Annotated in this window: 113 protein-coding genes, 1 riboswitch and 1 other annotated feature (1 of these 115 running past the window's edge); of the genes, 109 read left to right on the top strand and 4 right to left on the bottom strand. The window is 42.3% G+C overall.

Annotated elements, in window-relative coordinates; genetic code table 11:
- Positions 1 to 86: 86 nt before the first annotated feature.
- On the bottom strand, positions 87 to 1,334 hold the full coding sequence (locus AWT60_RS08785; RefSeq protein WP_041109743.1) for a nucleotidyltransferase: 1,248 nt from the start codon (positions 1,332 to 1,334) through the stop codon (positions 87 to 89).
- 206 nt (positions 1,335 to 1,540) lie between these two features.
- Between AWT60_RS08785 and AWT60_RS08790 the strand changes: the two genes are divergently transcribed.
- The 3 genes from AWT60_RS08790 to gerR all read left to right on the top strand — a co-directional run bounded on the left by AWT60_RS08790 (position 1,541) and on the right by gerR (position 2,932).
- Positions 1,541 to 2,059, top strand: a complete 519-nt coding sequence (locus AWT60_RS08790) for a YceD family protein (protein WP_019743276.1) — start codon at positions 1,541 to 1,543, stop codon at positions 2,057 to 2,059.
- 21 nt (positions 2,060 to 2,080) lie between these two features.
- Positions 2,081 to 2,254, top strand: a complete 174-nt coding sequence (gene rpmF / locus AWT60_RS08795) for a 50S ribosomal protein L32 (RefSeq protein ID WP_008354700.1) — start codon at positions 2,081 to 2,083, stop codon at positions 2,252 to 2,254.
- A 138-nt stretch (positions 2,255 to 2,392) separates the two neighbouring features.
- On the top strand, positions 2,393 to 2,932 hold the full coding sequence (gene gerR, locus AWT60_RS08800; protein ID WP_024424269.1) for a sporulation-specific transcriptional regulator GerR: 540 nt from the start codon (positions 2,393 to 2,395) through the stop codon (positions 2,930 to 2,932).
- A gap of 45 nt (positions 2,933 to 2,977) precedes the next feature.
- Here the strand turns inward: gerR and AWT60_RS08805 are convergent, their stop codons facing one another.
- On the bottom strand, positions 2,978 to 3,457 hold the full coding sequence (locus tag AWT60_RS08805; protein ID WP_007499784.1) for an N-acetyltransferase: 480 nt from the start codon (positions 3,455 to 3,457) through the stop codon (positions 2,978 to 2,980).
- A 210-nt stretch (positions 3,458 to 3,667) separates the two neighbouring features.
- Here AWT60_RS08805 and AWT60_RS08810 point away from each other — a divergent pair, with 210 nt between their 5' ends.
- The 59 genes from AWT60_RS08810 (at position 3,668) to AWT60_RS09100 (ending at position 66,090) form a co-directional block, all read left to right on the top strand.
- Positions 3,668 to 4,567, top strand: coding sequence for a 2-dehydropantoate 2-reductase (locus AWT60_RS08810; protein WP_041108893.1), 900 nt, complete (start codon positions 3,668 to 3,670; stop codon positions 4,565 to 4,567).
- Positions 4,568 to 4,632: 65 nt separating this feature from the next.
- Positions 4,633 to 6,252, top strand: coding sequence for a bacillithiol biosynthesis cysteine-adding enzyme BshC (gene bshC / locus AWT60_RS08815; RefSeq protein ID WP_087975480.1), 1,620 nt, complete (start codon positions 4,633 to 4,635; stop codon positions 6,250 to 6,252).
- 128 nt (positions 6,253 to 6,380) lie between these two features.
- Positions 6,381 to 6,812 (top strand): division/cell wall cluster transcriptional repressor MraZ, encoded by a 432-nt coding sequence (gene mraZ, locus AWT60_RS08820; protein WP_003211163.1) that lies wholly within the window; start codon positions 6,381 to 6,383, stop codon positions 6,810 to 6,812.
- 66 nt (positions 6,813 to 6,878) lie between these two features.
- Entirely contained in the window at positions 6,879 to 7,811 is a 933-nt protein-coding gene (gene rsmH, locus AWT60_RS08825) for a 16S rRNA (cytosine(1402)-N(4))-methyltransferase RsmH (protein WP_024426925.1), read from the top strand.
- Between the two features lie 37 nt (positions 7,812 to 7,848).
- On the top strand, positions 7,849 to 8,196 hold the full coding sequence (ftsL, locus tag AWT60_RS08830; RefSeq protein WP_024424265.1) for a cell division protein FtsL: 348 nt from the start codon (positions 7,849 to 7,851) through the stop codon (positions 8,194 to 8,196).
- A 7-nt stretch (positions 8,197 to 8,203) separates the two neighbouring features.
- Positions 8,204 to 10,354: a penicillin-binding protein gene (locus tag AWT60_RS08835; RefSeq protein ID WP_218677188.1), complete on the top strand. Its 2,151-nt coding sequence runs from the start codon at positions 8,204 to 8,206 to the stop codon at positions 10,352 to 10,354.
- Between the two features lie 128 nt (positions 10,355 to 10,482).
- Positions 10,483 to 12,402: a stage V sporulation protein D gene (locus AWT60_RS08840; protein WP_076839520.1), complete on the top strand. Its 1,920-nt coding sequence runs from the start codon at positions 10,483 to 10,485 to the stop codon at positions 12,400 to 12,402.
- A gap of 211 nt (positions 12,403 to 12,613) precedes the next feature.
- Positions 12,614 to 14,089 carry a UDP-N-acetylmuramoyl-L-alanyl-D-glutamate--2,6-diaminopimelate ligase gene (locus AWT60_RS08845; RefSeq protein WP_024424262.1) on the top strand — a complete coding sequence of 492 codons (1,476 nt, stop codon included), beginning with the start codon at positions 12,614 to 12,616 and terminating at the stop codon, positions 14,087 to 14,089.
- A gap of 135 nt (positions 14,090 to 14,224) precedes the next feature.
- A complete protein-coding gene (gene mraY / locus AWT60_RS08850) occupies positions 14,225 to 15,199 on the top strand; it encodes a phospho-N-acetylmuramoyl-pentapeptide-transferase (RefSeq protein WP_003211854.1) in 975 nt (324 codons plus the stop codon).
- A 9-nt stretch (positions 15,200 to 15,208) separates the two neighbouring features.
- Positions 15,209 to 16,555, top strand: coding sequence for a UDP-N-acetylmuramoyl-L-alanine--D-glutamate ligase (gene murD / locus AWT60_RS08855; protein WP_076839835.1), 1,347 nt, complete (start codon positions 15,209 to 15,211; stop codon positions 16,553 to 16,555).
- Between the two features lie 59 nt (positions 16,556 to 16,614).
- Positions 16,615 to 17,715: a stage V sporulation protein E gene (gene spoVE / locus AWT60_RS08860; protein WP_003212197.1), complete on the top strand. Its 1,101-nt coding sequence runs from the start codon at positions 16,615 to 16,617 to the stop codon at positions 17,713 to 17,715.
- 198 nt (positions 17,716 to 17,913) lie between these two features.
- Positions 17,914 to 19,008, top strand: coding sequence for an undecaprenyldiphospho-muramoylpentapeptide beta-N-acetylglucosaminyltransferase (murG, locus tag AWT60_RS08865; RefSeq protein ID WP_075622993.1), 1,095 nt, complete (start codon positions 17,914 to 17,916; stop codon positions 19,006 to 19,008).
- A 31-nt stretch (positions 19,009 to 19,039) separates the two neighbouring features.
- On the top strand, positions 19,040 to 19,951 hold the full coding sequence (murB, locus tag AWT60_RS08870) for a UDP-N-acetylmuramate dehydrogenase (RefSeq protein ID WP_076839522.1): 912 nt from the start codon (positions 19,040 to 19,042) through the stop codon (positions 19,949 to 19,951).
- A gap of 125 nt (positions 19,952 to 20,076) precedes the next feature.
- Positions 20,077 to 20,856 (top strand): cell division protein FtsQ/DivIB, encoded by a 780-nt coding sequence (locus AWT60_RS08875; protein ID WP_076839523.1) that lies wholly within the window; start codon positions 20,077 to 20,079, stop codon positions 20,854 to 20,856.
- Positions 20,853 to 21,542 (top strand): DUF881 domain-containing protein, encoded by a 690-nt coding sequence (locus AWT60_RS08880; RefSeq protein ID WP_076839525.1) that lies wholly within the window; start codon positions 20,853 to 20,855, stop codon positions 21,540 to 21,542. The genes AWT60_RS08875 and AWT60_RS08880 overlap by 4 nt, the downstream gene beginning before the upstream one ends.
- 20 nt (positions 21,543 to 21,562) lie before the next feature.
- Positions 21,563 to 22,288, top strand: coding sequence for a DUF881 domain-containing protein (locus AWT60_RS08885; RefSeq protein ID WP_076839526.1), 726 nt, complete (start codon positions 21,563 to 21,565; stop codon positions 22,286 to 22,288).
- On the top strand, positions 22,288 to 22,656 hold the full coding sequence (locus AWT60_RS08890; protein ID WP_003210988.1) for a small basic family protein: 369 nt from the start codon (positions 22,288 to 22,290) through the stop codon (positions 22,654 to 22,656). Before AWT60_RS08885 ends, AWT60_RS08890 begins: the two co-directional genes overlap by 1 nt.
- A gap of 159 nt (positions 22,657 to 22,815) precedes the next feature.
- Positions 22,816 to 24,138, top strand: coding sequence for a cell division protein FtsA (ftsA, locus tag AWT60_RS08895; RefSeq protein WP_041108908.1), 1,323 nt, complete (start codon positions 22,816 to 22,818; stop codon positions 24,136 to 24,138).
- Between the two features lie 33 nt (positions 24,139 to 24,171).
- The gene (ftsZ, locus tag AWT60_RS08900) at positions 24,172 to 25,317 is read left to right on the top strand and encodes a cell division protein FtsZ (protein ID WP_024426931.1); all 1,146 of its coding nucleotides are present in this window, start codon (positions 24,172 to 24,174) and stop codon (positions 25,315 to 25,317) included.
- A gap of 301 nt (positions 25,318 to 25,618) precedes the next feature.
- Positions 25,619 to 29,935 (top strand): S8 family peptidase, encoded by a 4,317-nt coding sequence (locus AWT60_RS08905; protein WP_218677145.1) that lies wholly within the window; start codon positions 25,619 to 25,621, stop codon positions 29,933 to 29,935.
- 250 nt (positions 29,936 to 30,185) lie between these two features.
- Positions 30,186 to 31,115: a sigma-E processing peptidase SpoIIGA gene (gene spoIIGA, locus AWT60_RS08910; RefSeq protein WP_041108912.1), complete on the top strand. Its 930-nt coding sequence runs from the start codon at positions 30,186 to 30,188 to the stop codon at positions 31,113 to 31,115.
- A gap of 58 nt (positions 31,116 to 31,173) precedes the next feature.
- Complete coding sequence (gene sigE / locus AWT60_RS08915; protein WP_007499746.1) at positions 31,174 to 31,893, top strand: RNA polymerase sporulation sigma factor SigE; 720 nt, start codon at positions 31,174 to 31,176, stop codon at positions 31,891 to 31,893.
- 143 nt (positions 31,894 to 32,036) lie between these two features.
- On the top strand, positions 32,037 to 32,816 hold the full coding sequence (gene sigG, locus AWT60_RS08920; RefSeq protein WP_034317964.1) for an RNA polymerase sporulation sigma factor SigG: 780 nt from the start codon (positions 32,037 to 32,039) through the stop codon (positions 32,814 to 32,816).
- A 150-nt stretch (positions 32,817 to 32,966) separates the two neighbouring features.
- Positions 32,967 to 33,905 carry a sugar-binding transcriptional regulator gene (locus tag AWT60_RS08925; protein WP_218677146.1) on the top strand — a complete coding sequence of 313 codons (939 nt, stop codon included), beginning with the start codon at positions 32,967 to 32,969 and terminating at the stop codon, positions 33,903 to 33,905.
- A gap of 244 nt (positions 33,906 to 34,149) precedes the next feature.
- A complete protein-coding gene (locus AWT60_RS08930; RefSeq protein WP_087975473.1) occupies positions 34,150 to 35,394 on the top strand; it encodes an NAD(P)H-dependent oxidoreductase in 1,245 nt (414 codons plus the stop codon).
- Positions 35,395 to 35,406: 12 nt separating this feature from the next.
- The gene (locus tag AWT60_RS08935; RefSeq protein WP_087977397.1) at positions 35,407 to 35,838 is read left to right on the top strand and encodes a transcriptional regulator GutM; all 432 of its coding nucleotides are present in this window, start codon (positions 35,407 to 35,409) and stop codon (positions 35,836 to 35,838) included.
- Between the two features lie 18 nt (positions 35,839 to 35,856).
- Positions 35,857 to 36,387, top strand: coding sequence for a PTS glucitol/sorbitol transporter subunit IIC (gene srlA, locus AWT60_RS08940; protein ID WP_024424246.1), 531 nt, complete (start codon positions 35,857 to 35,859; stop codon positions 36,385 to 36,387).
- Between the two features lie 13 nt (positions 36,388 to 36,400).
- On the top strand, positions 36,401 to 37,411 hold the full coding sequence (srlE, locus tag AWT60_RS08945) for a PTS glucitol/sorbitol transporter subunit IIB (RefSeq protein WP_041108918.1): 1,011 nt from the start codon (positions 36,401 to 36,403) through the stop codon (positions 37,409 to 37,411).
- Between the two features lie 26 nt (positions 37,412 to 37,437).
- Positions 37,438 to 37,794: a PTS glucitol/sorbitol transporter subunit IIA gene (locus AWT60_RS08950; RefSeq protein WP_007499733.1), complete on the top strand. Its 357-nt coding sequence runs from the start codon at positions 37,438 to 37,440 to the stop codon at positions 37,792 to 37,794.
- 129 nt (positions 37,795 to 37,923) lie between these two features.
- Complete coding sequence (locus tag AWT60_RS08955; protein WP_041108919.1) at positions 37,924 to 38,700, top strand: ABC transporter ATP-binding protein; 777 nt, start codon at positions 37,924 to 37,926, stop codon at positions 38,698 to 38,700.
- 79 nt (positions 38,701 to 38,779) lie between these two features.
- Positions 38,780 to 39,016, top strand: a complete 237-nt coding sequence (locus AWT60_RS08960; protein ID WP_008344958.1) for a YlmC/YmxH family sporulation protein — start codon at positions 38,780 to 38,782, stop codon at positions 39,014 to 39,016.
- Positions 39,017 to 39,250: 234 nt separating this feature from the next.
- Positions 39,251 to 40,090, top strand: coding sequence for a peptidoglycan editing factor PgeF (gene pgeF, locus AWT60_RS08965; protein ID WP_170871268.1), 840 nt, complete (start codon positions 39,251 to 39,253; stop codon positions 40,088 to 40,090).
- A 6-nt stretch (positions 40,091 to 40,096) separates the two neighbouring features.
- Complete coding sequence (locus tag AWT60_RS08970; protein ID WP_256928433.1) at positions 40,097 to 40,786, top strand: YggS family pyridoxal phosphate-dependent enzyme; 690 nt, start codon at positions 40,097 to 40,099, stop codon at positions 40,784 to 40,786.
- A gap of 1 nt (position 40,787) precedes the next feature.
- The gene (sepF, locus tag AWT60_RS08975; RefSeq protein WP_024424241.1) at positions 40,788 to 41,246 is read left to right on the top strand and encodes a cell division protein SepF; all 459 of its coding nucleotides are present in this window, start codon (positions 40,788 to 40,790) and stop codon (positions 41,244 to 41,246) included.
- A 6-nt stretch (positions 41,247 to 41,252) separates the two neighbouring features.
- Positions 41,253 to 41,534, top strand: a complete 282-nt coding sequence (locus AWT60_RS08980; protein WP_218677148.1) for a YggT family protein — start codon at positions 41,253 to 41,255, stop codon at positions 41,532 to 41,534.
- 53 nt (positions 41,535 to 41,587) lie between these two features.
- Complete coding sequence (locus AWT60_RS08985) at positions 41,588 to 42,364, top strand: YlmH family RNA-binding protein (RefSeq protein WP_024424239.1); 777 nt, start codon at positions 41,588 to 41,590, stop codon at positions 42,362 to 42,364.
- Positions 42,365 to 42,390: 26 nt separating this feature from the next.
- Positions 42,391 to 42,885: a DivIVA domain-containing protein gene (locus AWT60_RS08990; protein ID WP_008344947.1), complete on the top strand. Its 495-nt coding sequence runs from the start codon at positions 42,391 to 42,393 to the stop codon at positions 42,883 to 42,885.
- A 59-nt stretch (positions 42,886 to 42,944) separates the two neighbouring features.
- Positions 42,945 to 43,181 (top strand) — a binding site (T-box leader).
- 59 nt (positions 43,182 to 43,240) lie between these two features.
- Entirely contained in the window at positions 43,241 to 46,006 is a 2,766-nt protein-coding gene (gene ileS, locus AWT60_RS08995; protein WP_087975469.1) for an isoleucine--tRNA ligase, read from the top strand.
- Between the two features lie 160 nt (positions 46,007 to 46,166).
- Positions 46,167 to 46,541: a TraR/DksA family transcriptional regulator gene (locus AWT60_RS09000; protein WP_024424237.1), complete on the top strand. Its 375-nt coding sequence runs from the start codon at positions 46,167 to 46,169 to the stop codon at positions 46,539 to 46,541.
- Between the two features lie 94 nt (positions 46,542 to 46,635).
- Positions 46,636 to 47,103, top strand: coding sequence for a signal peptidase II (lspA, locus tag AWT60_RS09005; RefSeq protein ID WP_024424236.1), 468 nt, complete (start codon positions 46,636 to 46,638; stop codon positions 47,101 to 47,103).
- Positions 47,100 to 48,014, top strand: a complete 915-nt coding sequence (locus AWT60_RS09010; protein ID WP_087975468.1) for an RluA family pseudouridine synthase — start codon at positions 47,100 to 47,102, stop codon at positions 48,012 to 48,014. Before lspA ends, AWT60_RS09010 begins: the two co-directional genes overlap by 4 nt.
- Positions 48,015 to 48,184: 170 nt before the next feature.
- Positions 48,185 to 48,727, top strand: a complete 543-nt coding sequence (pyrR, locus tag AWT60_RS09015; RefSeq protein WP_024424234.1) for a bifunctional pyr operon transcriptional regulator/uracil phosphoribosyltransferase PyrR — start codon at positions 48,185 to 48,187, stop codon at positions 48,725 to 48,727.
- A 155-nt stretch (positions 48,728 to 48,882) separates the two neighbouring features.
- Positions 48,883 to 50,211 carry a solute carrier family 23 protein gene (locus AWT60_RS09020; protein ID WP_025092549.1) on the top strand — a complete coding sequence of 443 codons (1,329 nt, stop codon included), beginning with the start codon at positions 48,883 to 48,885 and terminating at the stop codon, positions 50,209 to 50,211.
- Between the two features lie 130 nt (positions 50,212 to 50,341).
- A complete protein-coding gene (locus AWT60_RS09025) occupies positions 50,342 to 51,265 on the top strand; it encodes an aspartate carbamoyltransferase catalytic subunit (protein ID WP_218677149.1) in 924 nt (307 codons plus the stop codon).
- Positions 51,249 to 52,535 (top strand): dihydroorotase, encoded by a 1,287-nt coding sequence (locus AWT60_RS09030; protein ID WP_218677150.1) that lies wholly within the window; start codon positions 51,249 to 51,251, stop codon positions 52,533 to 52,535. Before AWT60_RS09025 ends, AWT60_RS09030 begins: the two co-directional genes overlap by 17 nt.
- Positions 52,532 to 53,626, top strand: a complete 1,095-nt coding sequence (locus AWT60_RS09035; protein ID WP_024424230.1) for a carbamoyl phosphate synthase small subunit — start codon at positions 52,532 to 52,534, stop codon at positions 53,624 to 53,626. Before AWT60_RS09030 ends, AWT60_RS09035 begins: the two co-directional genes overlap by 4 nt.
- Positions 53,611 to 56,826 carry a carbamoyl-phosphate synthase (glutamine-hydrolyzing) large subunit gene (carB, locus tag AWT60_RS09040; protein WP_059377078.1) on the top strand — a complete coding sequence of 1,072 codons (3,216 nt, stop codon included), beginning with the start codon at positions 53,611 to 53,613 and terminating at the stop codon, positions 56,824 to 56,826. Before AWT60_RS09035 ends, carB begins: the two co-directional genes overlap by 16 nt.
- Positions 56,823 to 57,599, top strand: a complete 777-nt coding sequence (locus AWT60_RS09045; RefSeq protein WP_218677151.1) for a dihydroorotate dehydrogenase electron transfer subunit — start codon at positions 56,823 to 56,825, stop codon at positions 57,597 to 57,599. Before carB ends, AWT60_RS09045 begins: the two co-directional genes overlap by 4 nt.
- The gene (locus tag AWT60_RS09050; RefSeq protein ID WP_047202127.1) at positions 57,593 to 58,525 is read left to right on the top strand and encodes a dihydroorotate dehydrogenase; all 933 of its coding nucleotides are present in this window, start codon (positions 57,593 to 57,595) and stop codon (positions 58,523 to 58,525) included. The genes AWT60_RS09045 and AWT60_RS09050 overlap by 7 nt, the downstream gene beginning before the upstream one ends.
- Positions 58,497 to 59,201, top strand: a complete 705-nt coding sequence (gene pyrF, locus AWT60_RS09055; protein WP_041084905.1) for an orotidine-5'-phosphate decarboxylase — start codon at positions 58,497 to 58,499, stop codon at positions 59,199 to 59,201. The genes AWT60_RS09050 and pyrF overlap by 29 nt, the downstream gene beginning before the upstream one ends.
- 7 nt (positions 59,202 to 59,208) lie before the next feature.
- The gene (gene pyrE / locus AWT60_RS09060; RefSeq protein WP_041084904.1) at positions 59,209 to 59,847 is read left to right on the top strand and encodes an orotate phosphoribosyltransferase; all 639 of its coding nucleotides are present in this window, start codon (positions 59,209 to 59,211) and stop codon (positions 59,845 to 59,847) included.
- A 163-nt stretch (positions 59,848 to 60,010) separates the two neighbouring features.
- Positions 60,011 to 60,113, top strand: a riboswitch (SAM riboswitch).
- 116 nt (positions 60,114 to 60,229) lie between these two features.
- Positions 60,230 to 60,334: a DUF2292 domain-containing protein gene (locus AWT60_RS09065; protein WP_373272905.1), complete on the top strand. Its 105-nt coding sequence runs from the start codon at positions 60,230 to 60,232 to the stop codon at positions 60,332 to 60,334.
- 45 nt (positions 60,335 to 60,379) lie between these two features.
- A complete protein-coding gene (locus tag AWT60_RS09070) occupies positions 60,380 to 61,081 on the top strand; it encodes a phosphoadenylyl-sulfate reductase (protein WP_041084902.1) in 702 nt (233 codons plus the stop codon).
- Between the two features lie 13 nt (positions 61,082 to 61,094).
- Complete coding sequence (locus AWT60_RS09075) at positions 61,095 to 62,159, top strand: sulfate permease (protein ID WP_041084900.1); 1,065 nt, start codon at positions 61,095 to 61,097, stop codon at positions 62,157 to 62,159.
- Positions 62,160 to 62,216: 57 nt separating this feature from the next.
- Positions 62,217 to 63,353: a sulfate adenylyltransferase gene (sat, locus tag AWT60_RS09080; RefSeq protein ID WP_039178416.1), complete on the top strand. Its 1,137-nt coding sequence runs from the start codon at positions 62,217 to 62,219 to the stop codon at positions 63,351 to 63,353.
- Positions 63,354 to 63,367: 14 nt separating this feature from the next.
- On the top strand, positions 63,368 to 63,961 hold the full coding sequence (gene cysC, locus AWT60_RS09085; protein ID WP_044330722.1) for an adenylyl-sulfate kinase: 594 nt from the start codon (positions 63,368 to 63,370) through the stop codon (positions 63,959 to 63,961).
- 29 nt (positions 63,962 to 63,990) lie between these two features.
- Positions 63,991 to 64,746 (top strand): uroporphyrinogen-III C-methyltransferase, encoded by a 756-nt coding sequence (gene cobA / locus AWT60_RS09090; RefSeq protein ID WP_073979475.1) that lies wholly within the window; start codon positions 63,991 to 63,993, stop codon positions 64,744 to 64,746.
- Between the two features lie 74 nt (positions 64,747 to 64,820).
- Entirely contained in the window at positions 64,821 to 65,606 is a 786-nt protein-coding gene (locus tag AWT60_RS09095) for a sirohydrochlorin chelatase (protein ID WP_073979476.1), read from the top strand.
- Entirely contained in the window at positions 65,587 to 66,090 is a 504-nt protein-coding gene (locus AWT60_RS09100; protein ID WP_041084894.1) for a precorrin-2 dehydrogenase/sirohydrochlorin ferrochelatase family protein, read from the top strand. The genes AWT60_RS09095 and AWT60_RS09100 overlap by 20 nt, the downstream gene beginning before the upstream one ends.
- Positions 66,091 to 66,124: 34 nt before the next feature.
- Here the strand turns inward: AWT60_RS09100 and AWT60_RS09105 are convergent, their stop codons facing one another.
- A complete protein-coding gene (locus tag AWT60_RS09105; RefSeq protein WP_218677152.1) occupies positions 66,125 to 67,834 on the bottom strand; it encodes an Rqc2 family fibronectin-binding protein in 1,710 nt (569 codons plus the stop codon).
- A 165-nt stretch (positions 67,835 to 67,999) separates the two neighbouring features.
- On the opposite strand from AWT60_RS09105, the gene AWT60_RS09110 reads away from it, so the two are divergent.
- The 17 genes from AWT60_RS09110 to spoVM all read left to right on the top strand — a co-directional run bounded on the left by AWT60_RS09110 (position 68,000) and on the right by spoVM (position 85,567).
- Entirely contained in the window at positions 68,000 to 70,675 is a 2,676-nt protein-coding gene (locus AWT60_RS09110) for a calcium-translocating P-type ATPase, SERCA-type (protein ID WP_218677153.1), read from the top strand.
- 83 nt (positions 70,676 to 70,758) lie between these two features.
- A complete protein-coding gene (locus AWT60_RS09115) occupies positions 70,759 to 71,634 on the top strand; it encodes a YicC/YloC family endoribonuclease (protein ID WP_218677154.1) in 876 nt (291 codons plus the stop codon).
- A 76-nt stretch (positions 71,635 to 71,710) separates the two neighbouring features.
- Positions 71,711 to 71,980: an extracellular matrix/biofilm regulator RemA gene (gene remA / locus AWT60_RS09120; RefSeq protein WP_008344898.1), complete on the top strand. Its 270-nt coding sequence runs from the start codon at positions 71,711 to 71,713 to the stop codon at positions 71,978 to 71,980.
- A 9-nt stretch (positions 71,981 to 71,989) separates the two neighbouring features.
- Positions 71,990 to 72,604: a guanylate kinase gene (gene gmk, locus AWT60_RS09125; RefSeq protein ID WP_024424214.1), complete on the top strand. Its 615-nt coding sequence runs from the start codon at positions 71,990 to 71,992 to the stop codon at positions 72,602 to 72,604.
- 3 nt (positions 72,605 to 72,607) lie between these two features.
- Positions 72,608 to 72,811 carry a DNA-directed RNA polymerase subunit omega gene (gene rpoZ / locus AWT60_RS09130; RefSeq protein ID WP_003211647.1) on the top strand — a complete coding sequence of 68 codons (204 nt, stop codon included), beginning with the start codon at positions 72,608 to 72,610 and terminating at the stop codon, positions 72,809 to 72,811.
- A 117-nt stretch (positions 72,812 to 72,928) separates the two neighbouring features.
- Complete coding sequence (gene coaBC, locus AWT60_RS09135; RefSeq protein ID WP_041084889.1) at positions 72,929 to 74,146, top strand: bifunctional phosphopantothenoylcysteine decarboxylase/phosphopantothenate--cysteine ligase CoaBC; 1,218 nt, start codon at positions 72,929 to 72,931, stop codon at positions 74,144 to 74,146.
- Positions 74,143 to 76,551 carry a primosomal protein N' gene (gene priA / locus AWT60_RS09140; protein ID WP_218677155.1) on the top strand — a complete coding sequence of 803 codons (2,409 nt, stop codon included), beginning with the start codon at positions 74,143 to 74,145 and terminating at the stop codon, positions 76,549 to 76,551. Before coaBC ends, priA begins: the two co-directional genes overlap by 4 nt.
- Positions 76,552 to 76,566: 15 nt before the next feature.
- Entirely contained in the window at positions 76,567 to 77,049 is a 483-nt protein-coding gene (def, locus tag AWT60_RS09145; protein WP_218677156.1) for a peptide deformylase, read from the top strand.
- Between the two features lie 5 nt (positions 77,050 to 77,054).
- A complete protein-coding gene (gene fmt, locus AWT60_RS09150; RefSeq protein WP_039178449.1) occupies positions 77,055 to 78,008 on the top strand; it encodes a methionyl-tRNA formyltransferase in 954 nt (317 codons plus the stop codon).
- The gene (rsmB, locus tag AWT60_RS09155) at positions 77,995 to 79,338 is read left to right on the top strand and encodes a 16S rRNA (cytosine(967)-C(5))-methyltransferase RsmB (protein WP_218677157.1); all 1,344 of its coding nucleotides are present in this window, start codon (positions 77,995 to 77,997) and stop codon (positions 79,336 to 79,338) included. The genes fmt and rsmB overlap by 14 nt, the downstream gene beginning before the upstream one ends.
- Before the next feature lie 3 nt (positions 79,339 to 79,341).
- Positions 79,342 to 80,424: a dual-specificity RNA methyltransferase RlmN gene (rlmN, locus tag AWT60_RS09160; RefSeq protein ID WP_024424208.1), complete on the top strand. Its 1,083-nt coding sequence runs from the start codon at positions 79,342 to 79,344 to the stop codon at positions 80,422 to 80,424.
- Between the two features lie 3 nt (positions 80,425 to 80,427).
- The gene (locus tag AWT60_RS09165) at positions 80,428 to 81,198 is read left to right on the top strand and encodes a Stp1/IreP family PP2C-type Ser/Thr phosphatase (RefSeq protein ID WP_034281746.1); all 771 of its coding nucleotides are present in this window, start codon (positions 80,428 to 80,430) and stop codon (positions 81,196 to 81,198) included.
- Positions 81,192 to 83,147, top strand: coding sequence for a Stk1 family PASTA domain-containing Ser/Thr kinase (gene pknB / locus AWT60_RS09170; protein ID WP_024426959.1), 1,956 nt, complete (start codon positions 81,192 to 81,194; stop codon positions 83,145 to 83,147). Before AWT60_RS09165 ends, pknB begins: the two co-directional genes overlap by 7 nt.
- Positions 83,148 to 83,159: 12 nt before the next feature.
- The gene (gene rsgA, locus AWT60_RS09175) at positions 83,160 to 84,056 is read left to right on the top strand and encodes a ribosome small subunit-dependent GTPase A (protein WP_218677158.1); all 897 of its coding nucleotides are present in this window, start codon (positions 83,160 to 83,162) and stop codon (positions 84,054 to 84,056) included.
- 3 nt (positions 84,057 to 84,059) lie between these two features.
- Positions 84,060 to 84,710 carry a ribulose-phosphate 3-epimerase gene (rpe, locus tag AWT60_RS09180; protein WP_218677159.1) on the top strand — a complete coding sequence of 217 codons (651 nt, stop codon included), beginning with the start codon at positions 84,060 to 84,062 and terminating at the stop codon, positions 84,708 to 84,710.
- Between the two features lie 60 nt (positions 84,711 to 84,770).
- Positions 84,771 to 85,415: a thiamine diphosphokinase gene (locus AWT60_RS09185; protein WP_218677160.1), complete on the top strand. Its 645-nt coding sequence runs from the start codon at positions 84,771 to 84,773 to the stop codon at positions 85,413 to 85,415.
- 71 nt (positions 85,416 to 85,486) lie between these two features.
- Entirely contained in the window at positions 85,487 to 85,567 is an 81-nt protein-coding gene (gene spoVM / locus AWT60_RS09190; protein WP_008354550.1) for a stage V sporulation protein SpoVM, read from the top strand.
- A 69-nt stretch (positions 85,568 to 85,636) separates the two neighbouring features.
- On the opposite strand, the gene rpmB is transcribed toward spoVM, so the two are convergent.
- A complete protein-coding gene (gene rpmB / locus AWT60_RS09195; RefSeq protein WP_003212514.1) occupies positions 85,637 to 85,825 on the bottom strand; it encodes a 50S ribosomal protein L28 in 189 nt (62 codons plus the stop codon).
- A 271-nt stretch (positions 85,826 to 86,096) separates the two neighbouring features.
- Here rpmB and AWT60_RS09200 point away from each other — a divergent pair, with 271 nt between their 5' ends.
- The 30 genes from AWT60_RS09200 to trmFO form a co-directional block, all read left to right on the top strand.
- A complete protein-coding gene (locus AWT60_RS09200; RefSeq protein WP_008344871.1) occupies positions 86,097 to 86,459 on the top strand; it encodes an Asp23/Gls24 family envelope stress response protein in 363 nt (120 codons plus the stop codon).
- 15 nt (positions 86,460 to 86,474) lie between these two features.
- A complete protein-coding gene (locus AWT60_RS09205; RefSeq protein WP_218677161.1) occupies positions 86,475 to 88,148 on the top strand; it encodes a DAK2 domain-containing protein in 1,674 nt (557 codons plus the stop codon).
- A gap of 148 nt (positions 88,149 to 88,296) precedes the next feature.
- The gene (gene sdaAB, locus AWT60_RS09210) at positions 88,297 to 88,959 is read left to right on the top strand and encodes an L-serine ammonia-lyase, iron-sulfur-dependent subunit beta (protein ID WP_024424201.1); all 663 of its coding nucleotides are present in this window, start codon (positions 88,297 to 88,299) and stop codon (positions 88,957 to 88,959) included.
- A gap of 20 nt (positions 88,960 to 88,979) precedes the next feature.
- A complete protein-coding gene (gene sdaAA / locus AWT60_RS09215; protein WP_024424200.1) occupies positions 88,980 to 89,882 on the top strand; it encodes an L-serine ammonia-lyase, iron-sulfur-dependent, subunit alpha in 903 nt (300 codons plus the stop codon).
- A complete protein-coding gene (gene recG, locus AWT60_RS09220; protein WP_218677162.1) occupies positions 89,860 to 91,908 on the top strand; it encodes an ATP-dependent DNA helicase RecG in 2,049 nt (682 codons plus the stop codon). The genes sdaAA and recG overlap by 23 nt, the downstream gene beginning before the upstream one ends.
- A 112-nt stretch (positions 91,909 to 92,020) precedes the next feature.
- Positions 92,021 to 92,587, top strand: coding sequence for a transcription factor FapR (gene fapR / locus AWT60_RS09225; protein ID WP_024424199.1), 567 nt, complete (start codon positions 92,021 to 92,023; stop codon positions 92,585 to 92,587).
- 15 nt (positions 92,588 to 92,602) lie between these two features.
- The gene (plsX, locus tag AWT60_RS09230; protein WP_034281756.1) at positions 92,603 to 93,601 is read left to right on the top strand and encodes a phosphate acyltransferase PlsX; all 999 of its coding nucleotides are present in this window, start codon (positions 92,603 to 92,605) and stop codon (positions 93,599 to 93,601) included.
- A gap of 15 nt (positions 93,602 to 93,616) precedes the next feature.
- Entirely contained in the window at positions 93,617 to 94,561 is a 945-nt protein-coding gene (gene fabD, locus AWT60_RS09235) for an ACP S-malonyltransferase (protein ID WP_056766416.1), read from the top strand.
- Positions 94,561 to 95,304 (top strand): 3-oxoacyl-[acyl-carrier-protein] reductase, encoded by a 744-nt coding sequence (fabG, locus tag AWT60_RS09240; protein WP_025092570.1) that lies wholly within the window; start codon positions 94,561 to 94,563, stop codon positions 95,302 to 95,304. The genes fabD and fabG overlap by 1 nt, the downstream gene beginning before the upstream one ends.
- A gap of 81 nt (positions 95,305 to 95,385) precedes the next feature.
- Positions 95,386 to 95,619, top strand: coding sequence for an acyl carrier protein (acpP, locus tag AWT60_RS09245; protein WP_003212028.1), 234 nt, complete (start codon positions 95,386 to 95,388; stop codon positions 95,617 to 95,619).
- 181 nt (positions 95,620 to 95,800) lie between these two features.
- Positions 95,801 to 96,544 carry a ribonuclease III gene (gene rnc / locus AWT60_RS09250; protein WP_008344850.1) on the top strand — a complete coding sequence of 248 codons (744 nt, stop codon included), beginning with the start codon at positions 95,801 to 95,803 and terminating at the stop codon, positions 96,542 to 96,544.
- Positions 96,545 to 96,649: 105 nt separating this feature from the next.
- The gene (gene smc, locus AWT60_RS09255) at positions 96,650 to 100,210 is read left to right on the top strand and encodes a chromosome segregation protein SMC (protein WP_218677163.1); all 3,561 of its coding nucleotides are present in this window, start codon (positions 96,650 to 96,652) and stop codon (positions 100,208 to 100,210) included.
- Positions 100,211 to 100,231: 21 nt separating this feature from the next.
- The gene (gene ftsY / locus AWT60_RS09260) at positions 100,232 to 101,218 is read left to right on the top strand and encodes a signal recognition particle-docking protein FtsY (protein ID WP_087975449.1); all 987 of its coding nucleotides are present in this window, start codon (positions 100,232 to 100,234) and stop codon (positions 101,216 to 101,218) included.
- Positions 101,219 to 101,361: 143 nt separating this feature from the next.
- On the top strand, positions 101,362 to 101,694 hold the full coding sequence (locus AWT60_RS09265; protein ID WP_012009935.1) for a putative DNA-binding protein: 333 nt from the start codon (positions 101,362 to 101,364) through the stop codon (positions 101,692 to 101,694).
- A gap of 13 nt (positions 101,695 to 101,707) precedes the next feature.
- Positions 101,708 to 103,048: a signal recognition particle protein gene (gene ffh / locus AWT60_RS09270; RefSeq protein WP_024426967.1), complete on the top strand. Its 1,341-nt coding sequence runs from the start codon at positions 101,708 to 101,710 to the stop codon at positions 103,046 to 103,048.
- Positions 103,049 to 103,153: 105 nt separating this feature from the next.
- Complete coding sequence (gene rpsP / locus AWT60_RS09275; RefSeq protein WP_008344841.1) at positions 103,154 to 103,426, top strand: 30S ribosomal protein S16; 273 nt, start codon at positions 103,154 to 103,156, stop codon at positions 103,424 to 103,426.
- Positions 103,426 to 103,671 carry a KH domain-containing protein gene (locus AWT60_RS09280; protein WP_024424192.1) on the top strand — a complete coding sequence of 82 codons (246 nt, stop codon included), beginning with the start codon at positions 103,426 to 103,428 and terminating at the stop codon, positions 103,669 to 103,671. Before rpsP ends, AWT60_RS09280 begins: the two co-directional genes overlap by 1 nt.
- Before the next feature lie 103 nt (positions 103,672 to 103,774).
- A complete protein-coding gene (locus AWT60_RS09285; RefSeq protein WP_024424191.1) occupies positions 103,775 to 104,161 on the top strand; it encodes a YlqD family protein in 387 nt (128 codons plus the stop codon).
- An 8-nt stretch (positions 104,162 to 104,169) separates the two neighbouring features.
- Positions 104,170 to 104,694, top strand: a complete 525-nt coding sequence (gene rimM / locus AWT60_RS09290) for a ribosome maturation factor RimM (RefSeq protein ID WP_041084869.1) — start codon at positions 104,170 to 104,172, stop codon at positions 104,692 to 104,694.
- Positions 104,691 to 105,425 carry a tRNA (guanosine(37)-N1)-methyltransferase TrmD gene (gene trmD, locus AWT60_RS09295; RefSeq protein WP_041084868.1) on the top strand — a complete coding sequence of 245 codons (735 nt, stop codon included), beginning with the start codon at positions 104,691 to 104,693 and terminating at the stop codon, positions 105,423 to 105,425. Before rimM ends, trmD begins: the two co-directional genes overlap by 4 nt.
- Positions 105,426 to 105,562: 137 nt before the next feature.
- Positions 105,563 to 105,910 carry a 50S ribosomal protein L19 gene (gene rplS / locus AWT60_RS09300; protein WP_008354510.1) on the top strand — a complete coding sequence of 116 codons (348 nt, stop codon included), beginning with the start codon at positions 105,563 to 105,565 and terminating at the stop codon, positions 105,908 to 105,910.
- A gap of 90 nt (positions 105,911 to 106,000) precedes the next feature.
- Entirely contained in the window at positions 106,001 to 106,849 is an 849-nt protein-coding gene (gene ylqF / locus AWT60_RS09305; protein ID WP_024424188.1) for a ribosome biogenesis GTPase YlqF, read from the top strand.
- A gap of 76 nt (positions 106,850 to 106,925) precedes the next feature.
- Positions 106,926 to 107,690, top strand: a complete 765-nt coding sequence (locus AWT60_RS09310; protein ID WP_073979487.1) for a ribonuclease HII — start codon at positions 106,926 to 106,928, stop codon at positions 107,688 to 107,690.
- Positions 107,691 to 107,716: 26 nt separating this feature from the next.
- Positions 107,717 to 109,456, top strand: coding sequence for a hypothetical protein (locus tag AWT60_RS09315; protein WP_041084866.1), 1,740 nt, complete (start codon positions 107,717 to 107,719; stop codon positions 109,454 to 109,456).
- Positions 109,453 to 109,728, top strand: coding sequence for a FlhB-like flagellar biosynthesis protein (locus AWT60_RS09320; RefSeq protein WP_003211418.1), 276 nt, complete (start codon positions 109,453 to 109,455; stop codon positions 109,726 to 109,728). The genes AWT60_RS09315 and AWT60_RS09320 overlap by 4 nt, the downstream gene beginning before the upstream one ends.
- A gap of 176 nt (positions 109,729 to 109,904) precedes the next feature.
- A complete protein-coding gene (sucC, locus tag AWT60_RS09325; RefSeq protein ID WP_024426972.1) occupies positions 109,905 to 111,065 on the top strand; it encodes an ADP-forming succinate--CoA ligase subunit beta in 1,161 nt (386 codons plus the stop codon).
- Between the two features lie 22 nt (positions 111,066 to 111,087).
- Positions 111,088 to 111,990 carry a succinate--CoA ligase subunit alpha gene (sucD, locus tag AWT60_RS09330; RefSeq protein ID WP_007499624.1) on the top strand — a complete coding sequence of 301 codons (903 nt, stop codon included), beginning with the start codon at positions 111,088 to 111,090 and terminating at the stop codon, positions 111,988 to 111,990.
- Positions 111,991 to 112,053: 63 nt separating this feature from the next.
- The gene (gene dprA, locus AWT60_RS09335; protein ID WP_218677164.1) at positions 112,054 to 112,956 is read left to right on the top strand and encodes a DNA-processing protein DprA; all 903 of its coding nucleotides are present in this window, start codon (positions 112,054 to 112,056) and stop codon (positions 112,954 to 112,956) included.
- Between the two features lie 192 nt (positions 112,957 to 113,148).
- Positions 113,149 to 115,224 (top strand): type I DNA topoisomerase, encoded by a 2,076-nt coding sequence (gene topA / locus AWT60_RS09340; protein ID WP_218677165.1) that lies wholly within the window; start codon positions 113,149 to 113,151, stop codon positions 115,222 to 115,224.
- A gap of 70 nt (positions 115,225 to 115,294) precedes the next feature.
- On the top strand, positions 115,295 to 115,343 hold the 5' portion of the coding sequence (trmFO, locus tag AWT60_RS09345) for an FADH(2)-oxidizing methylenetetrahydrofolate--tRNA-(uracil(54)-C(5))-methyltransferase TrmFO (protein ID WP_024424183.1). The gene runs 1,256 nt beyond the window's last position; 49 of the gene's 1,305 nt are visible here — the first part of the coding sequence; it begins with the start codon at positions 115,295 to 115,297; the stop codon falls past the right edge of the window.

Here is a 115,343-nt window from a genome sequence, read left to right on the forward strand (position 1 = left end):
TCACGCTGAAAAGAAGACAAAGGGATAAAATAAAGATCATTTTAGCCCTTTGTCAACAATCAGAGAGCAGCCTTAGGCTGCTTTTTTTATCGAGATTGGAAGAGACCAGTCTCTTCATCATAGCGGATCGGTGAGGTTTTAAATTCTGCTTCTGTTAACTTTGTTTGCATTGGTTCGCTGATGGGAAGGCTGAAGACGCGGGAAGCGCGAATGTCAAGATCAAGGGCAGGATGTGAAAAGGAAGACAGCTTGCTGACAAGCGGTACGTCCAATTCCTTTTTTACAAGAGATAAGTATTGCTGACCTTTCTTTGACATGCCAAGTAAACGAATGTATGGTGCTTGTTTCTCCTTTAGCAGCTCATGCATGACCGTTTTCTTCACCCTCATTAAAAGGTGCGTATTCATCCGCTGCAGCCTTGTCCACGTATATCGTTTTGTTTTCACAAGTGATAGATATTCCTCGTAGGTGGACGCATGTGTGATCGCCTTTTGCATGCGGTGTTCGATGCCTTCTTCAATTTCATAGATGCCCTCTAGTTCTGCTGTATCCATTGTGTGAAACACATGTTTTAAGAAGCTGAAATAGTCTTCTTGCGTATGTAAAAGATCATAAGAAGAATAATAGTCATGTAATTGCTTAAGCGAGGCTTCCGGGAGATAAGAGGCGACAGTTTCAAATGACCCATTCTCTTTTAAGGCTTTTCGGATGCTTGTAGCGCTTGCGATTTTCTGATGTTTAGGAAGCTCTTGATCATGATAACCGGATGCAATTCTTTGAGAGGTAAAGGGCTCTATGTGAGGAGATCTCTCTAAGATGGCTTTGACATAATGGAAGCCTAAAATGTTATTAGGCCTAGACAGATCCAGTAAGTGTTTAGGATCAATGACCTCTTGAAACGCAGCGGCAGCGGCTGCCGGATAACTAAGGCCTTCTTTGACCTTTGCTTTTGTGAAAAGGTCAATTTCTTCTTTTTTCTCATGCCAAGCGTGAGCTGTTCGCTCAAATGCTTTGATGTCTCCGTCCTCACTTCCGAAAAAAAGGGAGCGGCATTTTAAAGCATCTAGAATAGACACAGCGCCATTTGCAAAGGTTTCTGCCTTTTGCACTGCATAGATGTATGGAAGCTCACATACGATGTCTACACCGTTTTGCAATGCCATTTTTGTACGTGCCCATTTAGAGACGATGGCAGGCTCTCCGCGCTGGAGGAAGGAACCGCTCATGACGGCAATGGCTACATCTGAGGAGGTATGTGTTTTTGCCTGGCGAACATGATAGGCATGTCCATAATGAAATGGATTGTACTCGACAACGACTCCTGTTGCTTTCAATAGATGTTCCGCCTTTCTTGCTATGGTTAAATGGTCTATGCTACAGTAGCATAAGGGAAAAATGAAGCCCATTTTTTTCAGTGTAGGCATTCCGTGAACTGATGTCAAACAACGCTCTGACATCACAAAGGACTGTAAAGAAAAAATATTGACAAATAGCATGATGAAAGCTATAATCATGTTTGTTGCTCTTAGAGGTGATACAATTGAAATGGACAGTTTATCAGTTACATCAAAAAGCTAAAAACAGCTTCGATTTTCATGAGACGGTTGACTTAAATGAACTTACTAGCCTTCATTCAGATATACGTCGCATTTCACCAGTAGAGGTGAAAGGGACTGGAGTGATCGAATCAAAGCAAGTCGCATTTGATTTAACCATCACAGGTGAAATGACATTGCCTTGTTCAAGAACGCTTGTTGATGTAAATTATCCATTTGCGATTTCAACGAAAGAACTATTTGTACTTCATAAGACAGACGATATAGAAGATGAAGACGTATCTGTTGTAGAAGACGATATCATCGACTTAACGCCTATAGTCAAGGAAGAAATTCTTCTTGAAGTGCCGATGCAAATCTTTTGCGACCAAACAGACGTAAAAGGTGCTGCACCACAGGAAGGGAATGACTGGGCGGTCATTTCGGAAGATGCACATCAAAACCGAATTGATCCGCGTCTGGAAGGCTTGAAGAAGCTCTTAGAAGAAAATAATGAATCTTAACTCTTTAAGGAGGTGGGAATAATGGCTGTACCTTTTAGAAGAACTTCTAAAATGAAAAAAAGATTGCGTCGTACGCATTTCAAACTACAAGTACCTGGTATGGTAGCTTGCCCAGAATGCGGTGAAATGAAAATTTCTCATCGTGTCTGCAAATCTTGCGGAACATACAAAGGCAAAGACGTAAAAAGCAACTAATGCTTGATAAAAAAGCGTAAGGGAATCTTCCCTTGCGTTTTTTTATTTGTCTATTTTTTAGGTTTCTCTCCTGCAAATAGTCTATCTACTCTAGTAAGCGCATATGATGTGGTATTCAGATTCAGGGGGGATGATCAATTGACGATTACAAGGCAGGACGCATGGACGCAAGATGAAGATTTACTTTTAGCAGAAGTCGTCTTAAGACACATTCGAGATGGAGGAACGCAGCTTTCCGCATTTGAAGAAGTCGGAAAAGCGTTGTCAAGAACGGCTGCAGCATGTGGATTCAGGTGGAATTCATACGTCAGAAAACAATATCAGGCAGGCATTGAGCTGGCGAAAAAACAGCGGAAAGAACTGCGTAAAAAGATTGGGATTCATTCCTCGGGTTTACCACAGAATACGTTAACGATAGAAGAAAAGGCAACTTCAGATCAGGCTGAATTGACCTTGCGAGAAGTGATTCAGTTCTTAGAGCAGCTTGAAAAAGAACCTGCTGGCTCTGCTGATTTACGCGAAGAACTAGCGGACACGCAGCATCAACTGAAGTCGCTCACGGAAGAAAATGAACACTTGAAGCGGCAATTAAAAATGACAGAAGAAGATTACCGGGCACTCATTGGGATTGTTGAAAGAGTCAAACAGAATATCAACTTAAAAGAATATGCTAAATAAGAAAGCGCCCCTCACAGAGAAAGGAGGGGCGTTTTGCCATCAGTATTAAGCGGATTCACCTGTATTTTTTTGGATATGGGCAGGTTCCCAGATGAGTGGATTTTCACCTTTATCGCGTTCCATATCATATTTGACCGCTTCAAAGCCCATTTTATCCCAAAAACCGGCAGATTTGACGCGTGGATTGGTTCGGATAGGCAATCCGAAAGATTTGGCGAAATCAACAAGTGCCTCGCCGTACCCTTTACGCTGATACCCAGGAAGCACTTCCAGCTTCCACAGCTCTAAATAATCATGATTGTGGTCAAAATACGTTGTCGTCGAGCCGTCCACTTGATAAAGGCTCATACGTGCGACCAGCTTATCTCCAAAATAAATCCCGTAAAATGGAGAATTGCTGTCATTTTCAATCATATTACTTTCAAGGTCTTCAAGCATGGATAGTTCTTGTATACCATATTCCTTAAATTGTTTAAATTCCTCTAAAGTTTTGTAATTGATTAGAAGTCGTTTTACTTGTGTCATATGATCTTCCCCCTTACACACATAATGTCGACAGTGATGTCATTGAAGGCGTTTTCATCCCATCCGCCTTAAAAAGTTTTTACACTTATTATTATAGTTTTTAAATTAAAAAAATTCAATCGCGGTGCGCTATCTGCTTTTTGCATCGCGGCTTGAAACTGTTAAAATGGTTGATATGATGAAGTAAACAGAAAAAGGGAAGTGCGGCAGTTGAACATTGGAATCATTGGCGGCGGTGCGATTGGTCTGCTTTGTGCCAGTTATTTATCACAGCATCATGACATCACTGTTTTGACAAGAAGAAAAGAACAAGCAGAGGAGATTCGAACATCAGGAATTAAGCGAACGGTAAAGGGAGAGACATTCCGGGCGTCTGTCAAGGCACGGGTAGGGATTACAGGAGTATTTGATCTGCTGATTGTGACGGTGAAATATCACCATCTGCAAGAGGTGCTTGATGACCTATCAACATTACCTCGTCAACGAATCTTATTTTTACAAAATGGCATGGCCCACTTATTAGATTTAGAAAACTGGGACACGTCGCATTCGATATATATAGGTGTCGTAGAGCACGGTGCCATGAAGGTATCAGACCATGCAGTGAACCATACAGGGATCGGTGTCATCAAGTGGGGGGCTTTTCATCCTGAGGATACAGCTGATGTGAGAAATGCTTTGAATGAAACGCCGCCCCAATTTCAGATGATTTATACGGATGAATGGAAAAAAGTGCTGGAGGAAAAACTGCTGGTCAATGTCTGTATTAACCCGCTCACGGCTTTATTGCATGTGAAAAATGGGGAATTGATCGCAAATCCTGCATATGAATACATGATGAAATGTGCATTTGAAGAAGCATTGTCCATTTTAGGTCTGGCTGAAAAAGAGCGACTCTGGTCACACGTCGTTTCCATTTGTAAAAAAACGGCTGCCAATCAATCGTCAATGCTTCAAGATATCGTCAAAGGCCGTGAAACCGAAAGAAAAGCCATCGTTGGCTATCTTTTAAAAAAGGCTCAAGCTCAAGAGATTACGGCGCCACATCTTACTTTCTTTAATCGAAGCTTGGAAGTATTGGAAAAAAAGCAAACAAAATCTTTTGAGTGAGCTCATTTACATGCTATACTTTTTTCGGGAAACTAACTATTTATTGAAGAAAGGAAGTTCTAAACATGCAATTGACTGAACTTTCCATCCGAAGTCAGAATTTATTCATACGTGATTATATAGAAGAAAAAAAAGAGATGACTGCTTTTTTTGATTATGATATACATTCTGAGCACACATGGAAAAAAAGATACGACGATCTCATGGAAATGAGCTTCCCGCGCGAGGCTTTAGCGGATTATATGAGTGCATACCACGCAAAGTTTGAATCGGCAGCGATGCGTCAGAACATTGAAAAGATCCGTGATGAACGGAGTGTCATGGTGGTTGGAGGACAGCAGGCAGGCCTACTGGCAGGACCGCTTTATACCATACATAAAATCATATCCATTATTCAGTTCGCAAAAGAAAAAGAATCAGCGCTTGGCGTTCCTGTGATTCCAGTCTTTTGGGTAGCAGGTGAGGATCATGACGTAGATGAAATTAATTTTGTCTACACATCCGGCGAAAAAGGTCCAGTTAAGCAAAAGCTGCCATTACATAACGTCAAAAAAACTGCTGCCAAAAGAACACCTCTGCATCAAGAAAAAACAGAGAAATGGCTCCGCGATGTGTTTTCAACGTATGAGGAATCTGCATATACAAATGACTTGCTTGATCAGCTTCTTCGATGTTTACGCAAATCACAAACATTTACGGATTTCTTTGAATGGATTGTATGCGACCTTTTTGAAGAAGATGGACTGCTTCTATTTAATTCAGGAGACTTAGGTGTCAAACCACTTGAGCGTACGTTATTCAAGCATATTGTCGAGACAAATGATGCGGTCACAGCTCGTTTGAATGAAACGCAGGCTGCCATGAAACGAGCGGGATATCAGCCGATCATTGAAGCTGGCGACAATCAGGCGAACCTGTTTTACGAATATGATGAAGAGCGTTTCCTTATTGAAAAAGCAAACGGCCAGTTTTCTATATCAGAAGTGGGGCTTACGTGGACAAAAGAAGAGCTTTTGCAGGAAATTGAGGAGCACCCAGAACGGTTCAGCAACAATGTGGTGACGCGTCCCTTAATGCAGGAAACCCTTCTCCCAACACTTGCTTTTATGGCAGGACACGGTGAAGTCAATTATTGGGGAGAACTGAAAGGAATCTTTGAGCATTTTGAATTAAAGATGGCACCCGTTCTTCCAAGACTGCACGTGACCATTCTTGAAAGGCACATCGATAAGAAGCTGCCGGTCAGAGAGCTGTCGGTAGAAGAAGTGCTCACAAACGGAGTAAAAGAAAAGAAGGAGGCTCACTTTGAGCAAAGCCTTCCAGACAGTTTTGTTCAAGCCGTTGATCAGGCGAAACGTGAATTAGCGAATGTTCATGGTGTATTGAGGCAAGAAGCACTGAAGGTTGAACCAAACTTCGAGCAGCTGCTAGATAAAAATGCCAAATTTATCGAAGACCAGCTTCAATTTGTTTATCAAAAGGTGGCGCAGCGTGTGGAAGAGAAGGAAGAATATATCCTTCGAGATTTTGAACGGATTGAAAACAGCTTAAAACCATTAGATGCCCCGCAAGAAAGAATTTGGAATATCATGTACTTTTTAAACAAATATGGTCCAGAATTCTTCAAAACGTTCAAAAATCTGCCATTTTCATTTCAAAACAAGCAGCAAATTGTCAAACTTTGAAATAAAGTTTTAATGAACCCTGACTAGTTCAGGGTTTTTTTTTATGTAGAAACAGTGTAAAATAAGTTTTGTGGAGAGAAGTGGTGGATAGTGGAGAGTAAGGGTGAGAAAGTGGGGCTCTGATTATCATGTTCATGGGTGAATACCAACATACGATTGATACAAAAGGGCGCATGATCATCCCTGCTAAATTTAGAGACGGTCTCGGAGAACAGTTTGTGCTGACGAGAGGGCTTGATCAATGTTTATTTGGCTACCCTATGAGTGAGTGGAAACTAATCGAAGAGAAACTCAAAGCACTGCCCCTAACGAAAAAAGATGCACGTGCGTTTACCCGGTTCTTCTTCTCTGGCGCAGTCGAATGCGATCTGGACAAGCAGGGGCGCATTAACATCGCATCAAACCTACTCCAATATGCAAAACTCGAAAAAGAATGTGTGGTCATCGGCGTTTCAAATCGAATTGAGTTGTGGAGTAAGTCGATCTGGGAACAATATACAGAAGAGCAAGAAGATTCTTTTGCTGAAATTGCTGAAAACATGATTGGATTTGATATATAATAATCCCTTGTGCAGCAAGCTTTCTACACATTCATTTCTATTTGAAAAAGGTGGGACCATAACATCATGTTCCAACATGAGACAGTATTATTAAAAGAAACAGTTGACGGTTTAAACGTCAAAGAAGACGGTACATATGTAGACTGCACGCTGGGCGGAGCAGGTCATAGCTCATATTTACTATCTCAACTATCAGAAAAAGGTACATTGATTGGATTTGACCAAGACGATGCTGCACTGGATCATGCACGAGAGAAGCTCGCGGATTCTAAAGCGAACATTCTTTTCATAAAGAGCAACTTCCGATATTTAAAAGAACGTCTGAATGAACAAGGCATTACAAGCGTAGACGGTGTGATTTTTGACCTTGGGGTTTCATCTCCTCAGCTCGACACACCAGAGAGAGGCTTTAGTTATCACCATGATGCACCTCTTGACATGCGAATGGATCAAACAGCCGCATTGTCGGCAAAACAAGTGGTGAATGAATGGCCATTTGAAGATCTAGTTCGGATTTTCTACAAATATGGGGAAGAAAAATTCAGCAAGCAAATCGCACGCAAAATTGAAGAAGCTAGAAAAAAAGCACCAATTGAAACTACAGGTGAGCTTGTCGACATTATCAAAGAAGGAATTCCCGCACCTGCAAGACGAACTGGCGGACATCCAGCAAAAAGAGTGTTTCAAGCGATCCGAATTGCCGTAAATGATGAATTGAAAGTTTTTGAAGAAGCACTAGAACAAGCAATAGAGTTACTCAATCCGAAGGGGAGAATTTCTGTCATTACATTCCATTCACTTGAAGACCGGATTTGTAAAAGTACATTTAAAGAAATGTCTTCTCTTCCAGAACTTCCGCACGGACTACCAGTGATTCCAGAAGGACTTGAACCAAAGCTGAAGCTGATCACGAGAAAACCAATCGTTGCATCAGAACAAGAGCTGGAACATAACAACCGTGCCCGTTCAGCGAAGCTCCGAATTGCAGAAAAAAAGTAAAACGACACCATAGATGATGATAAAAAGGAGGTTTCTTATGAGTAATTTGGCTTACCAAAGAGAAGTAAAACAATATCAAACAGAGCAGCAAGGCCAATCGGTTGTTATTAAAAGAAGAGGTTCTATCACACTTGGTGAAAAAATCTTACTTGTCATGTTTGTCATGGCTCTTATGTGCAGCTCCATTCTCATCATTTCTAAAGCCTTTGCTGTCTATCACGCTAATATTGAAGTCCAGAAATTAGAACAGCAAGTATCTTTAGAATCGAAGAAGATCACTGAGCTTCAAAAAGAAAAAGACTTGCTGAGTGAACCCGAGAGAGTCATTGATACTGCGAAAAAAGCAGGCTTAAGCATTTCGAAAGATGTTAAGAAGGTCGATTAAGATGGCGATGCCTAAAAAGAATAAAATGATGAACAGAGGCGCGGCAATTGCGAGTATTTGCTTCGCCCTGTTTTTCTTTATCATCCTTGCACGTTTTATCTATATTCAGATTACAGGAACAGTCGATGGCCAAGTATTAGCCGTAAAGGCAAATGAACAATATCAATCGAAGAAAACACTTGAAGCCAAAAGAGGGTCTATTTTAGACCGAAATGGGAATGTGATTGCAGAGGATACGTCTGTCTATAAGCTCATTGCGATCATGAGCAAGAAAATGACGGTTGATCCCAAGCACCCAATGCATGTCGTCGACAAAGAAAAGACAGCAAAAGAGCTGTCGAAAGTCATTGATATGAGTGAAAGCGAAATTTTAAAGCGTCTGAATACTAAAGGTGCGTTCCAAGTTGAGTTTGGTAAAGCTGGAAAAGACATCAGTTTTTCAACAAAAGAAAAAATTGAAAAGCTAAAGCTTCCAGGGATCGCATTTGAAAAAGACACGAAGCGATATTATCCAAACGGCATGTTTGCGTCGAATCTGATCGGTTATGCAAGATTAGATGAGGCAACGAAGGACATGTCAGGCGCGATGGGACTTGAGAAGGCGCTGAACAAATTTTTAAAAGAAAAAGACGGCTATGTGACATATAACAGTGACAGAAGCGGATGGGCTCTTCCGAATAGTAAAGAAGACATTGTCGCTCCGAAGGATGGAAAAAATGTCACGCTGACCATCGATCAAAAAATCCAAGCGTTCCTTGAAGAAAGTATGACGCAGGTTGCCAAAAAATATAAACCGAAGAAAATCATTGCCACAGTCGTTGACCCAAAAACGGGAAAGGTGCTCGCGATGGGACAGCGGCCAAGCTTTAATTTAAATGAATTAGACATTACGAATTATAACAATGATGTCATTTCATATGCGTTTGAACCAGGTTCAACGATGAAAATCTTCACACTTGCTGCAGCAATCCAAGAAGGGGTCTACCAAGGCAATGACAAATATCAATCTGGTACTTATAAAGTAGGAGGCGGCCTTGTAAGAGACCACAACAATGGAAATGGCTGGGGAAAAATTGACTTTCATGAAGGGGTTCTCCGTTCGTCTAACGTAGCTTTTGCAAAGCTGGCAAAAGAAAAATTAGGCTTCACGCGCTACGAACAATATTTGCAGAAGTTCCATTTCTATGACAAAACAGGTATTGACTTACCGAACGAAGCGTCTAGTAAAATCAATTACAGATACGAATATGACAAAGCATCGACGGCTTACGGTCAAGCGTCTGCCATTACACCGATTCAACAAATCGAAGCAGCGACAGCGATAGCAAACGGCGGAACGATGATGAAGCCATATGTCATTGATCATATTACAGACCCAAACACAAACAAAACAATTTTACAGCACGAACCAACAGTAGCTGGAAAACCAATTTCCTCTGATACAGCAAAGCAAGTCCGTGACATTTTAGGTGAGGTGGTTTCCTCGAAGATTGGAACAGGCCAGCCTTACCAAATCAAAGGATTTGACGTTGCTGGGAAAACAGGAACAGGACAAATTGGCGGTGCCGGCGGTTATCTCAAAGGAAGAAACGATTACGTCTTTTCATTTATGGGAATGGCGCCAAAAGATGATCCGAAGCTACTCGTTTATGTAGCTGTACAGCAGCCGCAGCTGTCTGACACAGAAACTGGCTCTGCCCCAGTTGCACAAATCTTTAACCCAGTGATGAAAAATAGTCTGCTATATTTAAATATTGCACCAACCAAAACAGACGATAAAAAATCAGGCGAACAAAAAGTGAAGCAAGAAACAATGCCTTCATTCTTAGATTTAGAAGTGAAGCAGGCGGAAACAGAAGCCAAAAACAAAAACTTAACGCCTGTTGTCATCGGCGACGGCCTCTCCATTAAACGACAGTGGCCAAGTGCAGGATCTGAATTCTCTGAAAGCCAGAAAGTTTTCTTGAAAACAGCAGGAAAAACGATAAAAATGCCTGATATGACAGGCTGGTCGAGACGGGAAGTCCTTCAATATGCATCCATTTCCGGTGTGCATATCGAAACAAAAGGACAAGGATATGCTGTCAAACAAAGTGTGAAAAGTGGAGCGGAGATTTCAGATAAAGTCGTCACTGTGACATTTAAAAGCCCGAATTAACTGCAAAACCTAGCAAACCACTTGCTAGGTTTTTTCTTTTGCTGGGCGGGATAGACGAAACGTTCTACATAAGGACGGGCCTGCATATGATGGAAACAAGCCATATGTATGTAAGGAGTGAACCGGGCGTGCGAGTATCAAGTGTAACAGTGAGAAAACGATTGCTTTTCGTGCTGCTGTTTGGGGTGATCATTTTTTTCATCATAGATACTAGATTAGGATATGTACAGTTTATTATGGGCGAGAAGCTCACAAGCTTAGCAAAAGATTCATGGAGCCGGAACCTCCCGTTCGAACCAGAAAGGGGAGATATTTTGGACCGAAATGGGGTAGAGCTTGCGACGAACAAAAGTGCCCCATCTATATTGGTCGTCCCGCGGCAAATTAAAGATCCGGCAGAAACAAGCAAAAAACTGGCGGCAGTACTGAATATGTCTGAAGAGAAAGCGTACAAGCACGTCACAAAGAAAACATCCATCGAACGAATTTCTCCAGAAGGCAGAAAAGTATCTCATGAAAAAGCAAAAGAAGTCAGAGAGCTTGATTTAGATGGCGTTTATGTTGCGGAAGACAGCATCAGACACTATCCGTTTGGCAGTTTTCTTTCTCATGTGCTGGGCTTCGCTGGAATTGATAATCAAGGGTTACTTGGACTGGAAGCCTATTATGACGATGACCTAAAAGGTGAAAAAGGCTCTGTCAAGTTCTATTCCGATGCAAAAGGGCAGAAAATGCCAGATGAAGCAGATGATTATACACCGCCTAAAGATGGTCTTGATATGAAGTTAACTGTCGATGCGAAGGTGCAAACCATTATAGAACGGGAATTAGACAATGCGCAGGCAAAATATAACCCAGATGGGATGATTGCAATTGCGATGAACCCAAAGAACGGTGAAGTGCTTGGGATGTCGAGCAGACCGGATTTTGATCCAGCGGATTATCAATCAGTTGACTCGAAAGTGTTTAACCGAAATCTACCGGTGTGGAGCACATATGAGCCAGGTTCGACGTTTAAAATTATTACGCTTGCAGCAGCACTAGAAGAGAAAAAAGTCAATTTAAAACGCGATCATTTTTTTGACAGCGGTTCTGTGACAGTTGATGGTGCAAGACTTAGGTGCTGGAAAAAAGGCGGCCACGGATCACAGTCATTTTTAGAAGTGGTTCAAAACTCCTGTAACCCCGGTTTTGTTGAACTAGGCGATCGTCTAGGAAAGGATAAATTATTTTCCTATATTAAAAATTTCGGGTTTGGCCAAAAAACAGGAATCGATCTTCAGGGGGAAGGGCGAGGCATTTTGTTCCCGCTGGACCGGGTTGGCCCTGTAGAGCAGGCGACAACTGCCTTTGGTCAAGGTGTATCTGTTACGCCGATACAGCAAGTAGCTGCCGTAGCAGCTGCGGTAAATGGCGGAACACTTTACACGCCGTACATTGCAAAAGAATGGATAGATCCAATCACAAAAGAGGTAGTGAAAAAGCAATCACCGATTGCCAAAAAGAAAGTGATTTCAGCAGAAACATCCAAAGAAATCAGATATGCGCTTGAAAGTGTAGTCGCTCAAGGAACTGGCCGAAATGCATTTGTTGAAGGATATCGAGTTGGCGGAAAAACAGGGACAGCCCAGAAGGTAAAAGACGGCAAGTACATGGAAAATAACCACATTGTGTCGTTTATCGGGTTTGCGCCTGCTGATGATCCGAGTATCGTTGTATATGTGGCTGTAGATAACCCAAAAGGCACTATTCAATTTGGCGGGACAGTTGCTGCGCCAATTGTGGGTCATATTATGCGGGACAGCTTGCCTGAGATAGGTGTGAAAAAAAGAAAAGGACAAATTGAAAAGAAGTACCAGTGGCTGGACACAAAAACCATTGAAGTACCGAATCTTGTAGGGGGATCTGTTTCAGACCTTGAATCCCTCTTGATTAACCTTAAGATCGATGCTTCTGGAACTGGCAGTAAAGTGGTGAAGCAATCGCCTGCTGCTGGGACAAAAGTCAAAGAAGGCTCCACCATCAGATTATACTTAAACGATGAATAATAAAGAATGAACAGAGGGTAGCCGCACTCATTCGGCTGCCTCTTTTTGTTGAAAGAGAAGGCCTGTTTGAAAAAAAGAGCCTAAAGTGTGTTTTTTCCAAGAGAAACTTAAGGAATACGCTGGATGTATCCTTTTTTTTACGATAAAATATAGACTGTGTGTTTTTTTCACAAGACATGCACGTGAACGAATTTGAGAGGTTTGATATGAAATGAAATTACAAGAACTCCTTACATACTTTAAAAGTGAAAACAACGAATTAATAAACGAAAATCCTGATATCACTTCCATTGAAATGGATTCAAGAGAGGTGAAAAAAGGAAGCCTTTTTGTCTGTATAAAAGGCTATACAGTAGATGGACACGATTATGCTGAAAAAGCGGTGAAAAGCGGGGCTGCAGCGATTGTAGCAGAACACCCTCTTAACATATCAGATGTACCAGTCATTATTGTAAAACACTCTCAAAGAGCTCTTGCAAGAATAGCTGATGCGTTTTACGAGCAGCCAACTCATAAGCTGAATCTCATCGGGATCACAGGAACGAACGGAAAAACTTCGACAACACACATGATTGAACAAATGATGAGAAAAGCTGAAAAGAAAACAGGCTTAATCGGTACGATGTATATGAAGGTGAATGATGACATTCTCGATGTGAAAAACACCACACCTGAAAGTGTCACACTTCAGAAAACCTTTAAACAGATGCTTGACCAAGATGTAGACACAGCCATTATGGAAGTATCATCACATGCACTGCATCTTGGCAGGGTACATGGATGTGATTATGATATTGCCGTTTTCACAAACCTTTCGCAGGACCATCTTGATTACCACAACACAATGGAAGAATATAAACATGCGAAAAGCTTGCTATTCTCACAGCTTGGCAGTGCCTTTCATCACGATAAGCCGAAGCATGCGATTTTAAATGCAGATGATGACGCTTCGAGTTATTATGAAAAAGTGACAGCTGCTGAAGTCATGACATATGGCTTAGAGCAAAAAGCAGATGTGATGGCAAAGAATATTCAAATCAAACCGAAGGGAACTCAATTTGATTTGATCACTCCAATTGGCACAAAAAATGTGACAGTTGCCCTCATCGGTAAGTTTAATGTGTACAACATCCTAGCAGCTGTATCAGTAGGGATCGTATCTGGCTTAACATTTGAAACGATTGTAAGTGCTATTGAAGAGCTGGAGGGAGTCAAAGGCCGATTTGAACTTGTGAACTGTGATCAAGATTTCCCTGTTATCGTCGATTACGCCCATACACCTGACAGCTTAGAAAATGTCCTGACAACGTGTAGAGAATTAACAGAAGGCAAAATTTTCTGTGTGATAGGCTGCGGCGGCGACCGTGATAAAACAAAGCGTCCTCAAATGGCCCAAATCGCTGTGAAGTATGCAGATGAACCTGTATTTACATCAGACAACCCAAGAAGCGAAGATCCTTCAGCTATTTTAAAGGATATGGAAAATGGGGTGCCAGACGCATATTATCATAGTTTTGTGAATCGCAAACAAGCCATCTTTTTTGCAATTGCCAATGCGAAAAAAGGCGATACAGTCTTAATAGCGGGTAAAGGTCATGAGACTTATCAAATCGTTGGCGATCAAGTTTACGATTTTGATGATGCAAAGGTTGCTATGGACGCTATTTTAGATCTAAACAAATCTTAAAATGATGAAAAGAGTGTAATGAAATGAAGCATTTTGTACAAAAACAACATACGAAGAACGCGAATGAATACCTTAATAATGAATGTAATTTTCTGATGGAAAACGGTTTTGGAAATTCGGAAGGAGTAAAGAACGATGCTTGAACAGGTGATATTGTTTACAATCATAATGGGATTTTTAATCAGTGTTCTTTTATCCCCGATTTTTATTCCGTTTTTAAGAAGGCTTAAATTTGGTCAAAGTATTAGAGAAGAAGGACCACAGTCTCACCAAAAGAAATCAGGTACTCCGACAATGGGCGGAATTATGATTATCTTTTCTATTACCATTACAACGATTGTGATGATCAACAAATTTTCTGAGATTAGTCCAGAAATGTTTTTATTGTTATTTGTCACGCTTGGCTACGGTCTATTAGGATTTTTAGATGATTATATTAAAGTAGCGATGAAACGAAACCTAGGTTTAACATCGAAACAGAAATTAATTGGTCAAATTGTGATCGCAGTGATTTTTTATGCAGTCTTCCATTATTATCAGTTTGCAACGACGATTCGCATTCCAGGAACAGATGTGAGCTTCGATTTAGGATGGGCTTACTTTATCCTTGTCGTTTTCATGCTTGTCGGAGGTTCTAATGCCGTGAACTTAACGGATGGACTGGATGGTCTATTATCTGGAACCGCGGCTATTGCCTTTGGAGCCTTTGCTATACTGGCTTGGAATCAATCACAGTACGATGTAGCGATCTTTTCAGTAGCTGTTGCTGGAGCCGTTCTTGGGTTTCTTGTGTTTAACGCGCATCCTGCAAAAGTATTTATGGGTGATACAGGGTCGCTTGCTTTAGGCGGAGCGATTGTAGCAATTGCGATTTTAACAAAGCTTGAAATTTTACTTGTCATTATTGGAGGAGTATTTGTTGTCGAAACGTTATCCGTTATTCTTCAAGTGATCTCCTTTAAAACAACTGGAAAAAGAATCTTTAAGATGAGTCCGCTTCACCACCACTATGAGTTAGTTGGCTGGTCTGAGTGGAGAGTAGTTGTCACCTTCTGGACAGCTGGTTTATTACTTGCTGTTTTAGGAATTTACATCGAGGTGTGGTTATAATTGAATAAGATGCAAATGTTAAAAAACGAACATGTACTAGTATTAGGTCTTGCAAAAAGCGGATATGCGGCAGCTTCAATTCTTCATGAGCATGGCGTAAATGTTACAGTAAATGATCAAAAGCCGTTTGAAGAAAATGAACCTGCTCAGCTTCTATCCGAAAAGGGGATTGATGTCATTTGTGGCAGTCATCCTCTTCGAATATTCGATGATAAAGAAATTACAATTTTAATTAAAAATCCGGGAATTCCATATGAAAATGTGATGGTTCAAGAAGCGCTTCGCCGCCAAATTCCAGTTTGGACGGAAATAGAATTAGCTTATCATTTAACCTCAGCTCCTTTTATTGGGATTACTGGATCAAATGGAAAAACCACTACCACGACTTTGATTTATGACATGCTGAAACAAGACAGTCAAAAAACTTTAGTGGCAGGTAATATTGGCACAGTTGCCAGCGAAGTCGCTGCAAAGGCAGCTGGCGATGAGTGGATCGTAACTGAACTCTCTTCTTTTCAGTTAATGGGAACAGTTGATTTCAGACCTAAAATCAGCTTAATATTAAATATTTTTGATGCACATTTAGACTATCACCACACTCGTGATGAATATGAAAAAGCAAAGCAGAAAGTATACGCACATCAACTTGAAGATGACATAGCTGTTATTAACCTCGATGATCCATCAGTCGTAAAACTGGCTGAAGCTTCAAAAGCAAAAAAAGTGTTTTTCTCGGTGAAAGAGCAAGTAGAACATGGTGCATACATTAAAAATGGTGCGATCTACTACATGAATGAACATATTATCGATTTAAAGGATGTTGTTCTTCCTGGTGAGCATAATCAAGAAAATATTTTGGCAGCTATTTGTGTGGTGAAAAATGCAGGCTGTTCAAATGAAGCAATCGCACACGTTCTCACGACATTTAGTGGAGTGAAGCATCGTCTGCAGTTTGTAGATACAATTCAAAGCAGAAAATTCTATAACGATAGTAAAGCCACCAATATACTAGCAACAAGTAAAGCATTGTCAGCTTTTAATCAGCCGACCATTTTACTAGCTGGCGGGCTTGACCGCGGCAATGAATTTGATGAATTGAAACCTTTTATGAAAAATGTAAAAGGAATTATCACATTTGGTGAGACGGCACCTAAGTTTGTGAAGCTTGGTGAAGAACTGGGAATACATCACGTAAAACATGTCGATAATGTTGAACAAGCAGTACCTGCGGCGTTTAACATTTCTGAAGAAGAAGACGTGATTTTATTATCCCCGGCTTGTGCAAGCTGGGATCAACATAAAACATTTGAAGAACGTGGAGACATGTTTGTAAACGCCGTGCATATGCTTAAATAAGGGCTTGTCTCTCGTATGACTGACAGCCCAAATGAAATTATGCTTGGGGTGTCGGTCTCTTGACGAATAAGAAAACTTCTCCGGACTTTTTGCTTGTTGTCATTACGTTACTTTTATTGACGATTGGTTTAATTATGGTGTACAGCGCTAGTGCTGTGTGGGCATCGTATAAATTTGATGATTCGTTTTATTTTGCAAAAAGACAGCTTTTGTTTGCCGGAATCGGAGTTATCGCGATGTTTTTCATTATGCGAGTCGATTATTGGACGTGGCGGACTTGGTCAAAGATATTGATTGCTGTTTGTTTTCTCCTTTTGCTGCTTGTACTTATTCCTGGTATCGGTATGGAGAGAAATGGATCAAGAAGCTGGATCGGTGTCGGTGCGTTTAGTATTCAGCCCTCTGAATTTATGAAGCTTGCGATGATTGCGTTTCTTGCAAAATTCTTATCTGAAAAACAAAAAAATATCACATCCTTTCGTAAAGGTTTCGCACCAGCATTAGGCATTGTGTTTTCTGCATTTGCCATCATCATGCTGCAGCCAGATTTGGGAACAGGGACGGTAATGGTTGGAACCTGTATTATTATGATATTTGTTTCAGGTGCGAGAATTGCTCACTTTATATTTCTCGGTCTTATAGGGCTCAGCGGATTTGCTGCACTAGTCTTATCAGCGCCCTACCGCATAAAACGAATTACATCGTACTTAAATCCTTGGGAAGATCCACTAGGCAGTGGGTTTCAAATTATTCAATCCTTATACGCTGTTGGTCCAGGCGGTCTGTTCGGAATGGGTCTCGGTCAAAGTAGACAAAAATTCTTTTATTTACCTGAGCCTCAAACAGACTTCATCTTTGCAATATTGTCTGAAGAGCTTGGCTTTATTGGAGGATCACTCATTTTGCTGCTCTTTAGTGTTCTATTATGGAGAGGCATACGAATAGCACTTGGAGCCCCAGACTTATATGGAAGTTTCCTAGCAGTTGGTATTATTTCAATGGTTGCCATTCAAGTGATGATTAATATCGCAGTTGTTACTGGACTTATCCCTGTGACAGGTATCACGCTCCCATTCCTAAGTTATGGCGGCTCATCACTGACATTAATGCTGATGGCAATTGGGGTACTCTTGAATGTAAGCAGGTACGCTAGATATTAATGCTGCTCTAGTTCATGAAACCATGATGACATTTATTTTGCAAAAGTACAAAAAAATGATTTGAAGAGTAGAAATGACAGATTTTGTATTGGAAACATGTTTTTTGACTCTTCTTTACAGGTTTTAACGGAGCCCTGTTGTTTAAAACAGGGTTTATACTTTGTTCAGAGCAGAAAAAAATTGAGGGGAAATGGTATAATGCGTATAGTAATCAGTGGAGGCGGAACAGGCGGACATATTTATCCGGCCTTAGCTTTTATTAAAGAAGTGAAAAGACTGCATCCTGATGTAGAATTTTTATATATTGGTACTGAAAATGGACTTGAAAAGAAAATTGTAGAAAGAGAAAATATCCCTTTCAAGTCCATAGAAATTTCAGGTTTTAAAAGAAAGCTTTCCTTTGATAACGTAAAAACGGTGATGAGATTTCTAAAAGGCGTTCAAAAAAGCAAATCTTACTTAAAGGAATTTAAGCCAGATGCGGTCATTGGAACAGGTGGTTATGTGTGCGGCCCTGTCGTTTATGCAGCTTCTAAGCTGAAAATCCCGACCATTATTCACGAACAGAACAGCCTGCCTGGTATCACAAATAAGTTTCTAGCAAGATATGTTGATAAGGTAGCCATCTGCTTTGAAGAAGCAAAGGCACATTTTCCTTCTGAAAAGGTTGTATTTACGGGAAACCCTAGAGCCTCTGAAGTCGTCTCTATAAAAGAGGGGAAATCTCTGAAGGAGTTTGGGCTGGATGAAACGAAAAAAACGGTTCTTATTTTTGGCGGGAGCCGGGGGGCTGCGCCGATTAATAGAGCAGTCATTGACATGCAAGATGAATTAAAGGCTAAGAACTATCAGCTTTTATATATCACGGGTGAGGTTCATTATGAAAAAGTGCTGAACGAACTAAAAGAAAAAGGTGCAGCACCTAATATGATCACAAAGCCTTTCTTGCATCAAATGCCGGAGTACTTGAAATCGATTGATGTGATTGTTGCAAGAGCCGGTGCCACAACGATTGCTGAAGTGACAGCCCTTGGAATTCCAACTATTTTTATCCCAAGCCCATACGTGACGGCAAATCACCAGGAAATCAATGCAAGATCACTAGAAAAGCATGACGCTGCAATCGTTTTAAGAGAATCAGAGCTTTCTGGAGAAAGCCTCCTTCATGCCATTGATGAAATTGCTGGTCATGAAGAAAAATTAAACGAAATGAGCCGATTAACAAAAGAACTTGGAGTACCAGATGCGGCTGGACGTTTATATAATGTATTAAAAGAAATTACGACTACATGATGGAATGATATTAGGTAAGGCGGAGGGTAATATGGAGAACTTGAAGAATGAATTATTAGAAGCGCAAGTCGGTAAAGTGCTTGAAAATGAGCCGCTTGCAAATCATACGACAATGAAAATAGGCGGGCCGGCAGATCTATTGATCGTTCCTAAAGATATCGATTCAGTTAAAACGATCATGGATCAGATAAAAAAACACCACGCGGAGTGGACGGTTATTGGAAGAGGGTCAAATTTACTCGTACTTGATAAAGGAATACGTGGTGTTGTTCTGAAGTTAGGCGCTGGACTTGATCACTTAACTGTAAATGATGAAGAAATTACAGTTGGCGGCGGCTATTCTGTTGTAAGGCTTGCAACGTCTCTTAGTAAGCAGGGTCTTTCAGGGCTGGAATTTGCAGCTGGTATTCCAGGGTCTATTGGCGGCGCTGTTTATATGAACGCAGGTGCGCACGGATCTGATATCAGTAAGATTCTTGTGAAAGCAAGAATCTTATTTGAAGATGGAAGCATCGAGTGGCTAACAAATGAGCAGATGAACTTTAGCTACAGAACGTCTGTCCTTCAAAAGGAACGACCAGGCATTGTTCTCGAGGCCGTGTTTAAGCTCAAACAGGATGATCGAGAGAAAATCACAAAGAAAATGCAGCAAAATAAAGACTATCGTAAGGAAACACAGCCTTATAATCGACCATGTGCCGGAAGTATTTTTCGAAATCCGCTGCCTGAATATGCAGGACAGCTTGTAGAAAAAGCGAATTTAAAAGGGTACCAAATTGGCGGAGCAAGAATCTCTGATATGCATGGAAACTTTATTGTGAACGCTGGCGGGGCTACTGCTCAAGACGTGCTGGACTTAATTCAGTACATCCAAAAGAAAATTAAAGATGACTACAATGTAGATATGCATACAGAAGTAGAAATTATCGGTGAAGCAAAGTAAAAGCAAGTTTTATGAATGATGGCATCGCAGGAAAACAAACGGCATTCTTTCATGCCGTTTGTTTTCTCATCAAAAGATGACCCAAAGGTGTGGACAAGCAGCTTTGAATGGGGTGAAGAATATATATGCGGCCTGATCATGAAAATGAAAAGATCGTCAATATAGAAGAACGAATTCCTAAAATTAAAGAACAAAGGAAGCAGAAAGCGAATCGGAGACTAATCTCTTTTATTCTACTGTTTTTTATCATGGTTTTAATCATTATTTATTTGCAGACACCAATCAGTAAAATTTCTTCTTTAACTATTACGGGTAACGAGCATGTCCCTACAAAACAGCTTGTGAAACTTTCCCAGATTAAAGAAGGCGAAACAGAGTTTTGGAATTTAAATAAAGATTTAACAGCAGATCATATTAAACAAAACAAACTGATTAAAAGTGTCAGTATCAAAAAACATTTTCCAAATAAGGTTAGTATTGCTGTCAAAGAATATGCCAATATTGCTTATCTTCAAAAGGGAAATTTATACTATGAGCTTCTTGAAAATGGGACAGCATTACCAGAAGAAGTCACACCAAGTCATGCAGGACCTATTTTTGTTGATTGGGACAATAAAGAGAAGCTGAAGCAAACGGTTAGATCTTTAAATCAGCTGCCAGCCTCTATTCAGGAACTCATCTCAGAAATATATTATGTGCCAACAAGCTCAAACCAGTGGCTCGTTAAATTTTATATGAATGACGGGAACACCGTGATTGCATCAATTAAAACATTCGCTAATAAAATGAAAACCTATCCTGCCATTGTAAAAGAACTTTCGCCATCTGAAAAAGGCACAATCCATATGGAAGTCGCGACGTATTTTGAAGCGTTTAAATCTAAGAAAAAGGAAGATGAACGTTGAGAGGCAAAACAGTTATATTCTCAATTGTCATGCTTGTTCTTGGTTTTCTGATTTCTTTTTCATACCAATATACTAAGCAGCATCAGGCAGATGTCATTCGAACAGAGCAATGGAAAAAAGAATACTCCTTGAAAAGTCAGCTGACAAAGCAAGAAAAGGCGAATCAGAAACTTGAAAAAGAATTATACAGTCTTCAATCACAGGTTCAAGCCACTGAGTACAATTTGAAAAATGAAAAAGAGCAGTATTTTAATGTATTGGAAGATGTTGAGAAATACAGGATGTTTACAGGAGAGATCGGTGTAAAAGGAAAAGGGGTAAAAGTATCCCTTGAAGATGCATCTTATATCCCGAGTGGACAAAATGTCAATAATTACATTGTTCATGAGAGCCACATTTTTCATGTGATAAACGAACTGTTTATATCAGGGGCCTCTGCCGTATCTATTAATGGACAGAGAATTACACACCAATCATACATACATTGTAACGGCCCAGTTGTCACAGTTGACGGGGTTCAGCATCCAGCGCCATTTGTTATTTCTGCTATTGGTGATCCGGCTGTGTTAATACCTGCATTAAATATTGCAGGAGGAGTGGTCGATCAGCTGACAAGTGATCACATTTCGATGACGATTGAAAAAAAGGATATTCGTATGAATCCTCTTTTAAAACACAAAGATTAAAAGTGAAAAGGTGAGTGGTGTTGAGGAAAAAGAAGCCTTTACTTAGTTTGACAGCCTTAATGGTGATATTCGGCATCATGGTCTCCATCCAATTTAATTCATTGCAAAAGCCCAAAGTTCGTGATACTCGCGATGTGTGGGAGCTAAGAGAGGATTTATCTGCATCTAAAAGTAAAGAATTGGATTTACTGAAAGAAATTGATAAATATGATGAAATGCTGAAAAAGTATGGTCATCAAGGAGATCAATCAAAAGAAGCTCAACTAACAAAAACATTAAAAGATTTAAAAGAAAAGGCTGGTTTTACAGAAGTGACAGGGGAGGGAATTGAGGTTGACATCTCTCAGCTTTTCTCCAAGGATCTGACCGGGGAAGAAGTGAAAAATATCCCGCCTGATCTTCTGAAAAAGCTAATCAACGAAGCCAATATGTATGGGGCAAAACATATTTCCATTAATGACCACCGTGTGATTAATACAAGTGTGATTCGAGATATTAATGGCACGACGAAAATGGATGGCTACAGCTTAGATGGTGATGAAGTGACCATCAAGATGATCAGCGACCAGGCCGACAAATTATACAGCCGTTTAAATGTATCAGATATTGGTGATTTATTTGCTCAGGAAAATTTCGGCTTAAGTATTAGCCAGCCGAAGCCGCAAATTCAATTAAAAGCATATGACGGTGCGATTCAGTTAAACGAGTTGAAGCCTCTTGACGATGTAAAGGAGGGAAAATCTTAATGTGGCTTCCTGTACTTGGCTTAATCATAGGAGTTGCGATCGGTTTCTTAACAAATTTTACGATACCGAATGAGTATTCTAATTATCTTTCCCTCGCTGTACTTGCTGCACTTGATACATTGATTGGTGGAATCAGGGCACATCTGCAAGGGGCATACGATGAACTAGTGTTTGTATCAGGCTTTTTCTTTAATATTATACTTGCAATAAGTTTAGCTTTTCTGGGCGTCCATCTTGGTGTAGACTTGTATTTAGTCGGAATGTTTGCTTTCGGCGTTAGATTGTTTCAAAATATAGCAGTTATTCGAAGAATTCTACTAACAAAATGGACAATTTCTAGAGAAAAAAAGAAAAAAAGTGAGTCATAAAAAAGGATATACATATGATGTAACGAATATTTTCAGTAATCCTAATAAAAAATGTTGATTTTTTAAGTTTTGTTACACACTTGTAAAAACACATTCATTGTATTGTTGTTCAGCAAATAATAGAATAGAAAGTATTGATATGTGAGGAGGTGCCATAGAATGAACAACAATGAAATTTACGTCAGCCTTGACATCGGTACATCCAATATTAAAGTCATCGTCGGAGAAATGGCGGATGATTCGCTTAACATTATAGGTGTTGGAAATGTCCCTTCAGAAGGGTTAAAAAAAGGATCGATTGTTGATATAGATGAGACAGTTCATTCTATTAGACAAGCATTTGAACAGGCTGAAAGAATGGTAGGTTTTCCATTACAAAAGGCGATTGTCGGAATTAACGGAAACCACATTCATGTTCAGAATACGAGCGGCGTGGTCGCAGTATCTAGTGAAAACAAAGAAATACATGCTGAAGATGTGAGACGTGTCTTAGATGCTGCACAGGTAGTATCTATTCCTCAAGAACATCTCGTCGTAGACGTCATCCCGAGACAATTTATCGTCGACGGAAGAGATGAGATCACTGATCCGAAAAAAATGCTTGGTGTTCGGCTAGAGGTGGATGGATCGTTAATTACAGGTTCTAAAACGATTCTACATAACTGGCTCCGATGTGTAGAGAGAGCTGGAATTGAAATTATGGATATTTGCTTGCAGCCGCTCGCATCGGGCTCGGCAGCATTATCGAAAGATGAAAAAAATCTAGGGGTAGCTCTCGTCGATATTGGCGGCGGATCTACAACGATTTCCGTATTTGAAAACGGGCATCTCTATTCTACTCACAGTATCCCTTTGGGCGGAGAGAACATTACAAAAGATTTGTCTATAGGACTTAGAACTTCTACTGAAGAAGCTGAACGAATCAAAAAACAATTTGGACATGCGTTTTATGATGAGGCATCGTCTGAGGAAACATTTGAAGTTTCTGTCATCGGTACCGACCAGAAACAGACGTATACACAGCTTGAAGCGGCTAATATCATCGAAGCTCGGCTGGAAGAAATCTTGCTCTTTGTGGCAGAGGAATTAAGAAATATGGGTGTCCATGATTTGCCTGGCGGATTCGTTCTAACAGGTGGACAGGCAGCTATACCAGGTATCCTTTCTCTTGCACAAACGGTCTTGCAAAACAATGTTAGAATTGCAAGTCCGAATTATATTGGGGTGAGAGAACCTCAGTATATGACAGGAGTGGGTCTGATCCACTTTGCTTATCGCAATGCAAAGATTCAGGGCAGACAAGTTGGATTCCAAATGCCGGATGAGGCGTTTCATGAAGTAGGCGCATCCATGGAGCCGGTTTCTTCTGCACCACAAGTGAAAGAAGCGCAGCCAAGACCGAAAGTAAAACAAAAAGCACAAGAAGAGACAAATAAAAAACCGGGCAAAATGAAAAAACTATTTAATATGTTCTGGGAATAGAATTAGATTTTCGACGGATTAGGAGGATTCAGCATGTTGGAGTTTGAAACAAATATAGACGGCCTAGCATCAATTAAAGTAATCGGAGTAGGTGGAGGCGGAAATAACGCTGTCAACCGAATGATCGAAAATGACGTACAAGGTGTCGATTTCATTGCAGTCAACACAGATGCACAGGCGTTAAATCTATCAAAAGCAGAAACGAAAATGCAAATCGGTGCTAAGCTGACAAGAGGGCTTGGAGCAGGTGCGAATCCTGAAGTCGGTAAAAAAGCTGCTGAGGAAAGCAAAGAACAGATTGAAGAAGTATTAAAAGGCGCAGACATGGTCTTTGTTACTGCCGGTATGGGCGGTGGAACTGGTACGGGTGCTGCACCTGTCATTGCAAAAATCGCAAAAGATTCTGGTGCATTGACAGTTGGAGTCGTGACTCGTCCTTTCACATTTGAAGGAAGAAAGCGTCAGCTTCAAGCAGTCGAAGGAATTGCTTCTATGAAGGAAGCAGTTGACACATTAATCGTCATTCCAAACGATCGCTTGCTTGAAATTGTTGATAAAAACACGCCAATGCTTGAAGCATTCCGTGCAGCAGATAACGTGCTAAGACAAGGTGTTCAAGGGATCTCAGATCTTATTGCTACACCAGGTTTAATTAACCTTGACTTTGCTGACGTGAAAACGATCATGTCCAATAAAGGTTCTGCTCTTATGGGTATCGGTGTTGCGACTGGTGAAAATCGTGCCGCTGAAGCTGCGAAGAAAGCTATTTCTTCACCACTTCTGGAAACGGCAATCGACGGTGCACAAGGTGTCATCATGAATATTACTGGTGGTACGAACCTAAGTCTTTATGAGGTACAAGAAGCAGCGGACATTGTGGCTTCTGCATCTGATGAAGATGTAAACATGATTTTCGGTTCTGTCATCAATGATAACTTGAAGGATGAAATTGTGGTAACCGTGATCGCAACTGGATTTATTGAGCAAGAGCCAGAGGTGTCAAAACCACAAAGAAATCCATTAGGGCAAGGATTAAAGCAAAATCAATCCATTCCTCAAAAACGTGAAGTAAAGCGTGAGGAACATCAGCAGTCATCATCTCAGCCGAGACAAAATACACAATCAAGCGATGATACGCTGGATATCCCAACGTTCTTGCGCAACCGTAATAAACGCTAATCGAGTATCACTCATCCCCTTCCACCGGAAGGGGATTTTTCATGTCTAATATATAAAGAAACCCGTATCACTACTAATCAAAAAGTCTTAAATGTGTCTTGGTTACTTTATCCAACATATGTATTTCGACTTAGAGTGATTAAGTAAAAAGAATCATTTTTAAATCCTATTACAAAAAGCGACAAAATGATGAACTTTATTTGACTACATTAAATAGAACACCATGAATCTTGTCATGAACAAAGGAAAGGGAGGAGTTAAACCCATACACTGTTTGACCATTTGAGGAGGAGGGATTTGATTGAAAGTGAAGTTTCGCAAAACCGCCGGCTATCGTTTGATGAGTCTTTTGGTGATTGGTACTTTAACGATGACAAGCTTTGGGATGGTTCAAGCAAAATCGACTTCTACCTCATATCAAGAGGAAGCTGTTTCCTCCAAGAAAACAAAAGCAAAGATCTCATCTAGATTAATGAAACAGTTTCAACAAGAAGACAAGGTGACCTTTTTAGTCAAAATGAAGGAACAAACCAATGTCAAAAAAGTGGCGAAGGATGCTGTGTCAAAAGCCAAAAAACAGAAGTTAACAGCTGCTAAAACGCAGTACACAAAAAGATCAGCTGTCGTATCAGAACTAAGAGCGACGTCTGAAGAGACGCAGGAAGCGCTGCTTGCTTATTTACAAAAAGCCCAAAAGAAAAAGCAAGTGAAGGATATTCATTCGTACTATATTGTGAATGGTCTCGCTGTGACGGGAACGAAAGAAGTCATGGAAAAGGTGGCTTCCTTCCCAGAAGTAGATCAAGTGCTGCCAAATGAAATCCGTCAAATCCATCGTCCTGTTGATTTGAAGACTTCAAAGAAAAACAAACAAATCAAAGCAGCAGATGGAATCGAGTGGAACATTTCTCACGTTCATGCCCCAGAAGCGTGGGCTTTAGGCTATGACGGAACTGGTACCGTTGTGGCAAGTATTGATACAGGTGTGGAATGGGATCATCCTGCATTAAAAGAAAAATACCGCGGATTTGACCCTGCACGTCCGAATGAACCCTCTCATGAATTCAATTGGTACGATGCAACGACAGGTTCTAAAGCGCCATACGATGATTTAGAGCATGGTACACATGTAACGGGAACGATGGTTGGCTCTGAGCCAAATGGAGAGAATCAAATTGGAGTCGCACCAGGTGCAAAATGGATCGCGGTGAAAGCTTTCTCAGAAGATGGTGGATCAGATGCTGATCTGCTTGAGGCAGGTGAATGGATTTTAGCTCCAAAAGATGAAAACGGAACCCCTCATCCAGAAAAGGCGCCAGATGTGGTCAATAATTCTTGGGGCGGTGGACCCGGTCTTGATGATTGGTATAAAGATGTGGTCAATGCTTGGAGAGCAGCGGACATCTTCCCAGAGTTTTCAGCTGGTAATACGGATTTATTTAACCCTGGCGGTGAGGGATCTATTGCAAATCCTGCGAACTATCCCGAAGCCTTTGCGACGGGTGCAACAGATCAAAACAACAAACTGGGTTCTTTCTCTTTGCAAGGTCCCTCTCCATATGGGGTCATGAAACCAGATATTGCGGCCCCAGGGGTAAATATTCGTTCTTCTATTCCTGGGAAAGGGTATGAGGATGGCTGGAATGGAACCTCGATGGCAGGTCCGCATGTTTCAGCTGTTGTGGCTCTTCTGCGCCAAGTACAGTCAGATCTGTCTGTTGAAGAGATCGAAGAAATTCTCATTGATACTGCAAAACCGCTGACAGATCAGCAATTCCCGGAATCCCCTAACAATGGCTATGGGGCAGGATTAGTTGATGCAAAAGAAGCCATCACAGCATTAACAGATGGAATTGGCAAGATTGAAGGACAGGTAACAAAAGAGGGAGAAGATACAGAACCACCTGTTTTTTCTCATAAAGGACCGAATGAAATTTTTGCCTCTACACCAACACCTCTAAGTATTACAGCAGAAGATGAAGTAGCGGTGACAAATGTCTCCTTGAGCTATCAAGTGGATCAAGGGAAAAGGGAGACGCTGCAAGCAAAACGAACGGATGGAAATCATTTAAAAGGGACATATGTTGTCCAGCTCCCAGAACTTGAGGGAGAAAACGTCACGTACCGATGGATTGTGAAAGATTTTGGAGAAAATGAAGCTGCATCAGAACCGTATACGCTTCCGATTAAAACATCCATCACGACTGGCTACTCGCAAGATTTTGAAGCTTGGCCAAGTGGATGGTTCAGTGGTGGAACAAAAGATCCTTGGCAGTGGGGGAAGCCGACCACAGGTCCGAAACAGGCCTTTACTGGAGATCATGTCTACGCCACAAACCTAGACAGTCCTTATGAAAATCAAACAGATGCTCATTTATCTATGCCGATGATTGCGGTACCTGAGTCAGGCGCCTCCTTTTTACAATATCAATACTGGCATGACCTTGAAGCAAATTATGACTATGTGCATATGCATGTGCAGCCTGAGGGGGAAGATGCTGTCCAAGTGGCAGCCTACACAGGCAAAACAAGTGGATGGACAAAAGGAGAAGTTGATTTATCTGCCTACAAAGGTCAGAACGTGAGAGTTATTTTTCAGATAAGAACGGATGGCAGTGTGACAAAAGACGGTTTTTATTTAGATGATGTGAAAATAACAGATCAAGCCTTGCCTCAAAAGGCAAAGAAACAGCTTGGCGTCATCAAAAAAGAAAAGCCAGCACAGGAGCAGAAGAAACCTGTCGATCCGAATAGTGCAAAGCCGGCTAAAATAAAAGAAAAACATGTCCAGATGAAAAAGGAAAAAAGCTTAGATGCTCCGTCTATCAAAGCTCTTCCGATGAAGGCAGAAATCAGTGTTCTTGAAAGCGGCAAGTCCACGTACACAGATGAAGCGACAGGGAGATATCAGCTTTCTCATGGTGCAGGGGAATTTACAGTGAAAGCTGAAGCATATGGCTTTGAATCACGCACACAAAAAGTCAATATTTCTGCAAATGATCAAGCAGAGGCAAATTTCTCCCTGCAGCCACTAGAAAAACGAACGATATCTGGCACAATTGTCAATGAAACAACGGGTGAAAAAGTAAAGGATGCTACGGTTTATCTTGTAGAGGATGCGAAAATTGAGCCGGTGAAAACAGATGAATCTGGCGAGTTTTCTCTAGAGGCATTGAGCGGTGTGTATACAGTCAAAGTATTTGCGAAAGGGTTTAAAGGATATTCGTTTACAGCCGATGTGACAGAAAAGCCGCTTGAAAAAGCAATCAAGCTGGAACCTTTCATCGGTTTTGCTGGCGAAATTGGCTACGATGACGGAACACCTGAAAATGCGCGGGCGTTCTATGATCCTGGTAATGGCTGGGCGGTGAAATTTTCATTAGAAAAAGGGAAGAAACTAGCGCAGGTCACAGGGGGGCTTTTCCGTTTCTGGACAACAGAGTGGCCAGCCCCTGGCGGGAATGAATTTGCGGTTGAAGTGTATGATGCTTCTGGGAAGGACGGCGCTCCAGGTGAAAAAATTGCGGGACCTTTTAAAGCGAATGCGCTGCGTAATGGTGAATGGACAAAAGTAGATTTAGAAGATCAAGCCATTACGGTGGATGGAGATTTCTATCTTGTCTATATTCAAACGAAAAAGAATACGGAATCTCCAGGCCTTGCAACAGATGAAGATGGACCAAATGCTGAAAGAAGCTGGCAGCTGACAAGCGGTGCCTTTTCTCCTTCCCCAAAAGAAGAGGGAAATTATATGATTCGTGCGCTTGTCCAATATGAAGCAGATGTACCAGAAATAACATCTCCAAAGGCTGGAACGATCACGAACAAAGATGAACTGGAGATTGAAGGTAAAGCCTCTCCAGGGCTTGATGTAGCGATCTATCAAAACGATGAAGAGATTGCCAAAGTGAAAGCAGATCAGTCGGGTGCTTTCAAAGAGAAGGTTACAGTGTCTAGCGGAGAGCATGTATTCACGGCTGCTACTGTTACGGATAAAGGCGCAACGAAAAAATCCAAATCAGTCAAGGTGATCATTGATCAAACAGCCCCAGTTTTAACGATAGATACACCAAAAAAAGGGGAAAAGTCTAACAAAGAATCACTCACTGTAGAAGGAAAGGTGACGGATGATCATCTTGATGAGGTCACTGTGAATGGAAAAAAAGCAGCAATAAAAGATGGGAAATATTCTGCAAGAATCCTGCTTGAAAACGGGAAAAATACGATCAAAGTAACAGCAAAAGATGCAGCAGGAAACAAAACGACTAAAAAAGTCGATATCGATGTTCAATACGAAGCGCCTGAGATTTCTAAGCTGACACCAGCAGAGAATGTCAATCTATCATCAGGTGAGTCTGTTAAAATTTCATTTAACAGCAGAGAAAAGCTAGACGCAACGTTTGTCATTCATATGCCGCTGACAAACGCGAGATCAAAGCTGCAAAATACAACAGAGCTGCCGCTTCGTGAGGTAGCCGGCGGAACATATGAAGGCTACTGGACAGCTACTTCTACCGCTAAAGCAAAAGGTGCAGTCATTGAAGTGATTGTGCGGGATGATTATGGAAATGTTACTCGACAAAAGGCTCCAGGCACATTAAATATCAATGAAAAATAATCCTTTAAAAAGGCACAACTCCTTGGAGCGTGTCTTTTTTCGTTTCGAATAATTGTTTGTAAGCTTGTCCGGAAGCACACTCTCTTTCTTTGTGCTCTCATTCCTCGACAAAAACAATAACAATCCACCAAAAGTTCTCTATCATCCCCAACAAGAATTGACAGACTTCCATCTCTTGGCTGTTTTATACTGGTACAAACAAGTGCAAGTACTGCTTTTGATTCTTTGTTTCAGATGAAAGGAGCAGAAGGTGGTCATTTATTTAGATGTGATTTGGCTGTTAAACTTTTGTTTTGATCTATTGCTTCTCTTACTCACTGCATTTATTCTCAAACGACAAGTAAAAAAACGGCGATATATGTTAGGAGCTCTGATTGGATCGAGCATTGTTCTCTTGCTCTTTACACCATTTGCAATGTTTGTGTCACACCCTTTAGGCAAACTGCTTTTTTCTGTCTTGATCGTGCTTGTCACTTTTGGATTTCAAAGATTTCGATCCTTTTTTCAAAACCTGTTTGCTTTTTACTTTGTCACATTTTTGATGGGAGGAGGCATGATCGGGGTTCATTCGTTTTTACAAACCAATACTGTTATTCAAGACGGGCTACTGATTTCACAAAATGATGGCTTTGGTGATCCCATTAGCTGGCTTTTTGTTTTAACCGGCTTTCCTGCGATTTGGCTGTTTTCAAAGAAACGATTAGGAGAGGTCGGTGCGAAAAAAAGACAGTTTGATGAACAAGTCCTTGCGGAGATACACATTCAAGGAGAGACCATCCGCTTAAAGGGACTCGTCGATTCTGGCAATCAGCTGTATGATCCTATGACGAAAACACCTGTGATGATCGTTCAAGCAGATGAGCTCATGTCCATTTGCGGAGAGCCATTTATAGAGCTTATGAAGCAGTCTCATCCTGTTGAAGTGATGCAAAAGCTCGATGATCAATTTCCGCTTCTTGATCGTTTAAGACTTGTTCCATATCGAGCGGTCGGTCATGATCAAGGGTTTCTTCTATGCTTAAAACCAGATACGGTCATCATTTATTCAAAAACGCATATGATCCAGCCAGCCAAGTGTTTTGTAGGCATGAGTCTGAGCGGTTTATCAGCAGATCAGGAATTTCAATCCATCATTCATCCAGATATGTTAGACGGAAAAATCATCCAAGGGGTGTCTTAAGTTTTGGTGATGTCTTTTATCTTACGAGGTCAACTTGACATTTAGAAGGGAGAAGAAGATGAAAAAATTAAAATTTAAACTCACTTACTACTGGTATAAACTCCTCATGAAGCTAGGTCTTAAGAGTGATGAGATTTATTATATTGGTGGTAGTGAGGCGCTGCCGCCGCCATTATCAAAGGATGAAGAGCAGGAACTGCTTGTCAAATTACCAAAAGGTGATCAAACAGCAAGGGCCATCCTGATTGAAAGAAATTTGCGGTTGGTGGTCTACATCGCAAGAAAATTTGAAAACACAGGGATTAATATTGAGGATTTAATTAGTATTGGAACTATTGGTCTAATTAAGGCAGTCAATACATTTAACCCAGAAAAAAAGATCAAGCTTGCGACGTATGCTTCGAGATGTATTGAAAACGAGATTTTGATGTATTTGCGCCGAAATAATAAAATTCGTTCAGAAGTGTCGTTTGATGAGCCGCTCAACATTGATTGGGACGGAAATGAACTGCTTTTATCAGACGTACTTGGAACAGATGATGATATTATCACACGGGATATTGAAGCAAATGTAGATAAAAAACTTTTGAAAAAAGCGCTGGAGCAATTAAATGACCGTGAAAAACAGATCATGGAGCTCAGATTCGGCTTGGTTGGCGGTGAGGAAAAAACCCAAAAAGATGTCGCTGACATGCTAGGCATTTCCCAGTCGTATATTTCAAGGCTTGAAAAAAGAATTATTAAACGATTACAAAAAGAATTTAACAAAATGGTCTAAAAAAATTTTTAAAAAAGCTCTGTCCCTCTGCTGTCAAAGGAATCAACTTCTTTTCTCATGATTCTCGTCATCACTCGTGCATATTTTTCCATCCCAAGGAGATACTGAACTTTGTACAACAGCTCCTGTAGGGAGGGAAAAAAGTGTCCAGAAATAAAGTGGAAATCTGCGGAGTCGACACCTCCAAACTGCCTGTTCTGAAAAACGAAGAGATGAGAAAATTGTTCAGACAGCTGCAAGATGAGGGTGACGATACAGCAAGAGAAAAGCTAGTCAATGGCAATTTGCGGTTGGTTTTAAGTGTGATTCAGCGTTTTAACAACAGAGGCGAGTATGTGGATGATCTCTTCCAAGTAGGCTGTATCGGATTAATGAAATCAATTGATAATTTTGATTTAAGCCACAATGTCAGATTTTCAACTTATGCGGTCCCTATGATCATAGGAGAAATCCGTCGATACTTGCGTGATAACAACCCAATTCGGGTGTCTCGTTCACTAAGAGATATTGCCTACAAAGCGCTTCAGGTTCGTGAGAGGCTGATTAGTGAGACAAGCAAGGAGCCAACGGCAGAAGACATTGCCAAAGTGCTGGAAGTGCCTCATGAGGAAATTGTCTTTGCCCTAGATGCGATTCAAGATCCTGTTTCTTTGTTTGAACCGATCTATAATGACGGAGGAGATCCGATTTATGTGATGGATCAAATTAGTGATGAACGGAACAAAGACACACAATGGGTAGAGGAATTGGCCTTAAAAGAGGGAATGCGCCGACTGAATGATCGAGAAAAAATGATTCTTCGCAAACGCTTCTTCCAAGGAAAAACGCAAATGGAAGTCGCTGAAGAGATCGGGATTTCTCAAGCACAAGTCTCAAGACTTGAAAAAGCAGCCATCAAACAAATGAATAAAAACATCTTTTAAAGCCGCCGCTTCATGTGCGGCTTTTTTCATTCTTGGAAAGAGCACGTCTCTAGTATTGACTCTGTTATTTTTTTCATTTAATCTGTTTTTAACAAATGTTATTTAAGATATCATTTGTTAGGAAACACTTAAGCGGAAAGAAGGGTTATTATGACATTCCATGATGAAAGAAGGCTGCTCATTAAGGTTGCGCATATGTATTATGAAGAAGGCGCCACTCAATCTAAAATAGCAGAAGCGGTTGGGGTTAGCCGTTCACTCATATCGAAATATTTGGCAAAAGCACGTGAAGCAGGAATCGTGGAAATCATTATTCATGATGAAATGAATCAACAATATGGATCTTTAGAAAGAAAAATAGAGCGGAAATACGGGCTGCGAGAAGTCGTCTGTGTGGAAACGCTCAGCCAAGAAACAACAAAAAGCCGAATCGGCGCTGCGGCGGCTGGCTTTTTATTAAAAGTCATGAAGGATGGACAAGTTATCGGTTTTTCCTCAGGAACCACTTTGCATGAAATGGCGAAAGCGCTTACGTCAGTTCAGCATTACCCATCCGTGACATTTGTTCCGCTTGTCGGGGGTGTGGGAAACGAAGATGTTGATATCCATGCCAATTATATTATTGCGAGATGCACAGAGGCACTCAAATCTAAATGTGAGTTTTTACATGTGCCTGTCATGCTTGATACGAAAGAAGCGAAGGATGTACTAATTCGGCAGCCGTCAATCAAAAAAGTGATTGAACTAGGAGAATCATCAAATATTGCGGTTGTCGGGATTGGCGGGGTTCCGCAGCATTCAACGATGGTGAAATCTTATATGACAAGCGGTGAGGAGGATATTCTTCAAGCGAAGGATGTAGCGGGTGACATTTGCTATAACTTTATTGATCACCAAGGGGAAGTGTATCCTCACCCATGGAACGACAGGGTAATGGGCATAAGCCCGCAAAAGCTGAAAGAAATCCCGCTTGTCATTGGTGTCGCTGGAGGAGAAGAAAAAGTTGAAGCGATCCGGGCAGCATTAGCAGGTGGATTAATACATGTATTAATTACGGATGAACGAACAGGAGATGCCTTATTAAAGTAACTACCTAATATGATTAGGTAGTTTTTTTGAGTCTTTAGACTCAAAAAGATTGAAAATTTTATCGATTTTAGCTTGACACAAAGTTGACACATCATATAAACTAAGTTCATAACAAATGATAAATAAAATAACAAATGTTACAATAAACAGATTTTTGTTAATTTTTATAACATTTGTTAAAAGTTTCAGATTATTTTTCTAGCAATCTACCCGAGAAGCAAGAAAACCTGAAAGGATGATTTAGATGTCAATCTATCAACAGTTGTTAGCTCGAGAACGCAGTGGAGATCCAATCAAAGTAGGAATTATTGGGGCAGGCCAAATGGGCTTTGGACTTATTTCACAAATTTCTAAAATTCCAGGCATGATTGTAGCAGGTGTTTGTGATATTCACCTTAGTGCAGCAGAGAAGGCAGCGAATTTTTACAAGCAGCATGCGAAGCCGCATCAAATGGTCGTCACAAATGATTATAGAGAAGTAATTCAATCAGATTTTGTGGAAGTTGTCGTAGATGCAACAGGAGTGCCAGAGGTCGGAGCAAACATTTCTTTGGAAGCGCTTAATTCAAAGAAACATCTCGTTCTTTTAAATGTAGAAGTTGATATTACCATCGGTTTGGTGATGCATAAATTATTCACAAATGCAGGACTTGTTTATTCTGGATCAGCTGGAGACGAACCGGCAGCAACACTAGAATTATATGAATTTGCAAAAACAATGGGACTTGAGGTGCTCGTTGCTGGGAAAGGCAAGAACAACCCATTCTTCCCAGAAGCAAATCCAGATACGTGTAAAGCAGAAGCAGATAGTAAACATATGAGTGCACATATGCTCGCTGCCTTCCAAGACGGAACAAAAACAATGGCAGAAATGAACTTATTAAGTAACGCGACAGGGCTTTTGCCAGATAAAGTCGGTATGCACGGAGTCGAAGCAAATTTAGAGAATGTAGCAGATAAATTGAATCAAAAACAACAAGGCGGCGTGCTCGATCACTTCGGAGTCGTTGAATATGTAAATGGACTTGCTCCAGGCGTATTCGTTATCGTCAAGAGTGATCTAGAGCCAGTAGATGAAGAGCTTCGTTACTTAAAAGTTGGAAAAGGTCCTCACTACACGCTTTACCGTCCTTTCCACTTAGCGAGTCTTGAAACACCTGTTACCATCGCAAAAGCGGTCTTACAGCATGATTCATCGATCCACCCGATTGGTGTACCAGTGTCAGAAACAGTCGCTGTTGCGAAAAGAGATATTAAAGCAGGGGAATCACTTGACGGAATTGGCGGATTCTCCGTAAGAGGTGTACTTGAAACGCATCAAGACATGAAAACGAACGGTCACATTCCAATTGGCTTAATCAGCGGAAAAGTTGTAGCGAAAAAAGACATCAAATTAGGACAGTTCCTTACTCATGATGATGTAGAGCTTGATTCAAACACAACCGTCTGGAAGCTGCGTTCATTACAAGATCACTTATTTCAATCATAAGGACGTGAAGCTATGGAAAAATTAGCAATCGTACTTTGTATCATTCTCATTGTGCAGTATGGGTTATCTTTTATTCAAATCAAGTATTACCGCAAAAGCATGGACTCACTGATTGATGACTACAGAGGGAAACAGGGCTATCACTTATTTTCAGGAATGGAACGGCGCAAAGTTGGCCCTGGGGCCATTGCGCTCATCATTGTGGATGAATCGTATATCATTCAAAAATGCCATGTGCTTGGCGGCGTATCGATCTTATCTAAATTTAAAGAAGTCCCTGCATATGAAGGCAAGCATGTAGGGACTGTGCTGGACGAGCACCACATGATGAAGAAGACGTTGAAAAAGCGCAAAAAAGCGCCAGCTGTCATGCAAGCACTTTCCATGGCGGCTGAGCAGGCACTTGTCTCGATTTCGAAAAAAAATATAACAAATGTGAACTAAAGAAAGGGGAGATGAAACATGGAATGGATTCAATGGTTTGGAGAGCACTTTATCGGAATGTTTGAAGCCGGCGGAAAGCAATTCATGGGTCTGATTACAGGTATCGTTCCAACGCTTGTTGTGTTACTTACTTTCACTTATGCTGTCATGAAATTTATTGGAGAAGAGCGAGTGAATAGAGCCATTCAGTTTGCAGCGAAATATACCATTTTGCGCTACACGTTAATGCCGATCTTATCTGTTCTTATTTTGACAAACCCAATGGCTTATACGTTTGGTCGCTTCTTACCTGAAAAACAAAAACCAGCATTCTATGATTCAGCTGTTTCATTTGTTCATCCGGTGACATCACTGTTCCCGTATGCCAACGCAGGAGAACTATTTGTCTACTTAGGAATTGCGAACGGGATTAAAGAAGCTGGATATTCAATGTCAGAGCTTGCTGTTCGTTACTTCTTAGTCGGGATCGTCGTCATTTTACTACGCGGAATCATTACTGAATGGATTACAAAATATTTAGCAGGAAAAATGAAAGCGAATTCACAATAGGGGAGGGTTAGACATGACAAACCACAAAGTATTTGTTGCAAAAGGTGCTGGCGGATGGGGAGAAGGCTTAGAGCTTGAACCAACTGGTAAAAGAAGAAAGGTTGTTTCCATTACAGGGGGAGGCATTCACCCGGTTGCACGTAAAATTGCAGAAATGACAGGGACAGAAGCATGTGACGGCTTTAAAAACTCTATACCAGAAGATGAAATGATGTGTGTTGTCATTGACTGCGGGGGAACGGCGCGAATCGGACTTTATCCAATGAAACGCATTCCAACTGTAGACGTTTTGGCATCCTCTCCTTCTGGGCCGCTTGCTAAACATATTACAGAAGATATCTTCGTATCAGGCGTAACAGAAAAAGATATTTCCTATGCAGAAGCATCTGATGGTGAGTCGAAAGCAGAAGGTCAGGAAAACAGTGAGTCGATTGACAAAGAGAATTTCAAAGAAACGTATGCAAAGCTGAAAGAGGAAAATATTGAGCGGCAGGAAAAAGGCAATTTCCTGATGAGATTCTCACGCGGAATCGGGAAAGTCACCGGTACGTTCTACCAGGCCGGCCGTGATTCTGTTGATATGCTTTTGAAAAACATTATTCCATTTATGGCATTTGTCAGTATGTTAATTGGAATTATCAATTATACAAAAATCGGTGATCTGATTGCCCATTTTCTATCACCTTTGGCAGGATCTCTTTGGGGGCTTTTACTGCTCGTTGTGGTCTGTACACTGCCGTTCCTATCACCTGTCTTAGGACCTGGTGCAGTCATTGCCCAAGTCATCGGTGTTCTGATTGGTAGTCAAATTGCACTAGGAAACATTCCGCCTCAATTTGCACTTCCTGCACTATTTGCCATCAACGGTCAAGTAGGGTGTGATTTTATTCCAGTGGGGCTGTCACTTGGTGAAGCGAAGCCGGAAACGGTACAATATGGGGTACCAGCTGTTTTGTATAGCCGTCTTATTACAGGGGTTCTATCTGTTGTGATCGCATACGTTGCCAGCTTCGGTATGTATTAAACGTATTAAAGGAGGAATCGAGATACATGGTAACACAATCTGTTGTAAAAGAAATTGGGATCTTAGTCCCGCAATTTAAAGAAGATAAGCTGATTGTTTTATTTGGACCCGCAGCGCCGCAGGAATTAAGAGATATGTCTGTCATTCATGAGTTCGAACATCTAGAAGAAGAGCCGCTGAAGCTAGGCGGAACCATTCAAGTGGGTGATCAAACGTACACGATCACAGCCCTCGGCAATAAAGCAAATGACAACTTTAAAGAGCTCGGCCATATTTCGATCTACTTCCAAGAGCCGTTTGATGATGTATTACCAGGAGCTGTTTTTGCATCACCGCACACGTTTCCTGATATAAAAGAAGGCGTACGAATTGAAATTTCGTAACCTTGTAAAAAAGCTGTTCCTAAATTGGAGCAGCTTTTTTATATGAGGTTTACCAGAAAGAGCATTTACGATATGCTGTAAACATTCATTATTTGTATATTCAGAATTTTTACTCAGGAGGAAGTTATGGTGTCACTTGAATTGAAGAATGTTTCGTTAAAAAGAAATGGGAAATGGCTGCTGCAGTCTGTTGACTGGCTGGTAAATAAGCAGGAACACTGGGTGCTTTACGGTTTAAATGGTGCGGGAAAAACCGCTTTATTAAATATGCTCTGCTCCTATTATTTCCCCACGTCAGGCGAGATGACAGTGCTGGGACATGTCTTTGGCAAGGAAGCTCTTGGTGAAAAGCTCAGGAGGAAAATTGGTCTCATCTCAGCGGGACTTGAAAAGAAATTACACAGAGACGACAATGCATTTGAAATTGTTTTGAGCGGCGCATTTGCTTCTATCGGGCTTTATGAAACCCCGACAGATGAAATGAGAGAGAAAGCCATTGATCTATTAAAAGCGTTTGGTTCATTCAAATATGCCAACAGAACATATGAAACCCTCTCACAGGGAGAGAAGCAAAAAGTCTTGATTGCGAGAGCTTTAATGAATGATCCGCAGCTCTTGATTTTAGATGAACCTGTGACGGGTCTTGACTTTTTAGCAAGAGAGCAAGTGCTGGAGACCATCTCATTTATTGCAGCAAAGCCTGATGCGCCTACTTTGCTCTATACGACCCATCATGCAGAGGAGATTCTGCCTGTTTTTCAGCACACCTTATTATTAAAAGATGGAGCTGTTTTTGATCAAGGAGAAACGAAAGAAATGATGACAAGCGGCTTGCTTTCTTCTTTTTTTGAATGTCCTGTAGATGTCATGTGGAGAAATGGCCGTCCGCATTTAAGTAAATTGTAGATAAAAGAAACTATTGGTCTGCGTCCCTGCTTTTCCATCATACATATTATAGTAGAAAACGAAAGGCGGGGAAGGACAGATGATCAGTATTTCTGAATTCCAAATCAAGGATGTCGTCGATGTATCCAGCGGAAAAAAACTAGGCACCATTGGGGACATTGATATCAATGTCACAAGCGGTAAAATCCAAGCGATTATCATTGGCGGCACAGGTAAAATGATGGGATTTTTCGGAAAAGAAGAGGAAATGATTGTCCCATGGCGAAATATAGTAAAAATTGGCGAAGATGTGATACTTGTCCGCTTGTCTTCTTAATTTGTATAATCCCTCAAGAATCATTCAATTTTTCCTTAAAATAAACTCTTCATTCTTAGCAAACAATGTCTTTTTCGGGTAAAAAGATTACGTTTTCATATCAATTTGTAAAAAAACCTGCAGAAAGGGCACATTTGAGTGTAATATTTAATGAATCCCACTAACTGTCTATGCATGTCTTGTGGTAAAATAGGAGCGAAATAAAGAGAGATGAATGAAAGGTGGGAGGCAGCTTTGACATACAAATATGACCCCTTTCAGCAGAAATCACCATATGCAATGACCATTCATGATTGGACGAACATGACATGTTCTGGTAAAGAGGTATTGGCCGGGTTTACAACAAAAAATGGCGGCTTCAGCCTACCTCCATATCAATCATTGAACACTGGACTCCATGTAGGAGATGATGCTTCTAGTGTTCAAAGGAATCGTCAAGTCATAGCAGATGCTGCTGCTGTGCCGCTCTCTGATTGGGTGTTTGCAGACCAAACACACGAGGATCGCATCCTGAAAGCCACCAAGGAGCAAAGAGGAAGAGGAAGTCTTCATTATCATGAGGCACTGCCTGGTACAGACGGTTTATATACGTCTGAGACGAACATGATGCTCGCTCTTTGTTTCGCTGATTGTGTTCCGCTTTATTTTCTAGCTCCGCAAAACGGATTAATTGGAACGGCTCATGCCGGCTGGAAAGGAACCGTCAAGCAAATTGGTGCAAAGATGGTTGATGTATGGGTCAGCCAAGAAGGTGCCAAGGCCGATCATATTCAAGTCGTCATTGGACCATCCATTGGCAGCTGCTGCTACATAGTCGATGACGCAGTCATGGATCAAGTGAAACAGCTTCCTTTTTCAACAGAGGATGTGTATTCCGAGATTTCACCAGGACAATATAAAATTGATTTGAAAACATTAAACAAAAACGTATTGCTTCATGCAGGAATAAAAGAAGAAAACATACATGTCAGTTCGATGTGCACAAGCTGCAATGATCAGCTTTTCTTCTCACACCGGCGTGATCAAGGGAAAACAGGACGTATGATGTCTTTTGTCGGGTTTAAGGAGGCATAAGTGCAATTGAATGTACGAGAGAATCTCAGACAAATAAATGAACAAATACACGAAGCATGTAAAAGAGCCGGTAGACAACCAGCAGATGTATCGGTCGTCGCTGTGACAAAGTATGTCTCCATTGAACGAGCACAAGAAGCCAAAGAAGCAGGAATTATGCACTTTGGTGAAAATCGTGACCAAGGGTTACTTGAAAAGCAGGCGGCCATAACCGATGAAAACATTAGCTGGCACTTCATCGGCAGTTTACAGACGCGAAAAGTGAAATCTGTCATTCAGACAATTGACTACTTACATTCGCTTGACAGAATGTCTCTTGCGAATGAAATTGAAAAAAGAGCGGATCACACAGTTCGCTGTTTTGTACAAGTGAACACATCTCTTGAGGAGTCAAAACACGGCTTGAAAAGTGAAGACGTCATTCCATTTGTAAAGCAGCTAGCTGATTTCAAACAGATTGAAATTGCTGGACTGATGACGATGGCTCCATTTACAGATGATCACACTGTGATTCGCAACTGTTTTAAAACATTAAAAAATCTTCAAGAAGAAGTAAAACATCTTAACCAAGTAAATGCACCTTGTCAGCATTTATCGATGGGCATGTCAAATGATTTTGAAATCGCAATTGAAGAAGGTGCGACATTCGTTCGGATTGGCTCTTCACTTGTTGGAAATGAAACAGGAGGTGCGTGACATGAGCATAAAAAATAAGTTTAAAAGCTTTTTCACTCTCGACGATGAAGAGTATGAGTACGAATATATTGATGAAGAAAGAGAACCCGTTCAAGAAGAAAAAGGAACGAAGGACAAAGCAGCATTTCAAGATCGCCCGCAGACAGGAAAACAAAATGTCGTCAGCTTGCAAAGCGTGCAAAAATCCTCTAAAGTGGTGTTAAGTGAGCCGCGTGTTTATGCAGAGGCGCAGGAGATTGCAGACCATATTAAAAACAGACGTGCAGTCGTCGTGAATTTGCAGCGCATTCAGCATGATCAAGCAAAGCGAATCATTGACTTCTTAAGCGGAACCGTTTATGCAATCGGTGGAGACATCCAGCGTATTGGCTCGAATATATTCCTCTGCACACCTGATAATGTAGATGTATCTGGTACAATATCAGAGCTATTGACAGAGGAAGAACCTCAGAGGTGGTAAATCAAGGTGACTCTATATCTTATCTTTAAAACCTTACAAAGTATATTGACGCTTTATCTTTTCTGTATCATTATCTACATTTTTATGTCATGGGTGCCATCTACTAGAGAAACAAAGATAGGCCGTTTTCTGACAAATATTTGCGAACCGTATTTAGAACCATTTCGTAAAATTATTCCGCCAATCGGCATGATTGACATCTCGCCGATTGTGGCATTGCTTGTGATTCGTTTTGCATCATCATATGGACTAACTGGTCTTTACAATATGATTGTGCGCTTCATGTAAACAGGCTGCCGGGCTTGGCACTGCCAGGCTCTTTTACATAAGAGGGGAACAAAATGAGCGATATCTATCAGCATTTTAGAAAAGACGAACAGCCATTTGTCGACCAAGTGTTAGGCTGGAAAAAAATCGCACTCGACCAATATCGAATGAAATTAACAGATTTCCTTGATCCGCGTGAGCAATTTATTACTGAGTCCGTCATCCAGCATGGCGAAGAACTTGGGATCATGTTTTTTGGCGGGTATGAGGGAGCGGAGCGCAAAAGAGCCCTCATTTATCCTGATTATTTAGAACCTTCTATTCAAGATGTTGAGCTGTCATATTTTCAGGTGAACTATGCGAAAAAGTTTATTTCTTTAGAACACCCGAAGCTTCTCGGCTCATTGATTGGGACAGGCTTGAAGCGTCAAAAATTCGGAGATCTATTATTTTCAGAGGAAGATGTGCAGTTTATTTGTACAAGTGATGTCGCCGATTTTGTGCGGGCGCAGCTGACTCATGTCGGCAGAGCAGCCGTTTCATTAGAGGAAATCACGCAGGCAGAAATAAAGCCAGTGATCACGAAGACTGATATCAAAGAAGATACCATTTCTTCACTTCGGCTTGATGCTGTATGTGCTGCTGTCAGCCGTCAGTCTCGGCAAAAAGCACAGCTTTTAGTCAAAAATGGGCTTGTCAAAGTCAATTGGAAAGTCACAGAGGACCCTTCTTTTACAATCGGTGAAGGCGATCAGCTCTCTGTTCGGGGATTTGGCCGCTTTAGCCTCAAAACGATTGATGGGAAGACCAAAAAAGATAAGTTCAAAGTAACATTTGAGCTTCTGACATAACGAACTTGAATCTGGAGGTGGCGAGGTTGCCATTAACACCTAATGATATTCATAATAAAACGTTCACAAAAAGCTTTCGCGGCTATGATGAAGATGAAGTAAACGAGTTTTTAAGCCAAGTACGTAAAGACTACGAGATCGTACTTCGTAAAAAGAACGAGCTTGAAGACAAAGTAAATGAGCTTGATGAAAGACTAGGTCATTTTGCAACAATTGAAGAGACATTAAACAAATCGATTCTTGTGGCGCAGGAAGCAGCAGAAGACGTAAAACGTCATTCTGATAAAGAAGCAAAATTGATTATTCGTGAAGCAGAGAAAAATGCAGACCGTATTATCAACGAAGCGCTGTCAAAATCAAGAAAAATTGCAATGGAAATCGAAGAGCTGAAGAAACAGTCGAAGGTCTTTAGAACTCGTTTCCAAATGCTCATCGAAGCGCAGCTTGATCTTCTGAAAAATGACGATTGGGATCATTTACTGGAATATGAAGTAGACGCTGTCTTTGATGAAAAAGAATAAGCGCATCATCTTGACATGACGTGCTCATGTTGCATATAATACCATCATAAATTAACAAGAGATAAACGTTTGAAAGGGACACTCGCAGCTGTCACATGCGTAATAAAGCGAATCAGGGATGGTGGAAGCCTGACATTACGAGACGCTGCAATGAGATCACCCCTTTAGTTCCTTTTCTGAAAAAACCAGTAAGAAAAGGCGTCTGATCACGTTACGATTTTTGAGTGGATAAGCGGCTCTTTCATATCGCTTGTCTAAAAGGGTGGTACCGCGAGACAAGCCTTCTCGTCCCTTATGGGATGAGAGGGCTTTTTTTATTGTTTTTTAATCAGAATTTGCATGTGGAGGAATGGGTATGAACTACAAAGACACCTTATTAATGCCGAAAACAGAATTCCCGATGAGAGGGAACTTGCCGAACAAAGAGCCTGAAATCCAAGAGGAGTGGGCAGAGAAAGACATCTATCAAATGGTTTTAGAGCGGACTAAAGGACGCCCGACGTTTATTTTGCATGATGGACCTCCATATGCGAATGGTGACATTCATATGGGGCATGCACTTAATAAAATCCTAAAAGATTTTATCGTCCGTTTTAAATCAATGAACGGATACCATGCACCGTACGTACCGGGCTGGGATACACACGGGTTGCCAATTGAAACAGCTCTCACTAAAAATAAAAAAGTCAAACGCAAAGAAATGTCTACAGCAGAATTCCGCAAACTATGCGAGGAGTATGCTTGGAAACAAATTGAAGGTCAGCGCAGCCAGTTTAAGCGATTAGGCGTCAGAGCAGACTGGGACAATCCATATGTCACATTAAAGCCTGAATACGAAGCGCAGCAAATTCTTGTCTTTGGTGAAATGGCGAAGAGAGGCTATATCTATAAAGGATTAAAGCCTGTTAACTGGTCTCCTTCAAGTGAATCAGCCCTCGCTGAAGCGGAAATTGAATATAAAGACAAACGTTCACCATCCATTTACGTTTCGTTTAAAGTAAAAGATGGCAAAGGCGTTCTTGAAAACGGCGAACAATTCATTATCTGGACAACAACACCTTGGACGCTTCCTGCAAACCTTGGCATTTGTGTTCATCCAAACTTAGAGTACAGTGTTCTTCAAGTCGGTGCTGAGCGTTATGTCGTTGCATCTGAACTAGTTGAACAAGTAGTAAAAACACTCGGCTTTGAAGAATGCGAAGTTGTGAAAACATTAAAAGGTAAAGAATTAGATAAAATCGTTGCAGCACATCCAATTTACGATAGAGATTCTCTTGTGATGCTTGGCGATCACGTGACAACTGATGCGGGAACAGGCTGTGTTCACACAGCACCAGGCCACGGGGAAGATGACTTTATTGTCGGTATGAAATACGGTCTTGATGTGCTCTGTCCAGTAGATGAAAAAGGTGTGATGACAGATGAGGCGCCTGGTTTTGAAGGACTATTCTATGAGGATGCTAATAAAGCCATCACAGAACAGCTTGAAGCAAAAGGTGCGCTGAAAAAGCTCGACTTTATCACGCACTCCTACCCGCATGACTGGAGAACGAAAAAACCAACGATTTATCGTGCGACAGCTCAGTGGTTTGCATCCATTAAAGATTTTAGAGAAGCGTTATTAGACAATATTAAAGAAACAAAATGGGTTCCAGCATGGGGAGAAACACGCCTGTTCAATATGGTGCGTGACAGAGGTGACTGGTGTATTTCAAGACAGCGTGTATGGGGCGTTCCAATTCCGGTCTTTTATGCGGAAAATGGTGAGCCGATCATCACGGACGAAACCATTCAGCATGTATCTCAATTATTTAGAGAGCATGGCTCAAATATTTGGTTTGAAAAAGAAGCAAAAGAGCTATTGCCAGAAGGCTTTACACATCCAGGCAGCCCGAATGGTGAATTCACAAAAGAGCAGGACATCATGGATGTATGGTTTGATTCCGGTTCTTCTCACCAAGCTGTTTTAGAAGAAAGAGACGACCTAGTCCGTCCGGCAGATCTTTACCTTGAAGGCTCTGACCAATATCGCGGCTGGTTTAACTCCTCTTTATCAACAGCAGTTGCTGTCACTGGAAAAGCACCATATAAAGGTGTCCTAAGCCATGGCTTCACGCTTGATAAAGAAGGACGTAAGATGAGTAAATCATTAGGCAATACGATTGATCCAACGAAGGTCGCGAAGCAGCTTGGTGCAGAGATTCTTAGACTTTGGGTATCTTCTGTCAACTATCAAGCCGATCATCCAGTGTCTGATGATATTTTGAAACAAGTAGCAGAAGTCTATCGTAAGATCCGTAACACCTTCCGCTTCCTGCATGGGAACTTATTTGACTTTGACCCAGCAGTTAATGCCGTGCCGGTAGAAGAGCTTCGCGAAGTGGATCAATACATCATGATCAAATTAAACAAATTGATTGATAAAGTGAAAAAAGCTTATGATGATTACGAATTTGCGGTCGTATATCATGCGATTCACAATTTCTGTACGATTGAGCTCAGCTCTTTCTATCTCGATTTTGCAAAGGATGTCGTCTACATTGAGCATGCCGATCATCCAGACCGCCGCAGCATGCAGACTGTCTTCTACGAAACATTAATGGCTTTAGTGAAGCTGACTGCACCAATTCTTCCGCATACCGCAGATGAATTATGGAGCCACTTAAGCTTTGTTGAAGAGCCAAGTGTTCAGTTAACAGATATGCCAGAAGGTGTGCTAGTTCCTCAAGCTGAAGCGACAGAAGCGAAGTTTGACCGCTTTATGGAAGTACGTGACGATGTGCTAAAAGCGCTGGAGATTGCGCGTAACGAGAAAGTCATCGGACGTTCACTTGAAGCAAGTGTGACGCTTTATGCGACAGATGAAGTGAAAAACCTTCTTGCATCCATTAAAGAAGATGTGAAGCAGCTCTTTATCATCTCTGAATTAACGGTAGAAGATGAGCAGCATGCAGATGCATCAGCGCCTGAATATACATCAGGACGAATTGTGGTTCAAAAAGCAGAAGGAGAACTATGCGAGCGTTCCCGCATTATTTCAAAAGACGTTGGTGCAAATCCGAAATACCCAACATTGTCGCTGAAAAATGCTGAAATCGTGGAGAAATATTACCAAAATTAACAATGCGATATCACAAGCTGGCGCCCCGTCATATGCGGGGCGTTTTCTTTTATGAGAAAATGACAGCGTTTAGAACGAAAGGAAAAATCTTATGGCTTTAAAGTAACCAGGCGGGGCAACAATATGATTATCACGACAGGGCAGGAGTTGAAATAGCGACATGAATGGCGATCTAGAGACGATTTACACGGAACTCCTTCAAATGAAAGAAGAGCTGCAATCTAAACTGTTTGAATACGCATCATTTCGTTCACCCGCTGAGCATGTCACATTGAATGAGGTCAAAACGACCACGCTTCTTTATCACATCAAAGAAGAGCTGCAAGATGTGTCTCTCGCTATTGCAAAAATCGAACAAGGAACCTATGGCATATGTGAGGCAACAGGAGATGTGATTCCGCTTGAACAAATGAGTATTCTTCCTACCGCCCGCACGGCTGACGACTTTTTATATCATAAGCAATACGAGAAAAAAGCATTCACTCCTTATCCTTACGAATCAAATGATTCTCATTTTGAAGCCTTCCACATGTAGGGAGGTTTTTGTCTGTCAACTAAAGTTTCTTTACTCCTTCCTGTTTTCTTGATAAAATGCTTAAAGATCAAAGTATGAAGATGGAGGAACGTGTGTGTTCTATTACATAATCGCATTCGTTATCATTTGTTTAGACCAATTAACAAAATGGCTCATTGTCAAAAATATGATGCTCGGTGATTCTGTTCCAGTCATTGATGGATTCTTTTATATCACGTCTCACCGAAATTCAGGAGCCGCATGGGGAATTCTCCAAGGACAAATGTGGTTTTTCTATGTGATCACACTCGTTGTTATTGCGGGAATTGTTTATTACTTACAAAAACATGGACAAAAGGACAAGCTGCTGGGAGTAGCGCTGGCCTTAATGCTTGGCGGAGCGATCGGAAACTTTATCGACCGTATTTTCCGTCAGGAAGTGGTTGATTTTGCTCATTTCGTATTTGGGGATTATCACTACCCAATTTTTAATATTGCAGATTCTTCTCTCTGTGTAGGGGTTATTCTGCTCTTCATTCAAATGCTGTTAGATGGAAAGAAAAATAAGGAGTCAACTACATGAATCAAGTAAATATTGCCGTTTCACAAGAACAAACGAGTGAACGGCTAGATAAATTTCTAAGCACGACAGAACCAGAATGGTCAAGAACCCAAGTCCAGCAATGGGTAAAAGATGGGCTGATCGAAGTAAACGGGAAACAAGTAAAGGCCAATTACAAAGTACAAGCTGGGGATCAAATCAAAGTGGAGATTCCAGATCCGGAAGCGCTAGATGTAGAAGCAGAACCAATGGATCTTGATATTTATTATGAGGATGCAGATGTGTTAGTCGTAAATAAACCACGAGGAATGGTCGTTCATCCAGCGCCGGGTCATGTGTCAGGAACACTTGTAAATGGACTGATGGCACATTGCAAAGACTTATCAGGGATTAACGGTGTGATGCGTCCTGGAATTGTCCACCGAATTGATAAAGATACGTCTGGGCTGTTAATGGTCGCAAAAAACGATATGGCACATGAGTCACTCGTTAATCAGCTGGTGGCTAAAACTGTCACTAGAAAGTATACGGCTGTTGTCCACGGTATTATCCAGCATGATACAGGCACAATTGATGCACCAATTGGCAGAGACAAAAAAGACCGCCAAAGCATGACGGTCACAAAAGAAAATGCAAAACAGGCCGTTACTCACTTTGATGTGATTGAACGCTTTAAAGACTTTACGGTTGTCGAATGCCGTCTTGAAACGGGAAGAACACACCAAATTCGTGTTCATATGAAATATATCGGCTACCCTCTTGCAGGAGATCCGAAATATGGGCCGAGAAAAACAGTCGATTTTAATGGACAGCTGCTGCATGCAGGTGTTTTAGGATTTGATCATCCTAGAACAGGAGAATATATCGAGTTCACAGCACCAATTCCAACTGATATGCGGGGCTTTATCGATTCATTAAGAAATAACGATTGACAGGCCGTTCTTTTTTTGAAATAATAAACAAAGAAATTGAGATTCTTTAAAACAGTCCAGAGAGGCTGAGAAGGATAACGGATCAATTTGTGCACGCGTATGCACAAATGAACGCCCCTCTCTGCCCTTTGCAGAAGGGGCTTTTTATTTGTCAAAAAGAGGTGTAATAGATGGAACAAAAAGCAGTCATTCTTGATGAACAAGCGATCAGACGAGCGCTTACCCGAATTGCACATGAAATGATTGAGCGCAACAAAGGGATGAAGGATGTCATCCTTGCCGGGATCAAGACAAGAGGCATACATCTTGCTAAGCGCCTTGCAGAGCGCATCGAGCAAATTGAAGGGAATCCAGTCACTGTGGGTGAACTTGATATTACGCTATACCGTGATGACCTGACAAAAAAGACAGACAACCAAGACCCGCTTGTAAAGGGTGCAGATATACCAGCTGACATTAATGACAAAACACTCATTGTTGTTGACGATGTCCTATTTACAGGCAGAACCGTGAGAGCAGCTATGGATGCCCTTGTGGATGTAGGAAGACCATCTTCCATTCAACTGGCTGTGCTTGTCGACCGAGGACACCGGGAGCTGCCGATTCGAGCGGATTACATCGGGAAAAACATTCCGACTTCAAAAGCAGAGACAGTCATGGTTCAGCTCAATGAAGTAGATCAAAACGACCTTGTCGCTATATATGAAAAATAACCTTTTTAAATGCATTCCAGAGAGTTTGCAAAGAGGGCAATAACAGAGACACCGAGCACACGGCTAACATGACGTGTCCGGTTTATCTAGGCCTCTTTGCGCATACTCGCAAAGAGGCTTTTTTAATGAAAAAGGACACATCTAGGAGGAAAATCATGAGTCAGCAAAAAGCCAATTTAGGCATTCGAGATATCCCAAAACCATTCACATGGCTGTCACTTAGCCTGCAGCATTTGTTTGCGATGTTTGGTGCGACCATTCTTGTACCAAAAATCATTGATATGAGTCCAGCCGTCGCGCTCATCTCAAGCGGAGTGGGAACGATTGTTTACTTAATCATCACAAGAGGACAAATTCCGGCGTATCTTGGATCGTCCTTTGCCTTCATCGCCCCCATACTGAATGTGAAAGCAACAGGCGGCCCTGGAGCCGCAATGGTTGGCGCCTTCATGGCGGGTGTCGCTTATGCACTCATCGCCCTATTCATTAAATGGCTCGGCACAGGCTGGCTGATGAAGCTTCTGCCGCCGGTTGTCGTAGGACCAGTCATTATGGTCATCGGACTCGGACTCGCTGGAACAGCAGTCAACATGGCGATGTATGTTGATCCGAATGCAACCGAGCTTGTTTACAGCCTCAAGCACTTAATGGTCGCTGGCTTCACACTGGCTGTCACCATTATCAGTATGATTTTCCTAAGAGGATTCCTTAGCTTAATCCCAGTATTAATCGGCATCATCAGCGGCTATCTCTTTGCCTTAACTCAAGGCATTGTGAACTTCCAGCCGGTCATTGACGCAAAATGGTTTGCTGTACCAGACTTTGTCGTGCCATTTGTCGACTATACACCTGCTGTGACCTTAAGCATTCTCACAGTGATGGTACCGGTTGCCTTTGTGACAATGTCTGAGCATATCGGCCACCAAGTGGTGTTAAGTAAGGTCGTAGGACAAGATTTTATTAAAAAACCAGGTCTTCACCGCTCCATTTTAGGAGACAGTGCGGCGACGATCTTCGCTTCACTTATTGGCGGACCGCCAACAACAACTTATGGAGAGAACATTGGCGTACTAGCCATCACAAGAGTGTTCAGTATCTTCGTCATCGGCGGAGCAGCCGTGTTTGCGATCTGCTTCGGTTTTGTAGGAAAAATTTCAGCATTAATCAGTACAGTGCCGTCCGCGGTGATGGGGGGCGTTTCGTTCCTGCTCTTTGGAATCATTGCTTCAAGCGGCCTGAGAATTCTGATTGATCATAAAGTGAATTTTGAAGAAAAGCGTAATCTCATTATCGCATCAGTCATCCTAGTCATTGGGATTGGCGGGGCATTCATTGAGGTGAAACAAATCAATCTCACCCTATCTGGAATGGCACTTGCTGCGATTACGGGTGTCCTGTTAAATCTGATCCTGCCGCATCAAAAAGCAGAAGATGACAACTCAAATGAATCAAATACAGAAAACCTTTTAAAAGAAGTCCAGTGAGGCTGACAAGGGTTCTAAATGGAGCAGGATGCACAAAAGTGCCGCTGCTTCTTTTGGAGAACCCTAAGCTGCCGAGGCTTAGGGTTTTTTTGAACCTGAAAGTGATGAAAAACTAGAGGGGGAAGAAAAAATGAATGATTTATCGACAATGAGCAGCTTATCAAAAGAAGAGATTTTACAGCTGATTGAAGAAGCAGCTGCACTCAAAAAGGGGAAACAAGAACATGGATTAGCCGGAGAATTTGTGGCAAACCTTTTCTTTGAACCAAGCACAAGAACACGTTTTAGCTTCGAAGTAGCCGAGAAGAAACTAGGGATGAATGTCCTGAGCTTAGATGCGGCAAGCACCTCCGTTCAAAAGGGCGAAACACTTTACGATACGGTAAAAACACTCGAATCGATCGGAGTAAAGGCATGTGTGATCAGAGACAGCACCGATGAATATTATAATGAGCTGATCGGGAAGGTTGGAATTCCCATCATCAATGCAGGAGATGGCTGCGGACAGCATCCAACCCAATCACTGCTTGACCTCATGACCATCTTTGAAGAGTTTGGCGGCTTTGAAGGCTTAACAATTTCGATTCATGGAGACATCAAACATAGCAGGGTGGCAAGATCAAATGCTGAGGTTCTCTCAAGGCTGGGAGCGACAGTCCTCTTTTCAGGACCTGCTTCCTTCCAGGATGAACAAAACCCTCACGGAATGTATGTCCAAGTAGATGAAGCCATCGCACAATCTGATGTGGTGATGCTGCTTAGAATCCAGCATGAACGGCACGCTGAAAAAATGGGCAGTGAAGATTACTTATCAACTTATGGATTAACAGTAGACAGAGCAAACAAAATGAAAGAACGAGCGATTATTATGCATCCAGCACCAGTAAACAGAGGTGTTGAAATAGATGATTCATTAGTAGAGTCCAAGCAGTCAAGGATTTTCAAACAAATGGAAAATGGTGTTTATATCCGAATGGCCGTATTAAAAAGAGCTTTTCAAGATAGCACACTACATCAAAAAGGGAGAGATTCTGTCTATGTCATATCTCATTAAAAACGGTTTTATCTTAACAAGCACAGGTGAAAGAGTGCAGCAGGATATTAGGGTAAAAGGAAAAGTGATTCAAGCGATTGGACACCTAGAAAGAGAAGACGGAGAAGAGGTTATTGATGCAGCAGGGCTATTTGTGTCACCAGGCTTGATCGATCTGCATGTGCATTTAAGAGAGCCAGGCGGAGAGAAAAAGGAAACGATTGAAACAGGCTCTAAAGCAGCCGCACGAGGCGGATATACGACGATTGCAGCGATGCCGAATACAAGGCCGGTTCCAGATACAAAAGAGCAAATGGAATGGCTGATGAATCGAATCGAAGAGACCTCATCTGTGAGAGTGCTGCCATACGCCTCCATCACAACGAGACAAATTGGGGAAGAAATGACGGATTTTGCAGCACTAAAAGAAGCAGGCGCCTTTGCTTTTACAGATGACGGTGTTGGCATCCAAACAGCAGGCATGATGTACGAAGCGATGAAACAGGCAGCAAGTCTTGATCAAGCGATTGTGGCGCACTGTGAAGATAACTCGCTCATTTACGGCGGGTGCGTTCATGAAGGAGAATTTTCAAAAGAAAATGGGTTAAACGGAATACCGTCCATTTGTGAATCGGTGCATATTGCAAGAGATGTTCTTTTAGCAGAAGCAGCGAACTGTCATTATCATGTATGTCATATCAGTACGAAAGAATCTGTGCGGGTCGTACGCGATGCAAAAAAAGCAGGCATCCGTGTGACGGCTGAGGTGTCACCGCATCACCTGCTGTTGTGTGATACGGACATTCCAGGTCTTGATACAAATTATAAAATGAACCCGCCGCTCAGAGGAAAAGAGGATCGCAAGGCATTGATCGAGGGACTGTTAGATGGAACGATTGATTTCATCGCAACAGACCATGCGCCGCATACAGAAGAAGAAAAGAACGAAACCATGCAGCGTGCCCCGTTTGGAATTGTGGGACTTGAAACAGCGTTCCCGCTTCTCTATACACGATTTGTCAAAACAGGCGAATGGACTTTAAAAGAACTCGTTGATTATATGACAATTAAACCAGCAGAAGCATTTTCTCTTCCATACGGAAAGCTTGAAGAAGGGCACATAGCTGATATCACACTCATTGATTTAAACAAAGAAATGGCAATTGATAAAACAAGCTTCTTATCTAAAGGGCAAAATACACCGTTTGACAAATTGACTGTATCAGGATGGCCGGTCATGACACTTGCATCTGGGAAAGTCGTTTATGAAGAGGGGAGACTAGTAAAATGAAGAGACGCTTAGTGCTAGAAAACGGAACAGTATTCGAAGGAACAGGCTTTGGCAGCTTAGAACCATCAGTCGGAGAAGTCGTCTTTAATACAGGGATGACGGGCTATCAAGAAATTTTATCTGATCCATCATACTGCGGACAAATTGTCACACTGACTTACCCGCTTATCGGCAACTATGGCATTAACCGTGACGATTTTGAATCGATCACACCGTTTGTGAAAGGGCTGATTGTGAAAGAGCTTTGTGAAAAGCCCTCAAACTGGCGCTCTTCATATTCACTCGATGAATATTTAAAAATGAAAAACATTCCGGGGCTGAGCGGAATCGATACACGGAAGCTGACTAGAATGATTCGAAGTGCAGGGACTTTAAGAGGGGCATTTGCAGGACCTGATGAACAAGTAGAAGACGTTGTCCGCCGCCTTCAAACATTGCAGCTGCCAACAGATCAAGTGAGTCAAGTATCTGTGAAAAATGCGTACCCAAGCCCAGGCAGAGGAAAAAGAATTGTCCTTGTCGATTTCGGCATGAAGCACGGCATTTTGCGCGAGCTCAATAAACGTGACTGTGACGTCATTGTGGTACCATACAACATCACTGCAGATGAAGTGCTGCAGCTAAAGCCTGATGGCATCATGCTTTCAAACGGACCTGGAGATCCTGTGGATGTACCGGAAGCCGTTGAGATGATTCAGCAATTGATTGGAAAGGTGCCGCTCTTTGGTATATGCCTCGGACATCAATTATTTGCTCTAGCGTGCGGTGCAAGTACAGAAAAAATGAAATTTGGTCACAGAGGATCAAACCATCCGGTGAAAGAACTAGCAACTGGCAAGGTAACACTGACGTCTCAAAACCATGGCTACACGGTTAGCAGTATTAACGAAGACGTGCTCGAAGTCACACATATTGCCTTAAACGACAATACGATTGAAGGATTAAAACATAAAGAAGCACCAGCATTCACTGTTCAGTACCACCCAGAAGCATCACCGGGTCCAGAAGATGCAAACTACTTATTTGACCAGTTCATGGAAATGATTCATACGACTGAGAAAGAAGGGGAAGAAGTATGCCAAAACGCGTAGACATCAAAAAGATTTTAGTAATCGGATCAGGTCCTATCATCATCGGTCAGGCAGCGGAGTTTGACTATGCAGGTACACAGGCTTGCTTAGCACTAAAAGAAGAGGGCTATGAAGTCGTTCTTGTGAACTCTAACCCTGCGACCATCATGACAGATACAGAAATGGCCGACAAGGTATACATCGAACCACTGACACCAGAATTTTTAACACGAATCATTCGAAAAGAACGCCCTGATGCGATCTTGCCAACACTTGGCGGGCAAACTGGATTAAACCTTGCTGTTGAATTGTCAGACCTTGGTGTATTAGCTGAATGCGGCGTTGAAGTACTCGGTACAAAGCTGTCAGCCATCCAAAAAGCAGAGGATAGAGATTTATTCCGTAATTTGATGAATGAACTAAATGAGCCTGTACCAGAAAGTGAAATCATTCATAACCTGGAAGAAGCAATGGCGTTTACGGATCAAATCGGTTTCCCTGTCATCGTCAGACCAGCCTATACATTAGGTGGAACGGGCGGCGGAATTTGTACAAACGAGCAAGAACTGAAGGAAATCGTTGAAAACGGCCTGAAGCTAAGCCCAGTTACACAATGCTTACTTGAAAAAAGCATTGCAGGCTTTAAAGAAATTGAATATGAAGTCATGCGAGACAGCGGTGACCATGCAATCGTTGTTTGTAACATGGAAAACTTTGACCCTGTCGGTATCCATACAGGTGACAGTATTGTTGTAGCACCAAGCCAAACGTTAAGTGATCGTGAATATCAGCTGCTTCGCAATGTGTCGCTTAAGCTGATCCGCGCACTTGGCATAGAAGGCGGCTGTAACGTTCAGCTGGCACTTGATCCAAACAGCTTTCAATACTATATCATCGAAGTAAACCCGCGTGTGAGCCGTTCCTCTGCGCTTGCGTCAAAAGCGACAGGCTATCCAATTGCCAAATTGGCAGCGAAAATTGCAGTCGGGTTAACGCTTGATGAAATGATGAACCCAGTCACAGGTAAAACCTATGCAGCCTTCGAGCCGGCACTTGACTATATCGTTTCAAAAATACCGCGATGGCCGTTCGATAAATTTGAATCTGCCAACAGACGTCTTGGTACGCAAATGAAGGCAACTGGTGAAGTCATGGCGATCGGCCGCACATTAGAAGAGTCTCTTCTAAAGGCTGTACGTTCACTTGAAGCCGATGTGCATCACATTGAATTAAAAGATGAAGCAGACATCACAAATGAAGTGCTTGAAAAACGGATTATTAAAGCGGGAGACGAACGATTATTTTATATCGCTGAGGCGCTCAGAAGAGGCTATACAGTCGAACAAATACACGAATTCTCAAAAATTGATTACTTCTTCCTTCATAAACTGGAAGGCATCATCGCCTTTGAGAAGACATTAAAAGAAAACAAAGGCAATACAGACGTATTAAAAGAAGCGAAAGAAAAAGGCTTCTCAGATATCTACATTAGCCGCGAGTGGAATATGAACGAAGCGGATGTCTACAAGCTAAGACAAGAAGCAGGCATTGTACCTGTATACAAGATGGTGGATACATGTGCGGCAGAATTTGAATCAGAGACACCTTATTTCTACAGCACGTATGAAGATGAAAATGAATCAGAACGTACAGACAAGAAAAGCGTTATCGTATTAGGTTCAGGTCCTATCCGAATTGGACAAGGGGTTGAATTTGATTATGCGACCGTTCACTCTGTGTGGGCAATTAAACAAGCAGGCTATGAAGCGATCATTATTAACAACAATCCTGAAACGGTCTCAACAGACTTTAGTATTTCAGATAAGCTCTACTTTGAACCACTTACTGTAGAAGATGTGATGCATATCATCGACCTTGAACAGCCTGAAGGGGTTGTCGTTCAGTTCGGCGGGCAAACAGCGATCAACTTAGCAGATGAATTATCAAATAGAGGGGTTAAAATTCTTGGAACTTCTCTAGAAGACCTAGACCGCGCAGAAAACCGGGACAAGTTTGAACAAACGTTAGAAACACTCGGCGTGCCCCAGCCTAAAGGGAAAACAGCAACATCTGTGCCTGAAGCAGTAGCGATTGCCAATCAAATTGGCTACCCAGTCCTTGTCCGTCCTTCCTATGTATTAGGCGGCCGCGCGATGGAAATTGTGTATCAAGAAGCTGAGCTTCTTCACTACATGGAGAATGCGGTGAAGGTCAATCCGCAGCATCCAGTGTTAATTGACAAGTATTTGACAGGAAAAGAAATTGAAGTAGATGCCGTGTCTGATGGCGAAACTGTCGTGATCCCAGGCATTATGGAACACATTGAAAGAGCCGGAGTTCACTCTGGTGACTCGATTGCGGTCTATCCGCCGCAAACATTGTCTGAGGACATCAAAGCGAAGATCGCAGAATACACGATCAAGCTTGCAAAAGGACTCAACATTATTGGGCTTTTGAACATCCAATTTGTCCTATCAAAAGGCGAAGTGTATGTACTTGAAGTGAACCCGCGATCAAGCCGGACGGTTCCTTTCTTAAGTAAAATTACAGGCATCCCGATGGCCAACCTTGCGACAAAAGTCATCTTAGGAGAGAAGCTCAAAAATTATGGCTACGAAGAAGGGCTTCACACAGAGCAAGAAGGAGTGTACGTTAAAGTCCCAGTCTTCTCTTTTGCTAAATTAAGAAGAGTCGATATTACACTTGGACCTGAAATGAAATCAACAGGTGAAGTCATGGGGAAAGATGTCACGATCGAAAAAGCCCTATATAAAGGATTGATTGCGTCAGGCATTCAAATTCCTAATGACGGAACAGTACTTCTGACAGTCGCTGATAAGGATAAAGAAGAAGGACTTGAGATCGCAAGAAGATTCCATTCTATCGGCTATCATATTTTAGCAACGGAAGGAACGGCGAATTATTTAAAACAAGCCTCCATTCCATCAAGTGTGGTCGGCAAAATCGGAGAGGAAGGCAAAAATCTTCTCGATGTCATTCGAAACGGGGAAGCGCAATTTGTCATCAACACCTTAACAAAAGGAAAACAGCCGGCAAGAGACGGCTTTAGAATTAGACGTGAATCTGTTGAAAACGGAGTGGCCTGCTTAACGTCCCTAGATACTGCAGAAGCCATTTTAAGAGTGCTTGAGAGCATGACATTTAGAGCGGATGAAATGCCAGAAGTGAAAACGAATGCTGAGGTGACAGTAACGATATGAAAAAAGCATACTTGACGGTCGTCTCGAACCGAGAGATCGCTGATCATATTTACGAAATGACATTAAAAGGTGACCTTGTGAACTCCTTTCAAACGGCTGGACAATTTCTTCATCTAAAGGTCAGTGAATCCATGACACCGCTGCTGAGAAGACCGATCAGTATTGCCAACATTCATGCCGAGCAAAAAGAAGCAACCATCATTTACCGCGCAGAGGGAGACGGCACAAAGCTCCTCTCCCAAAAGCGGGAGGGAGAATCAGTCGATGTATTAGGTCCGCTTGGAAACGGGTACGATCCTTCAGTCGTCCAGCCCGGAGAGACGGCTTTACTAGTCGGCGGCGGAATTGGCGTACCGCCTCTATATGAACTGTCCAAGCGTTTAACGAAAAAAGGCGTCATCGTAAAGCATGTCCTCGGCTTTCAATCGAAAAAGGATGTATTTTACGAGGAGAAATTTCAAGCACTCGGCGATACGTTTATTGCAACGGTTGATGGCACATACGGTGCTAAAGGCTTTGTAACAGATGTGATAAAAGAGCAAAACCTGAGCTTTGATGTGCTGCTTTCCTGCGGTCCAACACCTATGCTAAAAGCGCTGAAAGACACGTATCCTGATAAGCCCGTCTACATTTCGATGGAAGAACGAATGGGCTGCGGAATTGGTGCCTGCTTTGCATGTGTCTGTCACACCGATCAGCTCGACAAACCTTACGTCAAAGTGTGTCTTGATGGACCTGTTTTTAAAGCAGAGGAGGTGGCATTGTCATGCTAAACGTTGAGTTACCCGGATTATCTTTAAAAAATCCAATTATCCCTGCATCAGGCTGCTTTGGATTCGGGAGAGAATTTGCATCCTTATATGACCTATCATTGCTGGGCGGTATCATGATCAAAGCCACAACCCTTGAACCGAGATTTGGCAATCCGACTCCAAGGGTAGCCGAGACAGGAGCCGGTATGCTCAATGCAATCGGCCTTCAAAACCCAGGTCTAAAAGGCGTGCTTGAAAATGAGCTGCCTTGGCTTGAGCAATTTGATACGCCTATTATTGCGAATGTTGCTGGCTCACAGGTTGATGATTATGTGGAAGTAGCCAAGCAAATCAGCCAAGCAAAAAATGTTCATGCCCTTGAACTGAATATTTCTTGCCCAAATGTGAAAACAGGCGGGATTGCCTTTGGTACAGATCCAAATATGGCGGCGTCATTGACAAAAGCGGTCAAGGAAGTCTCTTCTGTACCTGTCTATGTCAAGCTGTCACCTAACGTAGCCAATATTGTGGAGATTGCTCAAGCGATTGAAGCTGCTGGAGCAGATGGACTCACCATGATTAACACATTAATCGGTATGCGTTTAGATTTAAAAACAGGGAAACCCATCCTTGCCAATAAAACTGGCGGATTATCAGGACCAGCTGTCAAACCGGTCGCTGTGCGCATGGTACACGAGGTGAGTCAAGCGGTTTCTATTCCGATTATCGGGATGGGCGGGGTGCAAAGTGCTGAAGATGTACTTGAATTTTTACTAGCAGGTGCAAGTGCAGTAGCTGTCGGCACAGCCAATTTTGTGAATCCATTTATTTGCCCGGAAATCATTGAAGAGCTGCCAAATGTGTTAGCAGCATATGGATATTCATCTGTAGAGGAATGCATCGGAAGGAGCTGGAAACATGAAGCACTTGCCCATCATCGCGCTTGATTTTCCATCAGGACAGGAGGCCCACGCCTTTTTAGATCGTTTTGAAGGCACTCCATTATTCGTAAAGGTTGGCATGGAGCTGTTTTACCAAGAAGGTCCTGCCATCATTGACGCACTAAAAGAAAAAAATTGCCGTATTTTCCTTGATCTGAAGCTTCATGATATTCCAACAACCGTGCAAAAAGCGATGAACCGGCTTGCTACACTTGGTGTTGATTTGGTGAATGTGCATGCAGCCGGCGGGAAAAAAATGATGCAGGCTGCCGTAGAGGGGCTTGAAAGCGGAACCCCTGCCGGGCAAAATCGCCCGGGCATTATTGCAGTGACCCAGCTGACTAGTACGTCAGAAGACATGATGAGAAACGAATTACTCATTGACCGTCCGCTGCAAGAGACTGTTATCCGGTACGGACAATTAGCATATGAAAGTGGGCTGGACGGGGTTGTTTGCTCTGTTCATGAATCTAAAGCACTTCATGAACATATTTCACCATCCTTTCTCACTGTAACGCCAGGAATTCGCATGTCGAATGATCAAACCGATGACCAACAGCGCGTGGCGACACCTGCCTATGCAAAGGAGCAAGGTGTTTCACAAATCGTTGTCGGAAGATCAATCACAAAAGCTGATAAACCAATAGAAGCCTATCATCAAATTTTGAAAGAGTGGGAGTGACTGCCAGATGAAATCAAAAATTGCGAAACATCTATTACAAATCAAAGCGGTCTCATTAAAACCAGACGAACCGTTTACATGGGCGAGCGGTATAAAATCACCGATCTATTGTGATAACCGCCTGACATTGTCATATCCAGAAGTGAGACACGACATTGCTGAAGGTCTAAAAGATTTGATTCTCACTCATTTCAAGGGAGCAGAGGTTGTCGCGGGTACTGCAACAGCAGGCATTCCTCATGCGGCATTAGCAGCAGACCGCTTGAATATTCCTATGTGTTATGTTAGAAGTAAGCCGAAAGCACACGGAAAAGGAAATCAAATTGAAGGGGCCGTATCGAAAGGTCAAAAGGTTGTCGTCGTCGAAGACCTGATTTCCACAGGAGGCAGTGTGCTTGAAGTGGTCGCTGCTCTTCAAGATGAGGGCTGCGAGGTACTAGGAGTTGCCGCGATCTTCACATACGGACTGCCAAAAGCAGCGGCAGCATTTCAAGAAAAAAATATTCCATATGTCACCCTAACAGACTATGACACTTTGACAGACGTGGCACTTGAAATGAAAGCGATTGAGCCTGCTGCGATGAACAAACTAAAACGCTGGAGACAAGATCCATCCTCTGAATCTTGGATGGAAGAAACGGTCTGAAAAGTGAAAGCCCATCGTTAACAAAAGCTGTGCCTGCCCGCACGGCTTTTGTTATTTGGGTAAAAATAGTAAAATAGACTCAAATTTTAATAAAAACTAATCCTATCAACAAAGTCGGGTTGACTTTTGTTTGAATTGTGTTAATATTTAAGACAAATTGAAACTCTTATCCAGAGAGGTGGAGGGACTGGCCCGATGAAACCCGGCAACCTGCGATTCGCAAGGTGCTACTTCCTGCAAAATGATTCTATTTTGAAAGATAAGGAAATCGTGAGCTTCCTCATCTTTCTTTCGGACTGAAAGAAAGTTTTTTTATTTTAACGGTGAGGGGGAAGAGGAGATGGAAGTGAAACAAAATCAGGATGAGGACTTAGTAAAGCATATGCAAGAACTGATTGGGGATATGAAATTCGGTTCAATTATGTTAATTGTTCAGGACGGTCAAGTGATTCAGGTGGAAAAAAAAGAAAAAATTAGATTGAAGTAGTGCGGAAAATAGCAATATGAGCGGTACTCCGGAAGGGGAGAAATCATGTTAACTTATGAAAATTGGCAAGAGCCGTCCATTACATTTCAAGAGGATGATTTGTATAAAGGAGCCCTGTCTGTACTGAAATGGGCGTACGGTCATTATGGTGACCAGCTCGTATATGCGTGCAGCTTTGGGATTGAGGGCATCGTTCTAATTGATCTGATTGCAAAAGTAAAAAAAGATGCGAAAATTGTCTTTTTAGATACAGGTCTGCATTTTAAAGAAACATACGACACAATTGATGCGGTAAAGGAAAGATACCCAGGTTTAGACATTGAACTGAAAACGCCTGAGCTGACGGTTGAACAGCAAAATGAGCAGCACGGTGATCAATTATGGAAAACAAATCCCCAAAGCTGCTGCCATATGCGTAAGGTCATTCCGTTGCAAGAAGCCCTCTCTGGTTATCCAGCATGGCTTTCAGGTTTAAGAAGAGAGCAGTCACCAAAACGAGCAGGGACGAATTTCTTAAATAAGGATGAAAAATTCAAATCAGTAAAAGTATGTCCGCTCATCCATTGGACGTGGAAGGACATATGGAGATATGCATCTAGAGAGGAACTTGCTTATAATCCGCTGCATGACCAAGGATATCCAAGTATCGGCTGTGCACCGTGTACACAACCAGCATTTACTGCAGATGATCTGCGTTCTGGCAGATGGTCAGGCACAGCAAAGACAGAGTGCGGATTACATGAGTAAGGGAGCATAATGTATGGAAATCGCCGCAATTTTATTTAGTCTATTCTTTGCTTTAAACATAGGCGCAAGCGGAGCAGCTGCTTCTATGGGCATTGCGTATGGATCAGGTGCCATTCAAAAACCCATTTATGCACTCAGTTTTTGTGCAGTTGGGATTTTAGCAGGTTCAGTGATTGGCGGCGGTGAGGTCGTCAAAACGATCAGCTCTGGTATTATGCCAGAATCAGTCATTACACTTGAAATCGTTTGTATTATCATTGGTTCTGCTGCACTATCACTTTTCATAGCGAATCTGATAGCGATTCCTTTATCAACAAGTGAGGTCACAGTAGGGGCTGTGGTTGGTGTGGCAGTCGCGTATAAAGTACTGTTTGTGAAATCCATTTTAGTGATTGTGGCATTTTGGGTCATCATCCCGCTTTTCGCCTTTCTTTTTACCTTTGCAGTCGTCAAAATCATCAGAATGTTCCCTAAACGAAAGTTGTCTAAAAAAAGCACAGTTATTTTATCTGTCGTCTTAATCCTCAGCGGATTTTTAGAAGCATTTTCAGCCGGGATGAACAATGTGGCAAATGCGGTCGGCCCGCTCGTCGCTTCAGGCGTTTTGTCAGTTGGGCAGGGAACACTTTACGGTGGAATTTTCGTCGCAGCAGGGGCCCTCTTGCTAGGCAGAAGAGTGCTGGAAACAAACGGAAAGAAAATTACCCGCTATCAAACAGGCGAAGGGATTTTACTTTCGAGTACCGGTGCCGGGCTTGTCATCGTCAGCTCTATTTTTGGTCTGCCCGTTCCGCTTACGCAAATCACCTCCTCGTCTATTATCGGACTTGGAATGGCAAAAGGCGGGCCTAACATTTTTCACAAACATGTTGTGAAAAAAATGCTGAAAGTGTGGGTGGTGTCACCCTTCTTATCACTCAGCCTATCGTATTTGCTGGTGAGCCTTTTCTTAAAAGGAGACTATTACTCTATCTTTATCATGATGAGTGTACTGCTTGCCTCACTTGGTGCGCTGAGTCTGATGAAGGCAGTCAAAAATGAGAGCAGCTCTATTCATGAACAGGGCGGCGGGATTTAATCACAAATCCGACTATTAACATCTAATAAATAAGAACATTGAGAGGAAGATGAACAAATGAGTTTAACACCACATGGTGGCGTATTAATTAATCGAGTAAACGAAGAATATGATCTCAGCACAGCTGCAAAGGAAATTGAACTAGATGCAATCTCCTTTGCAGACCTTGAACTCATTGCAATTGGCGGATATAGTCCAATTGAAGGGTTTTTAACAAAAGCTGATTATGAAGCAGTTGTGAGCAGTATGCGGCTAGCAAGTGGTGTCGTTTGGTCTCTTCCTATTACACTGCCAGTGACAAAAGAAAAGGCGGCGGAAATCCATCAAGGCGATATCGTACGCTTATCCTATAATGGAACTGTATATGGGGTCATTGAAGTAGAGGATCAATACACACCAGATAAGGAAAAAGAAGCGGTGAATATCTATAAAACTGATGACCGCAATCATCCAGGTGTGAAAAAATTATTTGAACGCGGCGATACTTACATTGGCGGGAAAATTACACTGACGAAACGCAGTGAAAAACCATTCCCTCAATTTACGTATGAGCCAGAAGAAACAAGACGTCATTTTAAAGAAAACGGCTGGAAAACCATTGTTGGTTTCCAAACGAGAAACCCGGTTCATCGTGCGCATGAATATATTCAAAAAACAGCATTAGAAACGGTCGATGGTTTATTTTTAAATCCGCTTGTCGGTGAAACAAAATCTGACGACATCCCGGCAGATGTGAGAATGAAAAGCTATCAAGTGTTATTGAATGGTTATTATCCAAAAGACCGCGTCTTTTTAGGTGTTTTTCCTGCTGCAATGCGTTATGCTGGACCAAAGGAAGCGATATTTCACGCGCTTGTTCGGAAAAATTATGGCTGCACCCATTTTATTGTCGGAAGAGATCATGCAGGTGTTGGTGACTATTACGGCACATACGAGGCGCAGGAACTATTTGATCAATTTACAAGCGAAGAAATCGGCATTACTCCATTAAAATTTGAACACAGCTTCTACTGTAATACATGTGAAGCGATGGCCACACCAAAAACGTGTCCTCACGACAAAAGCGAGCATGTCATTCTTTCAGGTACAAAAGTTCGAACGATGCTAAGAAACGGTGAATTACCACCAAGCACGTTCAGCCGAAAAGAAGTCATTGAAACATTAATCGAAGGATTAAAAACGACGGTATCTTAATGGGAGGGTATGACATGAGCAACGAACATATCGTGTGGCATGATTCATCTATTACGAAAAAAGAATATCAACAGAAAAACAATCATACGAGCGGCATTATCTGGCTTACAGGTTTAAGCGGATCAGGTAAATCAACGATCGCAAATGCAGCTGCAAGAGAGCTGTTTGAACAAGGCTACCAAGTCACAGTTCTTGACGGCGATAACGTGCGGCACGGACTCAATAAAGATCTAGGGTTTTCAGATGATGACAGAAAAGAAAACATCCGCCGGATCGGAGAAGTGGCGAAATTATTTGTGGAGCAAGGAACGATTGTCATCACTGCTTTTATTTCTCCATTTCAAGAAGACCGACACATTGTCAGACAGTTGGTCGAAGATGGGGAATTTCACGAAGTGTTTGTCAAATGTGATCTGAACGTGTGTGAAGAGCGTGATCCAAAAGGGTTATATAAAAAGGCGAGAAACGGCGAAATTCCATTTTTTACTGGAATTGATTCACCGTATGAAGAGCCCGCTGCGCCTGAGCTCGTATTAGATACAGGTGAATTATCCCGTGAGGAATCAAAACAGCGTCTTGTTGATTATGTAAAAGGAACAACGAAATAATCGCCTGATGGCAGGGGGAGAAAAGCAAGATGGGGAAAGTATACATTGTGGGTGCTGGACCCGGGGATCCAGATTTAATTACATTAAAGGCCCATAAGGCAATACAGCAGGCAGATGTCATCTTATATGATCGTCTTGTCAATCAAGACATTCTCGCCCACGCCAAACCAGATGCGGAATTGATTTATTGCGGCAAGCTGCCAAATCATCATACAATGAGACAGGAAGCCATCAATGAAGCGCTTGTGGCTCATGCAAAGGAAGGGAGTATTGTCGTTCGGCTGAAAGGCGGAGACCCCTTTGTCTTTGGACGTGGCGGTGAAGAAATCGAATGCTTAGCTGAGCACGGAATTCCGTATGAGGTCGTCCCGGGAATTACTTCTGGAATTGCAGCGGCTGCTTATGCGGGCATCCCTGTGACACATCGTGAATTCAGCTCAAATGTTGCTTTTGTCACGGGTCACTATCAAAAGGATGAACATTTTGAAGAAAAGTGGGAGGCGCTGGCTACAGGAATTGATACTCTTGTGATTTACATGGGTGTCAAAAACGTGGAAAGGGTGCAGCGCCTGCTTTTGAAAAATGGACGGGACCCTGAAACTCCCGCTGCATTTATACACTGGGGAACCACAACGAGGCAAAAGACAACTTGCTGCACGGTGGCGACATTGTCTGAAACCGTTGAAAAAGAAGGGATCGAGCATCCAAGTTTAATTGTTGTTGGAGATGTCGTTCATTTTCATCAAAAGCTGAACTGGTTTGAACCCGCATTAATCGAGAAATGAGAATGATAGAGAAAAGACACGTGCATACATCGTGTCTTTTCGTCTGATGAAAACAAGTGAGAGGGAGGAGCTGCATGAAACAAGCTGTCCTTTATGTTGGGCATGGAAGCCGAGTAAAAGAAGCACAAGATAAGGCCATTTCTTTTATGAAGAGCTGTATGCCGTTGGTGAAAGCAGATATACAAGAAATTTGTTTTTTAGAGCTGACGGACCCTTCTATAGAAGAAGGATTTGAGGCCTGTGTGAAAAAAGGAGCGACACACATTGCCATTGTCCCGCTCCTCCTATTAACTGCCATGCATGCCAAATCGGATATCCCTGTCGAAATTGAGAAAGTGCGCGCACGTTTCCCGCAAGTGAAGGTCACATATGGAAAGCCAATCGGGGTGAATCAAGAAGTAACAAAAGCGGTTGCCGCAAGAATTGAAGAAGCAGGATATCAAGGCGAGCGGGCGCGGATTCTTTTAATTGGCCGCGGGAGCTCTGATCCGGATGTGAAGCGAGATGTGTTTGGCATTGCAGACGATGTCCGAAGTCTGCTTCCGCATGCAGAGGTTCTTCCGTGTTTTATTACAGCATGTGAGCCCAATTATCGAGATGTTCTCGCGCAGTTATCAGCAGATGACGATGGGCCTGTCTATATCGTTCCTTACTTGCTGTTTACCGGAATTTTAATGAAAGAAATTGAAAGTGAAGCCGCTCAGGCGAGAAAGCGGCTGAAAGATGTCCGGGTATGCCGGTATATTGGCTTTCATCCGTATGTTAAAGCGGCTTATATTGAACGCGTGCAAGAAACCATTTTAAACAAAGACGATGCGTTTCGTTTCCGAGGAGAAAGCCATGCTTCCAGTCCATCTTGATTTAACCAATAAACAAGTGGTCATTGCCGGCGGCGGATCGGTGGCGTTAAGAAGAGCAAAGGCGCTGTGCGCGGAGCCTTGCCATATAACCGTTGTGAGTCCTAATCTTTCTGAAGAGATGGCACACTTCATTGATACATACCAATTGAATTGGAAGGAAAAGAAGGTAGATGCTGAAGATTTGAAGGATGCATTTTTCATTGTAGCTGCGACAAATGACCCTTCGGTAAATGAATGGATCGCACAAATAGCACAGCCTCACCAGCTCGTGAATTGTGTGAGCCAATCAGAGCTAGGCAATGTGATGGTGCCGAAGGTTGTCAAAGCAGGAAAAGTGACGATTTCAGTCTCTACAAGCGGTGCAAGCCCCGCCCGGACAAAACAGCTGGCTGCGGCAATTGAATCCTTGCTTGAACAAGAGGATATTGACGCACTTGATGCCCTTTACATCGAAAGAAAAAAACGACAAAGAAAAAGCCGATAAATCCTCATGTCAGGATTTTATCGGCTTTTCTTATTTATTTTCTCAGCTTGAGCACAAGATCTTCGTCAGGCGTGACAAATAATGTTTGCTGCTGATCATACGTAACAAAGCCAGGCTTTGCTCCATTCGGTTTTTTCACATGCCGGATTTTTGTATAGTCGACAGGAACGGAACCAGACTCTTTTGCTTTCGAAAAGTAGGCGGCAATTTGAGCCGCTTCAAGCAGCGTTTGTTCATCAGGTGCTTGGTGACGAATGACGACATGTGATCCAGGAATATCCTTTGTATGCAGCCAAATATCATCACGAGCAGCTGCCTTTGTAGTCAAATACTCGTTTTGTTTGTTGTTTTTTCCGACTAAAATTGGAATGCCTTGGGACGACTCGTACGTTTCGAGCTGAATGGCCGCCGGTTTTTTCTTTTTGGCGTGGCGCTTTTGTTTGGCGCGCAAATATTTTCCTTCAATAAGCTCTTCTCTCATTTCCTCTAAATCCTTTGGCGAAGCAGAGGACAGCTGCTGAATCAGCTCTTCAAAATAAGCAATTTCTTCATGTGTCCGCTTAATTTGTTCATTTACAGCTTCTACTGCATTTTTTGCCTTTTGATATTTTGTAAAGTATGCTTGTGCATTTTCAGAAGGGGTTTTGTTTGTTTTAAGCGGGATCGTGATTTCTCCGCCGTCTTCATCGTAATAATTGATGACAGTCGCTTCTTTATCCCCTTTATTGATCGCATATAAATTGGCTGTTAACAATTCGCCATAGAGCTGATATTTGTGTGCATCCTGAGATTCTTCAAGGGTTCTTTTTAGCTTTTTCAGCTTGTTTTCATTTTTCTTTTTTTCATTGACGACAAACCGTTCAAGGTCAGCTGCCTGTTGTTTGACTCTGTCTCTCTCAGCTTTTCCAAAATAAAAGCGGTCAAGCAGCTGGCTGAGTGAGTCGAATGTCTTCATCTCGCCTTGGACATGCTGAAGCTCTAATAAATAGAAATACTCTTTCCCGTCTTTTCTTGTAAGCTGCGGCGTAAAAGAATGCATGCGAATGAGCTGGAACATGTCGAGCAGTGTATTTGGAATCGTTTCTTGATTAGCAAGACCGGCCCGGTGTACTGCTTCCTTTGCAAACAGCGGGGAAACCCCAGAGAAGGTATTGACAATTTGATTTGCGATCTTTCCTTCTTGAAAGCGTAAATGCTTCAAAATATCATCCTTTGTCACGTCAAAAGGATTCAATTTTTGCTGTGCAGGCGGCAGTAGGTATTCATAACCAGGAAGTACCGTTCGATAGCTGTTCACAGATGGTGAAAGGTGTTTCAGACCATCAATGATCTGCTGCGTTCCATCCTCTACAAGAATGAAGTTGCTATGACGTCCCATGATTTCAATGTAAAGCTTACGCGTCTGTTCATCGCCGATTTCATTTCGGCTTCGCACATGAAGCACGATCACCCGGTCAAATCCAATCTGTTCAAAACGTTCAATGAAGCCGCCCTCAAGATGCTTTCTGAGAAGCATACAAAACATTGGTGGCTCGCTTGGATTGTCGTATTGATGCTCTGTGAGCTGCACTCTCGCATAGCTCGGATGAGCCGATAAAAGGAGCTTATGATTTTTCCCGTTTGCCCGAATATGAAAAATCAGCTCGTGTTTATATGGCTGATGGATTTTTGAAATCCTCCCGCCAGTTAATGCCTTTTGCAATTCATTTGTCATACCATATGTAAAAATGCCGTCAAATGACATGTTAGATACACCCTCTTCTTTCACACAAATCTACTGAAAGAACCTTCCGTTTTCTCGTTCTTTAGGCAGTCTTATTATTATAGCATGATTTAGGACGAGTCTGAATAAACTGGCTTATAGAACACTGCATATGAGAGAGAACAAAAGAGGAGTGGACGAGGTCAAATGAATTGGCATGAACTGAACCAAACCGATTTATTAAAAACAATGAATACATCGATAGGTGACGGACTGTCAGAAAAAGATGTACAAAAGCGGCTTGAAAAACACGGGCCAAATGAATTGCAGGAAGGAAAAAAGGCGTCGGCTCTGATCATTTTTTTAGCACAGTTTAAAGATTTCATGGTGTTAATCTTGCTTGCAGCAACAATCATTTCTGCCTTTTTAGGAGAATACATTGATGCTGTTGCGATTGTGGCCATTGTTATGATTAATGGTGTACTCGGCTTTTATCAAGAACGCCGGGCGGAAAAATCCCTTCAAGCGTTAAAGGAATTATCAACTCCGCACGTGTATGCAAGGAGAAATAATGAATGGGTCAAGATCCCGTCTAAACATCTCGTGCCAGGGGATATTGTGAAATTTTCAAGCGGAGATCGGATTGGGGCAGATATTAGATTACTAGAAACAAAGAGCTTAGAAATTGAGGAGTCCGCTCTCACTGGTGAGTCTATCCCAGCGGTCAAACACGCAAGTCCGCTTTCAAGCGGCCATGTTTCGCTTGGGGATTTAACGAACATGGCCTTTATGGGGACGCTTGTTACTAGAGGCAGCGGCGTAGGGGTTGTCATTGGTACAGGAATGAATACAGCGATGGGACAAATTGCCGGTATGCTGGATGCAGCAGATAATATGGAAACGCCGCTGCAAAGGCGTCTCGAGCAGCTTGGAAAAATTCTGATTGTGGCTGCTTTGTTTTTAACGGTGCTCGTTGTTGTTCTTGGTGTAGTGCAAGGACATGAATTGTATCATATGTTCCTAGCGGGAGTATCTCTTGCTGTGGCGGCGATTCCAGAAGGACTGCCGGCGATCGTCACTGTCGCCCTTTCCCTAGGGGTGCAGCGGATGATCAAACAAAAATCGATTGTCAGAAAGCTCCCGGCAGTGGAAACACTCGGCTGCGCGTCAATCATTTGCTCTGATAAAACAGGAACGATGACGCAAAATAAAATGACCGTGACCCATGTATGGGCGGAGGGAAAAACGTGGAATATTTCTGGCACAGGCTACGAGCCATCCGGTGACTTTACCTTAAACGGTGAAATCGTCCATGCCGACAAGCACCCAAGCCTGCAAAAGGTGTTATTATACGGGGCGCTTTGTAATACATCGACCATTGTTGAAAAAGACGGGGAGATGAGGCTTGATGGCGATCCGACAGAGGGAGCGCTCCTTACCGCAGCACGTAAAGCGGGTTTTACAGAGCAATTCATCGAAGCTGGATTTCATGTCATTGAGGAGTTTCCTTTTGACTCAGAAAGAAAGATGATGTCAGTCGTCGTTGAAACGAATCAAAAAGAGCGGTATGTCATTGCAAAAGGTGCGCCGGATGTACTAATGAACCGTTCAAGTTATATCATGCACGGCGGACGCACAGCTTCTTTTTCAACCACTCACAGGCAAGAAACAGAAGCAGCGATTCAAGGCTTAGCAAGACAGGCGCTTAGAACGATTGCCATTGCGTATAAAAAAGTTGGTCTGACAGAAAAAATCACCTCTGTACAGCAGGCTGAAACCGATCTAACATTTATCGGGTTAGAGGGCATGATCGATCCACCGCGTCCTGAAGTCAGACGAGCGATTAAAGAGTGCCGGGATGCTGGCATTAAAACGGTCATGATTACAGGGGACCACGTGGAAACGGCCAAAGCGATCGCCAAAGACTTGAGCCTTTTACCGAAGCAAGGACAGGTGCTCGACGGAAAAGCGCTTGATCAGATGAGCGACAAAGAGCTTGAGCAAACGGCTGAAAATGTATATGTCTTTGCCCGGGTTTCCCCTGAGCATAAGCTGAGAATTGTCAAAGCCTATCAAAAAAATGGTCATGTTGTGGCGATGACAGGTGACGGGGTCAATGATGCGCCTGCCATTAAACAAGCAGATATCGGCATCTCCATGGGCATCACAGGAACAGATGTAGCCAAAGAGGCGTCTTCTCTTATTTTACTTGACGACAACTTTGCGACCATTAAATCCGCCATTAAAGAAGGCCGGAATATTTATGAAAACATTCGTAAGTTTGTCCGTTATTTGCTGGCATCAAATGTCGGAGAAATTTTGGTCATGCTGTTTGCGATGCTCCTCGCGCTGCCGCTGCCACTCGTTCCTATACAAATCTTATGGGTAAACCTTGTCACAGATGGTCTCCCGGCTATGGCACTTGGCATGGATAAGCCAGAAGGCGATGTCATGAAGAGAAAGCCGCGGAATGTGAAAGAGGGCATTTTTGCTAGAGGGCTTGGGTGGAAGGTGATCTCAAGAGGATTCCTCATCGGGCTTGCGACCCTTTTGGCATTTATATTTGTGTATCACCGCGATCCAAACAACCTGCAATATGCGCAGACTGTCGCATTTAGTACGCTTGTATTGGCGCAGCTCATTCATGTATTTGACTGCCGCAGTGAACGGTCCATTTTTGAACGTAATCCATTTGGGAACCTCTATTTGATCGGTGCGGTTTTGTCATCACTTTTACTCATGCTTGTGGTTATTTATTACCCGCCGCTTCAACCAATTTTCAAAACGGTCGCGGTTGCACCAATTGATTGGCTACTGATCATCGGGATGTCTGCACTGCCAACTTTTTTACTGGCAGGATCACTTTTGACAAGAAAAAAATAATTCATTATGGTATAATTTTGAGGTAATAGTGTCTGCTATTACCTTTTTCATTTTATTAATATGAAAGAATTGGGTGTTTTAACATGATACGCAGTATGACGGGATTCGGCCAAGCGAGTAAAACGGATGGAGAACTGACAGTGTCAGTTGAGCTAAAATCGGTCAATCACCGTTTTAAAGAGGTTCATGCCCGTTTGCCGAGGCCGCTTTTATATTTCGAAGATACATTAAAAAAGATCATTCTTCGTCACGTGCAGCGCGGTAGGATTGAGCTGTTTGTCACGATTGAAGGCGGTAAACTAGCAAGCCGGTCCTTACAGATCGACTGGCCGCTGCTTGATGAATACATGAAAGCCGCACAAGACCTCGAAGAACGCTATCACATTTCAGGCATTCAGCATGCACATGACTTACTGGGGCTGGAGCTTGCCGTTCAGGTGGAAGAGTCAGCCAGCCGAAATGAACAGCTAGAGCAGCTGCTGATGGAAGCTTGCGAGGCTGCTGTCAAGGAGCTTTGCTTCATGAGAGAGCAAGAGGGAGCATCACTACAAAAAGACTGTGAACTGAGGCTTTCTGAACTAGAGGCCTATACAGAAGAAATCAAAGTCTTTGCACCAGAGGTTGTGAGTCAGTACAAAGAACGATTGAATCAGCGATTGCAAGAATGGATCGGAGAGGCGCTTGACGAGAGCAGACTGACTACAGAGGCTGCCATCTTTGCTGACCGGTGTGACATTACAGAAGAGATTACGAGATTAAAAAGTCATTTTCAGCAGTTTCAGCAAATCTTGCTGCAAGGCGGTGCTGCCGGCCGAAAACTTGACTTCCTTGTACAGGAGCTCAACCGTGAAGTGAACACCATTGGATCAAAAGCAAACCATCACCATTTAACAAAGCTGGTGGTTGAAATGAAAAGTGCTATTGAAAAAATAAAAGAACAAGTGCAAAATATAGAATAGTCATTGTGTATGCTGTTTACAGTGCGTCTCTTTCGGCGAGACTAGAGACGTTTATATTACAGGGGGACGAAAGAAGATGACCATAAAGTTGATCAATATCGGATTTGGAAACATCATTTCAGCGAATCGGATGATTTCGATCGTCAGTCCGGAATCAGCACCGATTAAACGAATGATACAAGACGCAAGAGATCGAGGCATGCTCATAGATGCTACATACGGAAGAAGAACCCGTGCTGTTGTCATTATGGACAGTGACCATGTCATCTTATCTGCCGTTCAGCCTGAGACTGTCGCGCAAAGACTTTCTGTAAAAGAAGAAATCATAGATGAAGGGCAGGGGTAATACGCCATTATGAAAGAAAGAGGACTTTTAATCGTTCTCTCTGGACCTTCGGGAGTTGGAAAAGGAACGGTCAGACAAGCCATTTTCTCCCAGGAAGATACGAAATTTGAATACTCTATTTCTGTGACGACACGCAAACCGCGTGAAGGTGAAAGAAATGGTGTCGATTATTTCTTTAAAACCAGGGAAGAATTTGAACATATGATTGAAAACAAAAAGCTGTTAGAATGGGCAGAGTACGTCGGGAATTACTACGGCACGCCTGTTGACTATGTAGAACAGACATTAAGCGAAGGAAAAGATGTTTTCCTTGAAATTGAAGTGCAAGGTGCACTTCAAGTAAGAGAAGCATTCCCGGAAGGTCTATTTATTTTCCTTGCACCGCCTAGTCTTTCAGAACTTCAAAACCGTATCATTACACGCGGTACAGAATCTGAAGAGCTCATTCGAAACCGAATGGCCGCTGCGAAAGAAGAAATTGAAATGATGGATGCTTACGATTATGTCGTTGAAAACGATGATGTCGAGCTTGCTTGTGAAAGAATCAAAGCGATCGTCCTTGCCGAACATCTGCGCAGAGACAGAGTCGCACCAAGATATAAAAAAATGCTGGGGGTAGAATAAACCATGTTAGATCCTTCAATTGACTCATTGATGAACAAACTTGATTCAAAATATACACTTGTAACAGTGTCTGCACGCCGTGCACGTGAAATGCAGATCCACCAAGATCAGCAAATTGAAAACACAAAGTCTTACAAATTCGTAGGCAAAGCACTAGAAGAAATCGACGCTGGTCTTTTGACATTTGAAAAAGAGGATCAAGAATAACACATCGCTTCTGCTATGCAGATACGATACGTTCAAAAAAGTCAAAACTATGATTGGTTTTGACTTTTTTGAATTGTAGACGAATTTGTGAAAAAGGCCGTTAAGGGGGACAAACAAATGTTACAGTCAAAAAATATTTTGCTCGGTGTCAGCGGAGGAATCGCCGTATATAAAGCAGCAGCACTTACTAGTAAACTTGTACAAGCAGGCGCAAATGTCAGAGTGATTATGACGGAATCTGCTCGTGAGTTTGTGTCTCCGCTTACCTTCCAAGCACTGTCTCGGCATGAGGTATATGTGGATACATTCAAAGAAAACAATCCAAAAGTCATTGCGCATATTGACGTAGCTGACTGGGCCGATCTCATTCTTGTTGCCCCTGCAACAGCACATACAATTGGTAAAATGGCCGCTGGACTTGCAGATGATATGCTCACGACGACTTTGCTTGCTTCAACAGCACCTGTATGGATCGCACCAGCGATGAATGTGCATATGTACGATCACCCGGCTGTGAAACGGAACATTCGCACATTATATGAAGACGGGTACCGGTTTATTGAGCCAAGTGAAGGTTATTTAGCCTGCGGGTACATTGGAAAAGGGCGATTAGAAGAGCCTGAAAAAATTGTAGAACACATCCGTGCTTTTTTTGAAGAGCCAAAAAGCTTACCGCTCTCAGGAAAAAAAGTCGTCGTGACAGCAGGCCCTACACGTGAAGTCATCGACCCTGTCCGGTTCTTTACAAACCGTTCTAGTGGAAAAATGGGCTATGCGATTGCAGAGGCTGCTCAGCAAATGGGGGCAGATGTTACGCTGATTTCTGGACCTGTTTCTTTAACTGAACCTGACCACGTACATGTAGTGCACGTTGAATCAGCTGAGGAGATGTATCGAGCTGCGCTAGATGTATACGGAGAAGCTGATCTTGTCATTAAATCAGCAGCTGTCGCCGATTACACCCCTGTCACGACATATGCTCATAAAATGAAAAAACAGGACGGCGCTCTGGACATTGAATTCACCCGGACAAAAGATATTTTAAAAGAGCTGGGGAAAAGAAAAGAGCATCAAGTGCTGGTCGGTTTTGCAGCTGAAACGCAGGATGTAGAATATTATGCGAAAAAGAAAATTGAATCAAAGCATCTAGATATGATTGTCGCCAATAACGTCACAAAAGAGGGTGCCGGCTTTGGTACAGATACCAATGTGGCAGCGATGATCAAAGCAGATGGTACAAAAAAAGAGCTGCCGATGATGAGCAAAAAAGACCTCGCTTTTGAAATTTTAAAGGAGGCAATACAGCTGCTTCCAGAAGAGCGTGATCGAGCATGATTGCTGAAGTCATCGTAGATGTCACAACGAAAGCCATTGACCGGCCATTTGATTACCGTGTACCAGATCGATTCAAAGATCTCGTCAAAGCGGGAATGAGGGTGGTCGTTCCCTTTGGCCCGAGGAAGATTCAAGGGTTTGTGACAAAAGTCAAAGATGAAACAGACATCAAGACAGGAAACATCAAAGAGATTGTCGATTTATTTGATTTATCACCTGTTCTGACAGATGAGCTATTGGAGCTTTCCCACTGGCTGACGGAAAAAACATTGTCCTATCATATCACGGCACTTCAATCGATGCTGCCCGCAGCCATGAAGGCAAAGTATGAAAAAGAAATTCAGGTGCTTTCAGAGGAGGAACTTCCGCAGTCATTGAAAGAGCTTTTCGGTCAGCGAGAAAGCATTCTTTATGCTGACATCCCGGCTGAACAATTAAAACAGATTCAAAAGCATGTCCAAAAAGGTCATCTAGAGGTGAGATACCATGTTTCGCAAAAATCTGGAAAGAAAAAGGTCCGCATGCTCCAGATGGCTGTATCGAAAGAAAAACTTGCAGAAAAACACCAGCAGCTAAAGAAAAATGCGGTGAAACAAAAAGCACTGATCTCCTATCTGCTTGAAGCGGGAGAGATAACCTTTTTAGCGAAAGACTTGCAGCAGCAAACAGGCGCAAGTTCTCAAACGCTTAAAACCTTTATTCAAGAAGGGCTGTTAACAGAAAGCTATGAAGAGGTCTATCGAGACCCTTATCGTGACAGGGAGTTTACACCATCAGCTTCACTTGATCTCACGCCAGAGCAAAGAGAGGCGGCCAAGCATATTCATCAAGCAGTGAGTGATGATCAGCACGAAACCTTTCTTTTGCACGGGGTGACAGGAAGCGGCAAAACGGAGATTTACTTGCAGACAATCGATCATGTTCTTCAAAAAGGAAAAGAAGCGATCGTTTTAGTTCCTGAAATCTCGTTAACCCCTCAAATGGTGCAGCGATTTAAAGAACGATTTGGCTCAAATGTGGCTGTTCTTCACAGCGGCTTATCGACAGGAGAAAAATATGATGAATGGCGGAAAATCCATCGCAAGGAAGTGAAGCTTGTCGTTGGCGCAAGATCTGCTGTTTTCGCTCCATTTGAAAATCTAGGCATGATTATTATAGATGAAGAGCATGAATCCTCTTATAAACAAGAAGAAATGCCTCGTTACCATGCCAAGGATGTCGCCATTGAACGAGCAGGTCGGCATCAATGTCCAGTCGTATTAGGCAGTGCAACACCTTCACTTGAAACCTATGCACGTGCGAAAAAAGGCGTCTATACATTGCTGTCGCTCAAACACCGCGTCAACCAGCAGCAGCTGCCGCACGTTTCGTTAATTGATATGAGAGAAGAACTAAGAAATGGCAACCGCTCCATGTTTTCAGAGGAATTAATGCTTAGGTTAAAGGAAGTGCTTGAAAGAAAAGAACAAGCCGTTTTATTTCTGAACAAAAGAGGCTATTCATCCTTTGTCATGTGCCGTGATTGCGGATATGTAGAGCAATGTCCTCATTGCGAAATTTCTCTTACCTATCACCGCTATCAAAAACGGCTGAAGTGCCATTATTGTGGTCACGAAGCACCAGTACCTGCTGAATGTCCAGAATGCCACAGTGAGCATATTCGCTATTTTGGTACGGGAACGCAGCGTGTAGAAGAAGAGCTGACAAAGGTATTGCCTGAGGCGCGTGTGATCCGAATGGATGTGGATACAACGTCTCGTAAAGGTGCTCACGAAAAGCTTCTTACCTCTTTTGGCAATAAAGAGGCGGACATTTTACTCGGGACGCAAATGATTGCAAAGGGACTGGATTTCCCAGATGTCACACTTGTTGGTGTTCTCAGTGCGGATACATCCCTTCACATCCCTGATTTCCGTTCAAGTGAAAAAACATTTCAGCTTCTCACACAGGTCAGCGGCAGGGCAGGGCGACATGAAAAAGCGGGCTCGGTTATTATTCAATCTTATACGCCTTCTCACTATAGTATTGAATTAACGAAGCAGCATGACTACGAAGCCTTTTATGAACAGGAGATGCTGCATCGCCGCCACCAGTCCTATCCGCCGTATTACTTTTTGGCGATGGTGACAGTGTCACATGAGGAAGTGACGAAGGCAGCACATGTGACTGATCAAATTGTCCAGTTCCTAAAAATGAATTGTGCACCGAATACGCGAATCCTTGGTCCGGCTGCATCACCAATCGCTAAGATCAAAGATAGATATCGCTATCAATGCGTGATAAAATACAAAAGGGAAAATGAACTGGCAAGTTTACTACGGAAAATACAAGACCATTATCAAAAGGAAATGGAACAAAAACAATTGATGATTTCAATAGATATGAATCCATATATGATGATGTAAAACGGAGGGCTATAAGTGGCAGTAAAACCAATAGTCATACATCCGGCAGAAGTGCTTGAACAAAAGACAGAGCGTGTTGATACGTTCGATAAAAAGCTTAAAAAACTGCTGGATGATATGTATGATACAATGCTTGAGCTGGATGGAGTTGGACTAGCAGCACCACAAATCGGTGTTTCAAAAAGAATCGCTGTTGTAGATATCGGAGAAGAATCTGGCAGAATTGACTTAGTGAACCCCGAGGTGCTTGAAGTAGAAGGAAGCCAGACAGATATTGAAGGCTGCCTGAGCTTTCCATCTTTATACGGCACTATAGAGAGACCGAACTATGTGAAGGTAAAAGCCTATGATAAGAAAGGCAAACCATTTACAATAGAAGCAGACGGATTTTTAGCAAGAGCTTTATTGCACGAAATTGATCATTTAGACGGCATTTTATTTACGTCAAAAATCATTGAAACCTATACAGAAAAAGAACTTGCGGAAATGGAAGGGTGAAGAAAATGGCACGTATCGTATTTATGGGAACCCCTGATTTCTCAGTACCTGTGCTGCAAACACTAATAACAGAAGGATACGAAGTGGTAGGGGTCGTCACGCAGCCAGACCGCCCGAAAGGAAGAAAGCGAGTGCTCACACCGCCTCCTGTGAAAGTGGAAGCCTTAAAACACGGCATTCCTGTGTTGCAGCCTGAAAAGGTACGCCTAGATGAAGAAATTGATAAAGTGCTTGCATTACAGCCGGATTTAATCGTCACAGCGGCATTTGGACAAATTCTACCTAAACGGTTACTTGATGAACCTAAGTTTGGCTGTATCAATGTTCATGCCTCGCTCCTGCCAGAACTAAGAGGCGGCGCGCCGATTCATTATGCGATCCTTCAAGGCAAAAAGAAAACAGGCGTTACGATCATGTACATGGTGGAAAGGCTCGATGCAGGTGACATGATCAGTAAAGTAGAAGTGGAAATCGATGAATTAGACAATGTTGGAACACTGCATGACAAATTAAGTACAGCTGGTGCCGCACTTCTAAAAGATACGGTGCCAAATGTTCTGAGCGGGTCTATTTCTCCGATTCCGCAAAATGAAGAAGCCGCCACATACGCACCAAATATTAAGCGGGAGCAAGAAAGATTAGACTGGACAAAAACCGGTGAAGAGCTTTACAACCAAGTTCGCGGGCTAAATCCATGGCCAGTTGCCTATACTGAATGGAACGGCGCTCATCTAAAAGTATGGGAAGCGAAAAAGGTTCCGCTGCAAGCGCAAGAAGAACCTGGGAAAGTGATTGAGCTTCAAAAAGAAGGTCCGGTCATTGGAACGGGGAATAAGCAAGGCCTCTTGTTAACAGGTGTGCAGCCGGCTGGTAAGAAAAAAATGAGCGGCGAAGACTTCTTAAGAGGCGCAAATATCGAAATTGGACAGAAATTAGGGTTAATGAATGAAGAAAAGTAATGTGAGAGAAGTAGCGCTGGACGCTTTAATCAAACTCGAACAAAACCAAGCTTACAGTAATTTGCTTTTGCAGTCAGTCATGAAAGATAAAGACTTAGCTGATCAGGACAAACCGCTGTTAACAGAGCTTGTATATGGTACACTGCAAAATAAACTGGCATTAGATTATATGCTGACGCCCTTTGTGAAAAAACCGCAAAAGGTCGCTCCATGGGTGATGCAGCTTTTGCGGATGTCTCTTTATCAAATGGTGTACCTTGAAAAAATACCAGATCGTGCAGCCATTCATGAAGCGGTCGAGCTAACGAAAAAGCGCGGGCACAAAGGCATTTCTTCACTTGTGAACGGTGTTCTTCGTTCCGTGCAAAGAGAAGGCGTTCCGTCATTTGATGCGATCAAAGATCCCGTAAAGCGGCTGTCCATTGAGACAAGCCACCCATTATGGCTTGTGCAGGAATGGGTTCAGGCGTACGGGTTTGAAGCGGCAGAAAGCATGTGCCGCATTCATTTAGTCCCGCCAAAGCAAACCCTTCGTGTCAATCGAATGAAAACTGACCGCACGGCACTGCAGCAAAAACTAATGGATGCAGGCATCGAAACGGAGCTTGGCGACTTATCTGAAGATGCACTTAAGCTCATGAAAGGGTCCATCGTCTCAACCCCTTCTTTTCAAGAAGGCTATGTGACGATACAAGATGAAAGCTCGATGCTTGTCGCAAGAACGCTCGACCCTCAGCCGGGAGAAACAGTGCTTGACGCCTGTGCGGCTCCTGGCGGAAAATCAACACATATTGCAGAACGTATGAATGATGAGGGCAAAATTGTTTCTCTTGATTTACATGAACACAAAGTGAAACTCATCAAACAAGCAGCAAAACGTCTGAACCTTACTCACATTGAGGCAAAAGCACTTGATGCAAGGAAAGCGGCAGACTATTACAGCGAAGCTTCGTTTGACCGTATTCTCATTGATGCACCGTGTTCCGGTTTTGGCGTCATTAGACGAAAACCAGATATGAAATATACAAAGTCTAAAGAAGACTCAGCAAGGCTTGCGTCTATCCAGCAGGCCATTTTAAAGGAAGCGGCCCCGCTTTTAAAACCGGGCGGAACCCTTGTATACAGTACGTGTACAATGGACCCAACAGAAAATCAACAAGTGATTCATGCGTTTTTACAAGAACACCAAGACTTCGAACCCGATCTATCTCTTAATGAACGGCTGCCTGAGCAGGTTGCTCCGTTTGTTCAAAACGGAAGTGTACAAATTCTTCCTCATTATTTCGGAACAGATGGTTTCTTTATTTGCAGCATGAGAAAGAAGGGATAAAAAATGACAGAACAAAAAGTAAGAAAAGAACTGAAGACAGAAATGCCGTCGATCTACTCATTTGAGCTTCACGAAATGAAAGAATGGTTAAAAGAACAAGGCGAAAAGCCTTTCCGCGCAGCTCAAATTTTCGAGTGGCTTTATGAGAAACGTGTGACATCCTTTGACGATATGTCTAACCTTTCAAAGGATTTAAGAGAAAAATTAAAAAATCAATTTGCGATCACCACATTAAAAACCGTGATCAAACAAACGTCTCAAGACGGAACGATCAAGTTTTTATTTGAATTACATGATGGCTATACGATTGAAACAGTACTGATGCGCCACGAATACGGCAACTCTGTCTGTGTCACAACTCAGGTTGGCTGCCGAATCGGCTGTACATTCTGTGCATCTACACTTGGCGGGTTAAAACGAAACCTTGAAGCAGGAGAAATCGTTGCTCAAGTATTGAAAGTGCAGCAGGCACTTGACGAAACAGATGAGAGAGTCAGCTCGGTTGTCATCATGGGAATTGGTGAACCGTTTGATAACTTTGACGAAATGCTTGCCTTCCTTAAAATCATCAACCATGACAACGGCTTAAATATTGGCGCGCGTCATATTACAGTGTCGACAAGCGGAATCATTCCAAAGATCTATCAATTCGCTGATGAGCAAATGCAAATCAATTTTGCTGTCTCCCTGCATGCACCGAACACAGAGATCAGAAGCCGTCTGATGCCGATCAATAAGGCATATAAGCTGCCAAAATTAATGGAAGCCATTGAATACTACATTCAAAAAACGGGTAGACGTGTCAGCTTTGAATACGGCCTGTTTGGCGGAGTAAATGATCAAGTGCATCATGCAGAAGAGCTTGCAGACTTATTAAAAGGAATCAAGTGCCATGTGAACCTCATTCCGGTGAACTATGTACCGGAAAGGGATTATGTAAGAACACCGAGAGAACAAATCTTCCTATTTGAAAAAACGCTGAAAGAACGCGGCGTAAACGTAACGATTAGACGAGAGCAAGGCCATGATATTGATGCTGCTTGCGGTCAGCTAAGAGCGAAGGAGCGTCAGGAAGAGACGAGGTGACGAATGTTGATAAGGGCAGCCTTTCAAACCGATACAGGAAAAGTCCGTCAGCATAATGAAGATGATGCAGGTATTTTTGAAGCAAAAGAAGACACCCTTCTAGCTGTTGTAGCAGATGGAATGGGAGGTCATCTTGCTGGTGATGTCGCCAGCAGGATGGCCGTCTCTTCTTTAAAAGAATACTGGGAAGAAACATCTTCAATCCCAGCAAAACCAGCAGAGCAAGAAAGCTGGTTAATCTCAAAAATAAGTGACATTAATGATCAAGTATATGAACATGCGAAAAACAATGAGGAGTGCCAAGGAATGGGGACAACCATTGTTTGTGCGCTCGTTCATTTGCAAACGGTCACAATTGCCCATATTGGCGACAGCCGCTGCTACTTGCTAAGAGAAGGAGCACTGACCCAGCTAACAGATGACCATTCACTTGTAAATGAGCTTGTGAAAACAGGTGAAATTTCTAAAGAGGATGCAGAATATCATCCAAGAAAAAATGTGCTTACGAAAGCATTAGGAACAGATAAACACGTTCAAATTGATGCACATACCTTTGAAGTGGACCCAGGAGATCAAATCCTGCTTTGCTCAGATGGTTTATCAAATAAAGTAGAAGAAGAGAATTTGATTCATATTTTAACGCAAACGACCGCACCAGATGAAAAAGTAACAGCATTAATCCAAACAGCGAATGACAACGGCGGTGAAGATAACATTACAGCAGTATTGTTAGAAATCTCCTCCCAGCCAGAGGAGGGTGACAGCAAGTGTTGATCGGAAAACGGATCAGCGGCCGTTATCAGATTCTTCGCGTCATAGGCGGAGGCGGAATGGCAAACGTTTATTTGGCGGAGGACATGATTTTAGATCGCGAAGTTGCGATTAAAATTTTGCGCTTTGACTTTGCAAGCGATGATGATTTTATTAGACGTTTCCGGCGCGAGGCGCAATCAGCCGCAAGCTTAGATCATTCAAATATTGTCAGCATCTACGATGTAGGGGAAGAAGATGACATTTATTATATTGTCATGGAATATGTCGAGGGGATGACGCTGAAAGAATACATACATGCCAATGGCCCGCTTCATCCGAAAGAAGCCGTTCGCATTATGGAGCAAGTGGTTGCGGCGATGGAAGAAGCCCATGCAAAGCAGCTCGTCCACCGGGACATTAAGCCCCACAATATATTAATAGACAACATGGGGAATATTAAAGTCACTGATTTTGGGATTGCCATTGCACTCAGCTCAGCGACCATCACCCACACAAATTCGGTTCTAGGATCCGTGCACTATTTGTCTCCAGAGCAAGCCCGCGGAGGTCTTGCGACGAAAAAGTCAGACATCTATTCACTTGGAATTGTGCTCTATGAACTCATTTCTGGACGCATGCCATTTGAAGGGGAATCAGCTGTCAGTGTTGCGCTGAAGCATTTGCAATCAGAGCCGCCATCTGTAAGAAGGTGGAATCCTTCTGTTCCACAAAGCGTGGAAAACATCATTTTAAAGGCAATGGCCAAAGATCCATTTTATCGATATGAAGATGCATCTGAAATGCAAAAAGATTTACAAACTGCTTTCGACCCTTCAAGACTAAAAGAAAAACGCTTTGTCATTGAAGAGGATCATGAAGCAACGAAAGCGATCCCAATCATTCAAGATCATCAAGTCGATCAAGACAATGAAAAAACAGCTGTCCATCCGGTGCAAAAACCGAAGAAAAAAGAGAAACAAAAGCCGAAAAAGAAACGAAAAAAATGGCCTTGGGTTGTGGCATCCATCCTGTTTATTCTAACTGCTGCGACCATTTTAGCCATCACTGTGTTTCCCGGACTGCTCTTTCCAAAAGATGTTGAGGTCTCTGATGTATCTGGCATGACGATTGAAAAAGCAGAGGACACCTTGAAGAAAGCCGGCTTTACCGTTGCCTCTGAACCAATTGAGATCGCTGATGAAAAAATTGAAAAAGGGCTTGTCGTCAAAACAGACCCGAAAATCGGCACAAAGGTAAAAGAAGGAACCGAGATTCAGCTTTACCAAAGTACTGGCAAAGAAAAGACCGAATTACCTGATGTAACAGGTGAAAAGGTCGATAAAGCAAAAGAATTATTAGAGAAAAAAGGGTTTAAGCAAGTTGTTGTGGAGGAAGTAAATGATAATGACACCGAATCTGGGATTGTCATGGAACAGAAACCTTCAGCGAGTACTGAGCTTGTGGCAGCAGATGAAGAAGTGACGTTGACGGTCAGCATAGGTCCTGCCGATATTACATTGCGGGATTTAACGACATATAGTAAACAGGCTGCATCGAATTATTTAGAGGATAACGGATTAAAGCTTGATGAAAAAGAAGCGTATTCTGATGATGTACCAAAAGGTGAGGTCATGAAGCAGGAGCCAGGAGCAGGTACTGCTGTGAAACCAGGGGATACGGTTAAAATCACCTTCTCACTTGGACCGAAGAAAAAACCGGCTAAAACGGTAACTGAGAAGATTGCCATCCCGTATGAGCCAGTCACTGAAGGGCAAGAGATGACCGTTCAGATTTCCATTGACGATGCTGAGCATAGCATTTCTGATTCATATGAAACCTTTAACATCACTGCCCCAACTGAACGGACCATTAAATTTAAGATTGAACCAGGTCAAAAAGGATACTATCAAGTGACAGTTGATGATAAGGTCGTAAGCTCTAAAACGATCGAATACCCTGACGATGAATAAAGGAGGGACTTTATGCCTGAGGGCAAAATTATTAAAGCATTAAGCGGATTTTATTATGTGCTCGATGAGTCTTTAGAAAGTGGAAAGGTGATTCAGTGCAGAGCGAGAGGCATTTTTCGGAAAAACAAAATCACACCTCTTGTTGGAGATTATGTCGTATATCAAGCGGACAACGATAAAGAAGGCTACTTATTAGAAGTAAAAGAGCGGACAAACGAACTTGTTCGTCCGCCTATTAGTAACGTTGATCAAGCGGTGCTCGTTTTCTCTGCGATAGAACCGACCTTTAGCACATCGCTTTTAGACAGATTTCTAGTGCTGGTGGAAGCAAATGATATTAAGCCGATTATCTGTATCACAAAAGTGGACTTATTGAAAACAGATGAAGAGCTTGAAAGTATTCAAGGCTATGCAGAGGACTATCGGCAAATTGGATATGATGTTCATTTGACATCCACGATCGAGGGAGACGGAATTGAAAAGCTGACCCCGCATTTTCACAATAAAATCACTGTATTTGCCGGTCAGTCTGGTGTAGGAAAGTCCTCCCTTTTAAATGCGATGAGTCCTGATTTGGCGCTGAAAACCAATGATATTTCCTCCCATCTTGGAAGAGGAAAGCATACGACAAGACATGTCGAACTCATTCGTACAGCAGAAGGGCTCATTGCAGATACACCTGGCTTTAGCTCGCTCGAATTTACCGGCATCGAAGCGGAAGATTTAGGCCTTTACTTTTTAGAAATCAAAGAGCGGAGTGCAGATTGTAAGTTTAGAGGCTGTCTGCACGTGAAAGAGCCTGGCTGTGCGGTAAAAGGCGCGGTCGAACAAGAGCAAATCAGAGAGTATCGTTATCAGCATTATTTAGAGTTTTTAACTGAAATCAAAGACAGAAAGCCGAGGTACTAACTCATGGTTTATATTGCCCCTTCCATTTTATCAGCAGATTTCGCCAATTTGGAGAAAGATATCCGTGATGTGGAACAAGGCGGAGCGGATTACATTCATATCGATGTGATGGACGGCCATTTTGTACCGAATATTACATTTGGTCCGAATGTTGTGGAAGCGATCAGACCGCATACAAAGCTGCCGCTCGATGTTCACTTAATGATTGAGCAGCCAGACCGGTATATTCCTGCATTCGCAAAAGCAGGTGCTGACATTATTTCTGTCCATGTAGAGGCTTGTCCGCACTTGCACCGCACGATACAGCACATAAAAGAACAAGGCGTAAAAGCAGGTGTCGTCTTGAACCCGCACACACCTGTTTCTCAGATTGAGCATGTATTAGAGGACGTAGACCTTGTTTTATTCATGACGGTGAATCCTGGTTTTGGCGGACAGGCGTTTATTCCATCTGTCCTCACGAAGGTAAAAGAAGTGAAGACCCTTAGCGAACAAAAGGGCTTATCAGACTTACTCATAGAAATAGACGGCGGTGTCAATGTAGAGACTGCAAAGAGCTGTAAAGAGGCGGGCGCTAACTTACTTGTGGCCGGCTCAGCGGTATACGGTAAAGACAACCGCGCAGCAGCCATTAAGTCCATTCGAGAAGCGTAAAAAAAGGAACCAAAGTCACTCTGATCTTTGGTTCTTTTTACATGGAGAGGAGCGTATATCATGCACATACATATCGTAGCCGGCGGTCCTTTTGAATACATCCCGCCTCTTGAACATGAGGCATTACAGGACGATATTCTCTGGGTCGGTGTAGACCGGGGGACGCTCTTTTTACTAGAGCACGGCATCATGCCTGCCAAGGCTTTTGGTGATTTTGACAGTGTGACAGAAGAAGAGCTTTGCGAGCTGAAAAAGAAATTGCCTGCCCTGAATGTATTTCAGGCTGAAAAAGATGAAACTGATTTAGAGCTTGCGCTGAACTGGGCCATGCGCCAGCACCCAGCGCATATTCACATCTACGGCATTACAGGAGGAAGGGCTGATCATTTTCTAGGAAATATTCACCTTCTATATCAAGGTATTCAGCACAAGCAGAACATCACTCTTGTAGATAAGCAAAATATCATTCAAATGTTTGGACCTGGTACATACGAAATAAAAGAAGACCCTGATAAAAAATATGTGTCGTTTCTGCCCTTTGGTACATCGGTTGAAAAGCTGACATTAAAAGGTTTCAAATATCCTCTGAAAAATTGTCATATTGAGCCTGGTTCCACACTATGTATTAGTAACGAACTCATCCACTCAAATGGTACTTTTTCTTTTCATGAAGGCATATTAATAATGGTAAGAAGCAAAGATTGACCAACCTATCAATGTGGATGGCTGATTAAGCTCAATTGTGCTGCAAGCGGTACTTTTAGGAGGGGGACAAAATGAAATTTTATACAATCAAACTGCCTAGATTTCTTGGCGGCATTGTCCGTGCGATGCTTGGTTCATTTAAAAAAGATTAATGAGTAATCTCCTTTATTTCCACATAAAAACGCCTGCTACAGTTTATTGTAGCAGGCGTTTACTCTTGCTTATACACGCTCAACTTTACCAGATTTCAAAGCTCGAGCTGATACATATACTCTTTTAGGCTTACCGTCCACTAGAATACGAACTTTTTGAAGGTTCGCGCCCCATGTACGTTTTGTAGAGTTCATTGCGTGAGAACGGTTGTTCCCAGCTTTTGTTTTTCTGCCTGTAATAACGCATTTACGTGCCATTTGTTTCCCTCCTAACTGCGAAAACATCATCATATTCTTCATATACGTACTTAGAGATGCCTCAAGATACTTTAATAATTTACCACAGCTTCAAGGGGTTTGCAAGGATTGTTTACTCCTCTTTCAAGAAAAATACCTTGACATCTTGATAAAAAATCAAGGCTATAGTATAAGTAGGATTGGGTCGGATTGAATGATTTCTTTTAAAAAGAAGGGTCTTATAGTAAAATAGTGATAACTCAGGGCAATTTCTCAAAAAGGGGGAACCAATGTGTCCATTGAACTTAGAACGAAATACGGACAAATTGATATATCAAATGAAGTCATTGCAATGGTGGCAGGAGGCGCTGCGATCGATTGCTATGGTATTGTTGGCATGGCGTCCAAAAACCAAATTAAGGACGGCTTGACGGATATTCTCCGCAAAGAGAACTTCAGCCGGGGTGTTCTTGTGCGTCAGAAAGAAGACCGCATTCATATTGATATGTACATCATCGTCAGCTACGGTACAAAAATATCAGAAGTCGCACATAATGTTCAAACGAAAGTCAAATATACGATTCATCACACAATTGGACTTTCTGTTGACTCGGTCAACATTTATGTACAAGGAGTAAAAGTTACGAACCCGTAGTAAGGAGGAAATATATTGTCTATTAGAAATCTTGATGGCCGCTCATTTGCAAAAATGATTCTTGCAGGTGCTCACCATCTTTCTCAAAACGCACAAATTGTGGATGCGTTAAATGTTTTTCCAGTGCCAGACGGAGACACCGGGACAAATATGAATTTGTCGATGACTTCAGGGGCAAAAGCAGTTGAAGAAACAAACACCGATCATATTGGGAAGGTCGGCGTGGCTCTGTCAAAAGGGTTATTGATGGGCGCAAGAGGAAACTCTGGCGTGATCCTGTCACAGCTCTTTAGAGGTTTCAGTAAACATATTGAACAAAAAGAAACGATTGATGCAAAAGAATTTGCTCTTGCCTTACAGGCGGGTGTTGATACAGCATATAAAGCCGTGATGAAACCGATTGAAGGAACCATCTTAACGGTTGCAAAAGATGCAGCAAAGAAAGCGGTTGCTGTTTCAGCAGCAGAGGATCAAATTGACTGCGTTCTAGAGTTAACGATTGAGGAAGCAAGAGCATCACTTGATCGAACGCCAGATCTGCTTCCTGTCTTAAAAGAAGTGGGTGTTGTCGATAGTGGAGGTAAAGGACTTCTATGCGTATATGAAGGTTTCCTTGCTTCATTAAGAGGAGAAGAGCTTCCTCCTAAAGCGGCTTCTTTACCTACGCTAAAAGAACTCGTTAGTGCAGAGCATCATAAAAGTGCGCAAAGCCATATGAACACAGAAGATATCGAATTTGGCTACTGTACTGAATTTATGGTGAAATTTGAAGAAGACAAACAGTCCTTTGATGAGAATGCCTTCAGAGAAGACTTAAGTGAATTCGGAGATTCACTTCTTGTGGTGTCGGACGATACACTGGCGAAAGTTCATATTCATGCAGAGCAGCCAGGAGATGTCTTATCCTATGCACAGCGCTACGGCAGCTTAATTAATATGAAAATTGAAAACATGAGAGAGCAGCATAGCTCAATCGTGAACGAAGAAAGAGAACATGCGCCTGCTGCACCAAAAGCACCTGCTGCTGAAAAACAGCGCTTTGGCGTCGTCAGTGTCGCAATGGGAGAAGGAATTGCTGACTTGTTCAAAAGCATCGGAGCTTCCGTCGTCATTGAAGGCGGGCAGACGATGAATCCGAGCACAGAAGACATTGTCACAGCAATAGAAAGCGTACATGCCGAAACCGTCTTTATCTTACCTAATAATTCTAATATTGTCATGGCAGCTAAACAGGCGGCAACTGTCTCAAACCGTGAGGTCGTTGTCATTCCGACGAAGACCGTTCCTCAAGGAATGTCGGCACTTCTTTCTCTCAATGAAGCAGCTACAAATGAAGACAACGAAAGAGCGATGCTAGAAGCAATTGACCATGTGAAAAGCGGGCAAATTACCTTTGCAGTGAGAGATACTCAAATTGATGGAATCGATATTGCGAAAGGTGACTATATGGGTCTGTTCAACGGGAAAATCACGTTAACAGCGAAAAATCAATTAGATGCAGCAAAAGAACTTCTCACCGAAATGGTGACAGAAGATGATGAGATTGTCACCATCATTAAAGGGGAAGATGCATCATCCGATGAGATGGATGCGTTACAAGCCTTTATTGAAGAAACATTTGAAGATGTAGAAGTTGAAGTCCACGATGGAAAACAGCCGCTTTATTCATATATTTTGGCGGTTGAATAACGAAAGAAGGGCAAATAAAGCCCTTCTTCTTCTTTTGCAATTTTTTACTAGCGATTCAACGGTGAAATGAGTTGCGGGAAACGAATGAATCCATTAGTCTAAAGAAAGAACAAAACCATACGCGAGTGGTTATGAGAGGGGAAGACCTATGAAATTTAGAAGTGTGTTTGATATTATTGGGCCCGTCATGATTGGTCCATCAAGTTCGCACACAGCGGGTGCGGCTCGTATCGGAAGAGTAGCTCGCAGCTTATTTGGAAGAGAACCGAAACGAATTGTCGTTTCATTTTATGGTTCCTTTAAAGATACGTATAAAGGACACGGTACAGATGTCGCCATTATCGGCGGTGTTCTTGACTTTGATACATTTGATGAACGAATCAAAACAGCGATCGATATTGCAAAAAGCAAAGAGATCGATATTGAATTTAAAGAAGAAGAGGCAGTGCCGGCACATCCGAATACAGCAAAAGTAGAGATTTCAGATGCGAACGGAAGCCTTGAACTAATCGGGATTTCCATCGGCGGAGGTAAAATAGAAATCACAGAATTAAATGGCTTTGAGCTCAGGCTCTCAGGGAATCATCCTGCCATTCTTGTGGTTCATAACGATCGCTACGGGACGATTGCGGCAGTTGCCAATGTCTTAGCGAAATTCGCCATCAACATCGGTCATATGGAAGTGGCGCGTAAAGATGTCGGGCAAGAGGCACTGATGACGATTGAAGTGGATCAAAATATTGACCCAGCTGTCCTATCAGAGCTTGAAACGCTGCCAAACATTATTCAAGTCACACAAATTGCAGAGTAACAACAAGGAGGTTATGAATGATGTTTAAAAACGTCAAAGAACTCGTGCAGCTAACAGAAGAACGGAATACCTCCATTTCAGAAATTATGATTGTGCAAGAAATGGAAGTGACAGGGAAATCACGTGAAGAAATTTTCTCCCAGATGTACCGCAACCTAGAAGTGATGGAGCAGGCCGTTGAAAACGGGCTGAAGGGTGTGAAATCATTATCAGGCTTAACAGGCGGAGATGCCGTCAAACTTCAAGCCTATATCGCATCAGGCAAAACACTGTCTGGTCATACGATATTAGATGCTGTCAGTAAAGCAGTTGCAACAAATGAAGTCAATGCCGCAATGGGAACCATTTGTGCCACACCTACAGCAGGCTCAGCAGGTGTTGTACCAGGTACGTTATTTGCAGTAAAAGAAACACTAAAGCCAACAAAGGAACAAATGGTCAGATTCCTATTTACTTCTGGCGCATTTGGTTTTGTTGTGGCGAATAACGCCAGCATCTCCGGTGCAGCAGGCGGCTGTCAGGCAGAGGTAGGTTCTGCATCAGGGATGGCGGCAGCAGCTATTGTCGAGATGGCAGGCGGTACACCGCAGCAATCAGCAGAAGCGATGGCGATTACACTGAAAAATATGCTTGGACTTGTTTGCGATCCAGTAGCGGGACTTGTCGAGGTACCGTGCGTGAAACGAAACGCAATGGGTGCATCTAACGCCATGATCGCAGCAGACATGGCTCTTGCTGGCATCACAAGCCGCATTCCTTGTGATGAAGTCATTGATGCGATGTACAAAATCGGTCAAACGATGCCAACAGCTCTTCGCGAAACTGCACAAGGCGGTCTCGCTGCGACACCGACAGCAAGAGAGCTTGAAAAGAAGATTTTCGGAGGTGTGACCTCATCTCGTGATACAGAAACTGCAAGATAATGTCTCTGTCCTGAAGGGGATTGGAGAGGAAACCGAAAAAACACTCAATGAACTTGGAATCTACACAGTAGCCGATTTACTCGGCTACTTTCCTTATCGATATGACGACTATGAGCTTCGTAACTTAGAAGAAGTCAAACATGACGAACGTGTCACAGTTGAAGGAAAAGTACATAGTGAGCCCGTTCTCACCTATTATGGCAAAAAACGAAGCAGGCTGACATTCAGGCTGCTTGTCGGGCGTTTTCTCATTACAGCGATTTGTTTCAATCGCCCATATTTAAAACGAAGCCTTGTGTTAGGTGATACAGTTTCCGTTACAGGGAAATGGGATAAAAACCGTCAATCTATCATGGTGCAGGAATTTAAAAAAGGGACGCACGAGCAAGATGGCAGTATAGAGCCCGTTTATTCAGTAAAAGAAAATGTGACCGTGAAAATGATGAGACGCTTTGTAAAGCAGGCCTTGTCACTTTATGCAGATAAAGCTGAAGATCCATTGCCAACGCAGCTTGTCTCTGCCTATAAACTTATGTCCTATCAGGAAGCATTAAAAACCATTCATCTTCCAGAAACAAGAGACTCGCTCAAGCAAGCAAGACGCCGTTTTGTGTACGAAGAATTTCTTATCTTTCAGCTGAAGATGCAGGCGATTAGAAAGAAAGAACGAGAGAGAACATCAGGTATCCAGCATCCGTTTTCCAAAGAGGCTGTTTTTGAGTTTGTTGACAGCCTGCCATTTCCGCTGACGAAGGCACAATCAAGAGTACTTGATGAAATCATGTCGGACATGGCGTCTCCATATCGAATGAACCGCCTTCTTCAAGGAGATGTAGGTTCAGGGAAAACAGCTGTTGCAGCCATTGCGCTTTATGCCGCTCATTTATCAGGCTTTCAAGGTGCATTAATGGTCCCAACAGAAATTTTGGCAGAGCAGCATGCCGATTCACTTTACCAGCTGTTTGAAAAATGGGGGCTGAATATCGCCCTTTTGACAAGCTCTGTGAAAGGAAAGCGACGCAGAGAATTGCTTGAACGTTTAAAAGAAGGCGAGATTGACATATTAGTCGGCACGCACGCACTCATTCAAGACGAAGTCGAATTTCAGCAGCTCGGTCTTGTCATCACAGATGAACAGCACCGGTTTGGCGTCGAGCAGCGGAAAAAACTGCGAAGTAAAGGACAGGACCCAGATGTCTTGTTTATGACGGCCACACCTATTCCGCGAACACTTGCGATCACTGTTTTTGGAGAAATGGACGTCTCCGTCATTGATGAATTGCCAGCTGGCAGAAAACAAATCGAAACGTATTGGGTGAAGCATGACATGCTTGAAAGAATTCTTGCTTTTGTGGATAAAGAGCTGAGAAAAGGCAGACAGGCATATATTATTTGTCCGCTCATTGAAGAATCAGACAAGCTGGATGTGCAAAATGCGCTTGATGTCCATAGCATGCTCACTGAGGCATACCGCGGCAAGTGGTCAATCGGCTTAATGCATGGGAAGCTGGCAAGTGATGAAAAAGACCAGGTCATGAGAGCCTTTACCGCAAATGAAGTACAAATTCTCGTTTCAACCACAGTTGTTGAAGTCGGGGTTAATGTGCCGAATGCAACCATCATGGTCATTTATGATGCAGACCGCTTCGGACTGTCTCAGCTTCATCAGCTAAGAGGCCGGGTCGGACGAGGAGAGCATCAATCATTTTGTATTTTAATGGCTGATCCGAAGTCAGAAACGGGGAAAGAGCGGATGCGGATCATGTCCGAAACAACCGATGGCTTTGAGCTGTCTGAAAAGGACTTAGAACTAAGAGGACCCGGCGATTTCTTCGGTAAAAAACAAAGCGGGATGCCAGAATTTAAGGTAGCAGATATGGTTCACGACTATAGAGCGCTGGAAACGGCTAGAAAAGATGCAGCAGATCTTGTCCAATCGGACGCCTTTTGGACTGATCCCGAATACAAAGAACTTCGGCAAACGCTGATAGACAGCGGTGTGCTGGGAGGAGATAAATTAAGCTGATCAAACGCTGGAGGAATTTTCTTGTCTTTTTGAAACAAGGATTGATTTATCATCTATGAGATTATATACTACTATTAGTACCTAGTCATAAATGTACGGATGGTGTCTGCATATGAAACTAAATAAAAAAGAACGTCAAAAGCTTCTCCAGCAAACGATCAGCTCGACTCCATTCATTACTGATGAAGAATTGGCAAGTAAATTCGGTGTCAGCATACAAACGGTTCGTCTTGATCGTTTAGAGCTGTCGATCCCTGAATTACGCGAAAGAATTAAGCATGTGGCCGAAAAGACATTAGAGGATGAAGTAAAGTCACTTCCACTGGATGAAGTGATTGGAGAAATGATTGATGTAGAGCTTGATGATCAAGCCATTTCCATTTTAGAAGTGAGAAAAGAGCATGTATTCAGCCGAAACCAAATTGCCAGGGGACATCATCTCTTCGCCCAGGCAAATTCGCTGGCAGTTGCCGTCATTGACGATGAACTGGCTTTGACAGCAAAAGCGAATATCAGGTTTACAAGGCAGGTGAAACAAGGCGAAAGAGTCGTCTCTAAAGCCAAAGTAGCCTCACATGATAAAGAAAAAGGAAGAACCGTAGTTGAAGTAAACAGCTATGTTGGTGAGGAAGTTGTCTTCTCAGGTGACTTCGTCATGTATCGCTCAAAACAAAAGTAAAAGGTGGCACGTAATATGAGAATTGCAGTCGATGCAATGGGGGGAGATCATGCCCCTAAAGCCATTATTGACGGTGTGCAAAAAAGCTTAACAGCATTTTCAGATATCGAGATTACACTTGTCGGCGATGAAAACAAAATCAAACCATACATAACAAACAACGATCGTATCACGATTTTAGATGCAAAAGAAGTCATTGAACCGACGGATGAACCAGTGCGTGCAGTCAGACGTAAAAAGGATTCATCTATGGTGAAAATGGCGCAGGAAGTCTCCGAAGGACGAGCAGATGCCTGCATCTCAGCAGGAAATACTGGCGCCCTCATGACAGCTGGGCTGTTTATCGTAGGCAGAATTGACGGTATTGACAGACCGGCCCTTGCCCCAACTTTGCCAACACTGGATGGCAGCGGCTTCTTATTACTAGATGTTGGTGCCAACGTTGATGCTAAACCAGAACATCTCGTGCAATATGCCATGATGGGATCAATCTACGCAGAGCGTGTTTTCCCAAAGAGCAATCCGCGTGTTGGACTGTTAAATGTAGGAACAGAAGATAAAAAAGGCAACGATTTAACGAAAAAAACCTTTGAATTATTAAAAGCTTCCGACTTGAATTTCGTAGGAAATGTAGAGTCCCGTGACTTATTAGAAGGTGTTGCTGACGTTGTTGTCACAGATGGTTTCACTGGAAATATTGCGCTTAAAACGATTGAGGGCACAGCCCTTTCTGTCTTTAAAATGCTGAAAGAAACCTTAACATCCAGCTTCACAGCAAAAATAGCAGCAGGCATGATGAAGCCGAAATTGATGCAGATGAAATCTAAAATGGATTACTCCGAATATGGCGGTGCCGCATTATTTGGTTTAAAGGCACCTGTTATTAAAGCGCACGGCTCCTCTGATGAAAATGCCATTTTCCATGCAATTCGTCAGGCCCGTGATATCGTAGAAAAAGACGTTTCAGCCATCATTCATCAAGAAGTCCAAAAAGAAACGACGAATGAGTCTTAATGGAGGTAAAGCAGCATGACTAAAATTGCATTTTTATTCCCTGGCCAAGGCTCTCAAAAAATTGGCATGGGAAAAGATTTATTTGACCAAGAAGCAGTATCTAAAGCTGTATTTGAAGAAGCAGACAATACCCTCGGGTTTGATTTATCTTCTATGATTTTTGAAGGGGATGCAGAAGAACTGACGCTCACCTTTAACGCGCAGCCAGCTCTTTTAACGACAAGTATCGCCATCTTAAAGAAATTTGAAGAAAGCGGAATCAAAGCAGATTATGCAGCAGGACACAGTCTTGGTGAATACACTGCCCTCGTTGCAGCAGGCGCACTTTCGTTTAAAGATGCTGTTTATGCAGTCAGAAAGCGCGGAGAATTAATGAATGAAGCTGTTCCAGCAGGAGAAGGCGCCATGGCAGCGATTCTTGGCTTAGACAAAGCGGCACTTGAAGAAGTGACAAAAGAAGTGACAGAGAGCGGTCACCTTGTAGAGCTCGCTAACTTAAACTGTCCTGGTCAAATCGTGATCTCTGGTACAGCAAAAGGAGTAGAACTTGCTTCAGAGAAAGCGAAAGAAAAAGGCGCAAAACGTGCAATTGCCCTTGAAGTAAGCGGACCTTTCCATTCTGCATTAATGAAACCAGCCGCTGAAAAATTTACAGATGTTTTGTCAAAGCTGGATATTGCGGATGCCAAAACTCCGGTCATCTCAAACGTAACAGCAAACATCGTGACTTCTCGTGATGAAATTGAGACAAAGCTCATTGAACAACTGTATTCTCCAGTTCGTTTTGAAGAAAGTGTGGAACGCCTTATTGATTTAGGCGTCACAACATTTATTGAAATTGGTCCTGGCAAAGTGCTTTCAGGTCTTGTGAAAAAAGTGAATCGCCGCCTGACGACGATTTCCGTTTCAGATCAAGAAACAATTGAAGCAGCCATTCAAACACTCAAGGGGGATTCTTGATGCTTACAAATAAAACAGCCGTTGTAACAGGAGCATCACGCGGGATTGGCCGTTCCATCGCGATCGATCTAGCGAAAAGTGGTGCAAATGTTGTCGTGAACTATTCTGGAAACGAAGCAAAAGCAAATGAAGTCGTAGATGAAATCAAAGCACTCGGCCAGCAGGCATTTGCTGTGAAAGCTGATGTCTCAAATGCTGAAGAAGTACAATCCATGATGAAACAAGCAATTGATACCTTTGGTTCAATTGACATTCTTGTGAATAATGCAGGGATCACAAAGGACAATCTGCTCATGAGAATGAAAGAGAATGAATGGGATGATGTCATTAACATAAACTTAAAAGGTGTCTTTAACTGTACAAAAGCCGTGACACGTCAAATGATGAAGCAAAGAAGCGGAAGAATCATCAATTTGGCTTCAGTCGTTGGTGTGTGTGGAAACCCTGGACAAGCAAACTATGTTGCAGCAAAAGCTGGTGTCATCGGATTAACGAAAACAACAGCAAAAGAGCTGGCAACCCGTCATATTACTGTTAATGCAGTAGCACCAGGCTTTATTTCAACAGATATGACAGACAAACTTGATGAAAATGTACAGACGGAAATGCTCAAGCAAATTCCGCTTGCACGCTTTGGTGCACCTGAAGATATTAGCAACGTTGTTGTCTTTTTAGCTTCAGAAGGAGCAGGTTATATTACAGGCCAAACCATCCAAGTAGATGGCGGAATGGTCATGTCCTAAGAAATATCAAAATTTCATTAGGTTTTCTCTAGTTTTTTAAAAACAATTCAACTATAATACTTTGAGGGGAGGTGAAAGGCAATGGCAGACGTATTAGAGCGTGTATCAAAAATTATTGTAGACCGCCTTGGCGTTGATGAGGCTGACGTGAAAATGGAAGCTTCATTTAAAGAAGATTTAGGCGCTGATTCCCTTGATGTAGTTGAGCTAGTTATGGAACTTGAAGATGAGTTCGATATGGAAATTTCTGACGAAGATGCTGAAAAAATTGCAACAGTCGGTGACGCTGTGAACTACATAAATAGCCAGCAATAAGCGTAACAAAGTCCCGTCTACTTTCGACGGGACTTTGAAAATTTATGTTAGTTTCAACACATTCAGCTGATCAATTGTCAGCCTTTTTCAGATGCTGGGAGCAATGTTTCCCTGCATGTAGAAAGAGAGACTCCATATAATCAGTATCCTTAAAGGCGATTACGCCTACCTGGAGGTTGCTATGCCAAAACAATATAAAGACAAACAGAAACAGAGCAAAAAACTAGAGCAATTTAGAGAATTCCAGCAGCGCATTTCTGTACACTTTAAAAATGAAAAGCTTCTATATCAAGCCTTTACCCATTCCTCTTATGTGAATGAACACCGGAAAAAGCCATATGAGGATAATGAAAGACTTGAATTTTTAGGAGATGCTGTTTTAGAATTGACCATCTCTCAATTCTTATTTGCAAAATATCCAGCGATGAGCGAGGGAGATTTAACGAAACTAAGAGCGGCGATCGTATGTGAACCGTCACTTGTATCACTGGCACACGAGCTGTCCTTCGGAGACCTTGTTCTTTTAGGAAAAGGTGAAGAAATGACAGGCGGCAGAAAACGCCCAGCACTCTTAGCGGACGTATTCGAGGCGTTTATCGGTGCACTTTATTTAGATCAAGGGCTTGAGCCGGTTGAACGATTCCTAGAAGCGTACGTCTATCCGAAAATTAATGATGGAGCGTTCTCGCACGTCATGGACTTTAAAAGCCAGCTGCAAGAATTTGTGCAGCGCGATGGAAAAGGTGTGCTTGAATACCGGATCCTGCATGAAAAAGGGCCTGCACATAACCGGGAATTTGAAGCAAATGTATCCCTTCGAGGTGAAGTGCTCGGAATTGGAAATGGACGCTCTAAAAAAGAAGCAGAACAGCACGCTGCACAGGAAGCACTTGCTAAATTGCAGAAACATCATATGAACCAATAAAATCCCCCTCGTTATTCAGGGGGATTTCACTCTGTTTTCCATCATCTTTTTTCACTTCATATGGTAAGATGATAGTACTTTAAATACATAAGGAGGATCACTCTCATGTTCCTCAAACGTTTAGACGTGATAGGATTCAAATCATTTGCACAGCGAGTGACCGTGGACTTTGTTAAAGGGGTCACAGCTGTTGTTGGACCAAACGGAAGCGGCAAAAGTAATATTACCGATGCCATCCGCTGGGTACTTGGAGAACAATCAGCGAAAAGCCTCCGCGGAGGAAAAATGGAAGATATCATTTTTGCAGGAAGTGACTCAAGAAAAAGAGTCAATCTAGCAGAGGTGACTTTAACGTTAGATAACGAAGATCACTTTTTACCGATCGATTTTCATGAAGTCAGTGTGACAAGAAGGGTTTATCGTTCAGGCGAAAGTGAATTTCTCATAAACAATCAATCTGTCCGCTTAAAGGATATTATTGATCTTTTCATGGATTCAGGTCTTGGAAAGGAAGCTTTTTCAATCATCAGCCAAGGAAAGGTAGAGGAAATTCTATCAAGCAAGGCAGAAGAGAGAAGAAGTATTTTTGAAGAAGCGGCTGGCGTTTTAAAATATAAAACAAGAAAGAAAAAAGCCGAAAATAAACTGTTTGAAACGCAGGACAACTTAAACCGAGTAGAAGATATTCTGCATGAACTAGAAGATCAAGTAGAACCATTAAGAATGCAAGCATCCATTGCAAAGGACTATTTGCAAAAAAAAGAAGAGCTTGAAAATGTCGAAATTGCCCTAACTGTCCATGACATCGAAGCACTTCATGAAAAATGGACAACACTTGGTGAAGCAGTCGAGCGCTTCAAACAAGATGAAATGAAGCAGTCTACAGATATCCAAGCAAAAGAAGCCAAAATTGAAGAGTCAAGAGACCGCATTCAAGCGCTTGACGAATCAATTAATGACCTGCAAGAAGTTCTTCTTTTCACAAGTGAGGAATTAGAAAAGCTTGAAGGAAAAAAAGAAGTGCTAAAAGAACGGAAAAAAAATGCGGCTGCAAACCAAGGACAGCTTGAAGAAACGCTCGTTCGCTTAACTGAAAAGCAGGCGCTGTTAACCGAAAAGATTGAGCAGCAGAAAATCACGCGTGACAGTCTGCAAAAAGAAGTACACCAGCTAAAAGATGAAGTGAAAACAAAGCAGCATCAACTGTCGCTTCATAGTGAAGATGTGGAAGGTCAAATTGAACAGCTGAAAAGCGATTATTTTGATCTGCTCAATGAACAGGCTTCCATCCGTAATGAACGTAAATTACTAGAAGAACAGCAGCGCCAAGCAGCGATGCAGCTAGAGAGGCTGACGCAAAATAACCAAAAACATATCGAAGAACGAGTGTCTGTCAAAGAAAAGAAAACAGAAGCTGAGCAGCAGCTTTCAGCACTGGAAGAAGACATTCTGGCTCAAGTCAAACGTTTTAGAGAGGCAGAACAAAAGCTTGAGCAAATAAAACGTCAATACGAGAAAAAAGAAACGGCTCTTTACCAAGCCTATCAATACGTACAGCAGGCAAAATCCAAAAAAGAAATGCTTGAATCCATGCAAGAAGACTTCTCAGGCTTTTTCCAAGGAGTGAAAGAGGTCTTAAAGGCAAAAGAACGGTTAGGCGGTATTCATGGTGCCATTGCAGAGCTGATTCAAACGGATCAGCAGTATGAGACAGCGATTGAAATTGCACTGGGTGCAGCCACGCAGCACGTCGTTACAGAAAATGAAGCAGCTGCGAGACAAGCGATTGGATACTTAAAGCAGCATTCATTTGGACGTGCAACCTTCCTGCCAATGAACGTGATCAAAGAAAGAATCATTCAGCTCAGAGATGTTCAAACAGCAGAGCAGCATGCTGCATTTATCGGCGTAGCGAGTCACCTTGTTTCCTTCGATGAAAAGTATCAAAAGGTGATTCAGAATTTGCTTGGAACTGTGCTGATCGTTAGAGACTTAAAAGGCGCCAATGAACTGGCGAAAATGCTTGGACATCGTTACCGCATCGTGACCCTTGATGGAGATGTCGTAAACCCCGGCGGTTCAATGACTGGTGGTGGCGTAAAGAAAAAGAACAACTCTCTTCTTTCAAGAAACCGGGAAATCGAAACGTTAACAAAGCAGCTCGTTGAAATGGAAGAGAAAACAACGATCCTTGAAAAAGAAACAAAAGAAACGAAGCAATTGATCGGAGTTAACGAAAGCCAATTAAACGAACTGCGCCAGCGCGGCGAAACACTTCGTGAAAAGCAGCAAGATCTCAAAGGGAAGCTATACGAACTGCAAGTTGCAGAAAAAAATATCAATGCTCATCTTGAACTCTATGATCAAGAAAAAGAAGAATTGCAGCAGCGTTCTACTGAGCTCGCGGATAAGGATAAAAAGCAGGTTGCTCTTGAAGCCTCTATAGGTGAGAAACTGACGGCTTTAGATCAAGAGATCAATACATTAACAAAGCGTAAGCAGACGCAAAGCTCAACGAAGGAAACCATTTCAGCTGAATTAACAGACCTGAAAATCTCGCTTGCCAAAAAAGAGCAGTCCTTAGCGAATGAACAAGAAAAGCTTTCGAGCTTAATGGCTGAATTAGAAGAAGCTGAACAGACGCTGATGGAAACAAAAGAAGATCTGTCACTCTTAACAAGTGAAATGTCATCTAGTTCAAGCGGAGCCGAACAACTGGAAGAAGCGGCGAAAGAGAAGCTGGAAAACAAAAACAAAACAACTGCACTCATTTCAGAGCGTCGTAAGCAGCGTCTCGCTCTTTCTGAAACATTAGAATTCGCTGAACGTGAGCTTAAAGAACAAAAACGTTTGTATAAGCAGCTCACCACAAGCTTAAAAGATGAAGAGATTAAGCTTGGCCGTATGGAAGTCGAGCTCGATAACCTGATCGCTTATTTGAACGATGAATATGCTCTTTCATTTGAAGGAGCAAAAGAGATGTATCAGTTGACGTTATCGCCAGATGAAGCAAGAAAACGAGTGAAGCTGATCAAACTAGCCATTGAAGAGCTTGGAACAGTAAACTTAGGCAGCATTGACGAGTATGAACGTGTGAATGAACGCTATCTCTTCTTAACAGAACAGCGAAATGATCTGACAGAAGCGAAAAATACATTATTCCAAGTCATCGAAGAAATGGATCAAGAGATGACAAAGCGTTTCTCTGAGACATTCTCTCAAATCCGCGGTCACTTTGAATCTGTTTTCCAAGCATTATTTGGCGGCGGAAGAGCAGATCTTAAGCTGACAGATCCAAATGATTTACTCAACTCTGGCGTTGATATTGTCGCGCAGCCTCCAGGGAAAAAACTGCAAAACTTAAGCCTTCTTTCAGGCGGAGAGAGAGCCTTAACAGCGATCGCCTTACTATTCTCTATTTTAAAAGTGAGACCTGTTCCATTCTGCGTGTTAGATGAGGTAGAAGCGGCACTTGATGAAGCAAATGTTTTCCGTTTTGCGCAATATTTAAAGAAATACAGCCAGGAAACACAGTTCATTGTCATTACGCACCGCAAGGGAACAATGGAAGAAGCCGATGTGCTCTACGGCGTGACCATGCAGGAATCAGGTGTTTCTAAGCTTGTATCTGTCAAACTAGAAGAAACGAAAGAGCTTGTCCAGTAATTAAAGGAGGTTTTTGAACCAATGAGCTTTTTTAAGAAATTAAAAGAAAAATTTACGCAGCAAACCGATTCAGTATCAGAAAAGTTTAAAGATGGACTCGAAAAAACGAGAAACTCCTTCCAAGGAAAAGTGAATGAACTGATTTCTCGCTACCGCAAAGTCGACGAAGACTTTTTTGAAGAGCTGGAAGAGGTTCTGATCGGCGCTGATGTCGGTTTCACAACTGTGATGGAACTGATTGATGAGCTGAAAAAAGAAGTGAAATTAAGAAACATTCAAGACCCAAGTGAAGTACAAGCGGTCATTTCTGAAAAACTGGTTGATATCTACAATAGCGGAGAGGAACAAATCTCTGCGCTGAACATTGAAGAGGGGCGTTTGAATATCATATTATTTGTAGGCGTCAACGGTGTTGGAAAAACAACGACGATCGGCAAGCTTGCAAATAAGCTGAAAAATGAAGGGAAATCCGTCATTTTAGCAGCAGGTGATACGTTCCGTGCCGGTGCCATCGAGCAGCTTGAAGTGTGGGGAGAGCGTTCAGGTGTTCCTGTCGTCAAACAAACGGCAGGCTCTGATCCAGCAGCGGTGATCTATGATGCCGTTCAATCAGCAAAAGCGAAAAATGCGGATGTCCTCATCTGCGATACAGCAGGAAGACTTCAAAACAAAGTAAACTTGATGAAAGAGCTGGAGAAAGTCAAGAGAGTCATTGAGCGCGAGGTTCCAGATGCACCTCATGAAGTATTGCTCGCTCTTGATGCGACAACGGGTCAAAACGCCATGGCACAAGCCAAGGAATTTTCGAAAGCGACAAATGTGACAGGGATTGCTTTAACAAAGCTTGACGGTACTGCAAAAGGCGGGATCGTTCTTGCAATTCGAAATGAGCTGAACATTCCCGTGAAGCTTGTCGGTTTAGGTGAAAAGGTGGACGATCTGCAAGAGTTTGATGCAGAATCGTATGTCTATGGATTATTCTCAGACGTGATTGATCAACAAGACTAACAAAAAAATGCCGGCGAAACTGCTGGCATTTTTATTTATACGTCGCTTCATGAAGTGACAAGATAAAAACTTGACACACAGGAGAGAACCGTGTAAACTTAGTTGATGTAAAGGGAATGAACTTAACAAAGGGGAGAGAGCCCATGACGCTTGAAAAAACAACGAGAATGAACTACTTGTTTGACTTCTATCAATCGTTGTTGACCGCAAAGCAAAAGAGCTACATGTCGCTTTACTACCTAGACGATTTTTCCCTCGGTGAAATTGCGGATGAATATGAAGTATCAAGGCAGGCTGTTTATGATAATATTAAACGGACTGAAGCGATGCTTGAACAATATGAAGAAAAGCTGCTCTTGTTTAAGAAATTTAAAGAGCGTAAAGAACTTCTCAAAAAAATGAGAGAGCTTGTAGCTGATTCTGCGCAAACAGAAGAAGCAGAAGCTTTAATTGAATCGCTTGAGAAATTAGATTAGGAGGCGGCACAGTATGGCATTTGAAGGATTAGCCGACCGACTGCAGCAGACGATTTCAAAAATCCGCGGCAAAGGAAAAGTGTCAGAGCAAGATGTAAAAGAAATGATGCGCGAGGTACGCCTTGCCCTTCTTGAAGCTGACGTCAATTTTAAAGTAGTCAAAGACTTTGTGAAAAAAGTAAGTGAGCGGGCAGTTGGACAAGAGGTCATGAAAAGCCTTACCCCTGGACAACAGGTTATTAAAGTTGTAAAAGAAGAACTCACTGAATTAATGGGCGGAGAAGAGAGTAAGATCGCTGTAGCGAAAAAATCTCCAACAGTCATTATGATGGTTGGTCTTCAAGGGGCAGGTAAAACAACCACAACTGGAAAGCTTGCCAATTTACTTCGCAAAAAACATAATCGCAAGCCGATGATGGTGGCTGCTGATATTTACAGACCAGCAGCGATCCAGCAGCTTCAAACGCTTGGGAAACAGCTTGATATGCCGGTGTTTTCATTAGGTGATCAAGTCAGTCCTGTCGAAATTGCCAAACAGGCAATTGAAAAAGCGAAAGAAGAACACCATGATTATGTCATTTTAGATACAGCAGGACGTCTTCATATTGATGAAGAATTAATGGATGAACTTCAGAAAGTAAAAGAAGTAGCGAATCCAGAAGAAATTTTCCTAGTTGTTGACTCTATGACAGGTCAAGATGCGGTCAATGTCGCAAAAAGCTTTAATGAACAGCTTGGTTTAACAGGTGTTGTTCTAACAAAACTAGACGGTGATACAAGAGGCGGTGCAGCACTTTCTATTCGAGCTGTCACTAATACGCCGATTAAATTCGCTGCACTAGGAGAAAAGCTTGATGCAATTGAACCATTCCATCCGGAGCGGATGGCATCAAGAATTCTTGGCATGGGAGATGTGCTGACCCTTATTGAAAAAGCACAGGCAAACGTCGACCAAGATAAAGCGAAAGAGCTTGAGCAAAAAATGCGGACAATGAGCTTCACGCTCGATGATTTCCTCGAGCAGCTTGGCCAAGTTCGGAATATGGGTCCTCTTGATGAACTGATCCAAATGATGCCGGGAGCCGGTAAAATGAAAGGGCTCAAAAACGTCCAAGTGGACGAAAAGCAGCTCAATCACATCGAAGCAATCATTAAATCAATGACGACTCAGGAAAAAGAACAGCCAGAGGTCATCAATGCAAGCCGAAGAAAACGGATTGCAAAAGGAAGCGGAACATCTGTACAGGAAGTCAATCGCCTTTTAAAGCAATTTGATGAAATGAAAAAGATGATGAAGCAAATGACCAACATGTCCAAAGGAAAGAAAAAGGGCTTTAAATTACCATTTATGTAATTGGTTATACATGATAAAACCGTTGTTAAGAAAAAACACTTTACAAACCCTTTTATCATTGTTAATATACTATCTTGTTGAAATATTTTCGGAGGTGCTAGTAAAATGGCAGTAAAAATTCGTTTAAAACGTATGGGAGCAAAAAAATCTCCTTTCTATCGTATTGTTGTAGCAGATTCTCGTTCACCACGTGACGGTCGTTTCATCGAAACAGTTGGAACTTACAACCCAGTGGTATCACCAGCTGAGGTGAAAATCAACGAAGAATTAGCGCTTAAATGGCTTCAAAATGGTGCGAAACCATCTGATACAGTTCGCAACCTTTTCTCAAGCCAAGGAATTCTTGAAAAATTTCATAATGCGAAAAACAGCAAATAATGAATGAGCTGTCCTTGGAAGAATTGATTGTGTCCATCGTCGAGCCACTTGTTGATTTCCCAGAAGATATTCACGTATCTTCATTAGAAAAAGATGAGCAGGTGATTTACACACTGTCTGTCAATGCTGAAGATACCGGAAAAGTGATCGGAAAGCAGGGACGTACAGCAAAAGCGATACGAACAGTCATTTTTGCAGCAAGTGCAGAGTCTTCTAAGAAAGTTCAACTTGAGATTGCTGACTAAAAAGGGAGAGGGCTTAGGACCTCCCCTTTTTTTACACGTTTAAATCTATTTTTCGTTATACTGTAGAGGACAAATGCCTTCGGATAGGGGGACAAAAAGGAAGATGCAGATCATTCAACATGTCACCGTGATGCAAGTATTAACTGAAAGCAGTAAGGACAAACTGTTAACGACTTTTTTGGAGAAAAAAGAAAGACTAGAACGTGAATGCAATCAATTATATTTTCAACTAAAAAAACATGAAAAAGAACCACATCAGCAAGAAGCCATCCCTCAATTTCAAAAAGCGATCGATAAAAGGCAAGAGAAGATCAGGCAGATTGATTTTCAAGTAGAGCAGCTTCATATTTTGCCGCTTGGAAGTGAAATGAAAGAAACAGAAGTGGATGCACTGGTTGAAGTAAAAATAGGTGATAAATGGGATGACAAAATGCAAGATAATGTCATCGTCGTGAAAGACGGCACCATTGTGGAAATACGTCAGGGGTGATTGAGAACATGGAGCTAGAATGGTTGAATGTAGGAAAAATCGTCAATACACACGGAGTGCGCGGAGAAGTACGCGTCGTGTCAAAGACGGATTTCCCAGAAGAGCGCTACAAAAAGGGAAGCGTGCTCTATATTTTTAAACAAGGTCAAAAAGAGCCGCTGAAAGTGACTGTTGCAGCACACCGCCAGCACAAACAGTTTGATTTGCTCACATTTGAAGAAATCAACTCATTAAATGAAGCAGAGCTTCTGAAAGAGTCGATCTTAAAGGTAGAAAAAGAACATCTTGGGTCATTAGACGAAGGAGAATTTTATTTCCACCAAATCATTGGCTGTGAAGTATACGATGAAGAGGACAAGCTGATCGGTCAAATCAAAGAAATTCTTACACCAGGGGCAAATGATGTGTGGGTGATTGGAAGAAAAGGCAAAAAAGATGCCCTCATTCCATATATTCCATCTGTCGTCAAAAACATTGATATCTCATCCAAAACTGTACACATTGAAGTGATGGAAGGACTCATTGACGAATGAAAATCGACTTCTTAACCCTTTTTCCTGAAATGTTCGAAGGTGTGCTTCACTCATCAATCTTAAAAAAAGCACAGGAGAAAGAAGCTGTCTCATTTCATGTTGTCAATTTTAGAGAGTATTCGGATCATAAGCATAAAACAGTGGATGACTATCCGTATGGCGGCGGTGCTGGTATGGTACTGAAAGCACAGCCCGTATTTGATGCGGTAGAAGATTTAACGAAGAAAGCAAGCACGAAGCCCCGAGTTATTCTTGTCTGTCCTCAAGGGGAAAGATATACACAAAAGAAGGCAGAAGAACTTGCAAAAGAAGAGCATCTTATGTTCATTTGCGGCCACTATGAAGGCTACGATGAGCGCATCAGGGAGCATCTTGTCACAGATGAGATCTCAATCGGAGATTTCGTCCTCACAGGCGGAGAGCTGCCAGCGATGATGATTGCAGACAGTGTGGTCAGGCTTTTGCCTCATGTGCTTGGAAAAGAAGCGTCTCACATCGAAGATTCATTCAGTACAGGTCTGCTTGAGCACCCGCACTATACAAGGCCAGCGGATTATAAAGGACTAAAAGTGCCGGATGTGCTCCTCTCTGGAAATCATGCCAAAATAGAAGAGTGGCGGCGCAAAGAATCATTGAAGCGAACCTATACAAGACGGCCAGATTTGATCGATTCGTGCAAAACGTTAACGGAAGAAGAAAAAAGATGGCTTTGGCAGCTTCATAATGACTAGATTGTATTGCACACGGCATAGAGGTATGGTATGATACTACTTGTGACTTGGACGGCTTGCTGATCCAAGTTTGAAAACGATGTTCCGCTGCAATGAAGAAAGAGGACATGAGCATCTGTTGGAAGGAGTTGAAAACGATGCAACATTTGATTGAAGAAATCACAAAAGAACAATTACGCACTGATCTTCCTGCGTTCCGTCCTGGTGACACTTTACGTGTACACGTTAAAGTTGTCGAGGGTACTCGTGAGCGTATCCAGATCTTTGAAGGTGTTGTAATTAAGCGTCGTGGTGGTGGAATCAGCGAAACTTTCACAGTTCGTAAGATCTCTTACGGTGTAGGCGTTGAGCGTACATTCCCTGTACACACACCAAAAATCGCTAAGATCGAAGTTGTACGTCACGGTAAGGTACGTCGTGCGAAACTTTACTACCTACGTGAACTTCGCGGTAAAGCGGCTCGTATCAAAGAAATCAGACGATAATGATATCAAAGGAAAGAGCTTGTTACCTGTAACAGGCTCTTTTTTTGTACAATGTATAAAGATAACAGGTAGAAGAGAGAAGGTGCACATATGACGATTCAATGGTTTCCAGGCCATATGGCAAAAGCAAGACGTGAAGTCACAGAAAAATTAAAGCTCATCGACATCGTATTTGAATTAACCGATGCAAGAATTCCGATGTCCTCTAGAAACCCAATGATCGAAGAAATCCTTCAAAATAAACCCAAAATCATGCTATTAAACAAAGCTGATAAAGCAGATCCTCGTATGACAAAGGAGTGGCAGGCGCATTTTGAGCAGCAAGGCGTTCGGTCACTGGCTATTAACTCTGTCGATGGACAAGGGTTAAATCAGATCATCACAACTTCAAAAGAAATTTTAAAAGAAAAGTTCGACCGCATGAAAGCAAAAGGCGTCAAACCACGTGCCATTCGAGCACTGATTATCGGGATTCCCAATGTCGGAAAATCGACCTTAATCAATCGTTTAGCGAAAAAGAACATTGCCAAAACAGGAGACCGCCCTGGTATAACGACATCACAGCAATGGGTAAAGGTAGGGAAAGAATTAGAACTGCTCGATACCCCTGGAATCCTCTGGCCGAAGTTTGAAGATGAACAAGTAGGACTCAGACTTGCGGTGACTGGAGCGATCAAAGATTCGATCATCAACTTACAGGATGTCGCTGTGTATGCACTTCGTTTTCTAGAAGAGAACTACCCAGAGCGATTAAAAAAACGCTATGACCTAGCGGAGATACCTGAAGATACGGTTGAGCTGTTTGATGCAATTGGTACTAAGCGCGGCTGTCTAATGAGCGGGGGATTCATTAACTATGACAAAACCACCGAAATCATTATTCGGGATATTCGAACAGAAAAATTTGGTCCCCTCACTTTTGAGAAGCCTGAAAGCTAAAAGACACGCAGCTCATGCGGGTCTTTATTTTTTGCGAAAAATTGCCGATATAAAGAAGGAGGCTGCGAAAAAGCCTATGTACACGGTGAAACAAATAAAAGAACTAATAGAAAAGCATGCAGGCGACGAGTCATACATTCGTGAGCTTGTAAAAGGTGATACGAGAAAAAGTGTCCAAAAACTCATAGAAAAGTGGCACAAAGAGAGAGAAAAGCAGCAAGCACTTCGCGTGGCATGGGATGACATGCTGCAATTTGAAAACAAAGCAAAGGCGCAGGGATACACGTGTATTGCTGGAATAGATGAAGCAGGAAGAGGACCGCTCGCCGGCCCAGTTGTGGCAGCAGCCGTCATATTAAAGGAAGATACAGTCCTGCTCGGTTTAAACGACTCAAAGCAATTATCTGAGAAAAAAAGATTGGCTTATTATGATTTAATTCAAAAAGAAGCACTTGATATCGGAATCGGCATTGTTGATGCAGCTACGATTGACGAAATCAATATTTATGAAGGATCAAGACTGGCGATGGTGAGAGCTGTGGAGCAGTTAACTTATACACCAGATTATCTACTCATAGATGCCATGACACTCCCGCTTTCAACTCACCAGGAGAATATCATAAAAGGAGATGCAAAGAGTGCATCCATTGCAGCAGGTGCATGTATTGCGAAGGTGACTAGGGATCAGATCATGGAAGAGTATGGGCGTAAGTATCCTGAGTATCAATTTGAAAAACATAAAGGATACGGAACGAAAGAGCACTTGGCTGCGATTCAAACACATGGTGCGGTCCCAATCCACCGATTATCGTTTGCGCCAGTGAAATCTGTTATATCATAAATTTTAATCTAAGGAGGCTGCCTGTGATGACAAGAGTTGAGGACATACATACAGCACTGAATAGCCGGCTGAATACGGCTGAATCTGTTCCATTAAACACCGAAGGGAAGGAAAATGTTCATCGGCTGATTCTCGGTAAAGTACTAAAAATGCTTGGAGATGATACAGCCCTTGTTCAAATAGGCTCAACGAAAATAAAAGCGCAGCTGGCGGCCCAGCTTAAAGCAGACGCATTTTATTGGTTCCAATTTGAACAAGAGGGCGGCGGCAGCCTCAATAAACTAAGACCCGTTCAGCAATTTGATCAAGATCCTAAGACGTTAAAGGATGCAGCAGCCAAACTATTAGAAGGACTTTCACTTAAAAATGGGCTTGAAAACATGCTGACAGCTACAGCTTTTTTAAAGGAAAAGTCCGTCATTAACGAAGGAGAGTTAAAAACGGCAGTGAAATGGATCGAACAGCTTCAAGGAGCTGATGTGAAGAAAGGGCTCCAAGCACTCCTCTTTGCTTTAAAGAAAGATTTACCGATCCAGCAAGGGGTACTTCAATCTATTTTAGCCGTGAAATCATCCTCTGCTCTTCATCAGGATATAACAGCGCTGTTAAATCAATTAACACAGCTTCCGAAGCACACAGATGCTACACAGACCCTTACACAAGCCGTTCGGTCAGTTGTAGATGCAGAGACAGCCGTCCATGCAGAAAAGCTCTTATCAGTCCTTCTAGCAGCGAGAGAAGGCGAGGCGAAGCAAGGCGGCAGTTTACCAGTAACGACTCAGCTCAATCCGTCTCAGCAAAAAGAAAATAGCCATGCCCCAATCGTTCAAGAGCGTCTGCCGTCCCAAGTTCTTCAGACAAACGTGCAGCAGCAGTCAACAAGTCCAAAAGAGCTGCAAATCCCGCTTCAGCAAATTGAGCGGATACTGGCCAGCTTGATGAAACAAGGTGCAGACGGGCAGCAAGAACCAAACTTAAAACAGCTCACAGCATTGCTGCACGGACTCCAGCAGGCAGGCTCTCAGCCTGACGCAAAAGCAGCTGTATTGCAAAAAGAGTTTCCATTCCTTTCGAAACCGGAGGCGAAAGCATTGGCTCAGGCGGTGCAGCAGACTGAACCAACATTAAGCAATAAAACTGATGTGCTCGATTTACTAATGACGATGAAAAAGGCAATCGGTGTGCGTGATGAAATTGGTATGCTAAAACTGCTTGAAAAAGGCAGCCAGGATGTCAAAAGTCAGGAGCTGCACCAATTAAAGCTTACCTTAAATGATGTGAGACAGGCTGATTTACCAGAGCACGTTAAAAAAGAAGTGGATCAATTATTTCATAGATTGAATGGACAGTTATTTGTGCAGCAGGAGAACCAAACCGTCAGTCAAATGATGGTTTCCTATCCTCTTTTCTCAAAACATAGTGTTCAAGATTTAACCTTTATACTAAAGGGACATAAGAAAAAAGATGGCTCTATTGATATTTCTCAGTGCCGCCTGATGTTTTATTTAAACATGGAAAACCTTGAAGAAACCTTAATAGACTGTACGATTCAGCAAAAGGTCATGTCCATTACTGTCGAGACAGCTCATGAACTGCAAGGAACCATTAATCCGATGATTCCGGCTGTTCGGGAGAATTTAAATGCTCTAGGATACAGTTTAACGGGAATTACAGCAAAAAAGAGACAAGAGCCAGTAGATCCGTCTCAATTTCTAGATGAACACTTTCATAAAATCAGCGAGAAAGGGCTGGACTTACGAGTATGAAGGATTCGAAACCGCTTAGAAGAGCGGTCGCTCTGCATTACGATGAAGAAAAACAAAAGGCGCCAAAAGTCGTTGCAACAGGCAGCGGCTATGTGGCAGATCATATTATTGAAGAAGCAAAAAAGTCGGGAGTCCCTATCCAGGAAGACCGCAATTTAGTCGAACTCATGCGCCACTTAACATTAGATGAGGAGATCCCTGAAGCGTTATACGATACTGTAGCAGAAATTTTTTCGTTTATCTACAGGTTAGATCAAAAAATGAAAAAATAAGGTAAAATAAGTGATTTGACTGAAAAATTTATATTTTTAATAAAATAAAAGTTTGAATGTTTAGAAGGATTTTACGATTTTACATAGAACCCTAGACATTCTCTTTTTTATTCTTTAAAATGAAAGCGCAGTCTATTTTATAATTTTTGTTTCTACATATGTTGGGAGGATGGGAAATGAATATCCATGAGTACCAAGGAAAAGAAATCCTAAGAAAATATGGGGTTTCAGTTCCAAATGGTAAAGTAGCATTTACACCTGATGAAGCAGTGAAAGCATCAGAAGAGCTAGGGAGCTCTGTATATGTCGTAAAAGCACAGATTCATGCAGGCGGCCGTGGTAAAGCAGGCGGGGTAAAAATTGCAAAAACGAAAGATGAAGTGAAAGGGTTTGCAGAGGAATTACTCGGCAAGACACTTGTCACACATCAAACAGGGCCTGAAGGGCGCGAAATAAAACGCTTACTTATTGAAGAAGGCTGCGATATTCAAAAGGAATACTATGTTGGACTAGTTTTGGACAGAGCGACATCAAGAATTGTATTGATGGCATCTGAAGAAGGCGGTACTGAAATTGAAGAAGTAGCAGAAAAAACGCCAGAAAAAATCGTGAAAGTTGTTATCGATCCAGCGATTGGCTTGCAAGGCTATCAGGCGAGAGAAGTAGCATTTAAAATTAATATTCCAACAAAATTAGTTGGCCAAGCTGTTAAGTTTATGACAAGCCTTTACAATGCGTTTATTGAAAAAGATTGTTCAATTGCTGAGATTAATCCACTGGTTGTAACAGGCGATGGAAAAGTCATGGCACTTGATGCAAAATTAAACTTTGATAGCAATGCCTTATATAGACAAAAAGATATATTAGAATACCGTGACCTTGATGAAGAGGATCCAAAAGAAATTGAAGCATCTAAATATGACTTAAGCTACATTTCTCTAGATGGAAATATTGGCTGTATGGTCAATGGAGCAGGTCTTGCGATGTCTACAATGGATATCATCAAGCATTACGGCGGGGACCCTGCAAACTTCCTAGATGTTGGCGGCGGTGCAACAGCTGAAAAAGTAACGGAAGCATTTAAAATCATCTTATCTGATCAAAATGTAAAAGGGATTTTCGTGAACATTTTTGGCGGCATCATGAAATGTGATGTCATTGCAGAAGGTGTTGTTGAAGCGACGAAACAAGTCGGTTTAACATTACCACTTGTTGTACGTCTTGAAGGAACAAACGTTGAATTAGGGAAGAAAATCCTGAGTGATTCAGGCTTAAATATCACTTCTGCTGAGTCTATGGCTGACGGGGCAGAAAAGATTGTATCTTTAGTCAAGTAGAGCAGAAAGGCAGGGAACCTAAATGAGTGTATTTATTAATAAAAATACGAGAGTAATTGTTCAGGGGATTACCGGTTCAACCGCATTGTTCCATACAAAACAAATGATTGAGTACGGAACAAATATTGTTGGCGGTGTCACACCTGGAAAAGGTGGAACTGAAGTAGAAGGAGTTCCTGTATTTAATACTGTATCTGAAGCAGTTCAAACAACTGGAGCGAACGCTTCTGTTATCTATGTACCAGCACCATTTGCGGCAGATGCCATTTTAGAGGCTGTTGACGCAGAAGTCGATCTCGTCATTTGTATTACTGAACATATTCCAGTGCTTGACATGGTCAAAGTGAAGCGTTACATGGAAGGTAAGAAAACAAGACTTGTTGGACCAAACTGCCCAGGTGTCATTACACCTGAAGAATGTAAAATTGGTATCATGCCTGGCTACATTCATAAAAAAGGTCATGTGGGTGTTGTTTCTCGTTCTGGAACGCTTACATATGAAGCGGTACATCAGCTTTCAGAAGCTGGCGTTGGTCAATCGACAGCTGTAGGAATCGGGGGGGACCCGGTAAATGGGACAAACTTTATTGATGTGTTAAAAGCATTCAATGAAGACCCTGAAACGCATGCTGTGATTATGATCGGTGAAATCGGCGGTACGGCTGAAGAAGAAGCAGCTGAATGGGTAAAAGCAAATATGACTAAACCAGTCGTAGGCTTTATTGGCGGTAAAACGGCGCCTCCAGGAAAACGTATGGGACATGCTGGTGCCATTATTTCTGGTGGTAAAGGAACAGCTGATGAAAAGGTAAAAACAATGCGTGAATGTGGAATTGAAGTGGCAGAAACACCATCTGTCATGGGAGAAACGTTGATTAAAGTATTAAAAGAGAAGAATCTCTTCGAAGCTTGTAAAACGCATTAATGACACAAGAAGACTTGTTCTTTGACAAGTCTTCTTCTTTCTATCTTATACTGGAGGAATGGTATGTACAACGTGTCCGAAAGAATGATTTTTCACCGCTTAAAAGGCCTCATCTCACCCTCTTTACTTACAAAATGGTGGAAAGTCGATCCTGAGCTATATATAAATGAAGAAACACATCATTTTAAACAGGATCGAGCATTCCAAACGATCGACTTTACCCGCTTAAAACAAGCTGAAGAAAATGAATTCCCCATTTTTCAACACATCGTTCAAGCCTATTTAACGCAAAACATTCACATGATTCCCATCACATCACCCTTATATCCCAGCACACTAAAAAATATTTATGATCCTCCCCCTGTGTTATTCCTAAAAGGAAACGTATCATATTTAAATGAAGAAAAAAGTTTAGGTGTAGTCGGCACAAGAATTCCATCATCTTATGGAGAAGCATGTGTGAAGAAAATTGTTGGTGAGCTTGTCAAGGAAGAGTGGATGATTGTCAGTGGTTTAGCTAAAGGAATCGATGGACTGGCACATAAAGAGTGCATCAGGAAAAAAGGGAAAACAATCGGCATTATAGCAGGCGGCTTTCAGCATTTATACCCAAAAGAACATGCACAAATGGCTCAATACATGGGCGAACATCATTTGCTTTTGTCAGAGCATCCACCTTATGTCAAACCAGAAAAGTGGCATTTTCCAATGAGAAATCGTTTAATTAGTGCATTGACGAAAGGGACCATCGTGATTCAGTGCAAAGAAAAGAGCGGTTCTCTTATTACAGCCTATCAAGCGCTTGAGCAAGGCAAAGAAGTATTTGCGGTTGCCGGATCCATCTTTGATTCTAATTCCACAGGTCCGGCAAGACTCATTCAGCAGGGGGCAAAGCTTGTTCATTCCACAAAGGATATTTTAGAGGAATTCTCCTTCCACAGCGTTCAATATACTGAACTCTCATAAAATATCGTTTGACAAAAGACATCGGAATATTTAATAATAGTGAGGATTTAAGTTTACACTTTGTTTTTCGTGTTTATAATGATGTTCATCATAAAGAATTTTTAATGATTGCCTGTTAGATAGGTGCAATTAACATAAATATGAATTGTGAAATGTATAAAGAGAGAACACCTCTTAAGGGGGATTTTGAGTATGGCTGATTATTTAGTCATCGTTGAGTCGCCAGCAAAGGCGAAAACGATTGAGCGTTATTTAGGAAAAAAGTATAAAGTAAAAGCTTCAATGGGGCACGTAAGGGATTTACCGAAAAGTCAGCTCGGTGTTGACACTGAGCATGACTTCGAACCGAGATATATTACGATTCGCGGGAAAGGCCCAGTTTTGAAAGAATTAAAAACAGCAGCGAAAAAAGCAAAGAAAGTCTATCTCGCAGCTGACCCCGATAGAGAGGGAGAAGCGATTGCTTGGCATTTAGCACACAGCCTTGACCTTGACCTCTCTTCTGACTGCCGCGTTGTTTTTAACGAGATTACAAAGGATGCGATTAAAGATTCCTTTAAGCATCCACGTATGATCAATATGGACTTAGTTGATGCGCAGCAGGCAAGACGGATCTTAGATCGTCTCGTTGGGTATAAAATCAGTCCGATTTTATGGAAGAAAGTGAAGAAGGGCTTAAGTGCCGGACGTGTTCAATCAGTTGCACTCCGCCTGATTATTGATCGCGAGAATGAAATTAATGAATTTAAACCAGAAGAATACTGGACAATTGACGGTACATTCCTTAAAGGAAAAGAAAGCTTCGAAGCGAGTTTCTTTGGCCTCAATGGCAAAAAACATCCATTGAAAACAAAAGAAGATGTAAATGAAATCCTTTCGAAATTAAAAGGAAGCAAATTCTCTGTAGAGAAAGTAACGAAAAAAGAGCGTAAACGTAATCCAGCCGTTCCGTTTACGACTTCTACTTTACAGCAGGAAGCTGCAAGAAAATTAAACTTCCGTGCGAAAAAGACGATGATGATTGCACAGCAATTATATGAAGGAATTGATCTTGGTAAAGAAGGAACAGTCGGTCTCATTACATATATGAGAACGGACTCCACACGTATTTCCAATACGGCGATTGAAGAAGTATCTGCCTTCATTGATCAGACGTACGGCAAGAATTTCTTAAATACAACAAAACGCCCGGCCAAAAAGAATGAAAATGCACAAGATGCTCACGAAGCCATCCGCCCAACTTCTACGTTAAGAAAACCGGCAGATGTCAAGCACGTGCTAAGCCGTGATCAGCTTCGTCTGTACAAATTGATTTGGGAACGATTCGTGGCAAGCCAAATGGCGCCGGCTGTTCTTGATACAATGAGTGTGGATCTTGATCATAACGGTCTTACTTTCCGTGCGAATGGAAGTAAAGTGAAATTTCCTGGGTTTATGAAGGTTTATGTGGAAGGAAAGGACGACCAGCTAGAGGAAAAGGACAAAATGCTTCCTGATCTGAAAGAAGGGGACACAGTTCTTTCAAAAGATATTGAACCTGAACAGCACTTCACACAGCCGCCTCCGCGTTACACTGAGGCAAGATTGGTCAAAACACTTGAAGAGCTCGGTATAGGCCGTCCATCTACGTATGCACCAACATTAGATACAATTCAAAAGCGCGGCTATGTCGCACTTGATAATAAACGATTTACTCCGACAGAGCTTGGAGAGATTGTACTCAACTTAATCATTGAATTCTTCCCTGAAATCATTAACGTTGAATTTACAGCGAAAATGGAAAAGGAACTTGATAGTGTTGAAGAAGGTACGATCGAATGGGTTCGTATTATCGACAGCTTCTATCAAGACTTTGCAAAACGGGTAGAAAAAGCTGAAGCAGAGATGCAAGAAGTTGAGATTGAGCCGGAATACGCAGGTGTTGATTGTGAAGAGTGCGGACATCCGATGGTGTACAAAATGGGTAGATACGGCAAGTTCATGGCGTGCTCTAACTTTCCTGACTGCCGTAACACAAAACCAATTGTCAAAGATATCGGTGTCAAATGCCCGTCATGTCATGAAGGAAACATTGTTGAACGAAAATCGAAAAAACGCCGCATTTTTTATGGCTGTGATCGTTTTCCAGAGTGTGAATTCGTCTCTTGGGACAAACCAATTGAAAGAAAGTGTCCAAAATGCGAAAATATGCTTGTAGAGAAAAAGCTGAAAAAAGGCGTTCAAGTTCAATGTGTCAACTGTGATTATAAAGAGGAACAACAAAAATAGCGGTGAGCAGCCTTGTTCACCTGCTTTTTTATGTCATCAAACAGACCTTACGAAATAGGAGAGTTGTACAATGAGTCAATTTGTAAATGTGATCGGAGCCGGTTTAGCTGGAAGTGAAG

The sequence above is a fragment of the Bacillus sp. F2HM genome (assembly GCF_019266135.1).
GTDB lineage: Bacteria > Bacillota > Bacilli > Bacillales > Bacillaceae > Bacillus > Bacillus safensis.

Coding starts and splice junctions, on each gene's coding strand:
- rpmF (WP_008354700.1), top strand. CDS start 2,081: ATGGCTGTACCTTTTAGAAGAACTTCTAAAATGAAAAAAAGATTGCGT.
- AWT60_RS08805 (WP_007499784.1), bottom strand. CDS start 3,457: ATGACACAAGTAAAACGACTTCTAATCAATTACAAAACTTTAGAGGAA.
- bshC (WP_087975480.1), top strand. CDS start 4,633: ATGCAATTGACTGAACTTTCCATCCGAAGTCAGAATTTATTCATACGT.
- mraZ (WP_003211163.1), top strand. CDS start 6,381: ATGTTCATGGGTGAATACCAACATACGATTGATACAAAAGGGCGCATG.
- rsmH (WP_024426925.1), top strand. CDS start 6,879: ATGTTCCAACATGAGACAGTATTATTAAAAGAAACAGTTGACGGTTTA.
- ftsL (WP_024424265.1), top strand. CDS start 7,849: ATGAGTAATTTGGCTTACCAAAGAGAAGTAAAACAATATCAAACAGAG.
- AWT60_RS08835 (WP_218677188.1), top strand. CDS start 8,204: ATGCCTAAAAAGAATAAAATGATGAACAGAGGCGCGGCAATTGCGAGT.
- AWT60_RS08845 (WP_024424262.1), top strand. CDS start 12,614: ATGAAATTACAAGAACTCCTTACATACTTTAAAAGTGAAAACAACGAA.
- mraY (WP_003211854.1), top strand. CDS start 14,225: ATGCTTGAACAGGTGATATTGTTTACAATCATAATGGGATTTTTAATC.
- murD (WP_076839835.1), top strand. CDS start 15,209: ATGCAAATGTTAAAAAACGAACATGTACTAGTATTAGGTCTTGCAAAA.
- murG (WP_075622993.1), top strand. CDS start 17,914: ATGCGTATAGTAATCAGTGGAGGCGGAACAGGCGGACATATTTATCCG.
- murB (WP_076839522.1), top strand. CDS start 19,040: ATGGAGAACTTGAAGAATGAATTATTAGAAGCGCAAGTCGGTAAAGTG.
- AWT60_RS08875 (WP_076839523.1), top strand. CDS start 20,077: ATGCGGCCTGATCATGAAAATGAAAAGATCGTCAATATAGAAGAACGA.
- AWT60_RS08890 (WP_003210988.1), top strand. CDS start 22,288: ATGTGGCTTCCTGTACTTGGCTTAATCATAGGAGTTGCGATCGGTTTC.
- ftsA (WP_041108908.1), top strand. CDS start 22,816: ATGAACAACAATGAAATTTACGTCAGCCTTGACATCGGTACATCCAAT.
- ftsZ (WP_024426931.1), top strand. CDS start 24,172: ATGTTGGAGTTTGAAACAAATATAGACGGCCTAGCATCAATTAAAGTA.
- sigE (WP_007499746.1), top strand. CDS start 31,174: ATGAAAAAATTAAAATTTAAACTCACTTACTACTGGTATAAACTCCTC.
- AWT60_RS08925 (WP_218677146.1), top strand. CDS start 32,967: ATGACATTCCATGATGAAAGAAGGCTGCTCATTAAGGTTGCGCATATG.
- AWT60_RS08930 (WP_087975473.1), top strand. CDS start 34,150: ATGTCAATCTATCAACAGTTGTTAGCTCGAGAACGCAGTGGAGATCCA.
- AWT60_RS08935 (WP_087977397.1), top strand. CDS start 35,407: ATGGAAAAATTAGCAATCGTACTTTGTATCATTCTCATTGTGCAGTAT.
- srlA (WP_024424246.1), top strand. CDS start 35,857: ATGGAATGGATTCAATGGTTTGGAGAGCACTTTATCGGAATGTTTGAA.
- srlE (WP_041108918.1), top strand. CDS start 36,401: ATGACAAACCACAAAGTATTTGTTGCAAAAGGTGCTGGCGGATGGGGA.
- AWT60_RS08950 (WP_007499733.1), top strand. CDS start 37,438: ATGGTAACACAATCTGTTGTAAAAGAAATTGGGATCTTAGTCCCGCAA.
- AWT60_RS08960 (WP_008344958.1), top strand. CDS start 38,780: ATGATCAGTATTTCTGAATTCCAAATCAAGGATGTCGTCGATGTATCC.
- sepF (WP_024424241.1), top strand. CDS start 40,788: ATGAGCATAAAAAATAAGTTTAAAAGCTTTTTCACTCTCGACGATGAA.
- AWT60_RS08985 (WP_024424239.1), top strand. CDS start 41,588: ATGAGCGATATCTATCAGCATTTTAGAAAAGACGAACAGCCATTTGTC.
- ileS (WP_087975469.1), top strand. CDS start 43,241: ATGAACTACAAAGACACCTTATTAATGCCGAAAACAGAATTCCCGATG.
- AWT60_RS09000 (WP_024424237.1), top strand. CDS start 46,167: ATGAATGGCGATCTAGAGACGATTTACACGGAACTCCTTCAAATGAAA.
- AWT60_RS09010 (WP_087975468.1), top strand. CDS start 47,100: ATGAATCAAGTAAATATTGCCGTTTCACAAGAACAAACGAGTGAACGG.
- pyrR (WP_024424234.1), top strand. CDS start 48,185: ATGGAACAAAAAGCAGTCATTCTTGATGAACAAGCGATCAGACGAGCG.
- AWT60_RS09020 (WP_025092549.1), top strand. CDS start 48,883: ATGAGTCAGCAAAAAGCCAATTTAGGCATTCGAGATATCCCAAAACCA.
- AWT60_RS09025 (WP_218677149.1), top strand. CDS start 50,342: ATGAATGATTTATCGACAATGAGCAGCTTATCAAAAGAAGAGATTTTA.
- AWT60_RS09030 (WP_218677150.1), top strand. CDS start 51,249: ATGTCATATCTCATTAAAAACGGTTTTATCTTAACAAGCACAGGTGAA.
- AWT60_RS09035 (WP_024424230.1), top strand. CDS start 52,532: ATGAAGAGACGCTTAGTGCTAGAAAACGGAACAGTATTCGAAGGAACA.
- carB (WP_059377078.1), top strand. CDS start 53,611: ATGCCAAAACGCGTAGACATCAAAAAGATTTTAGTAATCGGATCAGGT.
- AWT60_RS09045 (WP_218677151.1), top strand. CDS start 56,823: ATGAAAAAAGCATACTTGACGGTCGTCTCGAACCGAGAGATCGCTGAT.
- AWT60_RS09050 (WP_047202127.1), top strand. CDS start 57,593: ATGCTAAACGTTGAGTTACCCGGATTATCTTTAAAAAATCCAATTATC.
- pyrF (WP_041084905.1), top strand. CDS start 58,497: ATGAAGCACTTGCCCATCATCGCGCTTGATTTTCCATCAGGACAGGAG.
- pyrE (WP_041084904.1), top strand. CDS start 59,209: ATGAAATCAAAAATTGCGAAACATCTATTACAAATCAAAGCGGTCTCA.
- AWT60_RS09065 (WP_373272905.1), top strand. CDS start 60,230: ATGCAAGAACTGATTGGGGATATGAAATTCGGTTCAATTATGTTAATT.
- AWT60_RS09070 (WP_041084902.1), top strand. CDS start 60,380: ATGTTAACTTATGAAAATTGGCAAGAGCCGTCCATTACATTTCAAGAG.
- AWT60_RS09075 (WP_041084900.1), top strand. CDS start 61,095: ATGGAAATCGCCGCAATTTTATTTAGTCTATTCTTTGCTTTAAACATA.
- sat (WP_039178416.1), top strand. CDS start 62,217: ATGAGTTTAACACCACATGGTGGCGTATTAATTAATCGAGTAAACGAA.
- cysC (WP_044330722.1), top strand. CDS start 63,368: ATGAGCAACGAACATATCGTGTGGCATGATTCATCTATTACGAAAAAA.
- cobA (WP_073979475.1), top strand. CDS start 63,991: ATGGGGAAAGTATACATTGTGGGTGCTGGACCCGGGGATCCAGATTTA.
- AWT60_RS09095 (WP_073979476.1), top strand. CDS start 64,821: ATGAAACAAGCTGTCCTTTATGTTGGGCATGGAAGCCGAGTAAAAGAA.
- AWT60_RS09100 (WP_041084894.1), top strand. CDS start 65,587: ATGCTTCCAGTCCATCTTGATTTAACCAATAAACAAGTGGTCATTGCC.
- AWT60_RS09105 (WP_218677152.1), bottom strand. CDS start 67,834: ATGTCATTTGACGGCATTTTTACATATGGTATGACAAATGAATTGCAA.
- AWT60_RS09110 (WP_218677153.1), top strand. CDS start 68,000: ATGAATTGGCATGAACTGAACCAAACCGATTTATTAAAAACAATGAAT.
- AWT60_RS09115 (WP_218677154.1), top strand. CDS start 70,759: ATGATACGCAGTATGACGGGATTCGGCCAAGCGAGTAAAACGGATGGA.
- remA (WP_008344898.1), top strand. CDS start 71,711: ATGACCATAAAGTTGATCAATATCGGATTTGGAAACATCATTTCAGCG.
- gmk (WP_024424214.1), top strand. CDS start 71,990: ATGAAAGAAAGAGGACTTTTAATCGTTCTCTCTGGACCTTCGGGAGTT.
- rpoZ (WP_003211647.1), top strand. CDS start 72,608: ATGTTAGATCCTTCAATTGACTCATTGATGAACAAACTTGATTCAAAA.
- coaBC (WP_041084889.1), top strand. CDS start 72,929: ATGTTACAGTCAAAAAATATTTTGCTCGGTGTCAGCGGAGGAATCGCC.
- priA (WP_218677155.1), top strand. CDS start 74,143: ATGATTGCTGAAGTCATCGTAGATGTCACAACGAAAGCCATTGACCGG.
- fmt (WP_039178449.1), top strand. CDS start 77,055: ATGGCACGTATCGTATTTATGGGAACCCCTGATTTCTCAGTACCTGTG.
- rsmB (WP_218677157.1), top strand. CDS start 77,995: ATGAAGAAAAGTAATGTGAGAGAAGTAGCGCTGGACGCTTTAATCAAA.
- rlmN (WP_024424208.1), top strand. CDS start 79,342: ATGACAGAACAAAAAGTAAGAAAAGAACTGAAGACAGAAATGCCGTCG.
- AWT60_RS09165 (WP_034281746.1), top strand. CDS start 80,428: ATGTTGATAAGGGCAGCCTTTCAAACCGATACAGGAAAAGTCCGTCAG.
- rsgA (WP_218677158.1), top strand. CDS start 83,160: ATGCCTGAGGGCAAAATTATTAAAGCATTAAGCGGATTTTATTATGTG.
- rpe (WP_218677159.1), top strand. CDS start 84,060: ATGGTTTATATTGCCCCTTCCATTTTATCAGCAGATTTCGCCAATTTG.
- AWT60_RS09185 (WP_218677160.1), top strand. CDS start 84,771: ATGCACATACATATCGTAGCCGGCGGTCCTTTTGAATACATCCCGCCT.
- spoVM (WP_008354550.1), top strand. CDS start 85,487: ATGAAATTTTATACAATCAAACTGCCTAGATTTCTTGGCGGCATTGTC.
- rpmB (WP_003212514.1), bottom strand. CDS start 85,825: ATGGCACGTAAATGCGTTATTACAGGCAGAAAAACAAAAGCTGGGAAC.
- sdaAB (WP_024424201.1), top strand. CDS start 88,297: ATGAAATTTAGAAGTGTGTTTGATATTATTGGGCCCGTCATGATTGGT.
- sdaAA (WP_024424200.1), top strand. CDS start 88,980: ATGTTTAAAAACGTCAAAGAACTCGTGCAGCTAACAGAAGAACGGAAT.
- fapR (WP_024424199.1), top strand. CDS start 92,021: ATGAAACTAAATAAAAAAGAACGTCAAAAGCTTCTCCAGCAAACGATC.
- plsX (WP_034281756.1), top strand. CDS start 92,603: ATGAGAATTGCAGTCGATGCAATGGGGGGAGATCATGCCCCTAAAGCC.
- fabD (WP_056766416.1), top strand. CDS start 93,617: ATGACTAAAATTGCATTTTTATTCCCTGGCCAAGGCTCTCAAAAAATT.
- fabG (WP_025092570.1), top strand. CDS start 94,561: ATGCTTACAAATAAAACAGCCGTTGTAACAGGAGCATCACGCGGGATT.
- acpP (WP_003212028.1), top strand. CDS start 95,386: ATGGCAGACGTATTAGAGCGTGTATCAAAAATTATTGTAGACCGCCTT.
- rnc (WP_008344850.1), top strand. CDS start 95,801: ATGCCAAAACAATATAAAGACAAACAGAAACAGAGCAAAAAACTAGAG.
- smc (WP_218677163.1), top strand. CDS start 96,650: ATGTTCCTCAAACGTTTAGACGTGATAGGATTCAAATCATTTGCACAG.
- ftsY (WP_087975449.1), top strand. CDS start 100,232: ATGAGCTTTTTTAAGAAATTAAAAGAAAAATTTACGCAGCAAACCGAT.
- AWT60_RS09265 (WP_012009935.1), top strand. CDS start 101,362: ATGACGCTTGAAAAAACAACGAGAATGAACTACTTGTTTGACTTCTAT.
- ffh (WP_024426967.1), top strand. CDS start 101,708: ATGGCATTTGAAGGATTAGCCGACCGACTGCAGCAGACGATTTCAAAA.
- rpsP (WP_008344841.1), top strand. CDS start 103,154: ATGGCAGTAAAAATTCGTTTAAAACGTATGGGAGCAAAAAAATCTCCT.
- AWT60_RS09280 (WP_024424192.1), top strand. CDS start 103,426: ATGAATGAGCTGTCCTTGGAAGAATTGATTGTGTCCATCGTCGAGCCA.
- AWT60_RS09285 (WP_024424191.1), top strand. CDS start 103,775: ATGCAGATCATTCAACATGTCACCGTGATGCAAGTATTAACTGAAAGC.
- rimM (WP_041084869.1), top strand. CDS start 104,170: ATGGAGCTAGAATGGTTGAATGTAGGAAAAATCGTCAATACACACGGA.
- trmD (WP_041084868.1), top strand. CDS start 104,691: ATGAAAATCGACTTCTTAACCCTTTTTCCTGAAATGTTCGAAGGTGTG.
- rplS (WP_008354510.1), top strand. CDS start 105,563: ATGCAACATTTGATTGAAGAAATCACAAAAGAACAATTACGCACTGAT.
- ylqF (WP_024424188.1), top strand. CDS start 106,001: ATGACGATTCAATGGTTTCCAGGCCATATGGCAAAAGCAAGACGTGAA.
- AWT60_RS09310 (WP_073979487.1), top strand. CDS start 106,926: ATGTACACGGTGAAACAAATAAAAGAACTAATAGAAAAGCATGCAGGC.
- AWT60_RS09315 (WP_041084866.1), top strand. CDS start 107,717: ATGACAAGAGTTGAGGACATACATACAGCACTGAATAGCCGGCTGAAT.
- AWT60_RS09320 (WP_003211418.1), top strand. CDS start 109,453: ATGAAGGATTCGAAACCGCTTAGAAGAGCGGTCGCTCTGCATTACGAT.
- sucC (WP_024426972.1), top strand. CDS start 109,905: ATGAATATCCATGAGTACCAAGGAAAAGAAATCCTAAGAAAATATGGG.
- sucD (WP_007499624.1), top strand. CDS start 111,088: ATGAGTGTATTTATTAATAAAAATACGAGAGTAATTGTTCAGGGGATT.
- dprA (WP_218677164.1), top strand. CDS start 112,054: ATGTACAACGTGTCCGAAAGAATGATTTTTCACCGCTTAAAAGGCCTC.
- topA (WP_218677165.1), top strand. CDS start 113,149: ATGGCTGATTATTTAGTCATCGTTGAGTCGCCAGCAAAGGCGAAAACG.